The sequence below is a fragment of the Knoellia sp. AC549 genome (genome assembly GCF_979258975.1).
This window is the reverse complement of sequence record NZ_OZ409890.1, coordinates 3458835-3571964: the sequence shown is the minus strand read 5'-3', so window position 1 is coordinate 3571964 and position 113130 is coordinate 3458835. Positions and strand designations below refer to the sequence as shown.

Annotated in this window: 105 protein-coding genes, 4 tRNA genes and 4 pseudogenes (2 of these 113 running past the window's edge); 26 read left to right on the top strand and 87 right to left on the bottom strand. The window is 70.2% G+C overall.

All coding sequences use genetic code 11. The features are described 5' to 3' along the window. The 10 genes and pseudogenes from der to ald form a co-directional block, all read right to left on the bottom strand. A protein-coding gene (gene der, locus ACZZ98_RS17370; RefSeq protein ID WP_463517413.1) for a ribosome biogenesis GTPase Der crosses the window boundary here: on the bottom strand, positions 1-898 show its 5' portion. Its footprint begins 593 nt before the window's first position; 898 of the gene's 1491 nt are visible here — the first part of the coding sequence; it begins with the start codon at positions 896-898; the stop codon falls past the left edge of the window. Between the two features lie 6 nt (positions 899-904). Then, complete coding sequence (locus tag ACZZ98_RS17365) at positions 905-1813, bottom strand: hypothetical protein (protein ID WP_463517412.1); 909 nt, start codon at positions 1811-1813, stop codon at positions 905-907. Positions 1814-1914: 101 nt separating this feature from the next. After that, on the bottom strand, positions 1915-2631 hold the full coding sequence (gene cmk, locus ACZZ98_RS17360; protein ID WP_463517411.1) for a (d)CMP kinase: 717 nt from the start codon (positions 2629-2631) through the stop codon (positions 1915-1917). 62 nt (positions 2632-2693) lie between these two features. Beyond that, positions 2694-3788 carry a prephenate dehydrogenase gene (locus ACZZ98_RS17355; RefSeq protein ID WP_463517410.1) on the bottom strand — a complete coding sequence of 365 codons (1095 nt, stop codon included), beginning with the start codon at positions 3786-3788 and terminating at the stop codon, positions 2694-2696. Next, positions 3785-4738 (bottom strand): pseudouridine synthase, encoded by a 954-nt coding sequence (locus ACZZ98_RS17350; protein WP_463517409.1) that lies wholly within the window; start codon positions 4736-4738, stop codon positions 3785-3787. Before ACZZ98_RS17350 ends, ACZZ98_RS17355 begins: the two co-directional genes overlap by 4 nt. Then, positions 4735-5352, bottom strand: coding sequence for an SMC-Scp complex subunit ScpB (gene scpB, locus ACZZ98_RS17345; RefSeq protein ID WP_463517805.1), 618 nt, complete (start codon positions 5350-5352; stop codon positions 4735-4737). Before scpB ends, ACZZ98_RS17350 begins: the two co-directional genes overlap by 4 nt. Positions 5353-5368: 16 nt before the next feature. Next, positions 5369-6304: a segregation and condensation protein A gene (locus ACZZ98_RS17340; protein WP_463517408.1), complete on the bottom strand. Its 936-nt coding sequence runs from the start codon at positions 6302-6304 to the stop codon at positions 5369-5371. A 4-nt stretch (positions 6305-6308) separates the two neighbouring features. Continuing rightward, the gene (locus ACZZ98_RS17335; RefSeq protein WP_463517804.1) at positions 6309-7145 is read right to left on the bottom strand and encodes a ParA family protein; all 837 of its coding nucleotides are present in this window, start codon (positions 7143-7145) and stop codon (positions 6309-6311) included. 166 nt (positions 7146-7311) lie between these two features. Beyond that, positions 7312-8232, bottom strand: coding sequence for a site-specific tyrosine recombinase XerD (gene xerD / locus ACZZ98_RS17330; protein WP_463517803.1), 921 nt, complete (start codon positions 8230-8232; stop codon positions 7312-7314). Continuing rightward, a pseudogene (ald, locus tag ACZZ98_RS17325) lies at positions 8229-9345 on the bottom strand (alanine dehydrogenase). Before ald ends, xerD begins: the two are co-directional and overlap by 4 nt. Before the next feature lie 59 nt (positions 9346-9404). On the opposite strand from ald, the gene ACZZ98_RS17320 reads away from it, so the two are divergent. Further along, complete coding sequence (locus tag ACZZ98_RS17320; RefSeq protein ID WP_463517407.1) at positions 9405-10016, top strand: hypothetical protein; 612 nt, start codon at positions 9405-9407, stop codon at positions 10014-10016. On the opposite strand, the pseudogene hisS reads toward ACZZ98_RS17320, so the two are convergent. From hisS to ACZZ98_RS17305, 3 genes and pseudogenes are all read right to left on the bottom strand, one after another. Then, positions 9979-11326: pseudogene (gene hisS, locus ACZZ98_RS17315) on the bottom strand (histidine--tRNA ligase). The gene ACZZ98_RS17320 and the pseudogene hisS overlap by 38 nt on opposite strands. Before the next feature lie 98 nt (positions 11327-11424). Continuing rightward, positions 11425-11820, bottom strand: a complete 396-nt coding sequence (locus ACZZ98_RS17310; protein ID WP_463517406.1) for a hypothetical protein — start codon at positions 11818-11820, stop codon at positions 11425-11427. A 236-nt stretch (positions 11821-12056) separates the two neighbouring features. Continuing rightward, the gene (locus ACZZ98_RS17305; RefSeq protein WP_463517405.1) at positions 12057-12758 is read right to left on the bottom strand and encodes an MBL fold metallo-hydrolase; all 702 of its coding nucleotides are present in this window, start codon (positions 12756-12758) and stop codon (positions 12057-12059) included. 57 nt (positions 12759-12815) lie between these two features. Between ACZZ98_RS17305 and ACZZ98_RS17300 the strand changes: the two genes are divergently transcribed. Both ACZZ98_RS17300 and ACZZ98_RS17295 read left to right on the top strand, forming a co-directional pair. Then, positions 12816-13604, top strand: a complete 789-nt coding sequence (locus tag ACZZ98_RS17300) for a peptidylprolyl isomerase (RefSeq protein WP_463517404.1) — start codon at positions 12816-12818, stop codon at positions 13602-13604. 2 nt (positions 13605-13606) lie between these two features. Beyond that, the gene (locus tag ACZZ98_RS17295) at positions 13607-15223 is read left to right on the top strand and encodes a DUF349 domain-containing protein (protein ID WP_463517403.1); all 1617 of its coding nucleotides are present in this window, start codon (positions 13607-13609) and stop codon (positions 15221-15223) included. Positions 15224-15476: 253 nt separating this feature from the next. Here ACZZ98_RS17295 and ACZZ98_RS17290 read toward each other — a convergent pair whose 3' ends face one another. The 10 genes and pseudogenes from ACZZ98_RS17290 to pdxT form a co-directional block, all read right to left on the bottom strand. Continuing rightward, positions 15477-17768, bottom strand: a complete 2292-nt coding sequence (locus tag ACZZ98_RS17290; protein ID WP_463517402.1) for a RelA/SpoT family protein — start codon at positions 17766-17768, stop codon at positions 15477-15479. Positions 17769-17777: 9 nt separating this feature from the next. After that, a complete protein-coding gene (locus tag ACZZ98_RS17285; RefSeq protein WP_463517401.1) occupies positions 17778-18047 on the bottom strand; it encodes a phosphoribosyltransferase family protein in 270 nt (89 codons plus the stop codon). Positions 18048-18334: 287 nt separating this feature from the next. Next, the gene (gene secF / locus ACZZ98_RS17280; protein WP_463517400.1) at positions 18335-19543 is read right to left on the bottom strand and encodes a protein translocase subunit SecF; all 1209 of its coding nucleotides are present in this window, start codon (positions 19541-19543) and stop codon (positions 18335-18337) included. A gap of 55 nt (positions 19544-19598) precedes the next feature. After that, entirely contained in the window at positions 19599-21455 is a 1857-nt protein-coding gene (gene secD / locus ACZZ98_RS17275) for a protein translocase subunit SecD (protein ID WP_463517399.1), read from the bottom strand. A gap of 49 nt (positions 21456-21504) precedes the next feature. Further along, positions 21505-21825 (bottom strand): preprotein translocase subunit YajC, encoded by a 321-nt coding sequence (yajC, locus tag ACZZ98_RS17270; RefSeq protein ID WP_463517398.1) that lies wholly within the window; start codon positions 21823-21825, stop codon positions 21505-21507. Between the two features lie 139 nt (positions 21826-21964). Next, the gene (gene ruvB / locus ACZZ98_RS17265) at positions 21965-23068 is read right to left on the bottom strand and encodes a Holliday junction branch migration DNA helicase RuvB (protein ID WP_463517802.1); all 1104 of its coding nucleotides are present in this window, start codon (positions 23066-23068) and stop codon (positions 21965-21967) included. Between the two features lie 101 nt (positions 23069-23169). After that, positions 23170-23775, bottom strand: a complete 606-nt coding sequence (gene ruvA, locus ACZZ98_RS17260; protein ID WP_463517397.1) for a Holliday junction branch migration protein RuvA — start codon at positions 23773-23775, stop codon at positions 23170-23172. Further along, positions 23772-24284 (bottom strand): crossover junction endodeoxyribonuclease RuvC, encoded by a 513-nt coding sequence (gene ruvC, locus ACZZ98_RS17255; protein ID WP_463517396.1) that lies wholly within the window; start codon positions 24282-24284, stop codon positions 23772-23774. Before ruvC ends, ruvA begins: the two co-directional genes overlap by 4 nt. A gap of 86 nt (positions 24285-24370) precedes the next feature. Next, positions 24371-25133: pseudogene (locus ACZZ98_RS17250) on the bottom strand (YebC/PmpR family DNA-binding transcriptional regulator). 139 nt (positions 25134-25272) lie between these two features. Then, positions 25273-25875, bottom strand: a complete 603-nt coding sequence (gene pdxT, locus ACZZ98_RS17245) for a pyridoxal 5'-phosphate synthase glutaminase subunit PdxT (RefSeq protein ID WP_463517395.1) — start codon at positions 25873-25875, stop codon at positions 25273-25275. Between the two features lie 61 nt (positions 25876-25936). Between pdxT and ACZZ98_RS17240 the strand changes: the two genes are divergently transcribed. After that, complete coding sequence (locus ACZZ98_RS17240) at positions 25937-26185, top strand: hypothetical protein (RefSeq protein WP_463517394.1); 249 nt, start codon at positions 25937-25939, stop codon at positions 26183-26185. A gap of 30 nt (positions 26186-26215) precedes the next feature. Here the strand turns inward: ACZZ98_RS17240 and ACZZ98_RS17235 are convergent, their stop codons facing one another. The 5 genes from ACZZ98_RS17235 to ACZZ98_RS17215 are packed head-to-tail and all read right to left on the bottom strand — an operon-like array spanning position 26216 to position 32543. Then, positions 26216-28306, bottom strand: a complete 2091-nt coding sequence (locus tag ACZZ98_RS17235) for a family 43 glycosylhydrolase (protein WP_463517393.1) — start codon at positions 28304-28306, stop codon at positions 26216-26218. Continuing rightward, positions 28299-29303, bottom strand: coding sequence for a glycoside hydrolase family 43 protein (locus ACZZ98_RS17230; protein ID WP_463517392.1), 1005 nt, complete (start codon positions 29301-29303; stop codon positions 28299-28301). Before ACZZ98_RS17230 ends, ACZZ98_RS17235 begins: the two co-directional genes overlap by 8 nt. A gap of 32 nt (positions 29304-29335) precedes the next feature. Then, positions 29336-30214, bottom strand: coding sequence for a carbohydrate ABC transporter permease (locus ACZZ98_RS17225; RefSeq protein ID WP_463517391.1), 879 nt, complete (start codon positions 30212-30214; stop codon positions 29336-29338). Continuing rightward, positions 30211-31194, bottom strand: coding sequence for a carbohydrate ABC transporter permease (locus tag ACZZ98_RS17220; protein WP_463517390.1), 984 nt, complete (start codon positions 31192-31194; stop codon positions 30211-30213). The genes ACZZ98_RS17225 and ACZZ98_RS17220 overlap by 4 nt, the downstream gene beginning before the upstream one ends. 2 nt (positions 31195-31196) lie before the next feature. Continuing rightward, on the bottom strand, positions 31197-32543 hold the full coding sequence (locus ACZZ98_RS17215) for an ABC transporter substrate-binding protein (protein ID WP_463517389.1): 1347 nt from the start codon (positions 32541-32543) through the stop codon (positions 31197-31199). 210 nt (positions 32544-32753) lie between these two features. Between ACZZ98_RS17215 and ACZZ98_RS17210 the strand changes: the two genes are divergently transcribed. The 4 genes from ACZZ98_RS17210 to fdhD are packed head-to-tail and all read left to right on the top strand — an operon-like array spanning position 32754 to position 37630. Then, entirely contained in the window at positions 32754-33281 is a 528-nt protein-coding gene (locus ACZZ98_RS17210) for a GNAT family N-acetyltransferase (protein WP_463517388.1), read from the top strand. Continuing rightward, positions 33278-34522, top strand: coding sequence for a kynureninase (locus ACZZ98_RS17205; protein WP_463517387.1), 1245 nt, complete (start codon positions 33278-33280; stop codon positions 34520-34522). Before ACZZ98_RS17210 ends, ACZZ98_RS17205 begins: the two co-directional genes overlap by 4 nt. 19 nt (positions 34523-34541) lie before the next feature. Further along, positions 34542-36824, top strand: a complete 2283-nt coding sequence (locus ACZZ98_RS17200) for an FdhF/YdeP family oxidoreductase (RefSeq protein ID WP_463517386.1) — start codon at positions 34542-34544, stop codon at positions 36822-36824. Continuing rightward, a complete protein-coding gene (fdhD, locus tag ACZZ98_RS17195; protein ID WP_463517385.1) occupies positions 36824-37630 on the top strand; it encodes a formate dehydrogenase accessory sulfurtransferase FdhD in 807 nt (268 codons plus the stop codon). The genes ACZZ98_RS17200 and fdhD overlap by 1 nt, the downstream gene beginning before the upstream one ends. Positions 37631-37761: 131 nt before the next feature. Here fdhD and ACZZ98_RS17190 read toward each other — a convergent pair whose 3' ends face one another. The 11 genes from ACZZ98_RS17190 to ACZZ98_RS17140 form a co-directional block, all read right to left on the bottom strand. Next, positions 37762-38301 (bottom strand): hypothetical protein, encoded by a 540-nt coding sequence (locus ACZZ98_RS17190; RefSeq protein ID WP_463517384.1) that lies wholly within the window; start codon positions 38299-38301, stop codon positions 37762-37764. Positions 38302-38331: 30 nt separating this feature from the next. Next, positions 38332-39270, bottom strand: coding sequence for a pyridoxal 5'-phosphate synthase lyase subunit PdxS (gene pdxS / locus ACZZ98_RS17185; protein WP_463517383.1), 939 nt, complete (start codon positions 39268-39270; stop codon positions 38332-38334). Positions 39271-39291: 21 nt separating this feature from the next. Then, positions 39292-39879 (bottom strand): hypothetical protein, encoded by a 588-nt coding sequence (locus ACZZ98_RS17180; RefSeq protein ID WP_463517382.1) that lies wholly within the window; start codon positions 39877-39879, stop codon positions 39292-39294. Then, on the bottom strand, positions 39876-41066 hold the full coding sequence (locus ACZZ98_RS17175; protein ID WP_463517381.1) for a glycosyltransferase family 4 protein: 1191 nt from the start codon (positions 41064-41066) through the stop codon (positions 39876-39878). The genes ACZZ98_RS17180 and ACZZ98_RS17175 overlap by 4 nt, the downstream gene beginning before the upstream one ends. Further along, complete coding sequence (locus ACZZ98_RS17170; protein ID WP_463517380.1) at positions 41063-42013, bottom strand: phosphatidylinositol mannoside acyltransferase; 951 nt, start codon at positions 42011-42013, stop codon at positions 41063-41065. Before ACZZ98_RS17170 ends, ACZZ98_RS17175 begins: the two co-directional genes overlap by 4 nt. After that, a complete protein-coding gene (gene pgsA, locus ACZZ98_RS17165; RefSeq protein ID WP_463517379.1) occupies positions 42010-42651 on the bottom strand; it encodes a phosphatidylinositol phosphate synthase in 642 nt (213 codons plus the stop codon). The genes ACZZ98_RS17170 and pgsA overlap by 4 nt, the downstream gene beginning before the upstream one ends. Before the next feature lie 26 nt (positions 42652-42677). Beyond that, the gene (locus tag ACZZ98_RS17160; protein WP_463517378.1) at positions 42678-43226 is read right to left on the bottom strand and encodes an HIT family protein; all 549 of its coding nucleotides are present in this window, start codon (positions 43224-43226) and stop codon (positions 42678-42680) included. Between the two features lie 294 nt (positions 43227-43520). After that, on the bottom strand, positions 43521-43709 hold the full coding sequence (locus ACZZ98_RS17155; RefSeq protein ID WP_463517377.1) for a GNAT family N-acetyltransferase: 189 nt from the start codon (positions 43707-43709) through the stop codon (positions 43521-43523). Further along, the gene (locus tag ACZZ98_RS17150) at positions 43706-43978 is read right to left on the bottom strand and encodes a hypothetical protein (RefSeq protein WP_463517376.1); all 273 of its coding nucleotides are present in this window, start codon (positions 43976-43978) and stop codon (positions 43706-43708) included. The genes ACZZ98_RS17155 and ACZZ98_RS17150 overlap by 4 nt, the downstream gene beginning before the upstream one ends. Before the next feature lie 14 nt (positions 43979-43992). Beyond that, entirely contained in the window at positions 43993-45978 is a 1986-nt protein-coding gene (thrS, locus tag ACZZ98_RS17145) for a threonine--tRNA ligase (RefSeq protein WP_463517375.1), read from the bottom strand. Between the two features lie 122 nt (positions 45979-46100). After that, a complete protein-coding gene (locus tag ACZZ98_RS17140; RefSeq protein WP_463517374.1) occupies positions 46101-47174 on the bottom strand; it encodes an FUSC family protein in 1074 nt (357 codons plus the stop codon). Positions 47175-47254: 80 nt separating this feature from the next. Here ACZZ98_RS17140 and ACZZ98_RS17135 point away from each other — a divergent pair, with 80 nt between their 5' ends. Continuing rightward, positions 47255-48007: a GNAT family N-acetyltransferase gene (locus tag ACZZ98_RS17135; RefSeq protein WP_463517373.1), complete on the top strand. Its 753-nt coding sequence runs from the start codon at positions 47255-47257 to the stop codon at positions 48005-48007. 6 nt (positions 48008-48013) lie between these two features. Here ACZZ98_RS17135 and ACZZ98_RS17130 read toward each other — a convergent pair whose 3' ends face one another. From ACZZ98_RS17130 to ACZZ98_RS17120, 3 genes are read right to left on the bottom strand one after another with little or no spacing between them, the layout of a single operon-like run. Beyond that, positions 48014-48871 (bottom strand): MaoC/PaaZ C-terminal domain-containing protein, encoded by an 858-nt coding sequence (locus ACZZ98_RS17130; protein ID WP_463517372.1) that lies wholly within the window; start codon positions 48869-48871, stop codon positions 48014-48016. Beyond that, positions 48871-50208, bottom strand: a complete 1338-nt coding sequence (locus tag ACZZ98_RS17125) for a 3-oxoacyl-ACP reductase (protein ID WP_463517371.1) — start codon at positions 50206-50208, stop codon at positions 48871-48873. The genes ACZZ98_RS17130 and ACZZ98_RS17125 overlap by 1 nt, the downstream gene beginning before the upstream one ends. A gap of 3 nt (positions 50209-50211) precedes the next feature. Then, complete coding sequence (locus ACZZ98_RS17120) at positions 50212-51501, bottom strand: acetyl-CoA C-acetyltransferase (protein WP_463517370.1); 1290 nt, start codon at positions 51499-51501, stop codon at positions 50212-50214. Between the two features lie 112 nt (positions 51502-51613). On the opposite strand from ACZZ98_RS17120, the gene ACZZ98_RS17115 reads away from it, so the two are divergent. The 3 genes from ACZZ98_RS17115 to ACZZ98_RS17105 all read left to right on the top strand — a co-directional run bounded on the left by ACZZ98_RS17115 (position 51614) and on the right by ACZZ98_RS17105 (position 55116). After that, a complete protein-coding gene (locus ACZZ98_RS17115; protein ID WP_463517369.1) occupies positions 51614-52420 on the top strand; it encodes a TetR family transcriptional regulator in 807 nt (268 codons plus the stop codon). Positions 52421-52422: 2 nt separating this feature from the next. Continuing rightward, positions 52423-54402: an acyl-CoA dehydrogenase family protein gene (locus ACZZ98_RS17110; protein ID WP_463517368.1), complete on the top strand. Its 1980-nt coding sequence runs from the start codon at positions 52423-52425 to the stop codon at positions 54400-54402. 117 nt (positions 54403-54519) lie between these two features. After that, a complete protein-coding gene (locus ACZZ98_RS17105; protein ID WP_463517367.1) occupies positions 54520-55116 on the top strand; it encodes a hypothetical protein in 597 nt (198 codons plus the stop codon). Here ACZZ98_RS17105 and ACZZ98_RS17100 read toward each other — a convergent pair. From ACZZ98_RS17100 to kdpF, 14 genes are all read right to left on the bottom strand, one after another. Beyond that, on the bottom strand, positions 55100-55915 hold the full coding sequence (locus ACZZ98_RS17100; RefSeq protein ID WP_463517366.1) for a hypothetical protein: 816 nt from the start codon (positions 55913-55915) through the stop codon (positions 55100-55102). The genes ACZZ98_RS17105 and ACZZ98_RS17100 overlap by 17 nt on opposite strands. A 154-nt stretch (positions 55916-56069) precedes the next feature. Continuing rightward, positions 56070-57194, bottom strand: a complete 1125-nt coding sequence (locus ACZZ98_RS17095; protein WP_463517365.1) for an NAD(P)/FAD-dependent oxidoreductase — start codon at positions 57192-57194, stop codon at positions 56070-56072. Further along, positions 57191-58474 (bottom strand): class I SAM-dependent methyltransferase, encoded by a 1284-nt coding sequence (locus tag ACZZ98_RS17090; RefSeq protein WP_463517364.1) that lies wholly within the window; start codon positions 58472-58474, stop codon positions 57191-57193. The genes ACZZ98_RS17095 and ACZZ98_RS17090 overlap by 4 nt, the downstream gene beginning before the upstream one ends. Continuing rightward, entirely contained in the window at positions 58471-59862 is a 1392-nt protein-coding gene (locus tag ACZZ98_RS17085; protein WP_463517363.1) for an FAD-binding oxidoreductase, read from the bottom strand. Before ACZZ98_RS17085 ends, ACZZ98_RS17090 begins: the two co-directional genes overlap by 4 nt. A gap of 194 nt (positions 59863-60056) precedes the next feature. Next, positions 60057-60130: transfer RNA gene (locus ACZZ98_RS17080), tRNA-Val, on the bottom strand. A gap of 57 nt (positions 60131-60187) precedes the next feature. Then, positions 60188-60688, bottom strand: a complete 501-nt coding sequence (locus ACZZ98_RS17075; protein ID WP_463517362.1) for a TIGR02611 family protein — start codon at positions 60686-60688, stop codon at positions 60188-60190. After that, complete coding sequence (locus tag ACZZ98_RS17070) at positions 60685-61533, bottom strand: aminotransferase class IV (RefSeq protein ID WP_463517361.1); 849 nt, start codon at positions 61531-61533, stop codon at positions 60685-60687. Before ACZZ98_RS17070 ends, ACZZ98_RS17075 begins: the two co-directional genes overlap by 4 nt. Beyond that, positions 61530-62579, bottom strand: coding sequence for a chorismate-binding protein (locus tag ACZZ98_RS17065; protein ID WP_463517360.1), 1050 nt, complete (start codon positions 62577-62579; stop codon positions 61530-61532). The genes ACZZ98_RS17070 and ACZZ98_RS17065 overlap by 4 nt, the downstream gene beginning before the upstream one ends. A gap of 10 nt (positions 62580-62589) precedes the next feature. Further along, on the bottom strand, positions 62590-63300 hold the full coding sequence (locus ACZZ98_RS17060; protein WP_463517359.1) for a response regulator transcription factor: 711 nt from the start codon (positions 63298-63300) through the stop codon (positions 62590-62592). Continuing rightward, a complete protein-coding gene (locus ACZZ98_RS17055; protein ID WP_463517358.1) occupies positions 63297-65834 on the bottom strand; it encodes a DUF4118 domain-containing protein in 2538 nt (845 codons plus the stop codon). Before ACZZ98_RS17055 ends, ACZZ98_RS17060 begins: the two co-directional genes overlap by 4 nt. Continuing rightward, positions 65831-66412, bottom strand: coding sequence for a K(+)-transporting ATPase subunit C (kdpC, locus tag ACZZ98_RS17050; RefSeq protein ID WP_463517357.1), 582 nt, complete (start codon positions 66410-66412; stop codon positions 65831-65833). The genes ACZZ98_RS17055 and kdpC overlap by 4 nt, the downstream gene beginning before the upstream one ends. Positions 66413-66417: 5 nt before the next feature. Next, positions 66418-68445 carry a potassium-transporting ATPase subunit KdpB gene (gene kdpB / locus ACZZ98_RS17045; protein WP_463517356.1) on the bottom strand — a complete coding sequence of 676 codons (2028 nt, stop codon included), beginning with the start codon at positions 68443-68445 and terminating at the stop codon, positions 66418-66420. After that, positions 68442-70091 carry a potassium-transporting ATPase subunit KdpA gene (kdpA, locus tag ACZZ98_RS17040; protein WP_463517355.1) on the bottom strand — a complete coding sequence of 550 codons (1650 nt, stop codon included), beginning with the start codon at positions 70089-70091 and terminating at the stop codon, positions 68442-68444. The genes kdpB and kdpA overlap by 4 nt, the downstream gene beginning before the upstream one ends. After that, positions 70091-70216, bottom strand: a complete 126-nt coding sequence (gene kdpF, locus ACZZ98_RS17035; protein ID WP_463517354.1) for a K(+)-transporting ATPase subunit F — start codon at positions 70214-70216, stop codon at positions 70091-70093. Before kdpF ends, kdpA begins: the two co-directional genes overlap by 1 nt. Positions 70217-70274: 58 nt before the next feature. Between kdpF and ACZZ98_RS17030 the strand changes: the two genes are divergently transcribed. From ACZZ98_RS17030 to ACZZ98_RS17020, 3 genes are read left to right on the top strand one after another with little or no spacing between them, the layout of a single operon-like run. Then, entirely contained in the window at positions 70275-71309 is a 1035-nt protein-coding gene (locus ACZZ98_RS17030; RefSeq protein ID WP_463517353.1) for a class I adenylate-forming enzyme family protein, read from the top strand. After that, complete coding sequence (locus ACZZ98_RS17025; RefSeq protein WP_463517352.1) at positions 71306-72445, top strand: thiolase family protein; 1140 nt, start codon at positions 71306-71308, stop codon at positions 72443-72445. Before ACZZ98_RS17030 ends, ACZZ98_RS17025 begins: the two co-directional genes overlap by 4 nt. A 21-nt stretch (positions 72446-72466) precedes the next feature. Beyond that, a complete protein-coding gene (locus ACZZ98_RS17020; RefSeq protein WP_463517351.1) occupies positions 72467-72949 on the top strand; it encodes a DUF6328 family protein in 483 nt (160 codons plus the stop codon). Here ACZZ98_RS17020 and ACZZ98_RS17015 read toward each other — a convergent pair. The 5 genes from ACZZ98_RS17015 to ACZZ98_RS16995 all read right to left on the bottom strand — a co-directional run bounded on the left by ACZZ98_RS17015 (position 72936) and on the right by ACZZ98_RS16995 (position 77127). Then, complete coding sequence (locus ACZZ98_RS17015) at positions 72936-73703, bottom strand: S1C family serine protease (protein ID WP_463517350.1); 768 nt, start codon at positions 73701-73703, stop codon at positions 72936-72938. The genes ACZZ98_RS17020 and ACZZ98_RS17015 overlap by 14 nt on opposite strands. A gap of 179 nt (positions 73704-73882) precedes the next feature. After that, positions 73883-74833 carry a VWA domain-containing protein gene (locus ACZZ98_RS17010; RefSeq protein ID WP_463517349.1) on the bottom strand — a complete coding sequence of 317 codons (951 nt, stop codon included), beginning with the start codon at positions 74831-74833 and terminating at the stop codon, positions 73883-73885. Further along, positions 74830-75777 carry a DUF58 domain-containing protein gene (locus tag ACZZ98_RS17005; RefSeq protein WP_463517348.1) on the bottom strand — a complete coding sequence of 316 codons (948 nt, stop codon included), beginning with the start codon at positions 75775-75777 and terminating at the stop codon, positions 74830-74832. Before ACZZ98_RS17005 ends, ACZZ98_RS17010 begins: the two co-directional genes overlap by 4 nt. Next, entirely contained in the window at positions 75770-76801 is a 1032-nt protein-coding gene (locus tag ACZZ98_RS17000; RefSeq protein WP_463517347.1) for an AAA family ATPase, read from the bottom strand. Before ACZZ98_RS17000 ends, ACZZ98_RS17005 begins: the two co-directional genes overlap by 8 nt. 17 nt (positions 76802-76818) lie before the next feature. Further along, the gene (locus ACZZ98_RS16995; RefSeq protein ID WP_463517346.1) at positions 76819-77127 is read right to left on the bottom strand and encodes a hypothetical protein; all 309 of its coding nucleotides are present in this window, start codon (positions 77125-77127) and stop codon (positions 76819-76821) included. Positions 77128-77282: 155 nt separating this feature from the next. Here ACZZ98_RS16995 and ACZZ98_RS16990 point away from each other — a divergent pair, with 155 nt between their 5' ends. Next, the gene (locus tag ACZZ98_RS16990) at positions 77283-79208 is read left to right on the top strand and encodes an ATP-binding response regulator (RefSeq protein ID WP_463517345.1); all 1926 of its coding nucleotides are present in this window, start codon (positions 77283-77285) and stop codon (positions 79206-79208) included. A 24-nt stretch (positions 79209-79232) separates the two neighbouring features. On the opposite strand, the gene ACZZ98_RS16985 is transcribed toward ACZZ98_RS16990, so the two are convergent. The 3 genes from ACZZ98_RS16985 to ngcE form a co-directional block, all read right to left on the bottom strand. After that, positions 79233-80129 carry a carbohydrate ABC transporter permease gene (locus ACZZ98_RS16985; RefSeq protein WP_463517344.1) on the bottom strand — a complete coding sequence of 299 codons (897 nt, stop codon included), beginning with the start codon at positions 80127-80129 and terminating at the stop codon, positions 79233-79235. Next, on the bottom strand, positions 80129-81103 hold the full coding sequence (locus ACZZ98_RS16980) for a carbohydrate ABC transporter permease (protein WP_463517343.1): 975 nt from the start codon (positions 81101-81103) through the stop codon (positions 80129-80131). The genes ACZZ98_RS16985 and ACZZ98_RS16980 overlap by 1 nt, the downstream gene beginning before the upstream one ends. A 125-nt stretch (positions 81104-81228) precedes the next feature. Continuing rightward, positions 81229-82644: an N-acetylglucosamine/diacetylchitobiose ABC transporter substrate-binding protein gene (gene ngcE, locus ACZZ98_RS16975; protein WP_463517342.1), complete on the bottom strand. Its 1416-nt coding sequence runs from the start codon at positions 82642-82644 to the stop codon at positions 81229-81231. A 223-nt stretch (positions 82645-82867) separates the two neighbouring features. Here ngcE and ACZZ98_RS16970 point away from each other — a divergent pair, with 223 nt between their 5' ends. From ACZZ98_RS16970 to ACZZ98_RS16955, 4 genes are all read left to right on the top strand, one after another. Then, a complete protein-coding gene (locus ACZZ98_RS16970) occupies positions 82868-84793 on the top strand; it encodes a DUF5107 domain-containing protein (protein ID WP_463517341.1) in 1926 nt (641 codons plus the stop codon). Positions 84794-84916: 123 nt separating this feature from the next. Beyond that, the gene (locus tag ACZZ98_RS16965; RefSeq protein ID WP_463517340.1) at positions 84917-85168 is read left to right on the top strand and encodes a hypothetical protein; all 252 of its coding nucleotides are present in this window, start codon (positions 84917-84919) and stop codon (positions 85166-85168) included. Positions 85169-85172: 4 nt separating this feature from the next. After that, positions 85173-86552: a DUF4331 domain-containing protein gene (locus ACZZ98_RS16960; protein WP_463517339.1), complete on the top strand. Its 1380-nt coding sequence runs from the start codon at positions 85173-85175 to the stop codon at positions 86550-86552. Between the two features lie 18 nt (positions 86553-86570). Next, positions 86571-86957, top strand: coding sequence for a hypothetical protein (locus tag ACZZ98_RS16955; RefSeq protein ID WP_463517338.1), 387 nt, complete (start codon positions 86571-86573; stop codon positions 86955-86957). Between the two features lie 164 nt (positions 86958-87121). On the opposite strand, the gene ACZZ98_RS16950 is transcribed toward ACZZ98_RS16955, so the two are convergent. The 5 genes from ACZZ98_RS16950 to ACZZ98_RS16930 form a co-directional block, all read right to left on the bottom strand. Continuing rightward, positions 87122-87196 (bottom strand) — tRNA-Val (locus ACZZ98_RS16950). Between the two features lie 17 nt (positions 87197-87213). Next, positions 87214-87284 (bottom strand) — tRNA-Cys (locus tag ACZZ98_RS16945). Between the two features lie 23 nt (positions 87285-87307). Next, positions 87308-87380: transfer RNA gene (locus ACZZ98_RS16940), tRNA-Gly, on the bottom strand. 79 nt (positions 87381-87459) lie between these two features. After that, positions 87460-88632 (bottom strand): YihY/virulence factor BrkB family protein, encoded by a 1173-nt coding sequence (locus tag ACZZ98_RS16935; protein WP_463517337.1) that lies wholly within the window; start codon positions 88630-88632, stop codon positions 87460-87462. Positions 88633-88729: 97 nt separating this feature from the next. Further along, positions 88730-89638, bottom strand: coding sequence for a PPK2 family polyphosphate kinase (locus ACZZ98_RS16930; RefSeq protein WP_463517336.1), 909 nt, complete (start codon positions 89636-89638; stop codon positions 88730-88732). 42 nt (positions 89639-89680) lie between these two features. Here ACZZ98_RS16930 and ACZZ98_RS16925 point away from each other — a divergent pair, with 42 nt between their 5' ends. Then, the gene (locus ACZZ98_RS16925; RefSeq protein ID WP_463517335.1) at positions 89681-90364 is read left to right on the top strand and encodes a dihydrofolate reductase family protein; all 684 of its coding nucleotides are present in this window, start codon (positions 89681-89683) and stop codon (positions 90362-90364) included. Here ACZZ98_RS16925 and ACZZ98_RS16920 read toward each other — a convergent pair. Continuing rightward, positions 90329-91052: pseudogene (locus ACZZ98_RS16920) on the bottom strand (DUF899 domain-containing protein). The gene ACZZ98_RS16925 and the pseudogene ACZZ98_RS16920 sit on opposite strands and share 36 nt — an antisense overlap. Before the next feature lie 97 nt (positions 91053-91149). On the opposite strand from ACZZ98_RS16920, the gene ACZZ98_RS16915 reads away from it, so the two are divergent. After that, positions 91150-91785 (top strand): TetR/AcrR family transcriptional regulator, encoded by a 636-nt coding sequence (locus ACZZ98_RS16915; protein ID WP_463517334.1) that lies wholly within the window; start codon positions 91150-91152, stop codon positions 91783-91785. Here ACZZ98_RS16915 and ACZZ98_RS16910 read toward each other — a convergent pair. The 4 genes from ACZZ98_RS16910 to ACZZ98_RS16895 all read right to left on the bottom strand — a co-directional run bounded on the left by ACZZ98_RS16910 (position 91775) and on the right by ACZZ98_RS16895 (position 97685). Then, positions 91775-92767 (bottom strand): LLM class flavin-dependent oxidoreductase, encoded by a 993-nt coding sequence (locus tag ACZZ98_RS16910; protein WP_463517333.1) that lies wholly within the window; start codon positions 92765-92767, stop codon positions 91775-91777. The two genes, ACZZ98_RS16915 and ACZZ98_RS16910, sit on opposite strands and share 11 nt — an antisense overlap. Beyond that, complete coding sequence (locus ACZZ98_RS16905; RefSeq protein ID WP_463517332.1) at positions 92764-94185, bottom strand: dicarboxylate/amino acid:cation symporter; 1422 nt, start codon at positions 94183-94185, stop codon at positions 92764-92766. Before ACZZ98_RS16905 ends, ACZZ98_RS16910 begins: the two co-directional genes overlap by 4 nt. Before the next feature lie 199 nt (positions 94186-94384). Continuing rightward, positions 94385-95551 (bottom strand): alpha/beta hydrolase family protein, encoded by a 1167-nt coding sequence (locus ACZZ98_RS16900; RefSeq protein ID WP_463517331.1) that lies wholly within the window; start codon positions 95549-95551, stop codon positions 94385-94387. Then, positions 95544-97685 (bottom strand): ATP-dependent DNA ligase, encoded by a 2142-nt coding sequence (locus ACZZ98_RS16895; protein WP_463517330.1) that lies wholly within the window; start codon positions 97683-97685, stop codon positions 95544-95546. Before ACZZ98_RS16895 ends, ACZZ98_RS16900 begins: the two co-directional genes overlap by 8 nt. A 76-nt stretch (positions 97686-97761) precedes the next feature. On the opposite strand from ACZZ98_RS16895, the gene msrB reads away from it, so the two are divergent. Continuing rightward, complete coding sequence (msrB, locus tag ACZZ98_RS16890) at positions 97762-98196, top strand: peptide-methionine (R)-S-oxide reductase MsrB (protein ID WP_463517329.1); 435 nt, start codon at positions 97762-97764, stop codon at positions 98194-98196. Between the two features lie 98 nt (positions 98197-98294). Here the strand turns inward: msrB and ACZZ98_RS16885 are convergent, their stop codons facing one another. From ACZZ98_RS16885 to hemG, 5 genes are all read right to left on the bottom strand, one after another. Then, entirely contained in the window at positions 98295-98642 is a 348-nt protein-coding gene (locus ACZZ98_RS16885) for a hypothetical protein (protein WP_463517328.1), read from the bottom strand. A gap of 16 nt (positions 98643-98658) precedes the next feature. Then, positions 98659-99402: a hypothetical protein gene (locus ACZZ98_RS16880; protein ID WP_463517327.1), complete on the bottom strand. Its 744-nt coding sequence runs from the start codon at positions 99400-99402 to the stop codon at positions 98659-98661. Beyond that, positions 99399-99746 carry a type VII secretion target gene (locus ACZZ98_RS16875; RefSeq protein WP_463517326.1) on the bottom strand — a complete coding sequence of 116 codons (348 nt, stop codon included), beginning with the start codon at positions 99744-99746 and terminating at the stop codon, positions 99399-99401. Before ACZZ98_RS16875 ends, ACZZ98_RS16880 begins: the two co-directional genes overlap by 4 nt. Before the next feature lie 99 nt (positions 99747-99845). Continuing rightward, on the bottom strand, positions 99846-100574 hold the full coding sequence (hemQ, locus tag ACZZ98_RS16870; protein ID WP_463517325.1) for a hydrogen peroxide-dependent heme synthase: 729 nt from the start codon (positions 100572-100574) through the stop codon (positions 99846-99848). Positions 100575-100578: 4 nt separating this feature from the next. After that, the gene (hemG, locus tag ACZZ98_RS16865; RefSeq protein WP_463517324.1) at positions 100579-102000 is read right to left on the bottom strand and encodes a protoporphyrinogen oxidase; all 1422 of its coding nucleotides are present in this window, start codon (positions 101998-102000) and stop codon (positions 100579-100581) included. On the opposite strand from hemG, the gene ACZZ98_RS16860 reads away from it, so the two are divergent. Then, positions 101970-103094, top strand: a complete 1125-nt coding sequence (locus tag ACZZ98_RS16860; protein WP_463517323.1) for a DUF4349 domain-containing protein — start codon at positions 101970-101972, stop codon at positions 103092-103094. The genes hemG and ACZZ98_RS16860 overlap by 31 nt on opposite strands. Here ACZZ98_RS16860 and hemE read toward each other — a convergent pair. From hemE to ACZZ98_RS16830, 6 genes are read right to left on the bottom strand one after another with little or no spacing between them, the layout of a single operon-like run. Then, a complete protein-coding gene (hemE, locus tag ACZZ98_RS16855; RefSeq protein WP_463517322.1) occupies positions 103083-104111 on the bottom strand; it encodes a uroporphyrinogen decarboxylase in 1029 nt (342 codons plus the stop codon). The two genes, ACZZ98_RS16860 and hemE, sit on opposite strands and share 12 nt — an antisense overlap. Before the next feature lie 45 nt (positions 104112-104156). Next, positions 104157-104990 carry a DMT family transporter gene (locus tag ACZZ98_RS16850; RefSeq protein ID WP_463517321.1) on the bottom strand — a complete coding sequence of 278 codons (834 nt, stop codon included), beginning with the start codon at positions 104988-104990 and terminating at the stop codon, positions 104157-104159. A 9-nt stretch (positions 104991-104999) separates the two neighbouring features. After that, the gene (locus tag ACZZ98_RS16845; protein ID WP_463517320.1) at positions 105000-106778 is read right to left on the bottom strand and encodes an IucA/IucC family protein; all 1779 of its coding nucleotides are present in this window, start codon (positions 106776-106778) and stop codon (positions 105000-105002) included. After that, the gene (locus tag ACZZ98_RS16840; RefSeq protein WP_463517319.1) at positions 106775-107317 is read right to left on the bottom strand and encodes a GNAT family N-acetyltransferase; all 543 of its coding nucleotides are present in this window, start codon (positions 107315-107317) and stop codon (positions 106775-106777) included. Before ACZZ98_RS16840 ends, ACZZ98_RS16845 begins: the two co-directional genes overlap by 4 nt. Further along, entirely contained in the window at positions 107314-108612 is a 1299-nt protein-coding gene (locus tag ACZZ98_RS16835) for a lysine N(6)-hydroxylase/L-ornithine N(5)-oxygenase family protein (protein ID WP_463517318.1), read from the bottom strand. The genes ACZZ98_RS16840 and ACZZ98_RS16835 overlap by 4 nt, the downstream gene beginning before the upstream one ends. Then, positions 108612-110141 carry a pyridoxal phosphate-dependent decarboxylase family protein gene (locus ACZZ98_RS16830; protein ID WP_463517317.1) on the bottom strand — a complete coding sequence of 510 codons (1530 nt, stop codon included), beginning with the start codon at positions 110139-110141 and terminating at the stop codon, positions 108612-108614. The genes ACZZ98_RS16835 and ACZZ98_RS16830 overlap by 1 nt, the downstream gene beginning before the upstream one ends. 142 nt (positions 110142-110283) lie before the next feature. Between ACZZ98_RS16830 and ACZZ98_RS16825 the strand changes: the two genes are divergently transcribed. Further along, complete coding sequence (locus ACZZ98_RS16825) at positions 110284-110868, top strand: DUF3000 domain-containing protein (protein ID WP_380089109.1); 585 nt, start codon at positions 110284-110286, stop codon at positions 110866-110868. 1 nt (position 110869) lies between these two features. Next, positions 110870-112144 carry an HRDC domain-containing protein gene (locus tag ACZZ98_RS16820; RefSeq protein WP_463517316.1) on the top strand — a complete coding sequence of 425 codons (1275 nt, stop codon included), beginning with the start codon at positions 110870-110872 and terminating at the stop codon, positions 112142-112144. Positions 112145-112164: 20 nt separating this feature from the next. Here the strand turns inward: ACZZ98_RS16820 and ACZZ98_RS16815 are convergent, their stop codons facing one another. Continuing rightward, on the bottom strand, positions 112165-113061 hold the full coding sequence (locus ACZZ98_RS16815) for a hypothetical protein (protein ID WP_463517315.1): 897 nt from the start codon (positions 113059-113061) through the stop codon (positions 112165-112167). Then, positions 113058-113130, bottom strand: partial view of a hypothetical protein gene (locus tag ACZZ98_RS16810; protein ID WP_463517314.1) — the 3' end only. 419 nt of this gene lie beyond the right edge of the window; only the last 73 of its 492 coding nucleotides appear in the window; its start codon lies off the right edge, out of view; its stop codon occupies positions 113058-113060. Before ACZZ98_RS16810 ends, ACZZ98_RS16815 begins: the two co-directional genes overlap by 4 nt.

Here is a 113130-nt window from a genome sequence, read left to right as displayed (position 1 = left end):
GGGTCTGGTGGACCCGGCGGCGGATGCCGGCGGTGTCGACGAAGCGCCACGTCTTGCCGCCGAGCTCGATGAACTCGTCGACCGGGTCGCGGGTCGTGCCGGCGACGTCGTCGACGACGACTCGCTCCGAACCGGCGAGCTTGTTGAGCATCGAGGACTTGCCGACGTTGGGGCGTCCCAGCAGGGCGACGCGCCGCGGGCCCCCTCGCTGGTAGGCGCTCACGGCGGACTTGTCCGGCAGCACGGCCAGGATGGCGTCGAGGACGTCACCACTCCCCCGGCCGTGCAGCGCCGACACCGGCCACGGCTGCCCGAGCCCGAGGTTCCAGAGGGCGGCCGCATCGGCCTCGGTGCGCTGGTCGTCGACCTTGTTGGCCACGAGGATGACGGGCTTGCCCGAGCGCCGGAGCAGCTTGACGACGTTCGCGTCGTCATCGGTGGCACCGACGACGGCGTCGACGACGAAGAGGACGGCGTCCGCGAGCTCGACGGCGATCTCGGCCTGCTCGGCGACGCGCAGGTGGATGCCCTTGGCGTCGACCGCCCAGCCCCCGGTGTCGACGAGGGTGAAGCGGGTGCCGGTCCACTCGGCGTCGTAGGCCACGCGGTCACGGGTCACGCCCGGCACGTCCTCGACGACGGCCTCGCGCCGCCCGATGATGCGGTTGACCAGGGTGGACTTGCCGACGTTGGGTCGCCCGACGACGGCGACGACCGGGACGGCAACCTCGAACGCGTCGTCAGGCAGGGAGCCGTCGCCGCGGTCGACGAGGGCGAGGTCCTCCTCGCTCAGGTCGAAGTCCTCCAGGCCCGCTCGCAGCGCATGCGTGACGGACTCGTCCAGCGACCCGTCGTCGGTCACGGTCTCGTCGGTCTCGGGGGTGTTCATACCATCCATTCTCCCTCAGGCGAGCGGATGCTCGGTCCCACACGTCCGGGCGCACGTCGCTCGGTTGCTCGATGCAGTGCGGCCTGCGACCGGTATGCCGTCCGCGCCCGTCACCGAGACGGGGCGCAACCCGAGGGTCAGAAGGCTGTAGGAACGCTGACCGCCATCTGGATCGGGTCGTGGGGACTGCGGATGTCCGGCCCCCTCCAGAGCGGTTCGTTCGTGAGGGAGGCCGGCTTGTAGAAGCCGTCGATGCCCAGGCCCGCGAGGCACGATCCGCCCACCGGTGCGACCCGAGATGTCGTTGGGGTCCTCGCCCACGGTCTTGTTCCAGTCGCCGCCGAGCAGCAGACGTTGCGGGTGGGCGTTCGAGAGCGCGACGACGTTGTCCGCCATCACGGCATACGGGCTGCCCGGTCCGGTCGCGCACCGGTCCGGCGGCATGTGCACCGAGGCCGCCACGACCGTCGCGCCGTTGCGGAGGTGCACGTCGGCGACGGCGATCCACCTCGTCTGGATGCCTCCGTCAGGACAGGAGCCTCCGTCCGTCCCCTTGACGAGGCGGAAGTTCTGCACCGCATCCGTCGCGCGCACGGCGCTGCGCCTGATCGCCAGGGCGCTGCCACGGGTGGACTCCGACGTGGTGTCCTGACGCACGATCCACGTGTCGCTGTCGATGATGTGGTGCAGGTCGACGTCGCGGGCCTCCCGGAACATCACGACGTCGGCGTACGGGGCGTACCTGCCGAAGTCCGCCTTCACCCGGTCCGGGGTCAGGGCGAAGTCGACGTTGACCGTCACAAAGCGGACCCGCTGCGCCTCAGCGGCCTGCGCAGGTGCGGCGGAGAGGATGGTCGTCAGTGCAGCGACAGCGACCGCAGCGACACCCGACGCGGCCCTGGTCCGTGCGGCTGTGGTGGTCATCGGTTCCTCCTGGGTTTCGACGTCCCTGACGGGGAACGTTCGAACGAGCCTGATCGGCCGCCCTGCGAAACCGCTGCGAAACCACTGCCCTCAGGGGTGCCTCAGTGTGCGTCGGGCTCGGCGTGCCCGGCGATCGAGGCCACGACGGCCAGGACGGCCTCGACGCTCTCGTCGAAGTCGAGGTTTGAGGTGTCGACGGTGACCACACCGTCGGCGGCGACCGTGAACTGCGAGACAGCGGAGTCGTCGCGGTCGCGTCGCAGCACCTGGTCACGGGTCGCGGCGATCGCCGCCTCGTCGGCGGAGCCGTGGACCTCCGCCGACCGGCGGCGCAGGCGGGCCTCCTCGCTCGCGGTGAGCAGGATGCGCACCAGTGCGTCGGGCGCGACGACGGTCGTGATGTCCCGGCCCTCGGCGACGACGCCTCCGGTCGCGTCGGAGATCGCGGCCATCCGGTCGCGCTGCGCCTGCTGGAGGACGGGTCGCACCCCCGTGTTGGTGGCGACCTTGGACACCTCGGCGCTGATGGCCGTCGTGCGGATGTCGGCCGTGACGTCGGTGCCTCCGACGACGACCCGCTGGTCGCCGGGGTCGGTCGACAGCTCGAGCGGCAGTGCCTCCGCGGCGACGACGACGGCCGCTTCGTCGGTGAGTGCGACACCCTGGTCGAGGCACCACCAGGTCAGTGCGCGATACATGGCGCCCGTGTCGAGGTAGCCGATGCCGAGTCGGTCCGCGACGGCCCGGGAGACACTTGACTTGCCCGACCCGGAGGGACCGTCGATGGCGATGGTGAGCAGGGTCTGGTCGCGCGACATGGCGGTCAGCCTAGGCGTTCACGGTTCACCCGATCACGGGGGCGAGAGCTGGCGCGCCACGCTCAGCCGTGCAGCCGCCAGCCACGCTCCTCAAGACCCTCGGCGAGTGCGGTCGCGGCGCCGGGGACGACGTCGATCTCGGCCAGCCCGAACGCCTGACCGAGGCCGTGGTCGAGGTGGAACTCCTCGATGTTGGTCCCGGTCGCACCGACGTCGGCAAAGAGCCGGCCGAGCTGTCCCGGCTCGTCGGGGATGAGCACCCGGACGGTCGTGTATGCCGTGGGCGCCGCTCCGTGCTTGCCGGGGATGCGTGCGTGGCCGGCGTTGCCCGCGGCGATCGCGCGGGCCAACGTGCCGCGGGCGCCGGGGGCGTCGTCGTCCGTGCCCAGCGCGTCGAGGGCGGCGATGACACCGTCGAGGTCCGTGGCGAGCGAACCGAGGACGTCCCTCACGGCGGAGGCGTTGCCCGAGAGGATCTGCGTCCAGAGGTGCGGATCGCTCGCGGCGATCCGGGTGACGTCACGCAGCCCCTGCCCGGACAGGGCGACCGAGGACTCGGCCAGGTGCTCCAGGCGTGCGGCGACGAGGCTGGCCATGAGCTGCGGGACGTGCGAGACCGAGGCCACCGCTGCGTCGTGCTCGTCGGGAGCGAGCGTGATGACCTCTGCACCGACGGAGCGGGCGACCTCCGCCACCGTCTCGTATGCCGTGTCACCGGTCTCCGCGGTGGGCGTGAGCACCCAGGCCCGGCCGTGGAAGAGGTCCTGACGACCGGCGACGGCCCCGCTGCGCTCACGACCGGCCATGGGGTGGGAGCCGCAGAAACGGACGAGATCGGCTTCACGAGAACGCAACCCGTCGATGACCGCGCCCTTGACCGACGCCACGTCGGTGACGACGGCGCCCGGCCAGCGCTCGAGCGCCACGGCGACGCAGGACGCCGTGACATCCGGCGGGGTCGCCACGACGACGAGCACCGGGTCACCCTCGGCGGAGGTCTCCCCCGCCCCCAGGTCCCGGGCCAGTGCCGCGTTGGTGCTCGAGATGTCCTCGAGAGTCACACGGCGACCCGCCTGCGAGAGCGCCAGTCCGAGACTGGTCCCGATCAGCCCGGTGCCGATGATGTGCACCCGCGCCTGGAGCGGGCTCTGCGTCACATCCCCGCCGCGGTGTGGAGATCCCCGACCTCGCCCTTGGTGAGGCGACGGAACTTGCCGGGTTTGGTGTCGCCGAGCCGGATGGGACCGATCTGGGTGCGCACGAGCGAGAGCACCGGGTGCCCGGCCTCGGCCAGCATCCGGCGGACGATGTGCTTGCGACCCTCGTGCAGGACCACCTCGACGATCGCCTTACCCGGCTGGCTGTCGACGACCCGGAACGAGTCGACCTTGACCGGCCCGTCCTCGAGCTCGATGCCGTCGCGCAGCTTCCTGCCCAGGTCTCGCGGGACGGGCCCGCGGATCTGCGCGAGGTAGGTCTTGAGGACGCCGTACTTGGGGTGCTGCAGCCGGTGGGCGAGGTCGCCGTCGTTGGTGAGGAGGAGCAGGCCCTCGGTGTCGGAGTCGAGACGACCGACGTGGAAGAGGCGCTCCTTGCGGTCGCCGAAGTAGTCGCCGATGTCGATGCGACCGAGGTCGTCGTTCATCGAGGTGACGACGTTGAGCGGCTTGTTGAAGGCGAGGTAGACGCGTGACTCGTCGAGCGTCACCCGCACTCCGTCGACGTGGACGACCTGCTCGGAGTTGATGCGGACACCGAGCTCGGTGACGATCTGGCCGTCGACCTCCACCCGCCCCTCCGTGATCATCTGCTCGCAGACGCGACGCGAACCCACCCCTGCAGAGGCGAGGAGCTTCTGGAGGCGTATGCCGTCCGGGTCGTGCACGTCCTTCTTGGCGACCTTGGGTCGGTCGGGCATGCCCGTGGGCTGGCTCTTCTTGGTCGTCCCGACGCCACGGGGGCGCCCTCCGCCCGCAGCAGCGCTTACACCGCTGGCGCCGCCGGCACGACCAGCACCGCCAGCACCGCCGGCGCGACCGCCGGACGTCGGGCCGCGGTCACCGGGCTTCTTCGCGGGTCCGCCGCGTCGGCTCTGCGGCGGGGTCATGCCCGGCCGCTCTCTGCGATCTCGTCGAGCACGTCGACCTCCGGAAGGTAGGGGGCTAGGGCGGGTAGGTCATCGAGCGTCTGCAGTCCGAGCCGCTCGAGGAAGTAGGGGGTCGTGCCGTAGAAGGTGGCGGTCGACTCCTCGTCGGTGCCGACCTCCTCGATCAGGCCTCTGGTGAGGAGGGTGCGGATGACGCCGTCGACGTTGACGCCGCGCACGGCCGACACCCGTGAGCGTGACACAGGCTGGCGGTAGGCGATGACCGCCAGGGTCTCGAGCGAGGCCTGCGTGAGCCTGGCCTGCTGTCCGGCGAGGATGAAGCGGCTCACCACGGGGGCGTAGTCGGAGCGGCTGTAGATCCGCCAACCACCGCCGACCTCGCGCAGGGTGAAGCCACGCTGCTGCGCGGCATACCCCTCCTCGAGCTCGACCAAGGCGGCCTCGACGTCGGGGACGGGGACCTCGAGGGCGGACGCGATCTCGAGCTCGGTCACGGGTTCGTCGACGACCATGAGGACGGCCTCGATGGCGCTCCTGAGGCCACCCGGGAAGTCGTGGACGTCGAACGCCAGCTGGATCTGGGACTCGTGCTCGACGACTGATTCCTCGAGCATCTCGGTCGTGGGTGTGTCACTCATGGTCAGCCTCTCGCTGATCGGTGGGTGCGTCTTCGTCGTCCGGTGCAGCCGGGGCGGGCAAGGCGTCCTGGACGGGCCCCGGCTCGTCGATCCCGGGCTCGGTCTCGTCGAACTCGTCGGTGACCTCGATGTCGCCCTCCATCGGACCGGTCCAGCGCACCGTGAGCTCCCCCAGCGCCTCGGCCTGCTCGAAGGAGATGGACGACTCGCGGAAGAGCTCGAGGAGGGCGAGGAAGCGGGCGACGATGACGAGTGTGTTGTCGGCGTCGCGGACGAGGCTGCGGAAGGACGAGACGCCCTCGCGCCGCAGCCGCTCCCCGATGATGCTCGCCTGCTCGCGCACGCTGACCGCTGGAGCATGCAGGTGTCCGAGACCGACGACGTCAGGGACCTTGGGCGTCAGCGCGTGCGCCGCGATCATCGCCAGCTGGTCAGGCGTGATCGTCATGACCAGCTCGGGCAGGAGCTTGGCGAACTGCGGCTCGATGCCGGCCTGGCGCGCCGTCATCCGGCCCGCCGTCGTCATCCGCTCGTCGAAGGTGCGGGCGATGTCCTTGAACGCGCGGTACTGGAGCAGCCTCGCGAAGAGCAGGTCGCGTGCCTCGATGAGGGCGAGGTCCTCCTCGTCCTCTGGACCCGCCTGCGGCAGCAGCCGGGCCGCCTTGATGTCGAGCAGGGTCGCGGCGACGAGCAGGAACTCCGAGGCCTGCGAGAGGTCCCAGACGTCGCCACCCTTGGCCTGCTCGGTCTTGATGTGGGCGATGAACTCGTCGGTGACCTTGGCGATCGCGATCTCGGTGATGTCGAGCTTGTGCTTGGAGATGAGACCGAGGAGGAGGTCGAACGGCCCCGAGAAGACGTCGAGATGAACCTCGAAGGCCGTCGTGGCTGCCCGTCGGGTGAGAACTCCGCCGGGGGCCTCGGTCATGGTCTCAGGCTGCTCCGCCACGGGCGATGAGCTCTCTGGCCAGCTGGCGGTAGGCGCCGGCACCCTTATGGGTGCTGTCGTAGGTGGTGATCGGCTCGGCGGCGAGCGAGGCGTCCGGGAACTTCACCGTGCGGCTGATGACCGTGTGGAAGACGCGGTCGCCGAAGTGCTCCACGACGCTCGCCACGACCTCCTTGGAGTGGAGGGTGCGGCTGTCGTACATCGTCGCGAGGATGCCGTCGACCTCGAGGCGGGGGTTGAGCCGGTCGCAGATCTTCTCGATCGTCTCGATGAGCAGGGCCACACCGCGCATGGCGAAGAACTCGCACTCGAGCGGGATGAGCACGCCGTGCGCTGCGGTGAGCGCGTTGACCGTGAGCAGGCCGAGCGAGGGTTGGCAGTCGATGAGGATGACGTCGTAGTCGTCGAGGACCGGACGCAGCACGCGCGCGAGGATCTGCTCGCGCGCGACCTCACCGACGAGCTGGACCTCGGCGGCCGACAGGTCGATGTTGGCCGGGATGACGTCGAGGTTCTCGACCTTGGTCTGGACGATGACGTCGCGCACGTCGTGGCCGCGCTCGGTGAGCAGGTTGTAGACGGTGACGTCGAGCTGGTGGGCGGGGATGCCGAGTCCGACGGAGAGGGCGCCCTGCGGGTCGAAGTCGACCAGGAGCACCCGTCGGCCGTACTCCGCCAGGGTCGCTCCGAGGTTGATGGTGGTCGTGGTCTTGCCGACGCCACCCTTCTGGTTGCACATGGCGATGACCCGCGCCGGACCGTGGCTGGCCAGAGGAGGCGGCTCGGGGAAGACGGGCATCGGGCGCCCGGTGGGGCCCATCTGTCCACGACCGGCGTCCTCGGTCCCGGGCAGGTGTCCGTGTCGGCTCGTGGGGCCGGTGGTCTCATCCACTTCGGTCACCACGGCCTCGATGTTCGACGAATCCATCTCTCTCCCGGAACTGGCGTGCAGGCGGTCAGCGTCCCGCTGATCGCCACGAACCCTATCAGCGCGCACGCGGATGACTCTGGGCGTAGACCTCGCGCAGCTGCTGCACGGTGACGAGCGTGTAGACCTGCGTCGTCGTCACCGACGCGTGCCCGAGCAGCTCCTGGACGACGCGCACGTCCGCGCCGCCTTCGAGCAGGTGGGTGGCGAACGAGTGCCGCAGCGTGTGCGGCGAGAGATGGCCAGAGAGGTCGGCGCGGGCCGCCGCCGCCCGCAGGATCGACCAGGCACTCTGGCGCGAGAGCCGCGACCCCCGCTGGTTGAGGAAGATCGCCGGGGTCCCGGTGCCCTTGGTCGAGAACGTCCCACGACCGCGGACGAGGTATGCCGTGAGCGCCTCCCTGGCGTAGGAGCCGAGCGGCACGAGCCGTTGCTTGCCGCCCTTGCCCTCGAGCCGGACCACTCCCGCCTCACGGTCGACGTCGTCGATGTCGAGCCCGACCGCCTCCGAGATGCGGGCACCGGTGCCGTAGAGGAGCTCGAGCAGTGCCCTGTCCCGCAGCGAGGCGGGGGTGTCGCCCACGGCCGCCGCGTCGAGGAGGCGCTGGACCTCGCTGACACTGATCGCCTTCGGCAGTCGCGACGGCGGAGGGGGTGGGCTGACCGCAGCCGCCGGGTCGGCGTCGAGGTCACCCTCCAGCGCGAGGAACCGGTGCAGCCCCCGGACCGAGACCAGGGTCCGGGCGGCAGAGTTCGCGGCGAGGGCCGGGTGGTCCTCGTCGCCCTCGCGCAGCCGGGCGAGGAACTCGCCGACGTGCTGCTCGGTCACCTCGGCGGGATCGTCGATCCCGACCACGGCGAGGTATGCCGTCCAGCGCCCCAGGTCACGCCGGTAGGCCTTGAGCGTGTTGGCCGACAGACCTCTCTCGACGTCGAGGTGCGTCAGCCACGACCGGACGGCGCGGTCGACCCCGCTCAGCCGAGGACCTCCGCCAGCGGGCGGTGCCCGAGTCCGTGGGCCTCGGCGACGGGGCCGTAGACGATCTCCCCCGCGTGCGTGCTGAGCCCCAGAGCGAGCGACTGGTCGGCCCGGGAGGCCTCGCGCCAGCCACGGTCGGCGAGCCGGACGGCATACGGAAGGGTGGCGTTGGTCAGCGCCCACGTGCTCGTGTTGGGCACCGAGCCCGGCATGTTGGCGACGCAGTAGAAGATCGAGCCGTGGACCTGGTAGGTCGGGTCAGCGTGGGTCGTCGGACGGGTGTCCTCGAAGCAGCCGCCCTGGTCGACGGCGATGTCGACGAGGACCGAGCCCGGCTTCATCTGCGAGACGAGCTCGTTGGAGACCAGCGTGGGCGCCTTGGCCCCGGGGACGAGCACGGCCCCGATGACCATGTCGGCCTCCATGACCTGCTGGCGGATGGCGAGCGTGGACGAGGCGAGGCCGTGGACGCGGTTGTTGTAGCGCCAGAAGCTCATCCGGGAGCTTGTCGAGGTCGGTGTCGAGCAGGGTGACGTCGGCGCCCATGCCCAGCGCGATGTTGGCGGCGTTCTGGCCCGAGACACCGGCGCCGATGATGACGACCTTGGCGTTGGCGACACCGCCGACACCGCCCATGAGCACGCCACGTCCACCCTGCGGCTTCATGAGTGAGTGGGCACCCACCTGCGGGGCGAGGCAGCCGGCGACCTCGGACATCGGGTAGAGCAGGGGCAGCAGACCTGACGGGAGCTGGACCGTCTCGTAGGCGATCGAGGTCGTCCGCTTGGCGACGAGCTCCTTGGTCAGGCGCTCGTCGGCGGCGAGGTGGAGGTAGGTGAAGAGGGTGAGGTCCTCGCGCAGCCGGTGGTACTCCTGCTCGATCGGCTCCTTGACCTTCATGACCATCTCGGCCTCGGCCCACACGTCATCGGCGCTGTCGATGATCCGCGCCCCCTGCGAGACGTACTCGTCGTCGGTGATCGACGACCCGAGGCCCGCGCCCTTCTGGACGTACACCTCGTGACCGTGCTTGACGAGCTCGTGCACGCCGACCGGCGTGATGCCGACGCGGAACTCGTTGTTCTTGACCTCGCTGGGGATACCGATGCGCACCTGCTGACTCCTTCGTCCTAGGGCTGCGGTGGGTGTGCCGCGGTGCGAGTCTAGGACCTGTGAAGCTCTATGCAGACCTGCCCGGACGACGGCTCGTCCAGATCCTCGCCGACCTCGCGCTCCTGGCCTGGCTCGCCCTGTGGGCGTGGGTGGGGCGTCGCGTCCATGACGTCACGATGGCGCTCGCCGAGCCAGGGCGCCGGCTCCAGGGAGCTGGTACCGGCTTCCGCGAGAAGCTCAACGCCGCCGGGGACGGCGTGGACGACCTGCCCCTGCTCGATGACCGCGTTGCCGGACCGTTCCGGTCCGCAGCCGGCGCCGGCACTGACATCGAGCAGGCCGGCACCGACCTCATCAGCGCGGTCGAACGCCTCGCCCTGCTTCTCGGGTGGACGACCGCGCTCGTGCCGATCCTCATCGTCGCGATCTGGTGGGCGGTCGCCCGGGGCCGGTTCGTGCGGCGCGCTTCCGCGGCTCAGCGGTTCATCGACGCCGACGCCGACCTCGACCTCTTCGCGCTGCGTGCCATGGCCAACCAGCCGATGACCACCCTCGCCAAGGTCTCGGCGGACCCGAGCGGCGCCTGGCGCCGGGGTGACCGCGAGACGATCAGGGCGCTGGCCCTGCTCGAGCTCAAGGACTCGGGTCTGCTGCCACCACGGACGGCCTGAGATCCTGCGCCGGCGGCTCCCACGTCGCGGGGTCGGCGTCCACCTGGTCACCTGAGCGGATGTCCTTGACCTGGTGTGCGACGTCCCCGGCACCGGGAAACCACACGAAAGGTATGCCGCGCCGGTCGGCATACCGGATCTGCTTGCCGAACTTCGCGGCGGTCGGGGCGACCTCGCACGCGATGCCGCGGGCGCGCAGCGCCCGGGCGACCGCGGCCGACTTCCGGCGCGAGTCCTGCTCGACGACGGCGACGAGGACGGCTGCCGGCGTGGCGCGCGAGGCCGTCACGAGGCCCTTGCCGAGCAGGAGACCGAGCAGGCGCGAGACGCCGATCGAGATGCCGACTCCCGGGTAGGTCGTCCTGCCGTCGCTCGCGAGGGCGTCGTAGCGGCCGCCCGAGCAGAACGAGCCCCACGACTCGTAGCCCTCGAGCTGCGTCTCGTAGACGGTGCCGGTGTAGTAGTCGAGGCCGCGGGCGATCTTGAGGTCCGCGACCATGGCGCCGGGCGCGTTGTCGAGGCCACTCCGGATGACGGCGCTGAGGGCTGCGAGGCCCTCGTCGAGGGTCGGGTGGTCGACCCCCAGGGCGCGCACCTGGTCCACGAACGAGAGGTCCTCGGTGCGGATCGCGGCGAGCGCAAGGCACTGGTCGGCCTGCTCCTCTGTCCGCCCGGCCTCGACGAGGAGGGTCCGCACCTTGGCCGGGCCGATCTTGTCGAGCTTGTCGACGATGCGCAGCGTGCCGGCGACGTCGTCAATGCCGATGCCGATTCCCAGGTAGAAGCCCTCGGGGATCTTGCGGTTGTTCACCTGGATCGTCATTCGGCCGATGGGCAGCCTGCCGAAGATCTCGGCGATGACGAGCGGGATCTCGGCCTCGAAGTGCGGGCTGCTGCCCCACGTCGACGACGTCGATGTCGGCCTGGGTGAACTCGCGGTAGCGGCCCTCCTGGGGTCGCTCCCCCCTCCAGACGCGCTGGATCTGGTAGCGGCGATAGGGGAAGGTCAGCCTGCCGGCGTTCTCGAGGACGAACCGGGCGAAGGGCACGGTGAGGTCGAAGTGCAGACCGAGCTCCGGCTCTTTGGCGGACGACTCCCCACGGTCGGCGAGGCGTGACACGGCGTAGATCTCCTTGTCGGCGTCACCGCCCTTGCCGACGAGGCGCTCGACCGGCTCGACGGCGCGCGTCTCCAGCGAGGTGAACCCGTGCAGCTCGAAGGTCTCGCGGATGACGTCGAGGAAGTGCTGCTCCACGATGCGTTCGGCCGGGAGGAACTCGGGGAAGCCGCTGAGCTTGGTGACCTTCACGCGCCCAATCCTTGCAAATCGGTGGGCTGAGGATGCATCGGGGTAGTTAGCAGGTGCGCTGGTGTCCAACGCGAGCGCCAGATAGATAACCCGAGTGCTCAGGCTTCCGTCTGGTCGGCAGGCTTCGATGTGCTGCCTGCGTCCTTATCCATGACTGCTTGTCTCTGTTGCTTCATGTAATCAGCGACGAACTCGTCGGAAAATTGCTCGAACGCGTCTGGATCAGTGACCCAGGCTGCAAGGGGCCAATGGGCCGCAGCCAACTGTGCTCTCAAGGCCGTCCGGTCTCGCGAAGTCCAAGCCGCATTGATGTCGGTTACTGCATCGGTCAGTGCGGTTGAGAGCCGGGGCGATGTTCTGGCCGAGAGGACGAAGATGTGGAGCAGCCCGGTGGTGGCCCGCTGGAGGTGAGCAAGGTCTGGCGTCTGACCGTCCATCAACGAGGTCGCGAGGTCGGCAAAGAGGCGCTCGACTTGGCCGATCTGCTCGGTCAATCGCTCTCGTGCGCGATCGTCGGATTCCCGAGCCCATTGGACATCCATGGCGTCCCGAGCTGCCTTGGCTGCCATCCGGCCCCCAACAACCGCGCCAACGACCGAGCCCACGAGAGACCCTCCAACTCCGATAAGCGCAGCAGCCATTGCGGGATCCATGTTTCGACCGTATCCATGTAGGCGCTCACACACAGACGGAACCCGTGAGGCTGGCCTTCACGCGCAAGCGACGCGGGTCAGGTATTCAATCCTCGCAGGTAGGGGTTGGTGCTCCGCTCACGGCGCATCGACGTCGCCGAGCCATGGCCGGGGAGGACCAGGGTGGAGTCGGCCAACGGCAGGACGACGTCTCGCAGCGAACGTTCCATGGCGGAGCCGTCGCCCCCCGGCAGGTCCGTGCGCCCGATGGAGCCGGCGAAGAGGACGTCGCCCGTGACCATGGTGCGGTCGAGCTCCTCGGGCGCGCGGACGCCGTCGGGCAGCCGGTCGAAGCCGAACATCACCGAGCCCTCGGTGTGGCCCGGCGCATGCAGCACCTCCAGGTCCAGCCCCGCCAGCGTCAATGACTGGCGGTCGGTCACCTCGACGACGTTGCCCGGCTCGGTCCACGTCGCCTTCTGACCGAACTGCTGCTCGAGCATCCCGACGAGGCCAGCGCTCGCCGATCCGAGCGGGTCGGCGAGGCGGTAGCGGTCGTCCGAGTGGATGTATGCCGCGGTGTCGCCTCCGCAGACGGGCGTCACCGAGTAGACGTGGTCGATGTGCCCGTGGGTGAGCAGGACCGCTGTCGGCTTGAGGCGGTGCTGGGTCAGGACCTCGCGCAGGGTCTCCTCGATCCCGATGCCGGGGTCGACGACGAGGCACTCCTCACCCTCACCCGTGGCGAGGACGTAGCAGTTGGTGCCGAAGGCTGCGGCAGGAAAGGCGATGGTCAACACGCCGCCCAACCCTAGTCGGGTGAGCACCCGGCATACCTCGTCCCTAGACTCACCCGGGTGACGAAGAAGCAGGAACGCGACCGGGCCCGGCGTCGGTGGGAGAAGCAGCAGGCGACGCAGGCTGCTCGCACGGAGAGGCGTGCCCGCAACAGGCGGGTCGCGGCGATCGTGGCCACCGTCGCGGTCGTGCTGGCGCTCGTCGTCGGGTTGACCATCGCGCTCCGTCCGGAGCAAGCCGCTGAGCCCGCCCAGACCGCGGCTGGCTGCACGCCACCTCCGCAGCCGCTGGGCACGTCGGCCAAGCTCACTCTGCCCGACAAGGCGACCGCCAAGGGCGCCACCTGGACGGCCACGATGACGACGAACTGCGGTGACATCGTCATCGACCTCGACGGGGCCAAGGCACCGCAGGCCGTGGCCTCGTTCATCCAGCTGGCTCGCGCGGACTACTGGCTCAACTCCCCCTGCCACCGCCTGGGTGTCGGCGAAGGCTTCAAGCTGCTCCAGTGCGGTGACCCCACGGGCGCCGGTGACGGCACTCCCGGCTACGGGTTCGGCGTGGAGAACGCGCCCAAGGACGGCAAGTACAACCGCGGCCAGCTCGCGATGGCCCGCACACCTGACCCCAAGGCCGGCAACGGTGGCCAGTTCTTCATCATCAACGGGGACACCAACCTTCCGGACCCAGCTGGCTACACAATCTTCGGCACGGTGACCAAGGGTTTGGATATCGTCGACAAGGTCGCCGCGGCGGGCGTTCAGCCCGGCGGTGAGTCGAAGACCATCGGTGCCCCAGTGGCACCCATCAGCATCCTTCGGGTTGCAGTGACAGAGAAGAAGGCATAACCGTGAGCGACGAGACGACGAGCACCACCCCCTCGGACGAGTCCGTGGGGGTCCAGGCCGAGACGCCGCCACAGGTCGCGGAGGAGGGTCCCGCAGCGCAGGAGGCTCCCGCTGTCGACGAGACCCCGGCAGCCGAAGAGGCGCCCACGGCCGAGGAGGCGCCCGTCGTCGCAGAGGCTCCCGACGCCGAACAGGCACCCGCGACCGAGGAGACGCCGGCGCCCGCCGAGGAGACACCGGCTCCTGCCGAGGAGACGCCGGCACCGGTCGCACCCAAACCGTCCGTTCCCTCCCCTGCCGCGCTTGCGTCGAAGATGGCGGCCCGCCCCACGCCTCCGGTCACACCACCCGTCGTACACGAGCACTCCGACTCGGCGAAGTTCGGTCGGGTCGACGACGAGGGCCATGTCTTCGTCAAGGTCGGTGACGAGGAACGCGAGGTCGGCTCCTACCCGGGCGCGTCCCCTGACGAGGCCCTGCAGTACTTCGCCCGCAAGTACGACGAGATCGCCGCCTCCGCCGACCTCCTCGTGCAGCGCGTGGCCAACCCGGACGTCGCGGCCAAGGAGGTCGCCGACGGCCTCAGCACCCTCAAGGCCCACATCGCCGACGCCCACGTCGTCGGTGACCTCGCCGCCCTGGACGCCAGCGTCACCGCCATCGAGGCCGCGCTCGCTGCCAAGCGAGAGACCGAGCAGGCAGCGCGTGCCGAGGCACGTGCGGCGGCCACCGTCGAGCGCGAGGCCATCGTCGCCGAGGCCGAGGCGATCGCGGGACAGCATCCGGACCAGACCCAGTGGAAGCAGAGCGGTGAGCGGATGCGCGCGCTGCTCGACACCTGGAAGCAGCACCAGCGCTCCGGGACCAAGCTCGACAAGCCGACCGAGAACTCGCTGTGGCAGCGCTTCAGCCACGCTCGCAACCACTTCGACAAGGGCCGACGCACCTACTTCGCCCAGCTCGACTCCACCCGCGCCGAGGCCAAGGGCACCAAGGAGTCGCTCGTGAAGGAGGCCGAGGCCCTCGCCACGAGCACCGACTGGGGTCCGACGGCACGTGCGTTCAAGAACCTCATGGACCAGTGGCGTCAGGCGGGCCGCGCCTCGCGCACCGAGGACGACGCCCTGTGGGAGCGCTTCAAGACGGCCCAGGACACCTTCTTCAACGCCAAGGACGAGGTCTCTGCCGTCGAGGAGGAGGAGTTCCGCGCCAACCTGGCCGTCAAGGAGGAGCTCCTCAAGGAGGCCGAGCAGATCCTGCCCATCACCGACCTCGAGAAGGCCAAGGCGCAGCTCCGCACGGTCCAGGACAAGTGGGACGCCGCGGGCAAGGTGCCGCGGGCCGACATCGACCGCACCGAGAAGGCGATCCGCCGTATCGAGACCGCCGTCCGCGAGCAGGACGAGAAGAAGTGGAAGTCGTCCAACCCCGAGGTGGCCGCCCGGGCCAACTCGATGGTGACCCAGCTCCGCAGCTCGATCGAGACGATCGAGGCCGACCTCGCCAAGGCCACCGCCTCGGGCAACGAGAAGAAGGTCAAGGACCTCACCGCCCGGCTCGAGTCGCAGCAGGTGTGGCTCAAGCAGGCCGAGGCCGCGGGCGACGAGTTCGGCTCCTGAGCCCTCTCTGAGCGCAGACTGGCGCGCCTACCGGTTGCCGAGCTTTGCGCGGTGAGGTGGGCGCTCAGTCGTCCCCCGACTTCGCGCGCCCGATTCCGGTTCGGCGCGCCTTCGTAGGCCAGCGCGCTCCGTCGTGGGCCGAACGCACCCACCTCACCGCGCTTCAGCTCTCCGGTGGGCGCGCCGGGCTGAAGGTCGCGCGCACCGCCTGCCTCGTCGCCCTACGGGCCTCTGGGACCCTCGCGGGGAAGTCCTAGTTCTGGGTGATGCGGTAGGCGTCGAAGACGCCGGCGATCCCCCGGACGCTGCGGATGACGTGGTCGAGGTGGCTGGGGTCGCCCATCTCGAAGGTGAACTTGAGACCGGCCACCCGGTCGCGTGAGGTGTGCACCGACGCGCTGAGGATGTTGACCCCGCTCTCGGACAGCACCCGGGTGACGTCGGAGAGCAGGGCCGAGCGGTCGAGCGCCTCGACCTGGAGCTGGACGAGGAAGATGCTGTTGGCGGTCGGGGCCCACTCAACCTCGATGATCTTGTCGTCCTGGCTGAGCAGCGACGAGGCGTTGGTGCAGTCGGTGCGGTGCACGGAGACCCCCGCGCCTCGCGTGACGAACCCGAGGATGTCGTCGCCCGGCACGGGCGTGCAACATCGGGCCAGCTTGACCCAGACGTCCGAGGTGCCCTTGACGACGACGCCCGGGTCCCCTGCGCGTCGCCGACGGTTCGCGATGGGCCGAGGCATCGTGACCTCGGCGAGGTCGTCGCTCGACTCCTCGCCGCCCTGTGCGGCCACGAGCCGCGCCACGACGTGCTGGGCGCTGACGTGCCCCTCGCCGATCGCGGCATACAGGCCGTCGATGCCGCTGAGCCGGAGCTCCTCGGCGACACCGGTCAGCGACTCGACGGACGACAGGCGCGCGACCGGGAGGCTGCGCTTGCGCATCGCCTTGGCCAGCGACTCCTTGCCATTGTCGATCATCTCCTCGCGACGCTCGAGGGTGAACCAGTGGCGGATCTTGTTGCGGGCACGCGCGGACTTGACGAACGAGAGCCAGTCGCGTGACGGCCCGGCACCGTCGGCCTTGGACGTCAGGACCTCGACCGTGTCACCGTTGTCCAGCCGCGACTCCAGCGGGACCAGGCGCCCGTTGACCTTGGCACCGATGGTGTGGTGGCCGACCTCGGTGTGCACGGCATACGCGAAGTCGACCGGAGTCGAGTTGGCCGGCAGGCCGACGAGCTGGCCCTTGGGCGTGAAGACGTAGACCTCGCTGGCGTTGATCTCGAACCGCAGCGACTCGAGGAACTCGCCGGGGTCGGCGGTCTCCTTCTGCCAGTCGAGGAGCTGCCGCAGCCAGGCCATGTCGTTGGCGCCGGTGTTGCTCGTAGAGGGCGTCTCGGGGCCGCCGGACTTCTCCTTGTACTTCCAGTGGGCGGCCACGCCGTACTCCGCGCGACGGTGCATCGTGTGCGTGCGGATCTGGATCTCGACCGGCTTGCCCTCGGGCCCGATGACCGTCGTGTGCAGCGACTGGTACATGTTGAACTTCGGCGTCGCGATGTAGTCCTTGAAGCGGCCCGGCACCGGCGTCCACCGGGCGTGCATCGCGCCCAGCGCCGCGTAGCAGTCGCGCACGGTGTCGACAAGCACTCGCACCGCCACGAGGTCGTAGATCTGGTCGAAGTCGCGTCCGCCGACGATCATCTTCTGGTAGACGGAGTAGTAGTGCTTGGGTCGCCCGGTGACCGTCGCCTTGAGCTTGGCCGCTCGCAGGTCTCCGTCGATGTTGGCGCGGACCGTCGCGAGGTACTCCTCGCGGGCCGGGGCACGATCGGCCACGAGGCGCACGATCTCGTCGTAGACCTTGGGGTAGAGGGTCTGGAACGAGAGGTCCTCGAGCTCCCACTTGATCGTGTTCATGCCGAGGCGGTGCGCCAGCGGTGCATAGATCTCGAGGGTCTCGCGGGCCTTGCGCTGCGCCGACTCCTTGGAGACGTAGCGCCACGTCCGCGCGTTGTGCAGCCGGTCGGCCAGCTTGATGACGAGGACGCGGATGTCGCGCGCCATCGCGACGACCATCTTGCGGACGGTCTCGGCCTGCGCGGCCTGGCCGTAGGTGACCTTGTCGAGCTTGGTGACACCGTCGACGAGCATGGCGATCTCGGCGCCGAAGTCCTTCTCGAGCTGGTCGAGGTGGTAGTCGGTGTCCTCGACCGTGTCGTGCAGCAGCGCGGCCGCCAGCGTCGGCGGGGTCATGCCCAGCTCGGCGAGGATCGTCGTCACGGCGAGGGGGTGCGTGATGTACGCGTCACCGCTCTTGCGCATCTGGCCCTCGTGGGCGCGCTCGGCGACGTCGTAGGCCCGCTCGATGACCGTGAGGTCGGCCTTGGGGTGGGTGCGGCGGACCGACGTCAGGAGGGGCTCGAGGACCGGGTGGGTCGAGGTGCGGGTCCCACCGAACATGGCGATGCGGGCACGCGCGCGGGCGCGTTGGGAGCCTGTAGCCCCGCTGCGCACCGGTATCGGCGTGGTCTCCTCTGCCATGGACGGAGTCTAGGCGTCCGCGGTGCCGGCCACGACATGCAGGGCGTGGACGCTGCGCTCCCCCATCGCGTCTCGTCCACCGAGGAACGCCAGCTCGACGATGGTGTCGAAGCCGACGACGTCGGCGCCGCACTCGGTCAGCAGGTCCCAGGCCGCAATGGCGGTGCCGCCCGTGGCGAGGACGTCGTCGACGAGCAGGACCCGTTGTCCGGGCTGCACCGCGTCCGCGTGCACCTCGATCGTCGCGGTGCCGTACTCGAGGTCGTAGGTCCGCTGCACGGTCTCGCCCGGGAAGCTTGCCGGCCTTGCGGACGGGGACGAAGCCGACGCCCAGCTCGAGCGCCAGGGCGGCTCCGATGATGAACCCTCGCGCTTCCACCCCGGCCACCGCGTCGATCGGCTGCGCCGCGCCGGTATGCCGTGCCGCAAGCTCGCGGATCACCGCACCGAACGCGTCCCCGTCTCCCAGCAGCGGCGTGATGTCCTTGAACACCACGCCCGGCTTCGGGAAGTCTTCGACGTCGCGCAGTCGGGCTGCGACGAGGTCGCTGACGGCGGCCACGCGGCTACTTGCGTCGCGACTTGGGCGGTCGCTTGGGCTGGTTGCGTGGGCCGGACTGGGCGTACTTGTGGACCTGCCGGCCGGTCACGGTGGCAGAGCCCTCGTCCTCGGCCATCGGCGAGGCCGAAACCAGTGCCGGGTCGGTGTCCGCCTCGGTGATCCGACCATCGGTGACCGACGAGTCCGTCACGCCTGCAGACGACCCGGACGCCGACACGCCGACCAGCTCCTTGGCACGCTTGGCCTGGGACCGGGCCGCACGCTTGTCGAGCTCGAGCACCGACTCGTCCTTGGCGCGCAGGGTGACGAGAAGCGGTGTCGCGAGGAAGATCGAGGAGTAGGCACCGATCAGGATCCCGATGAAGAGGACGAGGGCGAGGTCCAGCAGGGTGCCCGGGCCGAGGAAGATCGCGCCGACGACCATGACCGCGAGGATCGGCAGGATGCCGATGACGGTCGTGTTGATCGAGCGGACCAACGTCTGGTTCACCGCGAGGTTGGCGGCCTGGGCGAAGGACAGCCGTCCGTTGGCGAAGGCCTCGTTGGTGTTCTCCCGCACCTTGTCGAAGACCACGACGGTGTCGTAGATGGAGTAGCCCAGGACGGTGAGGAACCCGATCATCGTGGCCGGGGAGACCTCGAACCCGGTGAACGAGTAGATGCCCACGGTGATGACGAGGTCATGGACCAGGGCGAGCAAGGCTGCGAGGGCCATCTTCCAGTTGCGGAAGTAGATCGCGAGCACGGCCGCCACGAGCACGAGGAAGATCACCAGCGCGCGAAGCGCCTGCTTCGTGACGGAGTCACCCCAGGAGGGACCGATGAAGGTCGAGCTCACCTTGTCGGCGCCGACCTCGAACGTCTGGCCCAGCTCGGTGGCCACCCGGGCGCTCTCGGCATCATCCAGCCGCTCGGTCTGGACGCGGACCGTGTTGGTCCCGAGCTTGGAGACACGCACACCCTGGGAGTCATCCGCTGCACCCAGCGCCTCCCGCGCCTGCGCCTCGTAGTCAGCTGGGACCGACGTGGTCGTGACCCGGAACTCCGAGCCACCGCTGAACTCCAGGCCCAGGTTGAGCTTGTTGATCCCGAGGCCCCCGATGGCGATCGCCATGAGCAGGAGCGAGACGAGGTAGAACGACTTGCGCCTGGCGACGACCGGGATGGATCGCTTGCCGGTGTAGAGGTCGTTTCCGAGATCGGCGAACTTCATCGGGGTCCTCGCAAAGTATCGGAGTGACGAAGGAGCGCAGAACTTTGTGGGGTGATCATCGGGCTGTCCCTTCGGCGCCCGCAGTGCGGGGCGGGTTCGCTCCGGCTGTGCGGGGCGGGTTCGCGCCCGTGGTGCGGGGCGGGTTCGTCGTGAACCGGCCACGGCCGGCATACGAGGTCTTCTTGACGGCACCGAGCTTGTCCGGGTCGAGCCCGGACATCGGGTGGCCACTCCGGAAGAACTTGAGCCGCGCAAGGAGCGTGACCAGGGGGTGGGTGAAGAGAAAGACGATGAGGATGTCGAGCAGTGTCGTGAGCCCGAGGGTGAAGGCGAAGCCACGAACGCTGGAGCTGGCCAACACGTAGAGCACGATGGCCGCGAGGAAGTTCACGCCGTCGGCGATGAGGATCGTCCGCTTGGCACGAGCCCAACCGGTGGCGACCGCGCTCTCGAGGGAACGGCCCTCACGCAGCTCGTCACGGATGCGTTCGAAGTAGACGATGAACGAGTCCGCGGTGAAGCCGATGGCGACGATCAGACCGGTGACACCGGCCATGTCGAGTCGGTAGTTGTGCGACCACCCGAGGATCGTGATGGCGAGGTAGGTGAGCAGCCCCGCCACGAGGATCGAGGCGATGGTGACGAACCCGAGCACGCGGTACTGCGCCAGCGAGTAGAGGACGACGAGCAGGAGACCGATGAGCCCGGCGATGAGGCCGATGCGCAGCTGCTCACCACCCAGGGTCGGGCTGATCTGCTCACGGGTCTGCAGGTCGAACGAGATCGGCAGGGCGCCGAACTTCAACGTCTGGGCGAGGTCACGAGCCTCGGTGATGGCGAAGCCACCCGTGATGCTCGCCTTGCCGTTGGGGATCGCCTCGTTGAAGGAGGGAGCCACGATGACGCGCGAGTCGAGGGTGGCAGCCAGCTGGTTCTGCGGCTGCTGGAGGGAGACCATCTTGCGCGAGACATCGGCGTACTGCTCGGTGCCCTCACCGTTGAGGCTGAGCTGGATCTCGACGACCGAGGTCTGCTGGCCGTTGGCGCCGACCTGGTAGCCGGCGGCGGCGTCGGAGACCTTGTCACCGGAGACGACCACGGGACCGAGGATGTACTTCGCTGTGCCGTCGGCGTCGCAGGTGACGATCGGCTTGGTCTCGTCATCGACGAGGGCGTCGAGGGCGCCCTCCTTGCTGCAGTCCAGAGCCGTGAAGGCGGCGGTCAGCTCGGGCGTGATCTGCTCGAGGCTGAACGGGTCGCCCCCAGCCGGGGTCGAGGCCGAGCCGCTGGGGCTGGGGCTCGGTGAGGTACTGGGTGACGCACTGGGCGACGCGCTCGGCGAGGCCGAGGGCGACGGCGACGGCGAGGTCGATGGTGACGGGCTGGGCTCGGCGGTCAGGGCCCCGGGGATGGCCGAGTTGTTGCTCGGCGAGGGGCTGACCGGGTTGGCGGACGGCACGGGCGCCGACGGGGAGGCACTCGGCGAGGCGCTCGGCGAGGCCGAGCCGCTCGGGGACGGGCTGGCCGACCCGCTCGGCGAGGCCGACGGAGCCGGTTGCGGTGAGCCCGCCGCGATGGCCAGGACCGGTCGGAACTGCAGCTGCGACGAGCGGCGGATCGCGTCCTCGTCCTGCTTGCTCGGTGTCCCGGGCATGCTGACGACGATGTTGCGGCCGCCCTGGGTCGTCACCTCGGCGCCGGCGACACCACCGGCGTCGACACGCTGGACGATGATGTCCCGAGCCTGGGTGATCTGCTCCGGAGAGACCTCGCGGCCACCCGTGAGCCGCGGTTCGAGGATGATCTGGGTGCCACCCTGCAGGTCGAGGCCGAGCTTGGGGGCGTAGCTGCCGTTGCTGAACTGGTTGGCACCGAACAGCAGGCCCATGAGCGCGATCGTGAGGACGGCCATGGCCGCTATTGCACGGCGCGCGAAAGTCGTGTGACTCATCTGCGCCATGTCAGCTGGCCTCTGTGGTGCTGCCCGGCGTGCCGGAGTCGCCGTGCGTCGCGTCTGAACCCGGCTGCTTGAGCCCGATCGCGCGACGGTCCACCCGCACCTGGACGCCGGGGGCGATCTCCAGTGTCGCGGCCACGTCGTCGAGCGTGATGATCGTGCCGTAGAGACCCGAGGTCAGGACCACCTCGTCACCGACGGTGAGTGCTGCCTGGAAGTCCTGCACGGCCCGGCCACGCTTGCGCTGGCTGAGCATGAGGAAGGCCAGCAGCGCGAGTGGGAGGGCGAGCACGAGGAGGTTGCCGACGCCGGCACCGGAGTTCATGGAGTGTCCTTCGAGTCTGGTTCAGTGCACCCGCAACGCTGCCGGGCACGTCAATGGCCCGGGCGACGCCGGGCCGAGCCAGCATAGGTGACGGGTTCATCCTCGACCAACGCACGACACCCCGAGGGAGTGCCCGAGGTCACCCGCCGAGCCGACCGGGCCCCTCACCCAGCGGCAAAACGTCCTGGGTCAGCAGATCGCGAGGAGGAGTGAGACCCAAATGTGTCCAGGCCTTGGCCGACGCGGCTCGTCCTCGCGGCGTGCGCACCATGAATCCCTCGCGCACGAGATAGGGCTCGGCCACGGTCTCGACGGTGTCGGACTCCTCCCCGACGGCGATCGCCAACGTCGAGAGCCCGACGGGCCCGCCGCCGAAACGACGGCAGAGGGCGTCGAGCACGGCGCGGTCGAGCCGGTCGAGGCCGGCGTCGTCCACGTCGAAGAGGCGCAGCGCCTGGTGCGCGGCCTCGAGGTCGACGCTGCCCATGCCGTGGACCTGGGCCCAGTCGCGCACCCGGCGGAGCAGACGGTTGGCGATGCGTGGCGTGCCGCGTGACCGGCCGGCGATCTCGGTGATGCCCGCCTCGTCGGCGTTGACGCCCAGCAGCCCGGCGGAGCGGCGCAGGATCGTCGTCAGGTCGCTGGCGGCGTAGTAGTCGAGGTGGCCGGTGAACCCGAATCGGTCCCGGAGCGGCGCCGGCAGCAGCCCTGACCGCGTCGTGGCCCCGACGACGGTGAAGGGTGACAGCTCCAGGGGGATCGCAGTCGCGCCCGGCCCCTTGCCGACGATGACGTCAACCCGGAAGTCCTCCATGGCGAGGTAGAGCATTTCCTCGGCCGCACGTGACATGCGGTGGATCTCGTCGAGGAAGAGCACCTCGCCCTCGTCGAGCGACGAGAGCACCGCAGCCAGGTCGCCCGCGTGCTGGATGGCCGGTCCGGAGGTGATCCGGATGGGCCGCTCCAGCTCCGCGGCCACGATGAGTGCCAGGGTGGTCTTGCCGAGCCCGGGCGGGCCCGACAGCAGGATGTGGTCGGGCACGCTCCCCCGGCGTCGCGCCGCCTCGAGGACGAGCCCGAGCTGGTCACGCACGCGGGTCTGCCCGGGGAACTCGGACAGGCGCTTGGGCCGCAGGGCCGCCTCGACGACGCGCTCGTCGTCGCTGTCCGCCCCGGCGTCGACGATCCGCGCGGTCGCGTCGAGCGAGCCGTCGGAGTGCCTGTCGTCACCGAGCCCGGACATCCCGGCCTCGACGATGTCGGACCGGAAGCCCTTGGTGCTGCCGCCGGGATCGTCAGCGCTCGTCGACGTCGGCTTCATGGGTGGTGTCATCGGCGCCGCACTCATCGGCCCAGCTCGCGCAGAGCCATCCGCAGCAGCGCCGCGACCGAGGCCTCGGGATCGGCCGCTGCCGCCACGCCCGTGACGGCGTCGGTCGCCTGCTTGGCCGACCAGCCCAGGCCGACGAGGGCCTCGGCGACCTGGTCGCGCTTGGCGTCGCCGAGGGAGGCGGCAGAGGGGGTGACGTCGGCACCCGGCGAGCCGGACGGCATACCCACCTTGTCCTTGAGCTCGAGCACGAGACGCTCGGCGCTCTTCTTGCCCACCCCGGGGATCTTGGTCAGGGTCGCGAGGTCGCCTGCCCGCAGGGCGGCACTCACCTCGTCGGGCGTGAGCACCGAGAGCATCGCCAACGCGAGCCGTGGCCCCACACCTGACACGGTCTGCACCGTCTCGAACATGTCGCGCTCGGACGCGGACCCGAAGCCGAAGAGGGTCAGCGAGTCCTCGCGCACGACGAGCGTCGTCGAGACCGTGACGTCCTGGCCGGTGCGCACCTCACCGGCCTGGCGAGGGGTCGTGTGGACGAGCATGCCGACGCCCCCGACCTCGATGACGACGCGGTCGAGCCCCACGTGGCCGACCTTGCCGGACAGGGAGGCGATCATCGGACGCTCGCCTTCGCGAGAGCCTCGAGGCGAGCTGTCGCCGCGCCGCGCCAGAGGTGGCAGATCGCCAGGGCCAGTGCGTCGGCGGCGTCGGCGGGCCTCGGCGGGGAGTCGAGCTTGAGGATCCGGGTGACCATGGCGGTGACCTGGGCCTTGTCGGCCCGACCGCTGCCGGTCACCGACGCCTTGACCTCGGTGGGCGTGTGGAAGACGACCGGTATGCCGCGTTTGCCGGCGGTGAGCAGCGCGATCGCCGTGGCGTGGGCCGTGTTCATGACCTGGGTGACGTTGGTGTCGGCGAAGACCCGCTCGACCGCGACGACGTCGGGTGCGAACTTGTCGAGCCAGCCGTCGAGCTCGCGCTCGAGGAAGATGAGGCGCTGCGACGGCTCGGCGTCAGAGGGGGTGCGCACGACGCCCACCGCGACCATCGCGGCCCGGCCGGCCCGGCCGTCGACGACGCCGAGTCCGCACCGGGTGAGACCGGGATCCATCCCGAGAACGCGCACGCGCGCCGCCTTCCAGTTGCAACCGAACAGATGTTCGGTGCCACGCTACACAGCGTCGTCGAGGCCGGCGGGCAGCAACACGCGGGTCACTCCTCGTCGTTCAGCTCCGCGAGGACGTCGTCGGGGATGTCGCCGTTGGCGAAGACGTCCTGGACGTCGTCGGAGTCCTCGAGCGCGTCGATGACCCGGATCATCTTCTTGGCCCCGTCGAGGTCGAGCTCGATCTGGAGGTTGGGGACCCACGACGCCTCGGCGGAGTCGTAGTCGATGCCCGCGTCCTGCACGGCCTTACGCACGGCAACGAAGTCGCTCGCCTCGGACACGATCTCGAACGCCTCGCCCAGGTCGTTGACCTCGTCGGCGCCGGCCTCGAGGACCACCTCGAGGATGCGCTCCTCGTCGACCGACTCGGACTTCGGGACGACGACGACCCCCTTGCGGTCGAAGACATAGGCGACCGAACCAGGGTCACCGAGCTTGCCCGCCGTTGCGGGTGAGCGCGGTGCGGACCTCGGCGGCCGCGCGGTTGCGGTTGTCGGTGAGGCACTCGATGAGGATCGCGACACCGCCGGGCGCGTAGCCCTCGTAGGTGATGGTCTCCCAGTCGGAGCCACCTGCCGTCGCGCCCGAACCGCGCTTGACCGCGTTGTCGATGTTGTTGTTGGGCACCGAGCTCTTCTTGGCCTTCTGGATGGCGTCGTAGAGCGTCGGGTTGCCGGTGATGTCGCCACCGCCGGTGCGGGCGGCGACCTCGATGTTCTTGATCAGCTTGGCGAAGAGCTTGCTGCGCTTGGCATCGACGACAGCCTTCTTGTGCTTCGTCGTCGCCCATTTGGAGTGGCCGGACAAGGTGTCTCCTCGTGCTGTCGAACGTGCAGGACTCGCGGACGATCCTAAGCCGTGTGCCGTGTGGGCCAGTCTGCGGTGCTGGAGCCGCTGCGTCCGGCGACGTGGGCGGCATACCCACCGCAGTGGGTGACCGAATGCGTCAGGCGCGGCGGACGAGGTCGGTGAACCAGGCGTGGACGCGGTGGTCGCCGGTCACCTCGGGATGGAAGCTCGTCGCGACGAGGTTGCCCTGGCGCACGGCCACGGGGTGGTCGGCGCCCTGGACCCGCACCGAGGCAAGCACCTGCACGGCATCGCCGACGTCCTCGACCCAGGGCGCGCGGATGAACACGGCCCGCACCGGCTCGGGGCCGAGCTCACGGATGCGCAGGTCCTCCTCGAACGAGTCCACCTGTCGCCCGAAGGCGTTGCGGCGCACCGTGATGTCGAGGCCTCCGAGGGTCTGCTGGTCGCGGTGCCCGTCGAGGATGCGGTCGGCGAGCATGATCATGCCGGCGCAGGACCCGTATGCCGGGAGGCCGTCCCGCAGTCGAGCGACGAGCGGCTCGCGCAGGTCGAAGATCCGGACGAGCTTGTCCATCGTCGTCGACTCGCCGCCGGGGATGACGAGGCCGTCGATCGCCTCGACCTCGGTCGGGCGCCGCACGGCGATGGCTCGGGCTCCGGCCAGCTCCAGCGCCTGGACGTGTTCCCGCACGTCGCCCTGGACGGCGAGGACTCCGATGGTGGGGTGGGCGCTCACGCCCGGAATCGTACGTCCGGCTGGCCACCTGCGGCGGCGGTGGCCGACCTAGGCTGGGCGCATGACGACATCACACCCCGGAGACGACACGTCGGCAGAGGTCATGGAGGCAAGGGTCGAGGCCCTGCAGGCGGTGGTCGACCGGGTCCTCTCGTGGCAGGAGAGCGCACCCGAGGGCACCGTGCGCGAGGAGCTCGACAAGGCGCTCGACGAGGCCGGCCTGGAGCTGGACGAGGCGACACGGGAGCGCATCGTCGAGCACGTCCACTCGGGCGAGGAACACACCGACGTCCGCCGCTTCCTCGGCTGAGGAGGCGACGGACGTCGGTGAGCTGCCGGGTCAGGGCTGCGGCCTGGCGCCTCCCTTGACTCCGTAGACCCGGACGTGGTCGAACTCCGCCGTGATGGGTGAGGTCACCTGGTCGGTGGCACCCATCGACACGAGGCCGATGCGGGCGTCATCCCCGAGGCTGTGGGTCCAGACGCCGCCGCGCACCCAGGTCACGCCGTCCTGGCTCGTGTATGCCCTGTAGCGCTCGGTGTCGCCACCGGCCTCGCGCTGCTCGGAACCGCTGAGCCGCTCGACGACGATGCGCAACCAGGTCCAGTCGTCCCCGGGGGGGCCGACGACGGTGTTGCCGTAACGGCTCCAGCCTGCTGGCGCGGGGTTGAGCTCCTTGGCGAACTCCGTCTGCCGGGTCTCCCAGATCGAGGCGCTCGTCAGCTTGATGAAGTTGTCGTCGTCCTCGTACACCACGAGGCCTGCCTGGGCGTAGTTGAAGCAGCACCCCTCGTCGGGCAGGCCAGTGAGGCGCACCTTGGTCTCGACGACGTAGTCACCCACGGGTGCGTCACGCACGAGCACCGAGGCGGTGTCGCTGTCGACGTAGAGGTCGGTGTGCTCGACCTCCCAGCGCAGGACCCCGCCGGCGACCGTGGCGTCGCCCACTCGTCCCTGCGCCCAGGACCAGTCGCCGTCGATCGTGGTTCCGGAGAACTCGTCGCGGTCGAGCAGCTGCCCGACGACCTGCGGCTTGACGAGCTGGGTGCGATAGCGGGAGCGCTCACCCGGCTGCGCTGCGGGGGCGGGCATCTTCGTGTCGGAGGCGCCCGCACCACCGTTGACGACGGGCCAGCCGTTCACCCAGTCGACCGGGTCGAGCAGGGCCGGTCGCTTGGTGAAGCCGGTCGCGAAGTCGTAGAACGGGTCCTCCTGGTCGACGGCGTGGTAGACGGTCCACCACTGGCCTCCCTCGTCGACGAAGACCGAGTTGTGACCGGTTCCGACCCAGCGGTTGCCGTTCATCGTGAGGAAGGGCGTGCCGCCCACGTTGGCCTCGAGGAAGGAGTTGCCCTCCTTGTCGACGAAGGGTCCGTAGGGGCTGCTCGACCTGCCGACGAAGACGCTGTAGCCGGTCAGCGCACCGTTGCAGCAGTTCGTGGCCGAGGCGAAGAGGTAGAAGTAGCCGTCCTTCTCGACGACGTTGGACCCCTCGTAGCGGTTGCCGATCGCGATGCGGGTGTCGTCGGTGGTCGTCCTGGTCACTGCCGTCACGCCGGTCTCGGTGAAGTTCACGTCGGTGACGAACATGCCGCCGTAGTAGGAGCCGTAGTAGAGGATGCCCTTGTCGGTGACGGTGTCGCCCAGAACGTCCGGGTCGAACGTCCAGAAGTAGGAGCACTCGCCGCCGCCCGGGTCCTTGCGGGGCTGGACGACCGGTTCGTCGCTCCAGGTCCACGGACCGGTGGGGCTGTCGGCGACCGCGACTCCGATCGCTCCGTCACCGCGACAGGTGTCCGAGCCCCCACCCGCGGCGGTCGTCTCGGTCACCGTGGTGAAGAGGTAGTACTGGTCCGTCGCGCTGGAGTAGACGACCTCCGGGGCCCAGAAGGCGGCGGTGGGGTCGATCCAGTCCGGGAGGTCGCCGCCGTCGAGCGGGAAGGCGTCTCCGACATAGGTCCAGTTGACGAGGTCCGTGGAGACGTTCATCGGGATCCGGTGGAAGATCGGGTCGCCGTTGGCGTCGACGTCCTCGTCGTTGAGCGGGTCGGTGGTGCAGTACATGTACCAGACCTGCTCCCCGTTGATCGTCTCGCCGTCCTGCCCCTGGAGGATCATCGGGTCGGCGCAGCTGTCGACCGTGCCGTCACCCGGGACCACCGGGGCCAAGGGGTTCTCGTAGCTCGTCGTCACCGGCTTCGCCTTCGCCGGGGCGGCCTTGGCCGGGGCGGCCTTGGCCGGGGCGGCTTTGGCGGCCCTGGCGTCGGGGGCGGCCTGGGCGCTCGCCGGCACGCCGGCGGCCGACGAGGCCGTCGGGGCGACGACCAGCAGGCTCAGTGCCGCCACCATCGGCGCCAGCAGCGCGCCGGGCCTGCGTCGGTGGCGCCTGCCGGTAGTTGTGTGTCCGGTCCTTCGTGCGGTCTCACTCATGGCCGTGTCCTTCGTGCAGGGAGTGGTGCTGATGAGGTGGTGCGGGTTCGTCAGATGACACAGAGACCTGTCGGCCGTCGACGTGGAGCGCCAGGCGGTGGGGCCGCCGCCGCTCGAGGGACGGGTCCCAGGCGTGGAGGAACAGGTGCCGGGACCCGTCCTCGTCGGTGAGCACGCTGCAGTGGCCGGGACCGATGAGACCGGTGCCGGCGCTCGTGACGATCGGACCCAGATCAACGTCCTCGCGCCACGGGCCCTGAGGGGACGGCGCGGTGGCCACCGCGACCCCGTAGCCGGGCGTCTGCCAGTTGCCACCGGAGTACAGCAGCAGGCACCCGCCGTCGCCGTCGTCCATCACGGACGGTCCCTCGAGGGTGTGCCAGTCGTGGACGGCGTCGTACATCTCGCGGTCCGCCTCGTAGCGCTGCCAGTCCGCGGTCGCCCGCAGGATGATGGTCGGGTCGCCCTCGAGCCCGGTCATCTCGATCAGCTGCTGGACGGCGAGGACAGTGCCCGGGCGGTCCCCCTCGACGAGGTCGGTGGCGTAGAAGAGCCACCATGACCCGTCGGCTGCGCGGTAGGGAGACGGGTCGATCGCGAACGGCACGTCCGGGGTGAGGACGAGGCCGAGGTCCTCGAACGGACCGGTGGCGCTCGGTGAGGTGGCCACCCGCAGGCGGTGCTCCTTGTCCCCGATCCCGCTCGAGTAGTACATCCAGTAGCGACCATCGGCGTACGCGACCTCCGGGGCCCAGTACTCGGCGCCGGGCAGCCGCTCGCCGACGACGAGCGCGCCGCCGGCGTCCTCCCATGTCTCCAGGTCCTCGCTGACGAGCACCTGGAAGGCGCGTCCCTCGGGCAGCGGGACCGGCGTCGTGCCGTACATGACGTAGCGCCCGTCGTCCGCCCGCAGCACGAACGGGTCGGCGCAGTAGCCGTCCCACAGGGGCGGCTGAACCCGCGAGGGCTCGGCCGTGGCGTCCGGTGTGGACGCCACGGCCGTGGCCGCGTTCTCGGCAGGGATGGCGCTCAGCCCTTGACGCCGCCGCGGGCGATGCCCTCGATGACGAACCGTTGGCTGATGAGGAAGAGGATGAGCACCGGGATGCTCGCGATCGCTCCCCCGGCGAGGATCGTCGCGTAGTCGGTCGTGTAGGCGCTCTGCAGCGTGGACAGGCCCGGCTGGATCGTCAACCGCTCGGGGCTGAACAGCACGTAGAGCGGCCAGAGGAAGTCGTTCCAGTTGGCGAGGAACGTCAGCAGGGCGAGGGTCGCCAGGGCCGGGCGGGACAGCGGGACGATGATCGTGAGGAAGGTCTTGAAACGACCGGCGCCGTCGAGCATCGCCGCCTCCTCCAGCTCGATCGGGAGGCCGAGGAAGAACTGCCGCAGGAAGAAGACCCCGAAGGCCCCGGCCGCGCCAGGGACGATGACGGCCGAGAGGCTGTCGAGCCATCCCAGCTGGGAGACGATGACGTAGTTGGGGATGAGCAGCGAGATCGGCGGCACGAAGAGAGTGGCGAGGATCATGCCGGTGAGGATCTTCTTCCCGGGGAAGGACAACCGGGCGAGCGCGTAGGCCGCCATGGTCGCGACCACGAGCACCAGCACTGTCTGCCCCGTCGCGGCGAGCATCGAGTTGAGGAACCAGGTGCCGACCGGGGTCTGGGGTGCGTCGAGGATCTTCTGGTACCCCTCGGTGCTCACCTCGCCCGGGATGAAGTTGAGCTCGGCCTGGGAGACCTCGGCCGTGGACTTGAGCGAGGTCGAGGTCATCCACAGCAGTGGCGCGAGGAACAGCAGGCTGAGCAGGCCCAGGAAGATGACGCGGGCCACACCGCCTCGCTTGGCGTCCTCGGGGGCGTCCTGCGGGGCCTCGGTCGTGGCGGTCTCGGTGGCAACGCTCATGCCGTCTTCCCCTTCGGTGTGCGTTCGCGGAGGAACGACAGGCTGAGCAGGCTGATGAGGAGCAGCACGAGGGTGAGGATGGTGCTCATCGCGGACGCGGCGCCCATGTTGAACTGACGCAGCCCCTCCTCACCGATCTGCATGATGACCGTGCGCGTCTCCTCGCCCGGCTGGCCCTGGGTGATGAGGTAGGACTGCCCGAAGACGTTGGCGGAGGCGAGGATCGTGATGGTCAGCACGAAGATCGTCACCGGACGCAGCCCGGGCAGCGTGACGTGCCGGAACCGCTGCCACGCATTGGCCCCGTCGAGCTCGGCCGCCTCGTAGAGGTCCGGGGAGATGTCCTGGAGCCCGGCGAGGAAGATCACCATGTTGTAGCCCGCGGTCCACCAGATCGTCGGGACCACGAGCGCCAGCCACACCCAAGGCGTGGCGGTGGTGAACGGGATCCGCTCCATCCCAATCTGGTCGAGGTAGTAGTTGATGACGCCGACGTTCGGGTCGAGCAGGTAGCGCCACAGCAGACCGATGACAGCGACGCCGAGGACGTAGGGAGCGAAGAAGATCGCCCGCACGAGGTTGCGCCCACGGAACTTCTTGTTGAGTGCGACCGCCAGCGCCAGCGGCAGCACCATGAGCAACGGAACGCTGAGCAGGGTGAAGATGCCGGTGGCGCGCATGGAGTTCCAGAACGGCCCTGACGTCGTCGAGCCGCCCGTGAAGAGGTCGCCGTAGTTCTGCAGCCCGACGAACGGCTTGCCGGGCAGGAGGAAGTCCCACTGGTGCAGGCTGATCCACAGGCCGTAGAGGATCGGTCCGAGGACGAACGTCGCGAAAAGGACGAGGTAGGGCCCCAGGAAGAGCAGGGCCGTCCCGAGTCCCGCGCGCATCACGGCCGGGTCGGCGTTCGGGGCCTTCCCGTTGCCGCCCGCCTTCTCCACCGGAGGTGCTTGGGCGGCAACGGGCGCGATTGCGCTCACTCTCAGGCCTGGTACTTCGACTGGTTGGCCTTCAGCAGGGAGTCGGCCTTCTTGGCAGCCTCGTCGAGAGCCGCCTTCGCCTCCTTCTTGCCCAGGACGACCTCGTTGACCGCGGTCTCGTACGTCGGTGTGGTGACGTCACCGATGCCGGGCACCGACGGCGGGAACTGCACGTCCGGCAGCTGCTCCGCCAGGACCGACTGCACCTTGAGCGCCTTGAACTCCGCCGAGTCACGCACGCTCTTGCGCGCCGGCACCTGGCCGGACTTCGCCCACTCGATGGACTTGCCGGAGATGTAGGAGATGAAGGCCCTCGACGCGGCAAGCTTGTCGGGGTCCTTGGCCGCCTGGCTCGTGACGACGAAGTTGTGCGAGCTGGCCCACACGGCCGGCTTGTCGCCGATGGTCGGGAACTTGGCCGCCTCCCACTCGAGGCCCTTGACCTTGGCCCACTCGTTCATCATCCAGATGCCGTCGAAGGTCAGCGCGTTGCGCTGCTGGCGGAAGGCCACGGCCTGGGCGTCGTTGGAGACGTTCTTGGGGCTGGCGCCCTTGCCGATGAAGCTCGTCATCCACTGGAGCGCCTCGACGCCCGCGTCGGAGTTGAAGGTGGCCTTGGCGCCCTCCTCGTCGTAGATGCTTCCGCCGAACTGGGCGATGAGCGAGGTGAAGATGAGGTGTGCAGGCCAGGTGGCCGTGACCCAGAACGGTGTGGCGACGCCTCCCTTGCCCTTGAGCTCGGTGACTGCCGCCTCGAACCCGGCGCGGTCGGTCGGGATCTCGGTGATGCCCGCCTTGGTCATGAGGCCCTTGTTGGCGTAGAAGCCCAACGGGTGGATGTCGAGGGGAATGCCGTAGCGGGCGTCCTTGTACTCGCCGGCGTTCCAGACCACGGGAGCGAAGTCGGCCTCCTCGAGCTTGAGCCCCGTCGCGATCTCGTCGAGGGGGACGATGACCCGGCGCGCGGCGTTCGTGGCGAGCTGGTCGATGTGCATGATCGCCACGTCGGGTCCGGCTCCTGAGGCCACGGCCGTGGGCACCTTGGGATAGAAGTCGCCCCACTGGAGGGTGTTCATCGCCACGGTGACGTTGGGGTTCTCCTTGTTGAAGGCGTCGACCATCTGCTTCATGAAGGGCCCGTCGCCCCCGGTGAAGCCGTTCCAGAAGGCGACGTTGACCTTGGGGCCGTCGTACTTGTCGCCCTCGCCGAAGGAGCCGCTGGAGGGGGCCGCGCCCGGAGGGGTGCTGGTCCCGCCGGAGCAGGCGGAGAGCGCAGCGCTCGCGCCGATGGCACCGAAGCCTCCGAGGAGCAGGCGACGGGAGAGGTCGGATGACGGGGAGTGGGACATGGGCGTTGGCTCCTAGATCGGCCGCGTCTTGCGTGCGCAGGGACGAAGGGCCGGCAGGGACAACGCCGACCCATGTTCCGTTCTATACCCCCGGGTGTGAGTTGCGACACATTGGCCCGGGGTCACTTTGGTGACGCTCCGATAACGCCTTGACCTGCGCCGACGGCACGGAGCCTCGCTCGAGGCCCTGCTTCGCCTACCGTTCGTCAAGTGCCCGTGACGATCCGCGAACGCCGCCCATACGACCTGCCCGTCCTCGTCGAGCTGCTCGCCGCCCAGCAGCCGGCGACCTCCTACCCGCAGCGGTGGCCACTGCCCTTCCCGCCCGAGGAGTTCGTCGTCCGCCCCGGCGAGCTCGCCGCTTGGGTCGCCGTGGAGGATCAGACCGTCGTCGGCCACGTGTCCGTCACCGAGCTCACCGGTGGCCGCATGGCGGCCGAGTGGGAGAGCGCCACGGGCCGACCCGCCGACGGACTCGGGGAGGTGTCCGTCCTCTTCGTCGCAGGCGGCCGCCACGGCTCCGGGATCGGCGGCCTCCTGCATGACACGGCCCTCGCCGAGATCCGCCGTCGTGGGCTCACTCCGATGCTCGACGTCGTCGGCGACGAGACGGACGCCGGGCGCTTCTACCGGCGACGCGGCTGGCACACGGTCGGCACGGCCAGGCCGGCCTGGCTGCCGGACCACCGACCCGACCTCGCCTTCATGCTCCTGCGGGATGAGAGGGTCGGGGCATGACCGACGATGCCCTGACTGCGCTGGCGAAGCGCGCACGTGACCTCGATGTCGAACACGCGTCGACCGATCGACGTGACGCGTTCGTCCTGCCCGAGGGCGTCATCTATCTCGACGGCAACTCGCTCGGGGCGATGTCCGTGGCGGCGCGCGAGGCGGCCGCCGACGCCGTGGACCGTCAGTGGGGCCACCAGCTCATCCGCGCCTGGAACGACTCGGCGTGGTGGACCGCCCCGGAGCGGGTCGGTGACCGCATCGGCGAGCTCGTCGGCGCGCCGCCCGGAACCGTCGTCGTCGGTGACTCCACGACCGTCAGCCTCTTCAAGGCGGTCCACGCCGCCGCGAGAATGCGCCCCGACCGAAGCGTCGTCCTCACCGACCCGGACTCCTTCCCGACGGACGTGCACGTCACCCGCGGAGTCTGCGACCAGCTCGGCCTCACGCTCGAGCTGGTCCGACCTGGCGACGCCGTCGCGCGCCTCGAAGGCTCGAACGACGTTGCCCTCGCCTCGTACTCACACGTCGACTACCGCACCGGCCAGCTCTGGGACCTCGGCGCGATCACGGACGCGGCCCACGTCACCGGAGCCCTCGCGTGCTGGGACCTGTGCCACTCTGCTGGTGTCGTGGAGGTGGGACTGACCGAGGGCGGCGCCGACTTCGCGGTGGGCTGCGGCTACAAGTACCTCAGCGGCGGACCCGGCGCCCCGGCCTTCATCTACGTCGCACCGCAGCACCTTGCCGACTTCACCAACCCGATCCTCGGGTGGAACGGTCATGCCACGCCCTTCGCGATGACGCCCGACCACGTGCCCGCGGACGGCATCACCCGAGCCCGCGTGGGCACTCCCCCGGTGCTCGGGATCGCGACGCTGGAAGGTGCGCTCACGGCATACGACGGCTTGGATGTCGTTGACGTGAGGCGACGTTCACTCTCGCTGACCCGATTCTTCGTCGAGTGCCTCGACGCCCTCGGCGTCGACCTCCCGATGGCCACGCCACGGGACGAGACCCGCGGCTCCCAGGTGAGCCTGCGGCACCCCGACGCGTATGCCGTGGTGCAGGCGCTCATCGCGCGCGGAGTCATCGGCGACTTCCGCGAGACCGACATCGTCCGGCTCGGTTTCGCCCCGCTCTACCTGGCGCACGAGGACGCTCTCGCGGCAGCCGTGCACCTGCGGGACGTCGTCGTCGGGCGCGAGTTCGAGCAGGAGCGGTTCCGGCAGCGCGCAACCGTGACCTGACAGGGGGACAATGGTTCTGATGGGACGCAACGCACCGACCGACGACCAGGGCGAGGGCGACCTCGAGGTCGACTCGCCCCCGACCTCAGCAGCCGGAGTGCCCGCTGTGGTGCGTTCGATGCGCATGTCCCTGCGCCAGATGGGTCCCGTGAGGACAGCTCGGACGCTCTTGAGAGTCAACCAGGACAAGGGTTTTGACTGCCCCGGCTGTGCCTGGCCGGATCCGGCGGAGTCGCATCGGGCGGAGTTCTGCGAGAACGGCGCCAAGGCGGTGGCAGAGGAGGCGACCCGCCGTCGCGTGACACCTGGGTTCTTCGCCGAGCACTCGATCTCCTCCCTGCGAGGGAAGTCCGACTACTGGCTCGGGTCACAGGGCCGGCTCACGACGCCGATGCACAAGCCCATCGGGGCCGACCACTATGAACCCGTCAGCTGGGAGCGGGCGCTGGACATCGTGGCGCGTCATCTGCGCGAGCTCGACGACCCGGACCGGGCGATCTTCTACACCTCCGGGCGGACGAGCAACGAGGCCGCGTTCGCCTACCAGCTGTTCGTGCGCGAGCTGGGGACCAACAACCTGCCTGACTGCTCCAACATGTGCCACGAGTCCAGCGGCACCGCGCTCACCGAGACCATCGGCATCGGCAAGGGCACGGTCACCATCGACGACCTGACCAAGGCCGACCTCATCCTCGTCGTCGGGCAGAATCCCGGCACCAACCACCCGCGCATGCTGTCGACGCTGGAAGCAGCCAAGGACAACAGTGCTCGCGTCATCGCGATCAACCCGCTGCCGGAGGCGGGTCTCATGACGTTCCGCAACCCACAGACGGTCAGGGGCGTCGTCGGTCGGGGCACCAAGCTCGCCGACCGACACGTCGGGGTGCGGTTGGGCGGCGACCAGGCGCTCTTCCAGGCCGTGGGCCACCTCCTGCTTCAACGCGGCGCCGTGGACCGGAAGTTCGTCGAGGACCACACCGCCGGGTTCGAGGCGTATGCCGCCGCCCGCGTCACCCTGGACTGGCCCACCACCCTGGCTGCGACCGGCCTCACCGAGGCGGAGATCCGCGCCGTGGCGGGCGAGGTCGAGGCGGCCGGCTCCATCATCGTCTGCTGGGCCATGGGGATCACCCAGCACCGGCATGCCGTCGCGACGATCCAGGAGATGCTCAACGTCCTGCTGCTCGGCGGCCACATCGGCCGGGAGGGCGCCGGCGTCTGCCCGGTGCGTGGCCACTCCAACGTCCAGGGCGACCGCACCATGGGGATCTTCGAGCGACCGTCTCCGGCCTTCCTCGACGCCCTCGACGCGGAGTTCTCCATCACCTCACCCCGTGAGCACGGTGTGGATGCCGTCGAAGCCGTCCGTGCGCTGCGTGACCGACGGGCCTCGGTCTTCTTCGCCATGGGCGGCAACTTCGTCCGGGCCATGTCCGACAGCGACGTCACCGAGGAGGCACTCGAAGCCGCAGACCTCACCTGCCACGTGTCCACCAAGCTCAACCGCTCGCACACCGTCACCGGGGCTGAGGCGCTCATCCTCCCCACGTTGGGGCGCACCGAACGTGACGAACAGGTCACCGGTGAGCAGGTCGTCACCGTCGAGGACTCGATGGCCATGGTGCACGCCTCCCGTGGCCGCCTCGGCCCGGCCAGCGACACCCTGCTCAGCGAGGTGGCGATCGTGTGCGAGCTGGCTCGTCGGGTGCTGCCCGACTCCCCCGTGGACTGGTCCGGCATGCGCGGCGACTACCGCGTCATCCGTGACCACATCTCGCGCGTCGTGCCCGGGTTCGACCGTTTCGAGGAGCGCATCCTCGACAAGGGGGGCTTCCAGCTGCCGCTGGCGCCGCGCCAGCGGAAGTTCGACGTCGACGGCGGACGGGCGCGCTTCTCGGTGCATCCTCTGGAGTTTCCACAGTGCCCTCCGGGACGGCTGCTCCTGCAGACGATCCGCAGCCACGACCAGTACAACACCACGATCTATGGGCTCGACGACCACTATCGCGGCGTCAAGGGCGGACGACGCGTCGTCTTCGTCAACCCTTCCGACCTCGCTGCCCTGGGGCTGGCCGACGAGCAGATGGTCGACATCGTCTCGGAGTGGCGTGGGGTCGAGGGCGGCGACGAGCTGACCGAGCGACGGGCCGAGGAGTTCCGCATCGTCGCCTATCCGACCGCCCGAGGATGTGCCGCCGCCTACTTCCCCGAGGCCAACGTCCTCGTGCCCCTGGACTCGACCGCCCGCGGCAGCAACACGCCGACGTCGAAGTCGGTCGTCATCCGTCTCGAGGCTCGCTGATGGGCCGGGTCACCTCACGCCACAAGGTCGTCCGCATCGACCTCGACGGGGAGGTGTCTCGGGCGATCGACACGGTCGCCGGTGAGGAGCCGCTGGAGATCAGGGTCAACGGCGAGACCTTCACGGTGACGATGCGCACGCCGGGGGCCGACGTGGACCTGGCCCACGGGCTGCTGCGGGCCGAGGGCGTCATCGCCCGCCGCGACGACGTGGTGTCGGCGCAGTTCTGCTCCGACCTCGACACCCTCAACGTGCTCAACCTGACGGTGCCGGGTCGTGACGCCCGGACCGCCGTGACCTCGACCCGCAACCTCGCCTCGCTCGGCGGGTGCGGCCTGTGCGGGACCACTGCTGTCGAGGCCATCGAGTCCGTGGTCGAGCAGAAGCCGCCCGAGGTGTTGTGGGAGGCCGCGCAGATCGCGGACGCGCTGCACGAGCTGCGCTCCCGTCAGGCCGTGTTCGACAAGACCGGTGGTGTGCACGGGGCGGGCCTGGTGCCGACCGCCAGCAGCGGGCTCGCCATCGTCCGCGAGGACATCGGGCGGCACAACGCCGTCGACAAGGTGCTGGGCTCAGCGCTCGTCACGGGCGTCGAGGCCGCCGGTGGGCTGCTCGTGGTGTCGAGCCGGGCCAGCTTCGAGATCGTCCAGAAGGCGGCGGTGTCGGGCATCTCGGTGCTGGCCTGCGTGTCGGCGCCGTCATCGCTGGCCATCGAGGCAGCCGACCGGCTCGGGGTCACCCTCGTGGCCTTCGCGCGGGGCCGTCGGATGAACGTCTACACGCACTCGCACCGCATCCCCCACTGACCTGTCGGCCGACGCTCGCGGCTCGAGCGAGGCAGAGGTTGGCGAACACACCACCCATGGGTGCATCGCTCACCACGTTGTGGCTCGCTCGGCGCCCGCGGAGGGTGCTGAGCGGGCCGATCCGGCGCAGGTCAGGCCGCGACGACCTGGGCGCCGGACTGGTGGAGCAGCCAGAGGAACTCGTCGGCGTAGCGCCGCTCCCGCAGGTCCTTGAAGTCGTTGCGGGAGATGAGGTTGATGTGCTCGTGGCTGACCGTGAGGTTGAGCCGGCCGGTCTGCTCTGTCTCGACCCACACCTCGCCCTGCGACAGGATGCTGTTCTTGCCCGCGCGCACTCGCGTCGTGGGCACGAGCCACGTCGGCGTCGCCGCGTCGCCCGCATGGAACCCGAGCCAGCCGTTCTCGATGCGGATGGTGCCACCGTCGCCCGTGAGCTCGAGCCGCCCGCTCGGCGTCACCCGGGCGTTCCACTGCCCGACCGGGCGTGCGGGCGGGCGCGCCGGGTCGTGGCCGGCCGCGGAGACGGCCTGAGCAGTCGAGATCGGCACTCTGGGGCTGCGCGTCCTGTGCCACAGGAGCACCAGAGCACCGGCGAAGAGCAGGGGGATCGCAGCGATGAACGCGCTGAACAGCCCGAACATGCTGTCGAACCCGAACCCGAACCCGAACACGGCTTCCCCCAGCTCAGCGGACCGGCCGGGTCACCAGCCCCGCTCGGAGAGGCGGTGCGGCTCGGGGATCTCGTCGACGTTGAGCCCGACCATGGCCTCGCCGAGACCGCGGGAGACCTTGGCGATCACGTCGGGGTCGTCGAAGAAGGTCGTGGCCTTGACGATCGCCTCGGCGCGCTGGGCCGGGTTGCCGGACTTGAAGATGCCGGAGCCGACGAAGACACCCTCGGCGCCGAGCTGCATCATCATCGCCGCGTCCGCGGGGGTGGCGATGCCACCGGCGGTGAAGAGCACCACCGGCAGCTTGCCGGCCTCGGCGACCTCCTTGACGAGCTCGTAGGGAGCCTGGAGCTCCTTGGCCGCGACGAAGAGCTCGTCCTCGGGCAGGTTCTGGAGCTTGCGGATCTGCTGGCGGATCTGCCGCATGTGGGTCGTGGCGTTGGAGACGTCACCGGTGCCGGCCTCGCCCTTGGACCTGATCATGGCGGCGCCCTCGGTGATGCGGCGCAGGGCCTCACCGAGGTTGGTCGCTCCACAGACGAAGGGAACAGTGAAGTTCCACTTGTCGATGTGGTTGGCGTAGTCGGCCGGGGTCAGGACCTCGGACTCGTCGATGTAGTCCACGCCGAGGGACTGCAGCACCTGGGCCTCGACGAAGTGACCGATGCGGGCCTTGGCCATGACCGGGATCGACACCTCGGCGATGATGCCGTCGATCATGTCGGGGTCGGACATGCGCGACACGCCACCCTGGGCCCTGATGTCGGCGGGGACCCGCTCGAGGGCCATGACGGCGACGGCCCCCGCGTCCTCGGCGATCTTGGCCTGCTCGGCGTTGACGACGTCCATGATGACGCCGCCCTTGAGCATCTCGGCCATGCCGCGCTTCACCCGGGTCGTGCCGGTGCTGCTGGTGGTGCTGCTGGAGGTGGTGGTCGGGGAGTCCGCGGCGGGGGTGTTCTCACTCATGCGCGCAAGTGTAGGTCCGGCTCAGTCGAGCACCGCAGGCGGAAGGTCATCGTCGAAGTCGACGGGCATCGGGAGGGCCGCGTGCCCGGCCAGTCGGAAGAGCCGCACCACCTTCTTGTCCCGCACCCGGCGCACCTCGCGCACCGCGTCGTTGTGGAACCGGCGGGCGAGCTGGACCCTCAGGGCGCTCGCCTCGACCCGGCTCAGCCCATCGGCCCCGGGACTGCCCGGTTGTTCGCGCAGGGCCTGGACGGTCTCGGGCTGCAGTGCCGCGCGCAGTGTCGCGGTGAGGTCGGCCTCGGTGCTCTCACGCCCGGCGAACGTCTGCCCGTCGAGCAGGTCATGGCTGAGCGGGTGGTGGGTGTGGCGCTCGAGCGCCTCGCTCGCTGCGTCGGCGAGGAGCAGCGAGGTGGCCGGGTCCACACTTCCGCTGGTGGCGAGCTCGAGCGTGGCCTCGGCCCGGCGCACGAGCTGGGCGTCCAGCGCCGACACGGCACCCTCGACCTTGGCGTGCAGCCGGTCGAGGCGCGAGGCGGAGTAGGAGAGGTACCAGGCTGCACCGAGCAGAACCAGGGCGATGATCGTCGCGACCTGCAGGACATCGATCACGCTTCACCTCTCACTGGCCAGCGCAGGCGACCGAGCAGGCCTGCGCGCGGGCCGGCATCGACCGGGGAGTGGTCGGCGCCCTCGATGACAGTCTCGTACACCGCCATGACCCGCTCGGCGACGACCGCCCAGTCGAACGAGCGGGCCCGCCTGAGTCCGAGCTCGCGCAGTCGCTCACGATCTGCGGTTGAGCCGATGAGGTCGATGGCCGCCGCAGCGAGTGCGGCGCTGTCGCCGTTGGGGAAGGTGCGACCGGCGGAGTCGGCACCAAGGACCGCGGTGAAGGCCTGCAGGTCACTGGCGAGGACAGGTGCCCCCGAGGCCATCGCCTCGACGAGGACGATGCCGAAGCTCTCACCACCCGTGTGGGGAGCGACGTAGAGGTCCGCCGACCGGAGCAGCGCGACCTTGTCCTCCTCGGAGACGGCGCCGAGGAACTCGGTGGCGGCCCTGACTCGCGGGTCGAGGCGCTCGGCGATCTCGTCGACCTCTCCCGGACCGGCGACGACGAGCCGGGCGCCGGGCAACGCGTCGAGGATCGCCGGCATCGCCGCCACGACGACGGCGAGGCCCTTGCGGGGCTCGTCGATGCGACCGAGGAACGCGAGGGTGGGTCTCTCGGGCGTGCCGCTCCACCGGGTCACGGCGCCGTTCGGCGCGAAGCGCTTCGTGTCGACGCCGTTGGGGATGATGTAGGCGTCGCCGCCAAGGTGGCGCCGCACCGTCCCGCGGGCCTCCTCGGACACGGCGATCCGGGCGCGGATCTTCTCGGTGGAGGGGCGGAGCAACGGGTTGGCCGCGTGCATGGCGCGCGAGCGGAGGGTGGACGTGTGGAACGTCGCGACGACAGGCTCGGACGAGGCCCAGAGGGCCATGAGCGACGCGCTGGGCGTCACCGGTTCGTGCAGGTGGAGGACGTCGAACTCGCCGTCCTCGAGCCACCTGCTCACGCGCGACGAGGTCACCGGCCCGAAGGTCAGGCGGGCGACGGATCCGTTGTAGCGCACCGGAACTGCCCGACCGCACGACGTCACGTATGCCGGCAGCGACGTCGCGTCGTCATCGACCGGTGCGAGGACGGAGACGTCGTGGCCCTGCGCGATGAAGTACTCGGCCAGGTCCCGGACGTGGAACTGCACCCCCCCGGGCACGTCATAGGCATAAGGACAGACGAGCCCGATCCTCATGACGCCCCGGCACGGGCGAGGCGCTCACGGTCGAGATCCTTGGTGAAGACGGGCTGGAGCATGTGCCAGTCGGCGGTGTGCTCGCGCACGGTGGCCCCGAGGGCGTCGGCGCACGCCTGCGTCATCTCGGCCACCTTGGCCCGGGTCGTCCCCGACTCGGGCAAGGGCACCGGCTCGTGGAAGGTGATGACGATCCCCCATCCCGCGTCACGGCGCTCGTGACGGATCGAGACGGGGAAGAGTGGTCGGCGCGTGGTCAGGGCGAGTGCGGCAGGGCCCGCCGCCATCCGTGCGGGCTCGCCGCAGAAGTCGACCTCGACACCATCGCGGGAGAGGTCGCGGTCGGCGAGCAGAGGGATGAGTCCGCGCCGCCCCGTGGCCTCACGCAGCAGCGGGAACGGGGGTGGCCCCCCGGTGAGCGGGTGGATGGTCATGCCGAGGCCCGTGCGGAACTCGAGGAACTCCTCGAAGACCTCCTCCGGCTCGAGTCGCTCCGCCACCGTCGTCACCGGCCCGAGGTGCACGGCTCCCCAGGCTCCGGCCAGGTCCCAGTTGCCGAGGTGCCCGAGGAAGCAGACGAGTGAGCCGTCGGCCGCAAGGACCTCACGCACCGGCCCGTCGCCCTCGACCCGCACGCGGGCGGCCAGCTCCTCAGGCGTGAGGACGGGCAGCCGGAACGCCTCGCAGTAGTAGCGCAGGTAGGCCCGCATCCCGTCGCGCACCAGCGCGTCCAGCGCGGCGTCATCGAGCTCGGGTCGGACGGTCGCATAGTTCGCGCGCATCCGCGCACCGCCACCGCGGGCGACGGTGAGATCCGCGATCCGGTCGAAGACCGCGTAGGCCGTGCGCTCCGGCATACGCCGAATGAGGGACCATCCCACGCGGAAGCCGGCCACCGTCGCGACGTCGGTGGCCCGGGAGAGAAGTGCTGAAGGAAGCCGGCTCACGCGACGTCGAGGGCCTGTCGCCGCACCTCGAGCATGCGCTGCACGACGGTGACGAGGCTGGCGAGGGCGAGGAGGCCCAGCACGACGGCGAGGAAGATCTCGGGGACGAACCAGCCGACGAAGCCGGTGGTCACGAGGACGGCGACGAGGCGCTCGGCCCGCTCCGCGATCCCCACGTTGGCCGTCATGCCCAAGCCCTCGGCGCGGGCCTTGGCGTAGGAGACGACCATGCCCAGGATGAGGCAGCCCAGGGCGAGGGCGGCCATGATCCCGGGACGGACCTGGAGGATGCTGTCCGGGCGGAGGTTCTGGCCCCCGGCATAGAACAGGACGAGCCCGCTGAAGACCGAGGCGTCCGCGACGCGGTCGAGCGTCGAGTCGAGATAGGCGCCCCACAGGCTCGAGCGCCCGGACCGGCGCGCCATGATGCCGTCGACCGTGTCCGAGAAGACGAAGGCCGTGATCACGAGGGTCCCGACGAGGAACTCACCGCGCGGATAGAAGACCAGGGCACCGAGGCTCACACCGAGGGTGCCCACGATCGTCACGACGTCAGGGCTCACCCCGAGGCGCAGCAGGAGCGAGGCCAGCGGGGTCAGGAGCTTCGTGAAGAGGGGTCGCGCGTACTTGTTGAGCATGGTGCGGCCAGCCTAGTGGGCCGGGCTCACTCCCCCGGCCAGGCCAGCGCGAGGCGGCGGCGCGCGTCCTCGAGGAGGACCGGCAACGCCTTGGTCTGCCCCACGACGGGCAGGAAGTTCATGTCGCCGCCCCACCGCGGCACGACGTGCTGGTGCAGGTGCGCCGCGACGCCCGCCCCCGCCACCGCGCCCTGGTTCATCCCGATGTTGAAGCCCTGCGGTCCCGACGACTCCTGCAGTGCCACGATCGCCTGCTTGGTCAGAGCCGTGAACTCGGCCGTCTCCTCGTCGGTGAGGTCGACGTAGAGGGACACGTGCCGATAGGGACAGACGAGCACGTGACCCGGGTTGTAGGGGAAGAGGTTCATCACCACGTAGCAGTGCTCCCCGCGGTGCACGACGAGCCCGTCCTCGTCGTCCCGACCCGGGGCGGCGCAGAACGGGCAGCCGTCGCCGGCGTCCTTGGACGGGCGCTCCCCCGTGACGTAGGCCAGCCGATGAGGGGTCCACAGCCGGTCGAAACCGTCCGGCACCCCCGCGAAGTCCTCGGCGGCGGTCGTCGGAACATCACTCATGCCCACGATCCTAGACAGGCGCGCACCCGTGGTCGGAGGGCCGGGGCGTGCGCCCCTGCACGACGCCCCGGTCCCTCCAACCATTGAGACGTCGTGGGTCGGGCAAAGGTTGCTCGGCGGGGCTAACGAAGGTGGATGTTGTGGACTTGTGCCTCGAACCGCGGCTCGAGTTGTGAGGATCTGCCTCGCGCGAAGAGCGCCGCACCCGAGCCGGTGCGCGTGAGGTGCGCGTGAGGTGCGCGAACGGCATACCGCCATGCCGGTATGCCGTTCGCACCGCTGAAGCCGGCCCGCTCACCGCGTGCTGGCGCGCCACTCCATGAGCTCCGGTGCGGGAGTCGTGAACCCGGCCCGCTCGTAGAGGCCGCGAGCCCGTGGCGCAGCGTTGAGCTGCATCCGGTCGACGTCGTTCTGCCCTGCCCACAGCTGAAGGGTCGAGAGGAGCCGGGTGCCCAGGCCGGCGCCGCGGGCGTCCTGCGTCACGAACAGCAGTGACACGTGCAGCCAGCGCGTCCTCGGCCGCCTCGAGCTGGGAAGCTGGTGATGACCGCAGCCGTGACCAGGCCGAGCGGGCGGCCGTCCGCCGCCTCGGCGACGAAGGTCACCCGGTCGCGGTCGGCCAGCCACGCGTCGGCGTAGGTGTCGAGGAACCCCGGTTCGATGTGCGCACCGCACTCCCGGTCGTCCTGCATCGTGAGCGCCGCGACGGCGAACGCGTCACGGGGCTCGGCGAGCCGGACGACCGGTTCCATGTCAGGCGCCCGCGTCAGACCTGGGCGCGGGTCTCGATGGCGCCCAGGACCTCCGCGATCGCGTCCTCGACCGGCACACCGTTCTTCTGCGACCCGTCGCGGTAGCGGAAGGAGACCGCGTCGTTGCTGCGGTCCTCCTCGCCGGCGATGAGGGCGAACGGGACCTTGGCCTTGCTCGCGTTGCGGATCTTCTTGGGGAAGCGGTCGTCGCTGTCGTCCAGCTCGACGCGGATGCCCTTGGCCTTCATCTGCGAGAGGACGCCCCAGAGGTAGTCGTTGTACTCGTCCGCGACCGGGAGTCCCAGCACCTGGACAGGGCTGAGCCACACCGGGAACGCGCCCGCGTAGTGCTCCACGAGGACGCCGATGAAGCGCTCGATCGAGCCGAACTTGGCCGAGTGGATCATCACCGGCTGCTGACGCGTGCCGTCGGCCGCCTGGTACTCCAGACCGAAGCGCTCGGGCTGGTTGAAGTCGTACTGGATCGTCGACATCTGCCAGGTGCGGCCGATCGCGTCGCGAGCCTGCACCGAGATCTTCGGACCGTAGAACGCGGCGCCGCCCGGGTCGGGGACGAGGTCGACGCCGTACTTGCTCGCGGTCTCCTCGAGGACGCGCGTCGCGGTGTCCCACTGCTCCGCGGAGCCGATGAACTTGTCCTTCTTCTCCTCCGAGTCGTCGCGGGTCGACAGCTCGAAGTAGTAGTCGTCGAGTCCGAAGTCCTTCAGCAGACCGGTGACGAAGTCGAGGAGGTGCTCGACCTCCGCCGGCGCCTGCTCAGCGGTGACGTAGGAGTGCGAGTCGTCCTGGGTCATGGCACGCACCCGGGTGAGGCCGTGGACGACCCCGGACTTCTCGTAGCGGTAGACCGAGCCGAACTCGAAGAAGCGCAGGGGCAGCTCACGGTAGGAGCGACCGCGCGACCGGAAGATGAGGTTGTGCATCGGGCAGTTCATCGCCTTGAGGCGGTACTCCGCGTGCTCCATCTCCATCGGCGGGAACATCGTGTCGGCGTAGTAGGGCAGGTGTCCCGAGGTGTGGAACAGCCCGTCCTTGCTGATGTGCGGGGTGCCGACGTAGTCGAAGCCCTCCTCGATGTGGCGACGACGGACGTAGTCCTCCATCTCACGCTTGATGACCCCGCCCTTGGGGTGGAAGACCGCCATCCCCGAGCCGATCTCGTCGGGGAAGCTGTAGAGGTCGAGCTCGGCGCCGAGCTTGCGGTGGTCTCGCTTCTCGGCCTCGGCGAGGCGGTCGAGGTAGGCCTTGAGCTCCTCCTTGGTCGGCCACGCGGTGCCGTAGACGCGCTGCAGCTGCGGGTTCTTCTCGGAGCCGCGCCAGTAGGCGGCGGCGCTGCGCATCACCTTGAAGGCGTTGCCGAGGACCTTGGTGGTCGGCACGTGCGGGCCGCGGCAGAGGTCGCCCCACGCCTTGGTGCCGTCGCGACGGACGTTGTCATAGATGGTGAGCTGCGCGCCGCCGACCTCGACGTCCGCGCCCTCGGCTGCTTCTGAGGCCGCGCCGCCCTTGAGCCCGATGAGCTCGCACTTGTAGGGCTCGTCCCCCAGCTCCACGAGTGCGTCGTCGTCGTTGATCTCGCGGCGCACGAAGGTCTGGCCCTCGTTGACGATCTTCTGCATGGCCTTCTCGAGGGCCTTGAGGTCGTCGGGCTGGAACGGCTCGGCCACGTCGAAGTCGTAGTAGAAGCCGTCTCGGATGGGCGGCCCGATCCCGAGCTTTGCCTCCGGGTTGAGCTGCTGCACGGCCTGGGCCAGGACGTGAGCAGCACTGTGCCGCAGGACATCCAGCCCGTCCTGCTCCTGAGCGGTCACCGGCTCGACGACGTCACCGTCGGCGACGACGTGGGCGAGGTCGCGCAGCTCACCGTTGACGCGGGCGACCAGCACCTCGCGCTGGCCCTCGAAGAGGTCACCGGCCGTCGTCTCCAGCTCCACCGATCGCTCGTCTCCGGCGACATGAACGGTGATCTGTGAGGACACAGCGACTCTCCTGGGGTGACACGAAACGGGGGTATGCCGCGTGCGGACGTCCCGACGCGGCATACCGATGCTATCCGGCTGGTTTCCCGCGACGCGCGCGCCTTTCGCGCGTGGGGAGCGGCTCAGTCGGTGGGTGGGATGACTGCGACCCCGGCCACGCGGCGCAGGTCCGCCACGAGGCGGGTGCAGTCATGGAGCAGGGCGCCGTGCTCGGGCCAGGCGCGAGGGTCCGCCAGGGGTGTCTCGTGCAGCAGCGTCGTGAGCTCGTCGAGCCGGCGCTCGACGCCGTCCAGGCGTGAGCCCACGGAGTCGAGCGCTCCGTCCACGCCGAAGTCGTCGAACGCTGCCGCCACCTCACTGAGGACGGAGGCGATCCCTTCGAGGAAGTCCTGGCTCGGGGTGGCACGGTCGGGATGGTCGAGGTTGTCGCCCAGCGTCCGGACCAGCCCGCTGACGTGCCAGGTCGCGCGACGCAGCCCGTCCACGGTCTCGCGGTAGCCGTCCCAGGCCGGCTCGAGCCGGTGCAGCTCGTCACGCGGGTTGAACCGCTGGCTCTCGCGGCCGAGCTCGATGAGGTCGAGCACCCCGGGCGCCTCCTCGTGGAGGGCGTCGGCGGCGTCCCGCCAGGCCTCGACGGAGCCCTTGTCCCACCCCCCCCGGAGCCCTTGAGCGACCTCGTCGAGAAGTCCGCGCACGCGCCGGCTGTAGTCGAGAACCCTCTCGCGGGGTGCCTGCACGTGCAGCGGCGCAAAGACCAGCACGTTGACGGCCACGCCGATCATGCCGCCCACGAGCGTCTCCAACATCGTGATGCCGGTGAAGTCCTCGTCCGTGCCACCTGCGGTGAGCAACGACAGGAGCGCCATGGAAGGCACCTGGATCCCCGAGTCCCCGAGTCGGTGCCAGCGACCCAGGACGAGAGCACCGAGGATGACGATGGCCATGCTCCACCAGTGCAGGCCGAGCGTCGTGCCGACCAACCAGGCGAGGGCCATCCCGAGCCCCACGGCGAGGATGCGGCGCACGCTCTGGCCGAGCGAGCGTGCAACGGTCCGGTCGACGACGAGGAGCGCGGCCAGAGGGGCATAGAAGGGGGTGGCGCTGCCCATGACCCGGTCGGCGACGAACCAGGCGATGACCGTGGCCATGGTGGCCTTGACGACCATGAGGAGGTCGTCGCGGGAGAGAGTGGGCATGTTCGCGACCCTAGGCCGCGACACGGCATACCCGGGAATCTCGGAGGCGCGAGCAACGCCCGACGTCCTACCGTCAGGGCATGGAACTCCACATCGCCAGCCTCTCGGAGCGCCCGGACCTCGCTCACCTGCTGGACGAGTTCGACGACCCGTGGCCGGAGTTCATGAAGTACGACGCGATCGCCGACCTGTACTACCCCCGGGCGGCGACGACCTTCGCTGCCTGGACGCTGCTCGCGTGGGACGCCGCCGACCCGAGCCGACTCGTGGCGAAGTCACACTCGATCCCCTTCGCCATGGGTGCGGACATCCGGCGCCCGACGTTGCCGGACGACGGGTGGGACGGCGTGATCGTGTGGGCCTGGCTGGACGAGCTCGCCGGGCGCGAGCCCACCCACGTGTCCGCCCTCGAGGTGGCGATCCGACCCGACCTGCAGGGCACCGGTCTGGCATCGGTAATGCTGGAGGCCAAGCGGCAGAACGCTGCGCGGCTCGGCTTCCACGACCTCGTGGCGCCCGTTCGCCCCAACGCCAAGCACCTGGAGCCCGGGACACCGATGAGCGACTACGCGCTGCGGACCCGCGAGGACGGCCTGCCGGTCGACCCGTGGCTGCGACTGCATGCACGCGTCGGCGGCGAGATCGTCGGCGTGTGCCCGAGGGCGATGACGATCTCCGGGACCCTGGCGCAGTGGCGGGCGCGGACCGGGTTGCCCTTCGACGCCAGCGGTGACGTCCACGTGCCCTTCGCGCTCAGCCCGGTCCACGTGAGCGTCGAGCACGACCACGCGGTCTACGTCGAGGCGGGAGTGTGGGTCCACCACCGCATCTGAGCCGTCTCAGGAACCTGTCTCGAGAGTGAGCACCAGGTGCTCGGTCTCGGGCTTGCGGGTGCTGCGCAGCCCGGCGACGACCATCGGCTGGGTGCTGTCGACGACGAAGTCGACCCTGCCCGGCAGGAGCACCGGCTTCTTGAACCACACGTGCGACGTGCTCGGACCGTTGACCGTCCGTCCCAGTGCACCGAGCACGCGGGCGGAGGTCCACATGCCGTGGGCGATGGTCTTGGGGAAGCCCATGGCCCTGGCTGTGAGCGCAGACAGGTGGATCGGGTTGACGTCACCGGAGACCGCGGCGTACTGCCGACCGAGGTCACCCGCCAGGGACCACTGGGCGGCCGCGACCCCGCCGGGGATCGCGGGGGCGGTGGCGCCGCGCTCGGCGTCGGGGTTGCCCTTGCCGCGCGCGAGATAGGTCGAGCGACCGCTCCACACCGACTCGCCCTCGACGCTCACCTCGGTGACGAGGTCGACCTGGCGACCCCTGGGGTGCTCACGCAGGTCCTCGGCGTGGACGGCGATGTCGAGGACGTCGTCAGCGGTGAGCGTGCGCCCCACCGTGATGGTGTTCTCGACGTGCACCAGTCCGACGAGCGGCAGGGGGAAGGCCTTGCGCGCCATGAGCTCGGCCTGCAGCGGGAACCCGAGGATGTGCGGGTAGGTGTGCGGCAGGACGTCATCGACGCCGAACCCGCAGAGCCGCTGGTAGTCCATGAGGTGGTCACGGGCGACCGAGTGTCCGCTGAGGACGAGCTCGCTGGCGGGCAGCGACCGGCCGGACTTCTTGCCGGCGACGGCGGCACGCAGGAAGACCTTGGCCAGGGACGGCGCAGTGCTGAACAGCTCCTGCTGGGTCATCAGGCCCCCAGGATCATCTGGCCGCAGACGCGCACGACGTTGCCCGTGACCGCACGGTTGGCGTCCCAGGCGAAGTAGCCGATGGTCTCGGCGACGTCGATGGGCAGGCCACCTTGTTGCAACGAGTTCGTCAGCCTGCCGATCTCACGGGTGGCGAGCGGGATCTTGGCGGTCATCTCGGTCTCGATGAAGCCGGGCGCGACGGCGTTGACCGTGATGCCCTTGTCCAGGACCGCCTGGTCGGCGGCGAGCGACTCGGTCATGCCGATGACGCCGGCCTTGGACGCGGCGTAGTTGGTCTGGCCACGGTTGCCGGCGATGCCGGCGATCGAGGAGACGTTGACGATGTGACCGCCGTCGTTGATCGCCGGGATGAGCGACTCGTTCATCCGCAGGATCGACAGGAGGTTGACCTGGAGGACGGAGTCCCAGCGGTCGGCCTCGGTGTTGGCGAGCAGCTTGTCACGGGTGATGCCGGCGTTGTGGACGACGATGTCGAAGCCGCCGTGGCGCGCCTGGGCGTGCTCGACGATCTTGGCCCCGGCGTCCTGCGCCGTGACATCGACCTGGAGGGCGGAGCCACCCAGGCGGTTCGCGACCTCGGCGAGCGGGCCGCCGGCGGCCGGGACGTCGACGGCGACGATCGTCGCGCCGTCACGAGCGAGGGTCTCGGCGATGGCCGCCCCGATGCCGCGCGCGGCGCCCGTGACGACGGCGACCTTGCCGTCGAGCGGCCGGTCCCAGTCAGCAGGGGCCACGATGTCGGCGACGGGAGCCGCCACCTGGAAGACCTGGGCCGACACGTAGGCCGAGCGCCCCGAGAGCAGGAACCGCACCGTCGCGTCGATGCCGGCATCCGCGCCCTCGGCCACGAGGACCGTGTTGGCGGTGCCGCCGCCACGCATCTCCTTGCCGATGGAGCGCACGATGCCCTCGACGGCGCGGCGGGCAGCGGCCTGTGCGACCGAGGTGGCCGACTCGGGCGGACGGCCGATGACGATGATGCGACCGGAGGGAGCCAACGTCTTGAGCGCCGGGCCGACGACACCACGAAGGGTCTCGAGGTCGGCCGGGGTCTCGATCGCGGTGAGGTCGAGCACGACGCCGGCGCCCGACGTCGACGGTCGCGACGCAACCGTGACACCGGCCTCGGCGAGGAGGTGTCGGACCCGCTCGGCCACCGGGGCGTCGCCGTGGCCGGCCACGAGCACCTCACCGGGGACGAGCGAGCCGCCCACCTTGTGGCGACGCAGCCGGCTCGGCCTGGGCAGCCCCAAGCTGGTGGCCAGCTGCTTGCCGACCCCGCCGCTGACGAACTGTCCGTAGTTGAACGCCATGGGTCAGGCTCCTTCGAGGATCGCGACGACGCCCTGCCCACCGGCAGCGCAGATGGAGATGAGACCGCGGCTGCCCGGGCCCTGCTCGTGGAGCATCTTGGCGAGCGACGCGACGATGCGGCCACCGGTCGCGGCGAACGGGTGACCCGCGGCGAGCGAGCTGCCGTTGACGTTGAGCTTGCTGCGGTCGATGGAGCCGAGCGGCTTCTCGAGGCCGAGACGCTGGGTGCAGAACTCCTCGTCCTCCCAGGCCTTGAGCGTCGAGAGCACCGTCGAGGCGAAGGCCTCGTGGATCTCGTAGTAGTCGAAGTCCTGGAGCGTCAGGCCATTGCGCGCGAGAAGTCGCGGCACGGCATACGCGGGAGCCATGAGCAGGCCCTCGTCGCCGTGGACATAGTCGACCGCCGCGACCTCGCCGTCGACGAACCAGGCCTGGACCGGCAGGTTGTGCTCGGCCGCCCACTCCTCGCTGCCGAGGAGGACGGCGGACGCGCCGTCGGTGAGCGGCGTCGAGTTGCCCGCCGTCATCGTCGCGCCCTCACCCTTGCCGAAGACCGGCTTGAGCCTGGCGAGCTTCTCGACGGTCGAGTCGGCGCGCAGGTTCTGGTCCTTGGCCAGGCCGAGGTACGACGTCATGAGGTCGTCGAAGAAACCGCGGTCGTATGCCGCCGCGAGATTCTGGTGGCTGGCTGCGGCGAGCTCGTCCTGGGCTTCGCGGGTGATGCCCCACTTCTTGGCCGTGATGGCCATGTGCTCGCCCATGGACAGGCCGGTGCGGGGCTCGGTGTTGGCCGGGGTCTCGATGCCGATGTCGCCGGGGCGGATCCGGAGGGCGGCCTTGGCCATCTCGACGGTGGACTTGGCGCGGTTGATCCTGAGCAGCTTGCGACGGAGCTTCTCGGTGACCATGATCGGCGCGTCGGAGGCGGTGTCGACGCCGCCCGCGATGCCCGACTCGATCTGGCCGAGCTTGATCTTGTTGGAGACGAGGATCGCGTTCTCGAGACCGGTGCCGCAGGCCTGCTGGACGTCATACGCCGTGGTCTCGGGCGCGAGACTCGAGCCCAGGACGGCCTCGCGGGTCAGGTTGAAGTCGCGGCTGTGCTTGATGACGGCACCTCCGACGACCTCTCCGAGGCAGTTCCCGCCGAGGCCGTGACGAGCGACGAGACCCTCGAGGGCGGCCGTGAACATGTCCTGGTTCGACGCGTTGGCATAGGGCCCGAACTGGCGGGCGAAGGGAATGCGGTTGCCGCCGAGGATGGCGGCGCGGCGGGGACTGGCTGGTGTCACCGGGAGCTCCTGAGGTCTGTCGAGAAGGGGGACGACGAGGTCACGTGCGACGCGACACATATCCGGTACTGACGGTAGCAGGTACCTCGCTCCACCTGCTACGGTCCGATCTGTGAGCAGCACCACCGATCCCCTGGGCGACTCCGCCGACACCCGCGACGCGGACTCGACCGAGGTCGTCGACGGGCGCAGCAGCCGCTGGGACCGCCATCGCACGCAGCGACGGCAGGAGCTCGTCGAGGCGACGCTGCGCGCCATCCGCGCCCAGGGCGCCGGCGTCGGGATGGACGACATCGCGAGCAGCGCCGGCACCTCCAAGACCGTCTTCTACCGTCACTTCACCGACCGCGCGGGGCTCTACTCGGCCGTCGCGGAGCGCGTGAACCGGATCATCCTGCGCGACATCACGAGGGCGGTCGGCGACCTCAGCGTGTTCACGAGTCAGGCCTCCCGGCGTTCGGCGCAGCCGCGCGCCCTCCTGGGCGCCGCGGTCGACGCCTACCTGTCGCTCGTCGAGACCGACCCAGAGGTCTATCGCTTCATCGTGGCCGCACCGCTCGTGCCTCCGTCGGAGCGCACCGAGACGATCGACCTCGCCTCGACGGTGAGCCGCGCCATGGGGGTGCAGATCGGCTCGCTCATCGCTGCCTCACTGGTGGGTGCGGGGCGGGGCCCCGAACCCGCGGCCACGTGGGGGCATGCCGTGGTCGGCATGGTCCGCGCTGCGGGTGACGAGTGGCTGCGTTCCGGGGCAGCCTCATCGGGCACCTCGCGTGAGACGCTCAACGAGCACCTGACCGAGCTCATCTGGGGCGGCCTGTCGTCGGCCTGGCCGATCGCGGACACCACCCAGGACATCGATCCCGGCGCCGTTGCCGACGCACACGCCGACGCCGACGCCGACGCCGACAAGGAGTGAACGTGGACGACCTCACCCCGGAGCTGACTCGGATCCTCGACGGACGTTGGGGTGACGTGCGCCGTCGCCTGCGCGAGCACGAGGACGCCTCGCGCTTCGCTCCCCCGAGCGAGCAGCTGTCGTCGCAGGAGCACCGCCGTCACACGACACGCCAGCTGCTGGCGCTCACCCACGAGGACTTCGCCAGCGCCGGTCTGGCCAAGGGCATGGGCGGCTCGGGGAACTTCGGCGCCTCGGTGACCGCGTTCGAGATGCTCGGCCACGGCGACCTCTCCCTCCTGGTCAAGGCCGGCGTCCAGTTCGGCCTCTTCGGTGGGGCGCTCGCCAACCTCGGCACCCAGCGGCACCACACGGCATACGTGCCGGGAATGCTCGACGGCACCCTGCTGGGCTGCTTCGCCATGACCGAGACGGGGCACGGATCCAACGTGCAGCACCTCGAGACGACGGCGACCCACGACCCCACCACCGACGAGCTCGTCATCGACTCCCCCACCCCGGGTGCGCAGAAGAACTACATCGGCAACGCCGCGCGCGACGGCAGGATGGCTGCCGTGTTCGCCCAGCTGGTCACCGCCGACGGCGAGTCGCACGGCGTGCACTGCGTGCTCGTGCCCATCCGCGACACGAGCGGACGTCCCATGCCGGGCGTGACGATCGGCGACTGCGGCGCCAAGGGCGGCCTGCCGGGCGTCGACAACGGCACGCTGGAGTTCGACCACGTGCGAGTCCCCCGCTGGAACCTGCTCAACCGCTACGGCGACATCACGGCCGACGGCACCTACGCCTCACCCATCGACAACTCGTCCCGGCGCTTCTTCACGATGCTCGGCACGCTCGTCCGTGGTCGCGTGTCGGTCGCCGGCGGGGCCGGCGCGGCGACCCGGTCGGCGCTCACGCTGGCCACGCGGTATGCCTTGCACCGACGGCAGTTCGCGGCGCCCGGCGGCGACGAGGAGCTGACCCTCATGAGCTACCGCGCGCACCAGCGCAAGCTCCTGCCGGCCATCGCTCGCAGCTATGCCCTCATGCTCGCGCAGAACGACCTCGTGGCGATGATGCACGAGGTGGCCGGCCACGAGGGCGACGCTCCCGAGGAGCGGCAGCGCGAGCTCGAGGCCCGGGCCGCCGGCATCAAGGTGGCCGCGACCCGCCACGCCACCGACGCCATCCAGATGTGCCGCGAGGCGTGTGGCGGCGCGGGCTACCTGGCCGACAACCGGCTCACCGCGCTCAAGGCGGACACCGACGTCTTCACGACCTTCGAGGGCGACAACACCGTCCTGCTCCAGCTCGTCGCCAAGGGGCTGCTCACCGAGTTCCAGGAGACGTTCGAGGACAACTCCCCACTGGCGATGATCGCGTTCGCGTCTCGCTTCACGGCCTCGTCGATCCTCGAGAGGACCCCGGCCGCGGGGCTCATCTCCAAGCTCATGTCGCGGGCCCCGAGCAGCGACGAGGACGGCGCCGAGCGCCACCGCGGTCGTCAGGTCGCGCTCTTCGTCGACCGTGAGAAGCACCTCCTCGAGGGCGTCGCACTCCGGCTGGCCAAGGCCGCGAAGGCCGAGCCGGCCGACGCCTTCCGGATCTTCAACAACGCGCAGGACCACCTCCTGGCGGCCGCCGAGGCGCACATCGACCGGGTCCTGCTCGAGGCACTGTGCGCGGCGGTCGAGGAGTGCGACGAGGGGCCGGCCAAGGAGCTCCTCGACGACGTCACCGACCTCTTCGCGCTGTCGACGATCGAGTCCCACCGAGCGTGGTACCTCGAGCACGGGCGGCTCACGCCGGTGCACTCCAAGGCCGTCATCCGCGACGTCGGGGTGCTCTGCAAGGACCTCGCCCCGCACGCCCGCACGCTCGTCGACGCGTTCGCCATCCCCGACGCCTGGCTGGGCGCGCCACAGCTGCTCGAGCCGCTGCCGTCGGCCCGCCCCGCGACACGTGAGCGCGTCGCCGACACCGCCGAGAGCACCGCGTGAGCGACATCCCTCCGAGCCGGTGGGCGTTGGGTGGGCAGGCCACTCGCGGCTACGGTCTGCGTTTCGCCCAGCTCGTCGCGCGAGGCGACGACGTGGATGGTGAGGCGCGACTCGCCGATGCCCTCTCTCCCAGGCGTGCTCGCATCCTCGATGCAGGCGCGGGCATGGGTCGGGTCACCGCAGCGTTGCGCGCCAGGGGCCACGACGTCACCGGGATCGAGCCGGACCGCAGCCTCGTGGACCAGGCCGAGACCACCTATCCGGGCATCGGGCTGCTGCCTCTCGACATCCTCGAGCTTCTCCCCAGCGGCACTCGAAGCGCACGGCTGCCCAGCGGCATACGATCTCGTCGTCGCAGTCGGCAACGTCTTCATCCTGCTCGCCGAGGACACCGAACGCCGCGCCCTGGCGACCCTCGGCAGCCTGCTGGCGCCGGGAGGGCGGATGCTCATCGGCTTCCACCTCACGGCAGGGCCGGCCGGCAGCCGCACCTACCCGCCGGAAGAGTTCCTCACCGACGTCGAGGCGGCGGGCCTGGGGGCGGACCTGCGCGCGGGCAGGCCGAGCTCCATCCCGCGAACGCGGAGTATGCCGTGTGGCTGCTCAGCCGGCGCGACCCCGCTCGCTGAGCACGGCGTGCACGCCAGCGGACGACCCGCGCGCTGGTCACGCACGGGCCGTCCGTCCGACTGCCTGCTCAGCAGGCGAGGCTGAGGAAGAAGTAGTCGTCGACGTAGGCGTTCGAGGTGTTGCTGATGCCGACCCTGACCTTGTTGCCGCCGTAGCTCGAGTGGTTGTCGGGCGACGGGTCGGTGTTGGAGCCCCAGATGAGGCTGCTCGCCGTCGCTGCGCACTTCGAGACGCTGCGGTCGAAGACGACGTCGTAGTTGCCGGTGCTCGTCTTGGTCACGGAAACCACGCCCGAGGCGATGCCCTCGTAGATCGCGCCGCTGGGTGAGACCGCCACGTAGGCCGGCTTGGTGTAGTAGCCGGCGACGTCGGCGAACACGTTGGCCCGTCCGGTGACGCGCAGGTTGAACTGCTCGGAGCCGTTGACGGGCATGGTGACCATGTTGGCGATCGCCGAGCCGGCGAAGTTGAGCAGTGAGGCGAGCGGCATCGGCTGACCCGTCGCCCAGCCCTGGACGTAGCCGCCCGGGGCGACCGGGACGGCACCCAGGTTGACCTGGATGGCCTCGGCGTTCGTCGGGATGCCACAGCCCGCAGCATTGCCGCCCTGGGCCGCGAGGGCTGAGCTGGAGCGGAAGGTGCGGGTGGCGTTCTGCAGGGCGCCGCCGCCGTAGCGGGTGTCGAGGATCCGGCACGGTGCCACCGCGTGGAAGACGAAGTCGGAGCCCGCCGCGCCGGGGGGCACGATCGACTCCAGGAGGGCGGCGCTCGGAACGGGGTTCGGCGGTGCCTCGGACTTCGCAGCGGCGCCGCCGGCCGCGATGAGGGTCGCTGCCACGCCGATGAGGGCGACACGACGGGTTCTGCTGATGAGCTTGTTCATGGTGACTCTCCCGTGAGGATCTGCCCGGCCTTCCCGACCGAGTCAACGGGGAGGAGTCCACCGGAGGCGTCCAGATACATCCGCGGGCAAGTTCATGCTCTGGGGGGCTCCACTGCGTCACCAGCGCACGGTCTGTGCGACGGCGCCGTGCGTGTCAGCTGTCCGAGGGCGGCGTCTGGCCGATGCTGGCGCGCATCTCGTCGGACGCGTCCCAGTCGTTGGCCTGCATCGCCGCGACCACCACGTCGTCCTTGACCCACCAAGCCCGGAACGGCCCACTGAAGTCGCCACGTGTCTGCACGCAGTCGTAGCCGTCGGGTCCCACGCTGCCGAAGTACTCCATCCCGAGGTCGTACTGGTCGGTGAAGAAGTAGGGCAGCTTGGCATAGGGCTCAGCGGCCCCGAGAATCGTGGCGGCCGCCGCCTTGCCCTGCCCGATCGCGTTGTCCCAGTGCTCCACTCGCACCCGCCGGCCGAGCACCGGGTGCTGCTGGCTCGCGATGTCACCGATGGCGAGGACCCGCTCGTCCGAGGTGCGCAGGAGCTCGTCGACGAGCACGCCGTCGTCGACCTCCAGGCCCGCGGCGGACGCCAGTGACGTCCGGGGCGAGACGCCGATGCCGACCACGACGAGGTCGGCCGCCGCAAGGTCCTCCGCGGTCACCGCGGCGCCCAGCCGCAGGTCCACGTCGTGCGCCCGGTGGAGCTCGGCGAAGTGCTGGGCGACCTCGGCGCCGAGCACGGCCAGCAGGGGCAGGGACTCCGTCTCGTGGACGGTCACCGCCGCGCCGGCAGCCCGGGCGGCCGCCGCGACCTCGAGCCCGATCCACCCGGCGCCGATGACGGCGACCCTGGTGTCCGAGGTGAGAGCCTCCTTGAGGGCAACGGAGTCCTCCATGGTGCGCAGGTAGTGCACAGGCCGTCCGGACTCGTCGGCCAGCCTGAGACGCCGCGGCTCCGATCCGGTCGCGAGCACGAGCCACTCATAGGGCTGCTCACCCGTGGTCGTGACGACGCGTCGAGCAGTCAGGTCGATGGACTGCACCTCGGTGCCCGTGCGCACGTCGATGTCGTGCTCCCGCCACCACGCTTCATCGTGGACGTAGGCCGAGTCGACCTCCTTGTCGCCGAGCAGGACGGCCTTGCTCAGCGGCGGACGCTCGTAGGGCAGGTGGTCCTCGGCCCCGCAGACGACGATCTCGCCGTCGTGGCCACGGTCCCGCAGGGCCTGCGCCGTCGTCGCTCCCGCGAGGCCGGCTCCGACGATGACGACGGTCATGCCGACCACCACGGACGCAGCGGGAGGCCGGGCAAGCGGGTCTGGTCCAGCCGCGTGGCCAGCACCTGGTGGAGCTGGACGACGTTGCGCTCGAAGCCACGCCGGGAGCCGGCGAGATAGAGACCCCAGACCTTGGCCGTGGCCTCACCGACCTCGTCCACGCACTCGTTCCAGTGCGCGACGAGGTTCTCGCACCAGCCGGCGAGTGTCAGGGCGTAGTGCTCACGCAGGTTCTCCTCGTGCAGCACCTCGAACCCGGTGTCCTGCATCGCGGTGACGATGCGCCCGGAGCCGGTGAGCTCGCCGTCGGGGAAGATGTAGCGGTCGATGAAGGGACCCACGCTCCTGGGCCTGTTGTCCGGTCGGGTGATGCAGTGGTTGAGCACGAGTCCGCCCTCCTTGACGTGGTCCAGCATCCACTCAAAGTACGCCGGATAGTTGCGCACGCCGATGTGCTCGGTGATGCCGATCGACGAGATGGCGTCGAAGCCGGACTCGGCGACGTGCCGGTAGTCCTCGAACCTCACGGAGGCGAGGTCCCCGAGACCCTCACGCTTGATCGCCTCCTGGGCCCACGTCGCCTGCTCCCGCGACAGGGTGACGCCGACGGCCTGGACCCCTCGACGCGCGGCATACCGGACCATCCCGCCCCAGCCGCAGCCGATGTCGAGGAGACGCTGGCCGGGTTGGAGCGCCAGCTTGTCGAAGACGAGGCGGTACTTGTTCTCCTGGGCCGCGTCGAGGTCGACGTCGTGCTCGGGGAAGACCGCACACGTGTAGGCCATTGACGGACCGAGGACCAGCTCGTAGAAGCGGTTCGAGACGTCGTAGTGGTGCTGGATGGCCTCCTTGTCGCGCGTGAAGGAGTGACGCAGCCCCTCGGTGACGCGCCGCCACCGGGGCAACGCCTCCTGCGGAGGCGGTGGGGGTGGCGTGAGACCACGCGGCCCGAGGACGCGGGCGAGGTCGAGGAGAAGTCGGGGGTCGGGGCGACGGAAGTGCAGCCGCTCGAGGTCGACGAGCGCCTCGTAGGGGTTGCCCGGGTGCACGCCCTCGACGACGAGGTCACCGGTCGCGTAGGCACGAGCCATGCCAAGGTCCCCCGGGGCGGTGGCGAGGTAGGAGACGGCGCGGGGGTTCGAGATGTGGAGTGCTCGCGGAGCGCTGTCCGGTCCGGTCTTCGAACCGTCGTATGCCGTGATGCGCAGTGGGAGGGGTCCCTCCACCGCTGCGTCGACGAGCTCGGCGATCGTCCGGGACTCACGGGTCGTGCTGCTCATGCGTGGTGCACCGCCTTGTCGTAGAGGTGAGGGAAGCGACCGAGAGGGTCATGGGTGGCCTTGAGGGCGGCATACGTGTCGCCGCCGTAGAGGGCGTCGAAGTCCTCGCGGGAGTAGAAGGAGTCGGAGTAGAGGGACTTGTGTCCGTCGAGCTCGCCGACCCGGCGCTCGATGGCGCGGTTGGTCGCGCCGGGCTCCCCGCCCGGGACGGTGGACCAGAAGCCGACGTTGACGTAGGTGTGCTGAGGACGAAGGGGGTAGAGGTCCCAGGTCGTGTCGCTGCGAAGCCGCAACGGGCACAACCAGATCGGCTCGATCGGCACCTCGTCGAGGAACCAGTGGAGGAACTCGGCGGTGTGCTCGAGGGGCAGCTCGACGTCCTGGACGACCCGCTCTCTCGGGGGGTTGCCCCTGCGGGCCTCGAGTCGGTCCGAGAGGCCATGGCGCTGGTCGAGGGCGACGAGCTTCCAGTAGACGCTGGATCGTCGCCAGCGACTCGGCCAGATCCGTCGCAGGCGTGGGTTCTGGGCCCCGAAGGCCCGCGAGCACCAGAACCAGTCGGTGTCCCAGCGCCAGAGGTAGTCGTGCGTCGTGAGGAGGTCGCGCTTCGGCTGTGCGTCGTCGTGCTGGATCGAGCGGTAGAAGATCTGCTGGCCGGTGTAGTCACTGGGGCGGGTGGGCCCGCCGCGCACCGGCTCGTCGACCTGCTGGCCCAGGGTGAGGTAGGCCTCGTGGCGGGTGAACACGACACCGTCGAGGTAGTCGACCCGCTCGCCGTCGTGGGTCCCCGACCCGACGATGGCGTCGATGCCGGCGCACAGGCTCTCGAGGTCGTGGAAACGGACATGGCGCAGGGCCACGAACGTCTTCACCGGCTCGAGCTCGATCCGCAGGCGGGTGGCGTAGCCGAGCGAGCCGTAGGAGTTGGGGAAGCCGTGGAAGAGGTCGGCGTGCTCGTTGTCGGGTCGTGCGGTGACGATCTCGCCGGTGCCGGTGAGGATGTCGAGCTCGACGACCGACTCGTGCGGCAGTCCGTTGCGGAAGGAGGACGCCTCGATGCCGAGTCCGGTCACGGCGCCCCCGAGGGTGATGGTGCGCAGCTGCGGCACGACGAGCGGAGCGAGCCCGAGGGGCAGCGTTGCGGCGACGAGGTCCTCGTAGGTGCACATGCCGTCGACGTCCGCCGTCCGGGCACCGACGTCGACGACGCGCACGCCGGTCAGGCCGGAGGTGTCGAGGCCGTGGGTCGTGGAGCGCGTGCGCTCTCGGAACAGGTTGGAGGTGCGCTTGGCCAGCCGCGCTCGCTCGCTCGGCGGAATGGCGGCGAAGCTTTCGAGCAGCCGTCGCTCCCCGTCGGTGTGTGTGGAAACCGGGAGGGTTCGCTCCATGTTGCGCACGCTACGCCTCGGCTGTGACTCCCGTCGCGCCAGTTGTGCCTGTCGCAGTGGACAGCTTGGCGGACAGGGCTCTGACGTGCGGGTATGCCGTCCGGCCGGCTTTCTTTGGCCTGTCCCGGGCGAGTCGCCGGATGCCCCAGGCGATGGTGAGCGGCCGCGCACCAGCGCCGACCAGGTCGTGAGAGTGGACGTGAAGGGACTCGAACCCCTGACCTCTCGCGTGTGAGGCGAGCGCTCTAACCAGCTGAGCTACACGTCCGGCACCCGCCGCTGAGCGGGCGGACCGAGAATACCCGGCGCCTCTCCCCCGACGAAATCAGGGTGCCCAGCACCCGAGCGCGAGTCCGCTCAGATCCGGGCGGTGGTCCGCATCCAGCTTCTCGAGGCCGTCGGGGAAGAACCCGGGGATGCCGGAGAAGTGGAAGGTCAGCCACAGCACGGTGGCGATGAACGCGACGCCGACGATGCCGACGAGCCCCTTGACGAAGAGGTTCTGGCGCTTGACCCACTCCTCCCACATGCGGAGGTTCTTCTTGACGAACTCGAGAACGCGCTGGGCCTTCTCGAACTCGGTCGCCCAGATGGCGAGCCCACCGATGACGATGAGCCAGCCCGGCCCGGGGAACGGGATGGCCAGCAGACCCAGCACGACGACGACGAGACCGGCGATGAAGACACCGACCCGATAGAAACGCGCGGTCGTGGGGTTCGCCCTGGCTCTCCGACGCCAGGCCCAGTCGTCATCCTCCGGGGCGTCGGCGAGCGGCTCGCTGTCGACGCTCTCCCGCGCCTCGCCCGCGGGCGGCGGCACACTCACGGGTCCATCCCGAGGTCGGCCTCGGCGGTGCGCCACACGTCGACGGCTCGCGCGGTCACGGGACCCGGCGCGACGAGGCGGCGCTCGTCGACGAGGTGCACCCCCTGCACGTCGCGGGAGGAGTTGGTGATGATGACCTCGTCGGCGGTCTGGAGCACCTCGAAGGGCAGCGTCTCCTCGACGACCTCGAGACCGGCCTCGCGGCACCACTGGATCGTCAGCTCACGGGTGATGCCGGCGAGGCAGCCACTGTCCAGCGGCGGCGTGCGCAGCACCCCGTCGGTCACGACGAAGACGTTGGAGGCGGTGCCCTCGCAGAGCTCGCCTCGCGTGTTGGCGAGCAGCGCCTCCTCGGCGCCGAGCGAGCGCGCGTGCGTGACGGCGATGACGTTCTCGGCATAGGACGTGGTCTTGAGGCCGACCGTCGCGGCTCGCTCGTTGCGCACCCACGGGACCGTGACGACGGCCGCGGAGGGTGCGTGGGCCGCGGACTCCGTGGCGGCGACGATGATCGTGGCCGGCGACTCGTTGCGGTCCGAACCCAGCGGGCCGGCTCCTCCGGTCACGGTGATGCGCACCCGCCCGAAGGCAATGGCCTCACCCGTGGACAGCACGGCCTCGACGCCCTCACGCACGCGGTCCTCATCCACCGGAGGAAGGCCGAGCCCCGAGAGGGTGCGTCCGAGACGGCGCAGGTGCCGCGTCATCGCGAACGCCTCGCCGCGCACGATCTTGCACGTCTCGAAGGCTCCGTCCCCGACCGTCACCCCGTGGTCGAGCGCGCGCACCGACGGCTCCTCCGCGTCGACGACCCGACCATCCACCCACACCCGCACCGCGTTCATGGTGCAACCATCCCAGATGCGCCTGCCGCCAGAGACACCAGACGCGCCGCCTTGAGCTCTGTCTCGTGCAGCTCCCCCTGGGGATCCGACCCCCAGGTGATCCCTGCCCCCGTGCCGAAGCGCAGCCTCCGCTGCCCCGACTCGTCACCATCCATCCAGAACGTGCGGATCCCCACGGCCAGCAGCGCCTCGTCACGGTCGGCGTCGATCCACCCGATGGCACCGCAGTAGGGCCCGCGCTCGACGGGCTCGAGGTCCGAGATCGTCTGCAACGCCGTGTGCTTCGGAGTGCCCGAGACCGACCCGGGCGGGAACGACGCATCGAGCAGCTCGCGCCACGTCGTCCCCTCCCGCAGCTCCCCCGTGACGTCCGACACGAGGTGCACCAGCCCCGGGTGCTGCTCCATCCGGCACAGGTGGTCGACACGGACGGTGCCCGGACGGCATACGTGCTGGAGGTCGTTGCGGACGAGGTCCACGATCATGACGTTCTCGGCGAAGTCCTTGGGCAGCATCTCGCTGGCGGTGGCGGCCGTGCCCTTGATGGGACTCGACGTCACCGTGGCACCGCGCCGCACGAGGTAGGCCTCCGGCGACGCACACGCGATCTCGAGCCCTGCCTCGGGGATGTCGATCGTCGCGGCATACGGAGCCGGGTTGCCCTGTGCGAGAACGCTCCCCAGCGCACGGATGCTCAGGTCACCGACATCGGTGCTCAGCACGCGACAGAGGTTGACCTGGTAGACGGTGCCGCGTGCGATCCGCTCGCGGATCTCCTGGACACCTTCGACGTATGCCGTGTCGTCCAGGCTGCTCGTCCACTCGCCTCCCACGCCCGGCCAGACCGAGCCGGCCACCTTGGGGCTCGCTTCGTCGGGCCACGTGCGGGAGACCTCGGACATCCGGACCGCGGTGAGCTCGCCCTCGAAGGTGACGGTGACGGTCCAGAAGCCGGAGGTGAGGTCGTCGATGTCGTGGGTGACGACCTCGACGCCACTGCACTCGATGACTCCCCCGTCGAGGGAGCTGAACCTCGCCCATGCCACGGCGTCGATGCTAGGCGCCGTCCGGGGCATCGGCGGACCGGTCGCCCATGAGCCGATAGCCCTGGCCCGGTTCGGTGACGAGGTAGCGGGGGTCGGACGGATCGGGTTCGAGCTTGCGCCGCAGCTGGTTGGCGTAGACGCGCAGGTAGTTGGACTCGCGCCCGTAGTGCGGACCCCAGACCTCACGCAGCAGGTCCCGCTGGGGCACGAGGTGACCCGCGTGGCGAGCCAGGACCTCGAGCAGGCTCCACTCGGTCGGCGTGAGTCTGACGACCTCGGAGCCGACGCTCGCCCGTCGCTCCGTGAAGTCGAGGGCGAAGTGGGCCGTCACGAACGGGTCCAGCGCGGGCGTGCGCTCGTCCTGGGTGCGGCGCAGGGCCACCCGGATCCGCGCCAGGAGCTCGTCGACCGCGAAGGGCTTGGTGACGTAGTCGTCGGCCCCGAGGTCGAGCGCCTCGACCTTGTCGATGGAGTCGGCGCGCGCCGAGAGGACGATGACCGGGATCTGCCACCCCTCTCGGATGCGCCGCAGCACGTCCACACCGTCGATGTCGGGCAGCCCGAGGTCGAGGATGACGAGGTCCGGGGCCTGGTCGTGGACGGCCTGCAGGGCCGAGCGGCCGTCGCCTGCGGTCTCGACCTCGTAGTCGCGGGCACGGAGGTTGATGGCGAGGGTCCGGACGAGGTGAGGTTCGTCGTCGACGACGAGGATCCGGCTCACGACCACGTCTCGCGTTCGGCGACGTTCTCGGCGAGGCTCCCGACCGGGTCGGCGCGTGGCAGCTCGAGGACGATGGTGAGGCCACCGCCGGGGGTGTCCTCGGCCGAGATCGTGCCGTTCATGGCGTCCATGAGACCACGCGCCACCGCGAGACCGAGGCCGACACCGTTGCCGCGGGGGGCGTCCCCGAACCGCTGGAACGGCGCGAAGATCGTCTCCTTGGCCGCTCGGGGCACGCCGGGACCACGGTCCACGATGCGCAGCTGCACCCGGTCCGACAGGGCCGCGCTGGTGACGACAACCTCGCCGGCCCAGTGCCTCTGGGCGTTCTCGAGGACGTTGGCGAGGACCCGTTCGAGCAGGCCGCGGTCGGCGACCACGGGAGGAACGGCGGACGACATCGTCGACCGGACCACGCCCGTGGTGGTGAGGCCGGCGCTGACGTCCTCGACGACCTCTCGCAGGGACAGACGCTCCGGGCGAGGCGTCACCGCTCCACCCTGGAGCCGGGACAGGTCGAGCAGGTTGGCCACGAGGCCCGTGAGCCGGTCGGCGGACTGCTCGATGCTCTCGAGGAGGTCGGCCCGGTCGGCGTCGCTGAACGACACGTCCTGTGCCCGCAGGCTCGAGGCACCCGCCTTGATCGCCGCCAAGGGGGTGCGGAGGTCGTGCGAGACCGCTGCCAGCAGAGCCGTGCGCGAGCGGTTGTCCTTGGCCAGCGCCTTGGCCCTGGCCGCCTCGCGGAGGAGCTCGGCCCGGTGCAGGACCGCGCCGGCGCGCGCCGTGAAGGCGGACACGAGGCGGCGGTCGTCGGCCGTGAGCACCCGACCGGACAGCACCAGGCTTCGCTCGTCGTCGATGCTCGCCTGCACCGACGCCTCCCTCACCTGCGAGACGTCGAACCCCTCCGTCGCGCCCAGCACGGCCCACTCCTCGCGCACGCTCGCGCGGGACACGACCGCGGCCGAGTCGAGGCCGAAGAACTCCACCGCCTGGAGCAGGAGCGCCTGGAGCTGGTCCTCCTCGCCGAGCAGCGACTCGGCGGACGAGGCCAACGCGGCGGCCTCGCGCTGAGCGGCTCGCGCGGCCGCGGCCCGACGCACGCTGAGGTGCACGACCGACGAGACCGCGATCGCGACGCCGAGAAAGACGAAGAGCGCCACGAGGTTCTGCGGGTCCGAGATCGTCAGCGTGTGACGCGGCTCGGTGAAGAACCAGTTGATGAGCAGGCTGGAGGCGCCGGCGGCAACGAGAGCCGGCCACAGGCCACCCACCAGGGCCGTGCACACGGTCAGCAGGAGGAAGAGCTGCACCTCGAGCGGCAGGTCGTGCCACTGGCCGGTGAGGTCGAGCAGCCAGGTGAGGAGCACCGGCCCGAGCAGCGCCATCGCCCAGCCGAGCGCGGTGCGTCGTCGACCGAGCTCGGGGCCGATGCGCAGCGGAGCCTTCACCGATCTCGTCCAGTCATGGCTCACCAGCTGCACGTCGATGTCGCCGGAGTCCGCGACCACCTGCTGCCCGACGCCCGGGCTGAGCAGCTCCTGCCACCGCTTGCGCCGGGACGCACCGATGACGACCTGTCGTGCGTTGACCCCCCGCGCGAAGGCCAGCAGCGCGTCGGCGGTGTCGTCCCCGCGCACCGTCTGGAAGGTCCCGCCGAGCTCGCTCGTGAGCCGGCGCAGCGCCTCGACCTCGTCGATCTCGGCGGCCACGAGCCCGTCCGAGGCCGTGACGTGGACCGCGATCAGCTCGCCACCGGATCCTCTGGAGGCGATCTGCGCGCCGCGCCGCAGCAGGGTCCGGCCCTCGGGACCCCCGGTGAGCGCGACCACGACGCGTTCACGGGTGGGCCATGAGTCGGTGATGCCCTGAGCGGCGCGATAGCGGGTCAGGCCCTCCTCGACGCGGTCCGCGACCCACAGGAGCGAGAGCTCACGCAGGGCCGAGAGGTTGCCCACCCGGAAGTACTGGGCCAGGGCTCCGTCGACCTTCTCCGCGGCATAGACGTTGCCGTGCGCGAGTCGGCGTCGCAACGCCTCGGGTGACATGTCCACGAGCTCGACCTGATCCGCGCCGCGGACGAACTCGTCCGGGACCGTCTCGAGCTGGCGCACCCCGGTGATCGACTCGACCACGTCGTTGAGCGACTCGAGGTGCTGGATGTTGACGGTCGAGATGACGTCGATGCCCGCCTCGAGCAGGTCGCCGACGTCCTGCCACCGCTTCTCGTGCGGCGAGCCCGGTGCGTTGGTGTGGGCGAGCTCGTCCACGAGCACGACCTCCGGCCGTCGGTTCACCACCGCCTCCACGTCGAGCTCGGTGAGGACGACGCCGCGGTGCTCGACCCGGCGCAACGGCAGCGCCTCGATGCCCTCCGCCATCGACGCCGTGAACGCTCGCCCGTGGCTCTCGCAGACACCGATGACGACGTCCGTGCCCCGGTCGAGGCGGCGCTGTGCCTCCGACAGCATGGCGACGGTCTTGCCAACACCGGGAGCGCTCCCGAGGTAGACCCGCAGCACGCCTCTCGTCATGGCTTGATTGTGCCCGGCGGCTCAAGGTCCCGGAGCGCGAGGTTGAGCCCGAGCACGTTGACGCGGGGCTCGCCCAGGAAGCCCAGCTGCCGGCCAGCGGTGTGGTCCTCGACGAGGTGGGCCACCGTCGCCCGGTCGAGGCCCGCCGCGATGGCGACACGAGCGACCTGCGCCTTCGCGAACTTGGGGCTGATGTGCGGGTCCAGTCCGCTGGCCGAGGCGGTCAGCGCATCGGCCGTGGCCTCGCCTTCGGCGATCTCTGCGTATGCCGCGCGGCGCTCGGCGACCGCTGCGGCCTGGTCCTGCGACGACTCGGCGAGGTTGGTGCCACCACTGACACCGCCGGCATACTCGTTCGCCGACGGTCGCGGGTGGAACAGGGCCGGGTCGGTGACCGCCTGCCCGAGCAGGCTGGACCCGGCGACGGCGCCCTCCCTGGTGACGAGCGAACCGTCGGCACGGTCGCCCGCGACCACGCGACCGACGCCCCAGACGAGGGCCGGGTAGGCGACGCCGAGGGCCAGGGTGAGGACGAGCATCATGCGCACTGCGGCGAGCAGCTGACGGACAGGAGACATGGCGGTCACGACATTTCCGGTAGGAGCGAGACGACGAGGTCGATGAGCTTGATGCCGACGAAAGGCACGACGACGCCACCGACCCCGTAGACGAGGAGGTTGCGGCGCAGGAGGGCGGCGGCGCTCGAGGGCCGGTAGCGAACTCCCCTGAGCGCCAGGGGAATCAGCGCGACGATGATGAGCGCGTTGAAGATGACGGCCGAGAGCATGGCGCTCTTGGGCGAGCTCAGCTGCATGACGTTGAGGGCATCGAGCCCCGGGAAGAGGCCGACGAACATCGCGGGGATGATCGCGAAGTACTTCGCGACGTCGTTGGCGATCGAGAAGGTCGTGAGCGCGCCCCGCGTGATGAGCAGCTGCTTGCCGATCTCGACGATCTCGATGAGCTTCGTCGGGTCGGAGTCGAGGTCGACCATGTTGCCGGCCTCCTTGGCGGCCGACGTCCCGGTGTTCATCGCCACGCCGACGTCGGCCTGGGCCAGGGCCGGAGCGTCGTTGGTGCCGTCGCCGGTCATGGCGACGAGCCGGCCGCCGTCCTGCTCGCTGCGGATGAGCCGCAGCTTGTCCTCGGGGGTCGCCTCGGCGAGGAAGTCGTCGACACCGGACTCGCGGGCGATGGCCGCTGCCGTGCGCGGGTTGTCGCCGGTGATCATCACCGTGCGGATGCCCATGGCGCGCAACGTGTCGAAGCGCTCCTTCATGCCGGGCTTGACGACGTCCTTGAGATGGATGACGCCCACGGCCCGAGCGCGCTCGCCCGGGGAGGCGCTCGCGACGACCAGGGGCGTGCCCCCGGACTCGGCGATGCGCGCGACGAGCTCGTCCACGACGGGTGGCACGACGCCACCCTCGGAGGCGACCCACGCCGCCACTGCTGACCCGGCGCCCTTGCGGATGCGCGTGCCGTCAGGCAGGTCGACGCCACTCATGCGGGTGGTTGCGCTGAACTCGTGGACCACCGCGCCCTGGCGGCTGAGCGACTCTGCGCTGCGGTCGTCCTCGATGCCGCCCAGGGTGCGGCTCAGCGTGACGATGGAGCGACCCTCGGGCGTGAGGTCGGCGAGCGAGGACAGGTATGCCGTCTGCGCCAGCGAGCTGCCTTCCTCGCCTCCCTCGGCAGGCAGGATCTCGTGCGCCTGCCGGTTGCCGAAGGTGATCGTGCCCGTCTTGTCGAGGAGCAGGGTGGAGACGTCGCCGGCCGCCTCGACGGCGCGGCCGGACATGGCAAGGACGTTGCGCTGCACGAGACGGTCCATGCCGGCGATCCCGATGGCGGACAGCAGTGCCCCGATCGTGGTCGGGATGAGGCAGACGAGCAGGGCGATGAGCACGATGACCGGCTGGAGCTCGCCCGAGTAGGCCGCGAACGGCTGGATGGCCATGACGCTGGCCAGGAAGATGACGGTCAGGGTCGTGAGGAGGATCGTCAGGGCCACCTCGTTGGGCGTCTTCTGCCGGTCCGCACCCTCGACGAGGGCGATCATCCGGTCGATGAAGCTCTCCCCCGGCTTCGTCGTGATGCGCACGACGATGCGGTCGGACAGGACGGTCGTGCCGCCGGTCACCGCGCTCCGGTCACCACCGGACTCGCGGATGACCGGGGCGGACTCGCCGGTGATGGCCGACTCGTCGACCGTGGCGACACCCTCGACGACGTCGCCGTCGCCGGGAATGACCTCTCCCGCCTCGACGACCACCTCGTCGCCGATGCGGAGCTCGCTGCCGGGCACGCTCTCCTCACCGGAGCGCGTGAGCCGTCGCGCGACGGCGTCCCGCTTCGAGGCCCGCAGGCTCGCTGCCTGCGCCTTGCCTCGGCCCTCCGCGACAGCCTCTGCCGCATTGGCGAAGAGCACTGTGGCCCAGAGCCACCCGGCGATCGACCACGCGAAGATGCTCGGGTCGGCGACGGCGAGGCCGGTGGTGAGGACGGAGCCGATCCAGACGACGAAGATGACCGGTGACCGCCAGACGTGGCGGGGGTCGAGCTTGACGAACGCCTGGGGAGCGACGGTCATGAGTGCTGCGGTGTTCATGCGAGTGCCTCCGCGAGGGGACCGAGTGCGAGTGCCGGGAAGAAGGTGAGCCCGGCGAGGATGAGGGCGATGCCGACCAGCAGGCCGACGAAGAGCGGCGTGTGCGTGGGCATCGTCCCGACGGTCTCCGGCCGCCTCCTCTGCTCGACGAGGAGTCCGGCGAGGCGCAGCACGAGCAGCATCGGCAGGAACCTGCCGAGGAGCATGCACAGTGCGAGCGTGAGGTTGTGCCAGGGGTTGTCGGCTCCGAGCCCCGCGAAGGCGCTGCCGTTGTTGTTGGCGGCTGAGGCGTAGGCATAGAGCACCTCCGTCAGGCCGTGGGGGCCGCTGGCCGACATCGTCTCGCGGGGTCCGGCCATGGCCAGCGAGGCACCGGTGAAGCCGAGGACGAGCACGGGCATGACCAGGGAGGAGAGCGCAGCGCAGGTGACCTCGCGCCGCCCGATGGTCTTGCCGAGGTACTCAGGAGTCCGCCCCACCATGAGTCCGGCGACGAAGACCGAGAGGATCGCGATGACGAGGATCCCGTAGAGCCCGGACCCCACCCCGCCCGGTGAGATCTCGCCCAGCAGCATGTTGCCGAGGAGCACGCCGCCACCCAGGGGGCTGTAGCTCTCGTGCAGGGAGTTCACCGCACCGGTCGAGGTGCCGGTCGTCGAGGCCGCGAAGATCGTCGAGCCCCACAGGCCGAAACGCACCTCCTTGCCCTCCATGGAGCCCGGTGCGCCTGTGGCCGCCGACATCTCTGCCCACGTCGTGAGGGCGACGCTGCCGAGCCAGAGCAGCCCGGCGAAGGACGTGAGGGCCCACCCCTGGCGCCGGTCGCCGACGACGATGCCGAACGTGCGGGTGAGGGCGAACGGGATGACGAGCATCAGGAAGATGGCGGCGAGGTTGGTCAACGGGGTCGGGTTCTCGAAGGGGTGCGCCGAGTTGGCGTTGAAGTAGCCACCCCCGTTGGTGCCGAGCTGCTTGATCGCCTCCTGCGAGGCGACGAGCCCACCCCGGAGGACCTGCTCGACGCCGTCCAGGGTCAGAACCGTCATCGGCGACCGGAGGTTCTGGATGACACCTCCGAGCATGAGCAGGACGGCGCCGATGAAGGCACCGGGCAGGAGGACGCGGATGACGATGCGGGTGAGGTCGACCCAGAAGTTCCCGATGAGCGAGGTGCTCGAGCGCGCGATCGCCCGCATCAGGGCGCCGACCACGGCGATGCCCACGGCGGCCGAGGCGAAGTTCTGGACGGTCAGCCCCACGGTCTGGACGAGCGGACCGACACCGACCTCACCGGCATACGACTGCCAGTTGGTGTTCGTCACGAACGAGACGGCCGTGTTGAGGGCCGTGTGCCAGGACATGCCGTCCGTCCCCTGGGAGAGGGGCAGGCGGCTCTGGCTCGTGATGAGCGCGAAGAGCAGCGCGATTCCCGTGAGGGAGAACGCGATGACGCTCGCGGCATAGGACTTCCAGCCCTGCTCCGCGGCTGCGTCGACACGCACCAGCCGATGGACGGCACGCTCCGCCCGCCAGTGCGTGGTGTCGGTGAGCGTCGTCGCCAGCCAGGACCCGAGCGGGACCCCGGCGGCGACGAGGAGGGTGATGAGGACCCCAAGGGTGAGCAGGCCGCTCACGGTGTCGCTCATCAGAACCTGTCCGGTCGGAGGAGCGCGTACACGAGGTAGGCCAGGACTGCGGTGCCGGCGACTGCGCCGATGAGGTTTTCGATCACGTCGTCAGTCAAGGGCTCGTCGCTGTCCGCGGACGCCACCTTGACGGCTCCCTGACTGGCCCTGACGCGTTCTTGACGGATGTGAGAGCGTGGCGCCGTGCGCGACACTCCGGCCCGGGCCGCCCTCCGCGAGATGGGGGTGCTCCGAGAGGCCCACAGCGGCGCGTGGCTCGAGCTGAGCACGTCCGGGACGACAGCGGCAGCTCGCACGGTGCACCGGTCAGTGGCGTCCTGGGAGGCGAGCTTCGACCACGTCAGCCGGCTCACCGGGACGGTGGCGACCGACCGGGTGCTCGTGCCGGCGCCGCCGAGCGGGTCGATGTTCGCGTTCGCGCGCGCGCACCTGGCCCACGTCGGCGCGGAGGCCGTGAACCTGCCCCGGTGGAGCCTGCGCGACGCCGAGTCGGCGCTGGCCACGTGCACGCTGGCGCACCTCACACCGGCGATGCTCATCGGCCTGCTCGACCGTGACCTCGGCCGGCTGCGCACCGTCGTCTGCGCCGGCGCCGCACTGCCCGAGGCCGTGCGACGGCGTGCCGAGTCGGCTGGGGTGCACGTCGTCGACTACTACGGCGCCGCGGAGCTCAGCTTCGTGGCGATGCGCGTCGATAGTCGCATGGACCCCTTCCCCGAGGTCGAGGTCGACCTGCGCGACGGGGTGATCTGGGCGCGAAGCCCATGGCTCGCCGACGGGTATGCCCCCGGGCAGCGCGGTCCCCTGGTCCGCGACGGCGAAGGCTGGGCGACCGTCGGTGACCGAGGGCGTCTCGAAGACGAGCTCGGGCTCGTCGTCCTCGGCCGCGGTGACGACGCCGTGACGACAGGGGGCGCGACGGTGCTGTGCGCCGATGTGGAAGCCGCGGTCCTCACCCTCCCGGGGATCTCCGGGGCCGTGGCCATCGGTTCGCCCCATGCCGAGCTCGGCGAGCTGCTCGAGGTCGTCGTCGTCGGCGCCCTCCCCCTCGACGTCGACGAGCTGCGTTCCCGCACAGCCGAGCTCGTGGCACGCACGCACGTTCCTCGACGCTGGCACGTCTGGACCGAGCTGCCCCTGACAGCGGCCGGCAAGGTCGACCGCGCGCAGGTTCGGAGCCGCCTCGCGGCCGAGCGTGCCATGGAGCCCACGGCGTGATCGACGACCGGACCCCCGTCATCGTCGCCGCACGACGGACCCCCATCGGCACTGCCGGGCTCGCCCTGCGCGACGTCGACGTCATCGGCCTGGCCGCTCCCACCCTGCGAGCGACCGCCGACGATGCCGGGCTCACCACACCTGCGCACGTCGTCCTGGGCAACTGCATGGGACCGGGTGGCAACGTCGCGCGCGTCGCTGCCCTGGCGGCCGGGTTCGACGTCGCGACGCCTGCCATGACCGTCGACCTGCAGTGCGGGAGCGGGCTGGCCGCCCTCACGACGGCCTGCGCGCTCATCCGCTCCGGCTCGGTCGAGAGCGCGCTCGCCGGTGGCGCTGAGAGTGCCAGCACCGCGCCGTGGCGCTTCTGGCCCCCGGCGCATGACACTGTGCCGCAGCGGTATTCGCGCGCACCCTTCGCGCCGGCGGAGATCGGCGACCCCGAGATGGGCGCGGCCGCCGACGACGTCGCTCGCCGCTGGGGCATCACACGCGAACGACAGGACGCGTATGCCGTCCGCTCCCATTCCCGCGCGGCCGCGGCTCGCGCTGCCGGCCGCTTCGACGACGAGCTCGTGCCGCTTCCCCAGCTGTCGGCTGACCAACGCGTCCGTACCGGCCTTCGCCTCCATACCCTGGCCCGACTCCCCTCAGCCTTCACAGTCGGGGGCACAGTCACGGCGGGCAACGCCTGCGGGATCAACGACGGTGCCGCCGCGGTCGCGGTGGTGACCGAGGCGCAACGGCGGGCGGACGGCATACCCGGTCTGGCCTGCATCGACTGGGCAACGGTCGGTTCGGACCCCAACCTCCCGGGCGTCGGGCCGGTGTCAGCCGTGCGAGATCTGCTGCGCCGCAACGATGTGGCGCTCGATGACGTGGGAGCGATCGAGGTCAACGAGGCCTTCGCCGCCCAGGTGCTGGCGTGCTGCGACGAGCTCGGGCTCGACGAGGAACGGGTGTGCGTCGAGGGCGGCGCCCTCGCGCTGGGCCATCCGTGGGCTGCGTCCGGTGCCGTGCTGGCAGTCCGCCTGTTCAGCCAGATGGTCCGCCACGACGGCCCCGAGCTGGGGCTCGCCACCATCGCCGTCGGCGGTGGCCAGGGAGTCGCCCTGTTGGTCCAGCGTGTCGGCTGACCGAATGGGTACGGTCAGAGGATGGAATCCGCACCCGCCGCCGACAGGGACGAGACCGACACCGAGCGGTTCGACCGCAACTGGGACGAGCGCCTCCAGGAGCTGCGCGTCACCCAGACGGGGGTCCAGCTGCTCGCCGGCTTCCTGCTGACGCTTCCCTTCCAGCAGCGCTTCGGGACGATCACGGAGGTCCAGCGCAACGCCTACCTCGTCGCCCTCACGACCGCGGTCCTCGCCACAGCCCTCTTCGTGGCGCCGGTCAGTGCGCATCGGCTGATGTTCAGGCGGCAGGCCAAGGCCGAGCTGGTGCGCTTCGCCGACATCGCGGCTCGCACCGGGCTCGTCATCCTGGCCGTCAGCATCACCGCGGCGACCTTCCTCATCTTCGACGTCGTGATGGGTCGAGGTGTCGCGCTGGGTGCCGCCGCCGTGGCCGTGATGGTGTTCCGCGTCAGCTGGTGGGTGCTCCCGCTCGTCGTCCGGCATCGCCTCACCCGTCGATGATGTCCTCGGCGACGTCGACGGCCCGGTCGATGGGCACGGCGAAGCCGATCCCGATCGACCCCGAGGCCCGTCCGCTGATGGTCGCGATCGCCGTGTTGACGCCGACGACCTGGCCGTCGAGGTTGACGAGCGGGCCGCCGGAGTTGCCCGGGTTGATCGAGGCGTCGGTCTGGATGACGCGTTGGCTCGCGCCTCCCCCGAGTCGCGCCGACCGCTCCACCGTGCTCACGATGCCGGCCGTGACCGTCCCGTCGAGGCCGAGCGGGGACCCGACGGCGATCACCGGCTGACCGATCCGCAGGGCCGAGGACTGCCCGATCTGCGCCGGCTCGAGAGCCTGCGGGTTGGCGCGCAGCACGGCGATGTCGTCCTGCTCGCTGCTTCCGACGACGGTGGCCCTCACTGTGCGGCCGCCGGCGAGCTGGAGGGTCACCGACGACTCACCCTCGATGACATGGTGGTTCGTCATGACATGACCGCGGTCGTCGAGGACGAAGCCCGACCCGGTGGAGCGCCCGGCCCGGATCTGGACCACGCTCGGCAGGATCGTCTGCGCCGCGGCCTCCTCGGTGCCCGCACCGGACGCAGGTGCGCGTCCCGTGGGTGGTTGGGCGACGATGCCCGGCCCGGACGAAGGGGCGTCGTCCGGGCCGAGCACGACGGCTGCGCCGGCGCCTGCGAGCCCGCCTGACAACGCTGATGCCAGGAGGAGCGCGGGGAGCCGGCTGCGTCGCCGCTCCCGACCGGGGGGCACCGTTGCACTCCCGGTCGAGTCTGGGGGGCCTGCCAGGGCGGGCGGGCCGGGCAGGGGGCGGCGGAGGAAGTCAGGTCCCGCCGGCTGCCCGAGGCCGAGCCATCGCTGAGGGCTGGCTGGACCACTGCGGGGGGTGTGGTCTGGAGGCATGAGCGACATGTCTTCTCCTGAGGGGGTGTTCACGGGAGGCGGGCGAACCACCGGAGCGACATGGCTCCGGCTGCCAGACCGAGGAGGAATCCGAGGGCTGAGAGGTAGGGCGTGATCTCGCGCGGCTCGGTGCGCCAGCCGATGGAGGAGCCGATGTCGTCATAGACCTCGGCGAGCTCGTCCCCGCTCTCGGCCGTGTAGGCCTGCCCGCCCGTGCCCTCGGCAAGCGTGGCGAGGGACTCGACGTCCACGGGGACCGGGATGACCTGCCCCTGGAGCTCGACCGTGCCGTCCTGTGTGCCGTAGGCGATGGTCGACACCGGGACCGCGGCCTCGGTCGCCGCGGTCGCCGCCTCCTCCGGGCTGCGGCCCGAGGTGTTCGTGCCGTCGGACAGCAGGACGATCCGCGCAGGCACGTCGACGTCCGCCTCCCCCTCGGCCATCGACGCCACCTGGTCGAGCGAGGTGAAGACCGCCTCTCCGATCGCCGTGCTGTTGGCCATGGGGAGGTTGTCCAGCGCTGCTGCCACGGAGTCATGGTCGGTCGTCGGGGCAGCGAGCACGGACGTGGATCCGGCGAACGTCACGAGACCGACGTTGAACGTCTCCGGGAGGTTCTCGATGAACGCCGCTGCGGCATTGCGGGCGGCCTCCATGCGGTTCGGCTCCACATCGGTCGCCTCCATCGAGCGGGACACGTCGATGGCCACGATGACGGTGGCGCGTTCATGGGGCACCCGGACGTCGATGACCGGCCGCGCCGCGGCCAGCCCCAGGGCCGTGAGGGCGAGTAGGAACGCGGCAGCCGGCGCGTGGCGGCGCCAGCCGGGCTGCTGGGGCGCCACCTTGTCGAGCAGCGGGAGCGCAGCGAACCGGACGGCATACCTGCGTCTGCGTCGTTGCAGGACGACGTAGGTGGCTGCCAACGCCGCCAGCGGGATGAGGAGGAGGAGCCACAAGGGTGAGAGGAGCTGCATCATCGAACCTTCCGGTCGACCCGACGCGTTCGACGCCGGGAGAGGATGTAGCGGGCCAGGTCGCGCACCCAGTCGGAGTCGGTGCGGACGACCACGTGACCGGCGCCGCTCGCCCGGACGGCATCGGCGACGGCCGCTCGGTGTCGTGCGGCGAGCTCGGCGTATCGCTGCCTCAGCACAGGGGTCGTGTGCACCTCACGCGCTCGTCCGGACTCCGGGTCCCGGAGGACGACCAGCCCGAGGTCGGGCAGCTCCAGCTCTCGCGGGTCGAGGACCTCGACGACGATCACGTCGTGCCGCGCCGAGAGCCGACGCAGGGCCGGCTCCCAGGTGAACGGTCGCTCGGTGGCGCCGTCGGGGTCGACGAAGTCGCTGACGACGACTCGCAGTCCCGGTCGTCGGTGCCGCCGCTCGAGCGCGGTGATCGCCTCGCCCAGCGTCGTCGTGTCGACCCGGCGGTCGGCGCGCGGTGCACCGGTCACCGACCTGAGCGTGCGGCGGGCGCTGACCCGCCCCGGGAGTGGAGCGTCCCACTCGAGGCCGGTCGGGGTGAGGTGCGCGACGCCGACCCGGTTGCCGGGCCCGTCGGTGAGCAGGCCGACGGACCCGGCGACCCATCCGGCCACGTCCCGCTTCTCGCTCAGCGCCGTGCCGAAGTCCATGCTCGGCGTCTCGTCGACGAGCACCCACGTGTCGAGCTCGTGCTCGGCGAGGGGTCGCCAGACGTGCGGCTCGCCCGTGCGCGCGGTGACGTTCCAGTCCATCCGACGCACGTCGTCCTCGCCCGCCCGGTAGCGGACGACCTCCTCCGGGTCCGACCCGGCGCCCAGCCGGGTGCCGGTGCGGTCGCCCTGCAGCAGGCCGTTGAGCCGACGCCGGACGACGAGGTCGAGCGCCTTGAAGGCCCGGTCCCCGGCGCGGGACCGGTCACGTGTCGGGTCAGCCATGGCCGCCCTGCCCGGTCGGCGGCGCTGCGCCGGCCACGACCGAGTCGTGCTGCGTCGGAGCCACCTCCGGGACCGGCACGGCGGCGAGGACCGCACTGGCGACGGCTCGTGGGTCGACACCGTCGGCGACCGCCTCGAAGGACAGGACGATGCGGTGCGAGAGGACGTCGGGGGCGATGTCGGCGATGTCTCCGGGCAGGACGTAGTCCCGACCGCGGAGCAGGGCGAGTGCCCGGCCCGCGGCGACGAGGCCCAGCGTGGCGCGGGGACTGACGCCGAAGTTGACGACACCGTCGAGGTGGCCCAGCCCGAACCGGTGCGGCTCGCGGGTCGCGATGACGAGCCCCACGGCATACTGCGCGACCGCGTGATGGACGAAGACCCGGTCGGCGGCCCGTTGCAGCTCCTGGACCTCGTCGAGCTCGAGGGTGAGGTGGGCCCGCGGTGGGTCCACGCTCATGCGCTGCAGGATCGTCAGCTCCTCGACGTCGGTGGGGTAGCCCACGTCGACCTTGAGGAGGAAGCGGTCCCGCTGCGCCTCGGGGAGCTGGTAGACGCCCTCGGACTCGATCGGGTTCTGGGTCGCGAGCACGAGGAACGGGGAGGGCAGGGCGAACGTCCTACCGCCGATCGTCACCTGGCGCTCGGCCATCGCCTCGAGCAGGGCCGACTGCACCTTGGCCGGCGCGCGGTTGATCTCGTCCGCGAGGACGAGGTTGGCGAAGATCGGGCCCAGCTCGGTGTCGAACGCGTCGCTCGACGGACGCCAGACCCGCGTGCCGACGATGTCGCCGGGCATGAGGTCGGGGGTGAACTGGAGCCGGCTGAACGTCCCACCGATCGCCTCGGCGAGGGTCCGGACGGCGAGGGTCTTTGCCACACCGGGCACGCCCTCGAGGAGGACGTGCCCGCGAGCGATGAGGCCGACGAGCATCCGCTCGACCATGTGGTCCTGCCCGACGACGACCTTCTTCACCTCGAAGAGGGTGCGTTCGAGCGCCGCGCCACCGGACTGCGGCTGCACCGTCCGCTGCTCTTGCGTCACAGCGTGCCCGCGTCCGGAGTCTCGGGCGTGGCCGAGGGGCTTCCCGATCCGCTGCCGTCCTTCTCGGGGCAGTCCTCGCGGTCGGCGCCAGTCGCAGCGGGCCCGGCGGGCGACTCGACGAAGGTGCCGTACTGGACGCCCTCCGTGTCCGCACCCCCTCCACCGACGGCGTATGCCGCCCCCGCACCTCCCAGCGCGAGCATCAGTGCCGCGGCCCCCGCGACGGCGAACCGCCTGGCTCGGGGGGCCGTGTCCTCGTCAGGTCCGGGCGTCGAGCTGAAGGTGTGGTCGTCGTGGTTGGTCATGTCGCTCCTCGGGGTCCGGTTGGGTGCCTGGCCCACCGCCGTGGCGGGCCGTGGACCCAGACCATCAAGAGGGTGCGAAAACGAGCGGCAAGGGCGGAGAAAGGGCACCGAAAGAGCGTTGGGACGAGGCGTCCGGCCGCGGCTACGGTGAGCCCATGCGGGTGCTCATCATCGAGGACGAGGAAGGCCTGGCCAGTGCGTTGCGCATCGGCCTGGTGCGTGAGGGGTATGCCGTCGACCTCGCCACGTCGCGACGGGAGGCGAGCGAGAAGCTCGCCCTCACGGCATACGACATGGTCCTGCTCGACCTCACGCTGCCGGACGGCAACGGGTTCGAGATCGCCGAGGGGCTGCGCTCCGGTGCGCTGCCGACCCCGTCCGGTCGGGACGTCCGCATCCTCATGCTCACCGCTCGCAGCGGCCTGCCCGACCGGGTCAGGGGTCTCGACGTGGGGGCCGACGACTACTTGGTCAAGCCGTTCGCGCTCCCGGAGCTCACGGCCAGGTTGCGGGCCCTGCTGCGACGCGACGTCCGCGGCTCCACGTCGGTCCTGCGCGTGGGGGACCTCACCCTCGACACGAGCCGCCAGATCGCCCATCGTGGGGTGCGCGAGCTCTCGCTCACGCTCAAGGAGTTCGGTGTCCTGCGCTACCTCATGAGCCGCCCCTGGCACGTCGTCTCGACCGAGGAGCTGCTCGAGCACGTGTGGGACGAGAACGCCGACCCGTTCACCCAGACCGTGCGCGTCACCGTCGGCACGCTGCGTCGCAAGCTTCTCCACCGGGGACGAGGTCCCGCTGCTCGAGACCGTCATCGGACGGGGCTACCGGCTGCGCGAGGGAGGCGACCCCACGTGAGAGCGCCCGCCTGGACGCGCACCATCCGCACCCGGCTGACCCTGACCTACTCGGGACTGCTCTTCGGCATCACCTCGCTGCTCCTCGGAGCGGTCTATCTCGCGCTCTCACGGTCGATCGAGTCGAAGCCGCTCGACCCGGTGACGGTGAAGAAGTTCCAGAAGGGCGACGGCGGGATCGTGAGCTACCGCCCGGGAGAGGACTTCCAGGCCGCGGACATCCGCGACGTCCAGGAGTACGTCAACTACAACACCCTCGAGACCCTGCGGACGTACTCCTTCATCGCCCTGGCCGTGCTCTTCCTCATCAGCCTCCTCATCGGCTGGTGGGTCGCCGGTCGCGCCCTGCGACCGGTCGGTCGCATCACGACGACAGCGCAGGAGATCACCGCCTCCGACCTCTCCCGGCGCATCGCGGCGACGGGCCCCCACGACGAGCTGCGCACCCTCGCCGACACCGTGGACGACATGCTGGGACGGCTGGAGAAGTCGTTCAGCGCCCAGCGCGCCCTCGTCGACGACGTGTCGCACGAGCTGCGCAACCCCATCGCCGTCGTCCAGGCCAACGTGGACGCCGTCCTCTCCCGGGAGGACGTGTCGGCGCAGGACCGGGCCCACGCGGCCCATCTCGTGTCGCGAGCCACCTCCCGCATGGCCAGCCTCGTCGACGACCTCCTCGCCACGGCGCGCAGCCGGTCGGGAGCCTTCGTCGACCGCGAGGTGGACCTCTCCGAGCTCGCCGCTCAGGTCGTCGAGGAGCACCGACTCCTGGCCCAGGCCCGGGGCCTGCGGCTCGACCGGCGACTCGCGCCGGGTCCTCGCGTCATCGCCGACTCGGAGGCCCTGTCGCGAGCTCTCGACAACATCCTCGCCAACGCGGTGCGCCTCTCCCCCGGTGGCGAGGACATCACCATCGCCTCGGGCTCGATGCAGGGTTGGGCGTGGGTGGCCGTGCGCGACAGCGGACCGGGCATCGCCCCCGAAGACCGGGAGCGGGTCTTCCACCGGTTCGGCCGGACCGGACCAGCCGGTGACAACAGCGGTCACGGGCTGGGACTGGCGATCTCTCGCCAGGTCGTCGAGTCCCACGAGGGCCGGATCGACCTCTTCAGCGAGGTCGGGGTGGGCAGCACGTTCGTCGTCTGGCTCCCCGACCGCGCGATCGCCCGGGACGGCGACCGGTCACGCACTCCCCCGGTCACCGACCCGCTCGGTCGCGTCTGACGGTCAACCGAGCGGGGTGAACCGCTACTTCATCGTGCCTTGCGACAGGGATCCCTGGAGCTGGCGCTGCGAGATGATGTAGACCGCCAGCACGGGGGCGATCGTGATGACCACGGCCGCGAAGAGCTGGCCGAAGTCCACGGCATACCCGGCCTGCGAGGCGAAGCGCGCCATCCCCTGCGAGAGGACGTAGTTGTCCTCGTTGGTGTTGAGGGCCACCGGCAGCAGGAACTGGTTCCACAGGCCGAGGAAGTTGAAGATCGAGATGGCGACGATGCCGGGGCGAGCCATGGGCAGCATCACCTGGAAGAAGGTGCGCCACTCCCCCGCACCGTCCAGCTCGGCGGCCTCGGCGATCTCCTGCGGCAGCGCTCGGAAGAACGGGAACAGGAAGAACACCGTGAAGGGGAAGGCGAACGCGACATAGGTGGCGATGAGGCCCGGCAGGGTGTTGAGGAGTCCGGTGTTCTTGAGCACGAAGAACAGCGGCACGATCGCGAGGAAGACCGGGAAGGTCAGGCCGGCGAGGATGAGATAGTACACGATGCTGCTGCCGGGGAAGGGATACCTCGCGAGGGAGTATGCCGCCGCGGAGCCCAGGACCATGACGATGACCAGCGACGCGGTGACGACGATGACCGAGTTGAGCATGTACTGGCCGATGTTGGAGTCGGTCCAGGCGTTGACGTAGTTGTCGAAGGACCAGTTCTCGGGCAGCGACAGCGGCGACTGGAAGATCTCGCTCGTCGTCTTCCACGACGACAGGAAGACCCAGACCAGCGGAAGCACGACGATGACGGTCCAGATCGACAGCACGATGTGGGACACCACGGAGACGGTGCGGTCTCCTCTGGACGCCTCACCCTCCGAGGTGTTCGGCGCCTTCGGTGCGGTGACCTTGGTGGGGGTCTCGGTGGTCATCAGCGGTCCTTCCCACCGGTGAGGCGGTTGACGAGGAAGACGGTGGCGGCGAACAGCAGGGTCAGCACGGCGAGGACGACACCCATGGCGCTGGCCAGACCGAACTGGCCCTTCTTGAAGGCGGTGTTGAACAGGTCCTGGGTGATCGTCAGGGTGGAGTTCTGCGGGCCGCCGCTCGCGTTGAGGGCCGCCATGTAGACGAACGCGTCGAGCGCGAGGATGCCGAGATAGATGTAGGCGGTCTGGATGGTCTCGCGCACCATCGGGAGGGTGACCATCATCGTCATCCGGATGCGTCCGGCCCCATCGACCCGGGCGGCGTCGTAGAGCTCGGCGGGGATGCCCTTGATGGCGGCGATGAAGAGCACCATGTAGAAGCCGACGAAGCCCCAGATGATGACGAACATCGTCACCGGCATGGCCGTGGAGACCTCACCGAGCCACGCGAAGGACTCGAACTTGTCGAGCCCGAGCGAGGTGAGCACCCCGTTGACCAGACCCGCGGAGGGGTCGAACATCTGCGCCCACACGAGGCCGATGACGATGGCCGGGATCGTGTAGGGGAAGAACGACACGATGCGGTAGAGCGAGGACCGGCTGAGACCGCGCACGGCGCCCGTGCCTGCCCCGCCGACCGTGACCATCGTGGCCAGCGCCAGGGCCAGCACGATGGTGGTGAAGGGGACGACCAGCGCGAGGAGCAGGTTGTTGCGGACGGCCTTGAGGAAGATGTCGTCCGTGAGGAGGTTCTGGTAGTTCGCGAGCCCGACGAAGTCGAAGGTGTCGGAGAACCCGCTCCAGTTGGTGAGCGAGTAGATGAACGCCTGGAGGAACGGCCACAGCACGAACACCGTGTAGAAGGCGAACGGGATGCCGAGTGTCACGAGGAGGAAGCCCTTGCGCGCCAACGGCATACGCCGTCGTCGTGGCTTCTTCATCACGCTCGCCGTGGTGCGGGGAATGACTGTGGTCATGGGTGTCCTTGCTTCCTTCGGCCGGACCGGCGGGTGCCGGTCGTGGCGGCGTCAACCCGCCCGAGACACGGGGTGGGCAAGATTGTGCCCGGCCTGGCACAGGGGTGCCGGGCCGGGCACAGGGGTCAGCTGACCTCGACCTTCTTGACCGACGAGTCCTTGGCGACCTTGTCGGTGATGGCCTGCAGCTGCTTCGTGAGGGCGGCCGCGTCGATCTGTCCGGAGAGGAAGGCATTCCACGGGACGAGCTGGTCCTGGTTCATGCCGTAGATGTCGACGAAGTTCCAGGTGAACACGTCGTCCCCGGCCTCCTTGAGCATCTTGCCCTGGGACTGCAGAGCCGTGGAGCCGAAGCCGTCCTCGGGCACGGTGTCCTTGACGATGGTCGCGGACAGCTTGGTCTTGGCGAAGTTCGTCGCCGCCTCCTTGGACAGCATGGTCCGCAGAAGCTCCTTGCCACCGGCGGGGTTCTTGGACTTGCTCGGCACGATGAACGGCTCACCGGCGGCCGAGTGCAGAGCCGTGTAGGGCATCTGGGAGCCGGAGGTGAGGGTCATCTCCGGGGCGCCCGTCATCATGAAGCCCTCCTTGGTCTGGTCCTTGATCTCGTTCTCGATCCAGGAACCGGACGGGTAGAGCAGTGCTGCCTGGTCGTTGCTCCACTGGGCCTGGGCGGCGGTGAACTGGGTTCCACCACCACCGGGCTTCATGTAGCCGTTCTTGACGATCGTCTCCATCGCCTTGATGACGCCCTGCATGGCCGGGTGCGACCAGCAGTCGGGCTTGAGGTTCTCGAAGGACAGGCGGACCTCGTCGCCACCCTCCTTCATCGCCGAGGCGAGCGCGAGCGTCTGGTAGTAGGTCGCGGCCTCCTTGCCCCACAGCATGAGGAACTTGCCCTTGGCCTTGGCCTTGGCTCCGAGGTCGATGGCCTCGTCCCACGTCTTGGGCGCGGTCCAGCCGTTGGCCTCGAACAGCGACGCGGAGTACCAGATTGCGTAGACGGTCTGGACGTAGTTGATGGCCACGAGCTTGTCGCCGATCGTGCCGGGAGACTCGACGCCCGGGTAGAGCGTGTCCTGGATCGTCGTGCCCTCGAGGTTCTTGGCGGCGAAGACGTCCTTGAGGTCCTCGAGCTGGTCGGCGATCGTGCTGAGGCCGATCGCGTTCGCACCCGAGTTGTCGATGAGGTCCGGCGGGTTGCCGCCGACGAAGCGGGGCTGGAGCTCCTGGGCGATCTGGGTCGAGGGCTTGACCGTGAACGTGCTGCCGGCCTGGTTCTTCTGCGCGAGGTTGGCCGCGAAGGTGACGTAGTCGAAGCCGTAGCCGCCGTTGAAGATGACGGCCTCGACGGTGGCCTTGTCAGCCATGCCGAACGGGTTCGTGTCGCTCTTGCTCCCGCCCGCAGCGCTGGGGGCGTCGTCGGACTCGCCGCCACCGGTGGCACAGCCAGCCAGGGACAGAGCAGGAAGCGCGAGGCCTCCCGCGAACGCCAGACGCACGATCGTGCGCCGATCCACTTGCTTGCCTCGAGGGTTCATCCACTCCTACTTCCGGTACGGGGCGGAAACACCACCCGTCGTTGGGCACCACGGTGATCTGTGGCAATGGCCATATCGTGCTCGGCGTGATTGATTGTGTCAAGGATGTTGACCCAATCACTCACAATCGAGCACTGTTTGTGACATGACCGAACAACGACCCGCCTCCGCTCGCCTCCGGTCCCTGCCCGTGACAGGAACCTCGGCCGGACCGACGAGTCCGATGGCGGCAATCACACCCGTGCGTGGTGCGACCACCATACGAGTCAGCGACGCCGCCGACGCGGAAATGGTGGAGCGGATCCAGCGAGGACCGCTGGCCTCACCGCTGCCCTACGGCGTGCTCAGCGACTACGACCGGGCCGACGAGAACCTGCAGCTGCCCGCCATCGAGCTCGACAACGGCGTGGTGCGAGCTGTGGTGCTTCCCTCGCTCGGCGGCCGGGTCTGGTCCCTCGCGTCCCTCGAGGACGGGCAGGAACGGCAGCTGGTCCACCAGAGCTCGCGCCTGCGTTGGGCCAACTTCGGCCTCACGAACGCGTGGTTCGCGGGTGGCATCGAGTGGAACCTCGGGTCGACCGGCCACACCACCCTGTCGAACCAGCCGATGCACGCCGCCATCCTGGACACGACGCTGGGACCGGTCGTGCGCCTTTGGGAGTGGGAGCGCACCCGTGACCTCGTCCTCCAGGTCGACCTGTGGCTCAGCGGCGCGCGGCTGATGGCATCCACGCGGGTGCACAACCCCGATCCCGAACCCAAGCCTCTCTACTACTGGACCAACATCGCGGTCCCGGAGACGCCGGGCACGCGGGTGCTCGTGCCGGCCAGCACGGCGTGGCGCACCGACTACGCCGGGGTCCTCGAGCGCGTGCCCGTCCCCTTCCCGGACGCACCGGACGGACCGGACGGACCGGACGGACCGGACGCGGTCGACGTGAGCGTCGCCCGGGCCAGCAGGTATGCCGCCGACTACTTCTACGAGGTCGGCGACCAGGAGGGTCGGATGGTCGCGGCCGTCGAACCGGACGGCCGAGGCCTCGGCCAGACGTCCACCGCGGCCCTACGGGGCCGCAAGCTGTTCTTCTGGGGACACGGCCCCGGTGGGCGCCGCTGGCAGGAGTGGCTCGGCTCCGCCGGGTCCCGCTACCTCGAGATCCAGGCCGGGGTGTGCCCGACCCAGCTGGAGCACGACCTCCTCCACGGCGACGACAGCATCAGCTGGACCGAGGCGTTCCTCCCCCTCGACCTGGACCCTGCCGTGGCTGGGGGCGACTACCCGACGGCCGCCGCAGCCGCGCGCGATGCCGTCCACCGTGCGGCGCCGCCGCAGTGGCTGGCCGAGCAGCACGAGGCGTGGCTCCGGGACGTCGCGGACTCGGTGCCCGGCGAGCTGGTCCACACCGGCTCTGGGTGGGGTCGGGCAGAGCTGGCCCTGCGCCACGCAGCCGGTCCCGACGGCACGCCCTTCCCGGAGGTCGCCGACGAGAGCCTGCCCCTGCGCCGACTCGTCGAGGACGACGACGGCGGCGCCCTCGACGACATCTCGGTGGACCACCCGTCCCTGCCGGTGGTCTCGGACCGGTGGGTCGCACGCCTGGAGGCCGAGCGGGTCAGAGGAGCCGGCTGGTGGGTCGAGTACGCACTCGGCACCGCACGCCACGTGCGTGGGGACCTCGAAGGTGCGCGCACGGCATACGAGCAGAGCTGTGAGCTTCAACCCACGGCAGTGGCGCTGCGAGGGCTGGCCCTGCTGTCCGACGACCCCACCCGTCGCGTCGAGCTGTATCGCCGGGCACGTGCCCTCGCACCCGACGACCGCCGCCTGGCCGTCGAGGTGCTCGAGGCACTGCGAGACGCCGGCCGCCACGACGAGGTCGTGGCGACCGTGGAGGACCTGCCGGCCGGTGTGCGCACCCACGGACGCACCCGGATGCTGCTGGCGCAGGCCTTGGCCGCGTCGGGCAAGGACCGGGCTGCCCTCGACCTCCTCGAGGACCTCGAGGTGCCCGACCTGGCAGAGGGTGACCAGACGCTCTCCGAGCTGTGGGAGCGGTTGCGTCCCGGCGAGCCCGTGCCCGCCCACCTTGACTTCCGGATGTCCTCTCCCCCTCCCACCGACGAACCCGGAGAAGCCGGTCCGGCCTGACCCAATCCGGACCCGGCTCCGCTCCGAATGTGAGGTGGGTCACTTCCCGCGCGAGCATCCCTGTTCGAGCCCCGTGGCCCGGCGCGACCGAACGTCTCGGCTGCGCTCGAGCGGAGGAGAACGATGAAAGACACGAACAGGCGGACCTTTATCGCCGGCGCCGGAGGCAGTGCAGCAGCTGCTGCGGTGACCACGACCGCGTTCTCGGCCTCGGCCTCGGCCGCCCCCACCGAGTCAGGCGGCACCCCCGAACGACTCGTGGCCTGGGTGGACGACCCCCAGACCGGTCGACTGACCCTCATGCTCGGCGAGGAAGAGGTCACCGTCCACGACGCCGACCTCGTCCGTCGCCTCACGCGCGCGGCAAGGGGCTGACGACATGTCCTCGCACCGCGAAGCCCCAGAGGTCTCGAAGGACCCCGTCGCCGACAACACCGACGTCTACGCCTTCGTCAGCCCCGACAAGCCCGACACCGTCACCCTGGTCGCCAACTTCATCCCGTTCCAGAACCCGCAGGGCGGGCCGAACTTCTACGAGTTCGGTGACGACGTGCTCTACGAGATCCACGTCAGCAACAAGGGCGACGCCCGGGCCGACGTGACCTACCAGTTCCGATTCACCACCAAGATCCGCAACGACAACACGTTCCTCTACAACACCGGCCCCATCGGTTCCATCTCCGACCCGGCGTGGAACCGGCCCCAGCACTACTCGGTCAGCCGGATGGCCAGGGGCGACCGCCCTCGCACGCTCGCCAGCAACCTCCCCTGCCCGCCCGTCAACATCGGGCCGCGCTCGACGCCGGACTACGCCCGGTTCACCGAGCAGGCCGTGCAGTCGATCCAGGGGGGCCGCAAGGTCTTCGCGGGTCAGCGTGGCGACGGCTTCCACGTCGACCTCGGCAGCATCTTCGACCTCGGGACCCTGCGCCCGTTCCAGATGGCCCACCTCATCCCGTCGGCAACGGCGGCAGGAGTCAACGGGACCCAGGGACTCAACGTCCACAGCATCGCCATCCAGGTCCCCATCCGCGACCTCACGCGCGGCGGGAACCGACCCACGGACGTGGCCTCGGCCGGATCCGTCATCGGGGTCTGGGCCACAGCGAGCCGACAGAAGTCGAGGATCTGGGACGGCCGCCGTGGCAAGCACGTCTTCCACGGCCCGTGGAGCCAGGTGTCCCGCCTGGGCAACCCTCTCTTCAACGAGGTCATCACGCCGATGGCTCGCAAGGACGCGTGGAACACCGCGAGGCCTCGCAACGACCGCGACTACGCCAGGTACGTCGCCCAGCCCGAGCTCGCCCGCCTGCTCCCCGTCCTCTACCCCGGGGTGTTCCCGAAGCTCGCGGCCTACAAGAAGGACCGGGCGGACCTGCTCGCCATCCTCCTGACCGGGATCCCCTCCGGCGTCGTCCCCGGTTTCCAGAACTACACCGGTCCGACGCAGGCGGACATGCTCCGGCTCAACGTCGCTGTCCCACCGAGCGCCAACCCGAACCCCATCGGACTGGTCGCTGGCGACGCCGCCGGGTTCCCCAACGGGCGACGCATCGTCGACGACGTCGTGGCCATCGAGCTGCGTGCGGTCGCCGGGGCGACCATCCCCCTCGTGGACCCGTCCTACACGCCTGACGCAGCCAGCGCCGGCCTGACCGACGGGACCACCAACACCAACCTGCCCTACCGCGACACCTTCCCCTACCTGGCCGACCCGGCGGGCGGCTACCAGACCGCTCCCGGCACACCGGCCGCCTGACCCGGGACGGAGGAAGACATGTCCAGCTCGGAGAACCCGTGGGCCGGCCAGGGCGCTGTCCTGCTCGACATCGGCGGCACCGTCGGCGCGCTCATCGTCACGATGCCACCCGAGACCGAGGGCCTCGAGGTCGAGATCCGTGCGCTCGACCACGGGCACGCCCACGGTGAGGAGCACGGCCAGCACAGTCACGACGGCTCAGCCCATCACCACCCGCATGTGGCCGTCGTCGCTCGTCCCGGCCCGTCCCAACCCGCTCACACGTTGGTCTACCCGAACCTCGAAGAGGGTCGCTACGACCTCGTCCCGCTGCCGGGCGACCGGGTCGCGCTCACCGCCACCGCGCGCGGTGGGACGGTGACCTGGGTGGACTGGCCGACCACGGATGAACCGGTCGCAGTCTGACCGGTGACCGTCCACGCTCGTCGGAGGTGAGGGACCTTGGACGAGAACCGCGACACCCCCGGTCCGCACCTCGCGTGCGGACCGGGGGTGTCGTGGTTCGGCGGCCTGCACGACGAAACCCGCCGGCCGGAGAGGCGAGCTCTCCGTCCGGCGGGTTGTCGTCGTGGTGGGCGATACTGGGATCGAACCAGTGACCTCTTCCGTGTCAGGGAAGCGCGCTACCGCTGCGCCAATCGCCCGTGAGGGGTACTACTTGAGGTGGAGACGGGATTTGAACCCGTGTAAACGGCTTTGCAGGCCGCTGCCTCGCCTCTCGGCCACTCCACCATTGAGGGGTGGCTAACCCTCCGAGCGGATGACCGGGTTCGAACCGGCGACCTCAACCTTGGCAAGGTTGCGCTCTACCAACTGAGCTACATCCGCGAAACACTCACGAACTTTCGTTCGTGGCGTGCGGAGAGACATTAACTGATCCCGGACGTGAACTCCAAACCCACCCGTTTCACCGGCCCGATCCGACTCGGATCCGGGGGATCACCAGGGTTTCGTCGTCGTTGATCGGGGTCAGCGGACGCCGCGCCGCGTCGCGGATGCCGCTGAGGTCGAGGTCGTCGTCGGCACCTTCGCCAGCACCTCGCTCGGCGCCTTCGTCGACGTCCTCGTCGCTCTTCCCCTCGCCGCCACGCCCACCGGCCCCCCGGGTGTCCTCCCTCTCCGCAGCTCGTTCCGTGTTGGCCGCACTCCTCCCTGGCAGGACCAGGTCGGCCAGCCGCTCCCGCAGCCCACGGTCGTCCCCGGCCGGCCAGAGGTTGCGGATGGCGGCGTTGAGGGCGGCGCCGATGAGGACGGCGATGGCCAGCATGTAGAGCCAGATGAGCAGGACGATCGGCGCGCTGAGCGGCCCATAGATGGAGGCCCCGCCGAGCGAGGCGGCGATGGTTCCCCGCACTGCGAACGAGGCCACGACCCAGATCAGCAGGGTGAGCACCGCGCCGGGGATGTCGCGGGTCCAGGGGCTCCGCAGTGGGGTGGACACGTGGTACAGGCTCGTGAACGTGGCGATGACGAGCAGCGAGACGACCGGCCAGTAGAGGAGGGTGAGGAAGTCCCAGGCGTCCGGCAGGAAGTCCCCGAGAAGCGTCGGTCCGATGAGCACGAGCGGGATGGTGATGACCCCGACGAGCAGGGCCACGACGTAGAGCGAGAAGCTGAGCGCCCGCGTGGGCACGATGCCGCGCACCCCGGACTGCCCGTACATGATCGAGACGGTGTCGACGAGCACGTTGAGCGCTCGCGACCCGGACCACAGCGACAGCACGAAGCCGACCGAGATGAGGTCGAAGCGCCCGTCCTGGAAGACGTCGTCGACGGTCGGTGACAACGTCCTCGAGATGATGTCCTCGGTGAGGAAGCGGCCGGCATACTCGGCGATCGCCAACCGCACCTGCTGGACCGTGTCCTGACCGAGCCAGCGCCCCACATAGCCGACCCCGCCGAAGAGCCCGAGGACGAGCGGCGGCAGGGACAGCAGCGCGAAGAAGCCGGCCTCGGAGGCCAGCCCCGTCACGCGGTAGCGCAGGCAGATGCGGATCGTCTCGACGGTGAGGCGGGCCAGCGACTCCAGAGCAGGGAACCGCGCCAGCCACCCCCTGAGGCGTCGCTTCGCACCATTCACGCGTTCACGCTATCTGGCGCACCGGCGGGCGAGAGCCCAGGACACGTTCTTCGCGCGACACGAGCGGGTCACGAACCATCGCCGGTCCCGGTGCGGACTAGGGCGTCTCCGCCAGGCGCTTCTGCTCCGCTGCGACGTCGAAGTCGGCCTCTGGCCACTGCGGGTCGAGGGCGGTGAGGTGCTCGAGGACCAGGTTGGTCACCGCCAGCCGGGCGTACCACTTGCGGTCGGCCGGCACGACGAACCAGGGCGCGTCGTCGGTCGAGCACTTCTCGACCGCTGCCTGGTAGGCCTCCTGGTAGGCCGCCCAGTGCGCCCGCTCGTCGAGGTCGCCGGGGTTGAACTTCCAGTGCTTGTCGGGCCGCTCGAGCCGCTCGGCGAGCCGTGCCTTCTGCTCGTCGCTGGAGATGTGGAGCATGACCTTGATGACGGTCGTGCCGGACGCGACGACCTTCTTCTCGAAGGTGTTGATCTGGGCGTAGCGCCGTGACCACTGGGCGGGCGGGACGAGGTCGTGCACCCGCACGATGAGGACGTCCTCGTAGTGGGACCGGTCGAAGACACCGATCTGGCCCGCCTCCGGCAGAGCGTTGCGGATGCGCCAGAGGAACGGGTGCCTGCGCTCCTCCGCCGAGGGCGCCTTGAACGAGGTGATGTCGACACCCTGCGGGTCGAAGGCACCGACGACGTGCCGCATGATGCCGCCCTTGCCGGAGGTGTCCATGCCCTGGATGATCAGCAGGACAGACCGCTTCCCGCCGGCCTTGGACTCGGCATAGAGCCGCTCCTGCAGCTCGGCCAGCTGGTCACCGAGTCCTGTGAGTGCTTCCACGCCGGCCACCTTGTCGCCGTCGAAGCCCGGCGTCGAACGCGGATCCAGAGCAAGGAGCTCGAACCCCTCACCGACGCGCAGCGCCTCCGTGAACGACGTGGGCGTGACGGCCGCGACCTTCGCGTCCTTGCCGGCCTTCTTGTCCTTCGAGCTTCTTCTTCGCCATTCCCGCATCCTGTCACTCGGGGCGCGTCCCCGGGGTGCCAGACTCTCGCTGTGCGCCTCCTCCTTGACAACCGTTCCAGCGCGTCCACCCCCGACCTGCCGACCGCCGACGACCTGGCGAGGCTGTATGCGTGGCCCTCGGGCGGCGGTGTCCGAGCGAACTTCGTGAGCACCCTCGACGGGTCCGCAGTCGGCGGGGACGGTCGGAGCGGGTCGATCAACACCGAAGCCGACGGACGCGTGTTCCACCTCCAGCGAGAGCTGGCCGACTGTGTGCTCGTCGGCGCGGGAACCGCTCGCGCAGAGGGCTATCGGCGAGGAGCCACGCCCATCGTCGTGGTCAGCGGGAGCGGTCGCCTGCCGGAGTCGCTGGCCGAGGGCGACGGTGCTGTCATCCTCGTGACGTGTCGGTCATCGGGTCGGCTCGAGGACGAAGACGTCTGGGTCGAGGGAGACGACGAGGTCGACCTCCCGGCCGTCGTGGCCAGGTTGCGTTCGACGGGTATGCCGCGTGTCCTCACCGAGGGCGGCCCCCACCTCTTCCACAGCCTCCTCGAAGCCGGGGTCGTCGACGAGCTCGCGCTCACGATCGCTCCCCGGATTGTGGGCGGAGACCATCAGGGCGTCGTCAGCGGTGTGCCGCTCGGTGGCGCCTCGGGACTCGACGCCGAGATCGTCCACCTCCTCGAGGAGGACGGCTCACTGCTCGGGCTGTGGCGCGTCCGCCGTCCCTGAGGCGCCCTTGTCGCCGTACCACCGGGCCACGTCCTCCGAGTCGATCCACCTGCTGTATGCCGCGGACTGCGGCCACCCTTCCGGCGAGTCCTGCCACTCCTCCTGGCGACCGTAGGGCAGCAGGTCGATGAGCGGGAAGCTGTGGCTGAGCTGTTCGGTGCCGCGGCCATCGGTGTGCCAGGTGCGGTGGACCGTGTCCCCGTCCCGCAGGAACACGTTCACCGCGAAGCCGCCACCGGGTGGGGCACCCATGTCCGCGCCGAAGGGGCTGTTGGCGGTCGAGTACCACGTCATGCGGTTGCCGACCTTCTTCCGGTAGGCCAGCGCCTCCTCGATCGGGCCCTGCGTGACCACGACGAACCGGGCGTCCCAGTTCTGGAGGAACTCGAGTCGGGTGAACTGGGAGGTGAAGCCCGTGCAGCCACCGCACTGCCACTCGGCGCCGGGGTGCCACATGTGGTGGTAGGTGATGAGCTGCGACGCGCCGTCGAATACGTCAGCGAGCCGCACCGGACCGTCCTCACCCTCGAGCGTGTAGTCGGGGAGCTTCACCATGGGCAGCCGGCGGCGCTGCGCCGCGATGGCGTCGAGCTTCCCGCGTGGCGGCCTTCTCCCGCGCCCGCAGCTGCGCGAGCTCGTCCTGCCAGGTGGCCTGGTCGACCACCGGCGGTAGGGCGGTGCGTGTCATGAGCACTCCTTCGAGCCGGGCCGTGTCACTGGTGCCCACGACGCGTGTGACGAGTAATGTCTACACCGTATACATGGGCCACACGAAGGAGCAAGAGGTGCCACCGAGAGACCCTGAGCGCTACCACCACGGCGACCTGCGGCGCGCGCTCCTCGATGCAGGTCTCGACCTCACTCGCACCGGCGGTCCGACGGCACTGAGCCTGCGAGAAGTCACCCGACGAGTGGGGGTCACTCCGAACGCCGCCTACCGCCACTTCGCCGACCGGAGGTCTCTGCTCCAAGGGGTGGCCGAGGCCGTCCAGCACCGCATGGTCGCGCGGATGCGGGCTGCGAGGCGCTCCTCCCCCGGCACCAGCGCGGCGGAGGCGGCGACGGCCCAGCTGCGCGCGGTGGGACTGGGCTACATCCGCTTCGCCCTCGCCGAACCGGGATGGTTCTCCGTCGCCTTCTTCGGGGAGCCCGAGCTCCGGCTGGCCGACCTCTCCGCCCCAGCCACTCCCCCGGCGCCCTTCCTGCTGCTGGTCGACGCCCTCGACGCCATGGAGGCTGCGGGATGCCTGACCCCCGAGCGCCGTGCCGGAGCGGAGTGGCCGTGCTTCGCGGCGGTCCACGGGTTCGCCGTCCTCGCTCTGGACGGTCCGCTCCAGCACCAGCCCAGGGCGGCCGTGGACCGTTGGGCGGCCCGGACGGTCGACGACATCATCACCGGCCTGCAGCAGGTCAGGAGCTGAGGAGCTCCAGGGCCCTGAGGCGGTTGTCGAGGCCCGGGGCGGCGTTGTTGACCATGAGCTCGTCCGCCCGGGCCAGCTCGGCGAAACGGTCGAGGTAGTCGCGCACGGTCGCGATGTCGCCGACGGCCGTGTAGGTCATCATGTGCCGAGCCTGCGCCGCCACCGGTGACTCCAGCAACGCGTCGACGGTCGCATCGTCGAGCTGGCCGGCATACGCCGGGACGCGGGAGGCGAGCGAACGCACACGGGAGCGCAGGACCGAGGCGGCCATCGACTCGGCCTCCTCCTGGTCGTCGGCCACGACGACGTTGAGCGCCGCGATGACATGGGGCTGCGCCAGCTGCTCCGAGGCCCGGAACTCGCGGCGATAGACCTCGACCGCCTGCTGCAACGCGTCCGGCGCGAAGTGGCTGGCGAAGGCATACGGCAGACCGAACCGGGCCGCGAGCTGCGCACCGAAGAGCGAGCTGCCGAGGATGTAGAGCGGGACCCTGGTGCCACGACCCGGGATCGCGTTGATCGTCGGCACGAGCGACTCGTCGGACAGGTAGCCCTGGAGCTCCAGGACGTCGTCGGGGAAGCGGTCCGAGGCCCGAGGGTCCACCCGAAGCGCCCGGCTGGTCACCTGGTCCGTGCCCGGGGCCCGGCCGAGTCCCAGGTCGATGCGGTCGGGGTGGAGCTCGGCCAGCGTGCCGAACTGCTCGGCGATGACGAGGGGTGAGTGGTTGGGCAGCATGACGCCGCCCGAACCGACGCGGATGCGCTCGGTCCGGGCAGCGACGTGCGCGAGCAGGACCGCGGTCGCAGCCGAGGCGATCGAGGGCATGTTGTGGTGCTCGGCGAACCACAGGCGCTCGAACGTGCCGAGCGAGTCCGCCTTCTGCGCCAGCGTCACGCTGGTCTCGAGGGCCTCGCCGACGGACTGGTCACGCCCCACCGTGGCGAGGTCGAGCAGCGAGAGCCGCGGTCCTGCCGTGGTCATGCGGGGACCGGGACGCGGGTGTCGTCCGAGGTCGGGGCGGGAGCCACCTCGTCCTCGTCGAGCTCGAGCCGTGCGTCGGCGCCGCCGAAGGTGTTGCTGTCATAGACCGACTGGTCGAGCAGGCCGTTGCGCTTGGCCACGATCGTCGGCACGAGCGCCTGTCCGGCCACGTTGGTGGCGGTGCGGATCATGTCGATGATCGGGTCGATCGCGAGGAGCAGCCCCACGCCCTCGAGCGGCAGCCCGAGTGTCGACAGGGTGAGGGTGAGCATGACGACGGCTCCGGTGAGACCTGCCGTCGCGGCCGAACCGACGATCGACACGAAGGCGATGAGCAGGTAGTCGGTCAAGGCCAGGTCCACCCCGAAGAGCTGCGCCACCGTGATGGCCGCGAGGGCCGGGTAGATCGCGGCGCAGCCGTCCATCTTGGTCGTCGCGCCGATCGGCACGGCGAAGGAGGCGTAGTCCCTCGAGACGCCGAGGTTGTGCGTCACGACGCGCTGGGTCAGCGGCAGGGTGCCGATCGAGCTGCGCGACACGAACGCGAACTGGATCGCGGGCCAGGCGCCTGCGAAGAACTTGACCGGGCTCAGACCATTGGCCCGAGCCACGATCGGATAGATCACGAGGAGCACGATCGCGCATCCGATGTAGACGTCGGCAGTGAAGAGGGCGAGTGGTCCGAGCAGGTCCCAGCCGTAGTTCGCGACGGCCGATCCGATGAGGGCGGCAGTGCCGAGCGGCGAGAGCCTGATGACCCACCAGACGAGCTTGCTGAAGACCTCGAGGGCGCTCCGGGTGAGGTTGACGAACGGCTCGGCCTTGGCGCCGACGGACAGGGCCGCGGCTCCGATGGCGATGCCGAGCACGACGAGCTGGAGAATGTTGAAGTCAGGGCTGGAGGTCAGCGCCCCACCCTCCTCCGCGGACGTCGAGACCTCGAGACCGAGGAAGTTGCCCGGCACGATCGAGGTGAGGAAGTCGAGCCAGCTGCCCGTGCTGCTGGGCGCCTGGCCCGCGCTGGTGTCGAGGTTCGCGTTGGCGCCGGGGTTCGTCACCAGGCCGAGGGTGATGCCCACGACGACCGACGCGGCGGCGGTGATCGCGAACCACACGAGGGTCTCCCCGGCGAGGCGCGCGGCGTTCGTCACCTGCCGAAGGTTGGCGATCGAGACGATGATCGCGGTGAGGACCAGCGGGACGACGATGACCCGGAGCAGCTGGACGAAGATGCCGCCGACGGTCTTGAGCGTCTCGGCGAGCCAGGCCTGGTCGAACTGGCGGGCGATGAAGCCGAGCAGGACTCCTGCGGCCAGGCCGATGAAGACCTGCGCCCAGAAGGGCACTCGGCCCCGGGTGCGCCGGGTCGTGCGGGTCGCCGGCGCGGGCGCGGCGGCGTCAGGGGTGGTGCTGGACATGACAGAACTCCTGAGGAAGGGGGTGGGCTGCAGGGGCGGAGGCGGTCAGCCCGGACAGCGGTCGCTGGCGTCCAGCCTCAGGTCCACGTGCAACCGTCGCCACAGGGCAGGGGTCGTCGTCGGAGTGCGCACGGGGGCGGCAACCTCCCGCAGGGCGACGCTATTCCCCGTAGTCCAGCTGTTGGTCGGTGCCGGCGCCCTATCGGACGAAGTCGGCGACGAGCCGCTCCCAGCGGTCCGGGTCGGTGTTCCACTCCTTGCAGTGTCGCGCGACCCGCCACTCCTCATAGGTCACGAGGTCAGGCCGGTGCAGGGCCAGCTGGCGGGAGGGGCCGACGGGCACGAACTCGTCGTCCGCCGAGTGCATGAGCAGGATGGGGTGCCGCAGCTCGTCGGCACGACGCACCCAGTCGGTCTGGGCGACGTCGACGGACTCGTGAACCCCGACGAGCCGTTTGCCCCAACGCCGCCCCATCATCGAGCGCGACAGCGTCCCGACCCCCTTGGGCAGTCGGTGCAGGCGCGCGTGGTGGTCGAGCACGTCGCCCCAGTCGATGACCGGGCCGTCGAGAACCACGCGGGACACCAGGTCGGCCAGAGGTGAGCGGTCGAGGAACTGCAGGGCGATCGCACCACCCATCGACCAGCCCAGGAGCAGCACCTCGTCGGCGCCGGACTCCACGGCATACTCGACGGCCGACTCGATGTCGCGCCACTCGGACAGCCCGAGGTTGTAGCGGCCGTCAGGTCCGGCGGGGACGTCCTCGTCGTTGCGGTAGGTCGGGACGAGCGAGGTCCACCCGGCCTCGTGGAGCGCCGGGAGCGCGCGCAGCAGCTCGTCACGACGGGCACCGCGCCCATGGACGAGCACCGCCCACCGCGACCCTCGACCACCGCTCGCCGGCACGACCCAGGCCGGCATCCGACCGAGCTCTCCGTCGACGTCGGCGTGCTCGGTCGCCAGCCCCAGCGCGGCATCCGGTGTCCCCGCGTAGAAGTAGCCGTCGAAACGTGCACCGCCGGGTCGCAGCTCTCCGCTGTCGACCCCGATGACCTCACGCTCGACCGTGCCCTCGGCGACGTCGGCCCCGGTGAGGTCGCCGAGACGCACGTGCCCTCGGCCGCCGTCGATCCACAGTCCGTAGCGGCCGGGCACGACGGTCTCGGCCGTCGCGGACAGCAGGACGCGGTCGCCGCGGACGTCGAGGATCTCGACGTCGTCTGGGCGGTCGCGTTCAGGGGTGAGGACACGGCGGGCGAAGTATGCCGCGGCCGCGAGTGACCCGGCCGCGCTGGCGACCGTCGTGGTCGCCCCGACGGCCACGGCGGCGCGCACCGCCCGACGGGTGCTGGTCACCTCAGGCATCGAGAACGTCGGCGAGGTCGTAGGAGACGGGCTCCTCGAGCTGGGCATAGGTGCAGGACAGGGGATCCCGGTCGGGGCGCCACCGCACGAACTGCGCCGTGTGCCGGAACCGGACGCCCTCCATGTGGTCGTAGCGGACCTCGACGACGCGCTCGGGACGCAGTGGGGTGAAGGACAGGTCCTTGCCCGCGGCCCACCGGGAGCCGGCGGCGTTCTGCGGTGTCCGCGTGCCCTCCTCCTGCTTGGCCCACGCCCACGGATGCTCGTCGAAGTCGGTGACGAGCGATTGCAGCTCCTCGAAGAGCTCCTTGCGCCTCGCCATCGGGAACGCCCCGATGACACCGACGCTCGCGAGCGTGCCGTCGTCGTCGTAGAGGCCGAGAAGGAGCGACCCGATGAGGTCGTCGCCGCTCTTGTGGGTGCGATAGCCCGCGACGACGCAGTCGGCCGTGCGCTCGTGCTTGAGCTTGTGCATCGTGCGCTTGTCCTGCTCGTAGGTGCCGTCAAGGGGCTTGATCATCAGCCCGTCGAGCCCGGCACCCTCGAACTGCTCGAACCACTCCTGCGCCTGCGCCACCTCACGCGTCGCCGGCGTGAGGTGGATCGGCGCCTGCACCGACGCGAACGCCTTCTCGAGCTCGGCGCGGCGCACCGCGAACGGCTCGCCCATGAGGTCGCGCTCCCCCAGCGACAACAGGTCGAACGCCACGAACGACGCAGGTGTCTCGGCAGCCAGCTTCTTGACCCGGCTGGCCGCGGGGTGGATCCGCTGCTGCAGCAGGTCGAAGTCGAGCAGGTCCTCACCGGGCCGGACCAGGATGATCTCGCCGTCCACGACGCACTTGTCCGGGAAGTTGGCGAGCACCGCCTCGACGACGTCGGGGAAGTAGCGGGTCATCGGCTTCTCGTTGCGGCTGCCGATCTCGACCTGGTCGCCGGAGCGGTAGATGATCGAGCGGAACCCGTCCCACTTCGGCTCGTAGCTCACCTCGCCCTCGAGAAGCTTCTTGCTCGGCTTGGCGAGCATGGGAGCGATCGGTGGCACGACCGGCATACCCCACTGTTTGCGAAGGTCTGCGTCCCGCTCGGCCTTGGGCTTCATGTAGTCCTCGTCGGCGCGGTCCGTGCGCCGTTTGCTCGGCTGCACGCGCGGCGGCTCGCCGGGCATCTTGGGGTAGTCGGGCGGGAAGTTCAGCTCCCCGAGCCCCCGCTCGACGTCGGCGTCCCACAGCGCCAGTGCGGGCGCGATGTCGCCGACCGCAGCATCCATGCCCTCCCAGGCGTCACCCCGGTCGGCGACGATCTCGGGGACGGTGAGGACCGTGAAATCGCCCGGAGCCACGGTGCCCAGCTCCTCCCACGACACCGGCATCGAGACCGGCGCACCCGCGAGCGGCCGAGGGCTGTAGGCGGAGGCGATGGTGCGGTCGCGACAGGCCTGGTTGAAGTCGACGAAGACCCGCTCCCCCCGCTCCTCCTTCCACCACGAGGTGGTGACGAGGTCGGGCAGGCGGCGTTCGAGCTCACGGGCGAGGCCGATGACACCGTGGCGGACGTCGAGGAACTCGTGGGTCGGCGCGATGCGGGCGAAGACGTGCACCCCCCGGTTGCCCGAGGTCTTGGCCCACCCGGTGAGCCCCGCCTCGGCTAGCACCTCGCGCAGCGCGACCGCCGCCTCGACCGCGTCGGTGAACGTCCGCCCGGGTTGAGGGTCGAGGTCGATCCGCAGCTCGTCGGGGTTGTCGTTGTCCGCCGTGCGCACCGGCCACGGGTGGAAGGTCACCGTGTTCATCTGCACGGCCCACACGGCAGCGGCGGGTTCGTCGACGACGAGCTGGGCGTGGCGCCGTCCCGAGGGGTAGCGGCACGACACGGTCCGGATCCACTCGGGCATGCCCTTGGGCGGGTTCTTGGACCAGAACTCCTCGCCCTCGATCCCCTCGGGGAAGCGTTGCAGCGTGACCGGCCGGTCACCGATGGCGCGCACGAGCGGTGCACCCACCGAGACCATGTATGCCGCGAGGTCACCCTTGGTGATGTTGTCACCGGGCCAGATGAGCCGGTCCGGACTCGAGAGCCTGACCTCGCGGGCCCCGTCCGGACCGTCGATCTCCATCGTCGTCGCACCCGTCATGGCCACACCCTAGTGAGGCGCCCCGACCACACCGCGCCCCGGGAACGTTCCTGGGGGCTTCGTGGTTGGTCATGGCATGGAGCCCACGAACCGCACGTATGCCGTCACCAAGACCGACCAGGAGTGGCGCGCCGAGCTGACGCCCGAGGAGTACGCCGTCCTGCGGCAGGCCGGGACCGAGCGCCCCTACGCGGGCGAGTACACCGACTCCAAGACCGAGGGTGTCTACTCCTGTCGCGCCTGCAACGCCGAGCTCTTCACGTCGGAGACCAAGTTCGACAGCCACTGCGGCTGGCCGTCCTTCTACAGCCCGCTCGCCGGTGACTCGGTCGAGTTCATCGAGGACTCGTCGCTCCCCGGTCGGCCGCGTGTCGAGGTCCGTTGCGCCACCTGCGGCAGCCACCTCGGTCACGTCTTCGAGGGTGAGGGCTACGACACGCCCACGGACCAGCGCTTCTGCATGAACAGCATCGCCATGACGCTGCGCCCCGCCGACGGGACCCCCGCCTGATCCCACGAGCACTGCAGAAATGGCTGAGCGAGCCACCCATGGGTGGCTCGCTCAGCCATTTGTGGCTCCCTCGACCCGGGGGCCAGCGGACCAGCGCCTCACCAGGTGCCGTGCCTCGGCGGAGTGGGCGGCGCCGCCGGGGTCTCGGGGTCTGCGGAGCCCCCGCACGGTTCGGCCACTGCACGCTCGTACTCCTCGAACAGCTCCATCCCCCGCTCGGTCAGCGGGGTGACGAACCTGTCGAAGTCGGGGTCGCCGGCCAGGTCGCGCAGCTGCGCCCGTCCGGCCAGAACGTCGCTGATGCGGGCTCGCAGTGCCTCGTCCGGGCAGCTGTCCCGGAGCACGGAGAGCGAGTGCCGCAGCTGGGCGTCGTGTGCCGGGTCGGTGAGCGTCGGCAGCAGGGGGCGGGCGACCGAGCCGTCGGGGTCGGTGGTGGGCTCGCTCATCGTGCTCTCCTCGTCGTCACAGGTTGTTGTTCTCGTAGACGCTGGGCAGGTGCACCGTCGTGAAGTTGCCGGCCGGCCCGGCCAGCGAAGCAGTCACTCCGATGACACCGCGGGCGGCGAGGGTGGCCAGCTCGATGGCGTCCTTGATCATGGAGACCTTGGAGACCGCCAGAGCGACCTGGGCGGCGATCGCCGAGCCGCCGATGAGCAGCCCTGCTCCCGTCCACGACGACGCGGCCGTCGCCGCGAGCGAGATCCCGATGGTGATCGCCAGGTCGACGATGGTCTCGATGCCGGACTTGACGGTCTCGAAGCACTCGTGGATGCCCAGCGCTGCCTCGTTGAATCCCTTCGCCGCCTCGTCGAGGTTGCCCTTCATCGTGTCGAGGGCTGCGCTGACGCTGATGAACCAGACCGACGCCGCCTGGGCTGCCTCCCCGTCCCAGTCACCGTCCATGATCCCCGAGTGCGCATCCAGGGCCTCCGAGAAGTCGTCGCAGAACTTCCCGAGGTTGGTCAGCGCCGCGGCGAGCTTGGCGACCTGCTCCCAGTCACCGGCCAGGAGCTCTCCCCAGATCTCACCGATGTCGGCCCCGGAGAACTTCTCCCAGGCCATGAGCGCCCACTTGCCCAGGGAGGGGTTGAACTTGTCGTACCAGTCGTTGACGTCACCCCACGCGCCTGCGACATCCTTAGGGACAGGGTCCACGAGGTACTGGGCGGGGTACCAGCCCCCGCCGCCCTCGAGCGGCTTCTTCACGACTGGCTCCAGTAGGTCGCGTCCAGCCGTGCCGCGGCCTCGTCGTCAAGCCGCTCGTAGCGACGGGCTGCCTGTCCGAGCTCGCCGCCCGCGCCCTCGATGATCGTCTTGAGCTCGGTGAAGAAGGTCGTCAGCTCCGTGTCGACGTTGTAGGCGACATCCACGACGCGCTCCATGAGCGAGCCCCCGCTGGGGTCCAGCTCGGCCCAGGTCTTGGCGTAGTCCGAGGCCGCACCGGCCTGCGGAGCCAGCTCCACCAGCTCGTCCCTGAAGGTCCGCAGCGCCTCCGGCTGCACCCGGAACGTCTCTGCGGTCCCCCGACCGCCGGTCTCCTCGCGTCGCATTGCCTACCTCACTCGTGGATGGGTGTGTGCGGGCAAGTCTGCACGCCAGCGCTCCTGCCCACCATGGGGAGCACTACCCGCCGGCACACCGGCGACCGGTCAGCGCTGGCGGGCGATGAGGTCGGCGACGGCGACGCGAGGGCCGGTGAAGAAGGGCACCTCCTCGCGCACGTGCAGCCGCGCCCGGGAGGGCCGCAGCTCACGCATGAGGTCGACGATGCGGTGCAGCTCGTCGGCCTCGAACGCCAGGATCCACTCGTAGTCGCCGAGCGCGAAGGACGAGATGGTGTTGGCGCGCACGTCGGGGAACTCACGGGCCATCTGGCCGTGCTCGCGCAACATGTCGCGGCGCTCGGCGTCCTCGAGGAGGTACCACTCGTAGGACCGCACGAACGGGTAGACGCAGACGTAGTCGCGCGGCTCCTCGCCGGCGAGGAACGCCGGCACGTGGCTCTTGTTGAACTCCGCCGGGCGGTGCAGGGCCGCGTTGGACCACACCGACGACAGGTGCGCGCCGAACGAGGTGCGCAGCAGCCGGTGGTAGGCGTCCTGGAGGTCCTCGATGCGCTCGGCGTGCCACCAGACCATGAGGTCGGCGTCGCCGCGCAGGCCGGCGACGTCATAGAAGCCGCGCACCACCACGTCGCGCGACTCGAGCTCGGCGACGAGCTCCTCGACCTCGGCCGTCATCGCGGCGCGGTCGTCCTTGCCGAGGGGCTCGGTCACCTCGAACACCGACCACATCGTGTAGCGGATCGTCTCGTTGATCTCGCGCATCTGGGCGGGAGTGGGCTTGCTCGGGGCGGGACGACCGGTGGGGGTGCTCATGGGCTCATTCTCCCGCGCGCGCTGCGACCGCCCTCAGGTGGGTCATCGTCGCCTCTGCCGCGGCGTGGCCCGACGCGATGACGGCCGGTATCCCGATGCCCTGGTATGCCGCACCGGCCACCTCGAGACCGGGCACCTCCGCGACCGCTCGCGTCACCCGGGCGATGCGGTCCACGTGGCCGACTGCGTACTGCGGCAGCCCTCCACCCCATCGCTGCACGTGGCTGTCGAGCACCGTGAGCGGTGGCACACCGACCGCCTCGGCGATCTCGCGGACCGCGAGGGAGACGAGCTCGGCGTCGTCGCGCTGGAGCGTCGCCGACTCCCCCGCGCGCCCCACGGACGCACGCAGGTATGCCGTGTCGTCCCCTTCCGCTGCGAGCCACCCCCACTTGGCGGAGCTGAAAGTGCTGGCCTTGATGCCTCGTCCGTCGACGGGCGGCACGAGGAAGCCCGAGCCCTCCCAGGACCCGACCTCGGCCATGGGGACCGCCAAAGTGATGACGGCCACCGAGGCCATCTCGATCTCGCCCAGCGCGGCGCCCGCTGGCAGAGCGACCGACGCCAGCAGACGCGAGGCAGCGGGCGGCGGCACCGCCACGACGACGGCATCCGCCTCGAGTCGGCGGGCCTGCGTCGTCGGCCCGCTGAGGACGGACCAACCGCTCGGCGTGCGCTCGATGCCGCGGACGATCGTGCCGGACTCGAGAGCTCCACCGCGCTCCTCGACATCGGCAGCGAGGAGCTCCGACAAACGACCCACGCCACCGACGAGTCCGATGAACGGTGGCCGCGCCGCCCCGGCCTGCGGGTCGACGGCCGGTGGGGCCAACAGCGAGCCATGCCTATGCGCGATCGCCCACACCGCCGGCATCGTCGCCCGCAGCGACAGCTGCCGCGCGTGACCGGCATACACCCCACCCAGCAGGGGCTCCACGAGACGGTCGACGACAGCGGCTCCCAACCGAGCACTGACGTAGTCGCCCACGGACACGTCGTCCCCCGTCGACAGTGCAGGGGCCTCCGTGCGCATGCGCACCTCCTCGTCGGCGGTGAGGAGCCCGGCGACGGCCGAGTCGGCGAAGGGCACGCCCATCCGCCCGCGTGGCAGGGGATGGAGGTGGCCGCGCGACCACACCCGAGCAGACGTCGTGGTCGGCGTGACGATGTCCGAGGAGTCGGCGAGGTCACCCACGAGGTCGACGGCCTCGGGCCGCACGGCCAGCATCGCCTCTGCCCCGACGTCCACGAGGTGTCCGCCGATCTCCTGGCGTCGAACCTTGCCCCCGACCCGGTCGGACGCGTCGAGGACGACGACCTGCGTGCCGGGTGCCGCGATGAGCAGGTCGCGCGCCGCCGTGAGCCCGGCGATCCCGCCGCCCACGACGACGACGGATGGACGCGACGGGGGTGCGGCTGTGCTCACCTCCTCACTCTCTCACCGGCCGTCACCAACTCGTGACCCGGATCTGCGGAACCCGTGACCCCACAGGAGCAGTCTCACCACCAACAGACACCGAGCGCCGGGCCCACCGGAGAAGTGGAGAGCATCATGACCCCCCAGGTTCTGCGCCCCCAGAGGCTGTGGCGTCGACGCCTCGCCAGTGCCGCGCTCGTCGGGCTCCTCGGACTGGGCGCGCTCAGTGCCTGCTCCGGTGGAGGTGCGGACAGCAGCGACTCCGGCGGCGCGCCGGCCAGCGGCGAGATGGCGAGGCAGGACCAGGGCGCGCAGGCCTCCGACGGCGACGCCGCTGCCGGCGCGGCCAAGGACGGCACCACGGCGCAGGCCCGGGCCGGTGTCGGCCAAAGCTCGTCCGCCGCGCCAACCTCCAGCTCAAGGTCGAGACCCTCACGGCGGCCGCCGACCGGATCCGCACGATCGCCTCGACCCAGCAGGGATCCGTGCTGTCCGAGGAGCTCTACTCCGGCACCGAGGGCAGGGACACCTCCAGCACCATCACGATCAGCGTGCCCTCCACCTCGCTCGATGCGACGATCGCACTTCTCGAGAAGGTCGGCGACGTGCAGTTCCGCAACAGCTCGAGCGAGGACGTCACGGGGACCTATGTCGACACCGAGGCGCGGGTGAAGTCGATGACCGCCAGCGTGGCGCGGATCCGCGACCTGCTGGCCAGGGCGACGACGGTCAACGACCTCGTCTCCCTCGAGAACGAGCTCTCACAACGTCAGGCCGAGCTCGACGGCCTCACGGCACAGCTGGCCAACCTCAAGGACTCCGTGACGATGTCGCCGATCTCCATCTCGCTGTCGACGGACGACTTCGAACCCGTTGCGGCGGGCGGCTTCCTGGCCGGCCTGAAGTCCGGGTGGTCGGCCTTCACGTCGTCCGCGGCGGTGCTCGTCACGGTCATCGGCGCGGTGCTCCCGTTCGCCGTCGCGTTCGGGCTCGTGCTCGCTCCGGTGGTCTGGTGGATGCGCCGTCGTCGGTCCGCCCGTCCCGGCTTCCTCGCCCCGGTCGCGCACCCCGCCGGACCGATGCCCCCGGGCTCAGCGGGCTGAGTGCTCGTGCACGACCTCGACGATCCTCGTGAGGACGTCGGGGTCGGCGTGCGGCGGGACGCCGTGGCCGAGGTTGAAGATGTGTCCCGGCGCGTCGCGTCCCTCGTCGACGATCGCCCGGACCCTGGCCTCGAGCACGTCCCACGGGGCGCCGAGGAGCGCCGGGTCGAGGTTGCCCTGCACGGCATACCCGTCTCCGAGACGAGCGACGGCGTCGGTGAGGGACACGCGGTAGTCGACGCCCACGACCTCGGCGCCCGCCGCACCCATCAGCTCGAACAGCTCGCCGGTGCCCACGCCGAAGTGGATGCGTGGCACACCGAGGTCGGCGACCGCGGCCAGCGCCGTGGCCGAGTGCTTCTGGACGTATGCCGTGTAGTCGGCTCGCGAGAGCGCGCCGACCCAGGAGTCGAAGAGCTGCACGGCGCTGGCCCCGGCCTCGACCTGGACCCGGAGGAAGGCACCGGAGATCTGGGCGAGGCGCTCGCACAGGTCGTTCCACAGCTGAGGGTCACCGTGCATGAGGGCCTTGGTCTGCTCATGGGTCTTGGACGGGCCACCCTCGACGAGGTACGACGCGAGCGTGAAGGGCGCTCCGGCGAACCCGATGAGCGGGGTGGTGCCGAGCCCGTCGACGAGTCGCTGGACCGACTCCGTGATGTCGGGGATGGCGTCGGCGGTGAGGTCCGGCAGGCGGTCGAGGTCAGCGCGCGTGCGGAAGGGCGCTGGCACGACCGGACCCGTGCCCGGGACGATGTCCAGGTCGACGCCCACGGCCGCGAGCGGCACGACGATGTCCGAGAAGAAGATCGCGGCGTCGACCTTGTGGCGGCGGACGGGCTGCAGCGTGATCTCCGTGACGAGATCAGGTGTGCGGCAGGCCTCGAGCATGGCCGTCCCCTCACGCAGCGCGCGGTACTCGCGCAGCGAGCGCCCGGCCTGACGCATGAACCACACAGGGGTGTGCGGGACCGGCTGGCGGGTGGCGGCGAGGACGAGCGGGCTGTCGGAGATCACCGCGGAATCCTCTCATTGCGGACGAGAGGGACGAGAACCGCGACCTCAGAGGGAGATGATCCCGGCGCCGACGAGGGCACACACGACACCGACCTGCTGGACAGGACGGAGCCGCTCTCCCAGCACGATGCGGGCCAGCAGGATCGTCGCGATCGGATAGAGCGAACTCAGCACCGACGCGATGCTGACCTGCCCGCGTGAGGAGGCCGTGGCAAAGAGCGCGTTGGCGAGCAGGTCCGCCGACCCGATGAGAGCCAGTGGCAGCAGGTGGGCACGTCCGGCTTCACCGACCGACCGGAGCACGAGCGCCACCGAGGCGAACACGACGACCGACGTGAAACGCATCCCCCACAGCGTCATGAGCAACGAGTCACTCGAGCCCCGGTCGAGGGAGAAGAGGGCCAGACCGAAGGCCACGGCGGCGACACAGGCGAGGAGCACCGGACGGGGTGACACGGCGCCCGAGATCTCGGGACCTGACGCGAGCACGATCCCGACGACGGCCACGGCGATGCCGACCCACACCCAGCCCGAGGGCGTCTCACCCGATGCGACACCGAGTCCGACGGTCACCAGGACACCCATGGACGCGATGGGTGCGACGACACCCATCGTGCCGCTGGCCAGTGCCGTGTAGAACGCGACGAGCCCGGTGGCCCCGCTGAGACCGGCAACCACGGCCCACCCGACCCAGCTCCCCCACTCGGGTGGATGGCCCAGGGCCAGGCGCACGAGGATCACGGCGCAGAGCAGGAGGAACGCCAGGCCCTGGGTGATCCCGACGACCGCCACGGCCGGGAGCCGTTTGGCCATGAGCCCACCGAAGAAGTCCGACGTCCCCCACACGGCCGACGAGGCGAGGGCGAGGAGGGAGAGCACCTCCGCAGCCTATGAGCGGGGCTCCGCCAGCGGGTTGGCGATCCGACCGGCGAACGCCAGCGCTCCCACGGGGTCGGCCAGGTCGAGCATCTGCTGGTTGTTGCGCAGCTGCAACCGGTTGAGGCAGGAGAGGTCGAAGTCCGCTGCCCGCAGGTCGAGGGCGTCGAGCCGAGCAGCAAGCTCGGGGTGCGCGTCCTCGTAGTCGTCGAGCACGTCTCGCGCGACCGCCCAGAAGTCCTCGGCGTCGAGCACGCCGGCCTCGTCGAGCACGGCGGCGAGGAACCGGAGGAAGCAGTCGACGACATCGGTGAGGATCGACAGGGCCTGCATCGACGGCTCGGCGTCGACCCGCACCCGCTCGACCCCGTCGGGCAGGGCGACGTCCGGGTCGAAGATCGCCACCTCCTCGCCGATGTCCTTCATGATGACGCGCTCCACGACGCCGTCCCTCAGGACGAGGATGAGGTTCTCACCGTGCGGCATGAAGGCCAGCCGGTGCGCGACGAGGCAGTGGGTCACGGGCACGAGGTAGGCCTCGAGATAGCGGCGGACCCACTCCCTGACGGGAAGCCCGCTGGCCTCGACCAGGGCCGCGGCGAACGAATCGCCCACCTCGTCGACGTGGAGCAGGCTCGCCATCGTCGCGAGGGTCTCACCGTCCCGGAGCAGGGGCATCGGGCTCTCCCGCCACAGGCCGGCGAGCATCTTGAGGTGCGGGTCGCCCCGCTCGGCCACCGCGTCATAGGTGGGGCTGCGATAGCCCACGGACGCGTGCTCCCTCAGGACGTCGAAGCCGGTGGCCCGGAGGGTCTCGTCGCCGCGGACGAGCTCGGCGACGTGGTCGTTGATGGCCGGGGTGACTTCCATGTATGCCGCGGAGAGACCGCGCAGGAAGCCCATGTTGAGCACGGACAGGGCCGTCTTGACGTAGCTGCGCTGCGGAGCGGAGGTGTTGGAGAAGGTGCGGATCGACTGCTGGGGTCGATGCACGTCGTCGCCCGGCCCGAGCAGGACGAGGTCACCCCTGACGAGGTCGGCGGCGAACGTCGTCGTCACCCGGTTGTCCCACTGCCACGGGTGCACAGGCAGCAGGTGCACGTCCTCGAGCGACAGGCCACGGACCGCGAGAACGCGACCGAACCGGGCCAGGGTCTCGTCGGAGAACTCCTCGGCGAGGAGCCGTTCCCGCGTCATGCCGGCTCCCACGGCGAAGGTGGACCGCTCACGCCGGGCGGCCAGCCAGACGAGCCGCACGTCGGGGGCGGCCTCCGGCGCATAGCGTTCGTACTCGCTCGCGTCGAAGCCGATCCGGCCCGAGTTCGCGACGAAGCACGGGTGCCCCTCACGCATGGCCGACTCGACGAGCTGGTGGTCGGCGCCGACGAGCTCACTGCTCTTCGGCTGCTGGACGGACCACCGGTAGGCCTGGGCGCTGAGCGTGGCCGAGATCTCCTCGAGGAGCAGCGGCAGGACCTTGGGCCCGAGATCGAGGTCAGCCCGGAGGTCGACGAACAGCTCGAGTGCGTCGAGGTCGCGCACCTCCCCGTGGACGCTCCGCACGATGGAGTCCTGCGCGATGAGCCAGTGGTCGAGCGGAAGCACGCGAGCCGAGAACTCGTATGCCGCACCGGAGCTCGCGCGGACGGCATACCTTCCGCGTCCCAGGGCGATGGGGTCGAGCATCCGCTCGTGGGCGAACTCGGCCAGCGCCTTGCGGACGAGCCAGTGCGTCGCGCGCGCCCAGTGCTCGGGCTGCAGGTGCTGGGGGAAGTGGGGTGCAGTGGTCATGCGGCAGCTCCTCGACGAGTTGCGGAGGCGACGTGGCCGGCGCGCGTGCAGAAGCTCAGCAGGGCGTCCTTGCCGGGCAGGCGCACGCGTTGGTGGACGGTGAAGCCGGCCCACGCGTTGAGGGTGTGGACGGCATGGTTGTCGGCGTCGGGCTCGACGACGACGCGTTGCACGCTCGGGTCCGTGAACAGCCAGTCCATGACCGTCGCGAAGACGTCACGCGTGAACCCGGGCACGGGCGAATCCGTCGGCGCGACGAGCACGTGCATGCCGACGTCCCCGGGCTGCACGGCATACACCTGCCCCACCGGGTCGCCGGCCGGGTCGTAGCGCTCGACGAGGAACGCCGGCTCGTCGTCGACGAGCCCGAGGAAGGCGTCGTGAGTGGCGTTCTCGTCGATCTCGACATAGGCCTGCTGCACCTGCGCGACGTCGTGGCCGGACATCTGCCAGAAGCGGCACTTGGGATGCGTCACCCACCGATGGAGCATGGGTGCGTCCGCGAGCGGGTCGACCGGTCGCAACGTGAACGTCGTCATGCCGACACCTCCGACCGCAACGGCGCGACCTCGGGCAGTCCGAACTCCTGGTGGGCGATCCGCGTCTCGATCGGATAGACCTCGCGCCCGGTGATCCCACGGACGATGAAGGAGTTCCGGTATGCCGCCATCCCGAGATCGGGTGCCGCGAAGCCGTGCGTGTGGAGCTCGGCGTTCTGCACCCAGATCGGCGGGCCGTCCACGTCGACCCGGTAGTCGCGGGTCACGTCGAAGCGTCCCCGCTCGTCCCAGCGGATGCGGTCGGCGACGGGGGCCAGGAAGGCGGGCACCTCGTGTCTGTAGCCGGTGGCAAGGACGAGTCCGTCGGTCTCGAGGTCGCGCTCCTCGCCGGTGTCGGCGTGCCTCACCGTGAGCCGGTAGGTGCCGTCCGGCTCCTGGAGCGACCTGGTGACGGCGGTGTTGGTGAACAGGCGCGTGCTCGACGGTCCGTCGACTCCCGCGGCGTAGAGCGCGTCGTAGATCTCGTCGACGAGGTCGCCCGAGATCCCCTTGTAGAGCGGTGCCTGCGACGCGATGAGCGGCTCGCGGCGCTCCGGCGGCAGGGCGTGGAGGTGGTCGACGTACTCCGGGGAGGTCATCTCGAGAGTGAGCTTGGTGTACTCGAGCGGGAAGAACCGCGGCGACCTCGTGAGCCAGATGATCTCGCGCTCGCGGCCGTCGTCGGCGGCGAGCAGGTCATGGAAGATCTCGGCCGCGCTCTGGCCGCTGCCCACGACGACGACGCGCCGGCACTCGAGCAGCTCCGCCTTGCGCTGGAGGTAGGTCGAGTTGTGCAGTCCGGGCGGCAGGCCGGCGCAGCTCTCCGGGAGGTGCGGCGGGGTGCCGGTCCCCACGACGAGCGAGCGGGCGGCATACGTCTCCTCGCCGTCGGGGTTCGACGCGCGCACGACGTATGCACGCTGGTCCTCGTCGAAGGTCACCGACGTCACCCGCCGCGACAGGCGGACGCTCTCGAGGCGCTCCGCGACCCACCGGCAGTAGGCGTCGAACTCACGCCGCAGCGGATAGAACGACTCCCGGATGTAGAACGGGTAGAGGCGACCGGTCTCCTTGAGGTGCTGGAGGAAGGAGTGGCGCGACGTGGGGTCGGCCATCGTCACCAGGTCGGACATGAACGGCGTCTGCAGGCGGCTGTCCGACAGGAGCATCCCCGGGTGCCACGCGATCTCGTCGCGCGCCTCGAGGAAGACCTCGTCGACGTCGTCGACCGGGTCGAGGAGGGCGGCCAGACCGAGGTTGAAGGGGCCGAGGCCGATGCCGATGACGTCGTGCATCAGGCCACCTCCCGTCCGGTGGCGGCGAGGTCCGGTGCCGCGTCGAAGGCGCGCTCGGCGTGGTCTGCGAGCAGGTCGACGACCTCGAGGACCTGGGTCAGCGTGGTCTCCGGGTTGAGCAGGGTGAGCTTGAGCCACGTGCGGCCGTGCATCTTCGTGGACGCCACGACGGCCTCTCCGGCAGAGAAGACCGCTTCGCGGGCGCCGGTGTTGGCCGCGTCCATGCGCGCGCCCTCCACCGGCCCTGTGTCCGACGGGGACGACGAGGACGACGGCACCCAGCGGAAGACCACCGTGCTGAGCACCGGGTCCACGGCCACCTCGAAGCGGGGATCGAGCCGGAGGTGCCCGGCCGTCGAGGCGGCGAGGTCGATCACCGAGTCGAACAGCTCGCCCACCCGGTCGGGGCCCATGGCGCGCAGTGTGAACCAGAGCTTGAGGGCGTCGAAGCGGCGTGTCGTCTGCAGGCTCTTGTCGACCTGGTCCTCGATGCCCCGACGGTCGGCGTGCTCGACCGGGTTGAGGTAGTCGGCGCGGATCGTCACGTGTCGCAGGGTCGACCGGTCGCGCACGAGCACGGCACTGGAGCTCACCGGCTGGAAGAAGGACTTGTGGAAGTCGACGGTCACCGAGTCGGCGCGCTCGATCCCCGACAGCAGTGCGCGACGGCGCGAGACGAGCAGCCCACAGCCATAGGCCGCGTCGACGTGCATCCAGAGGTCGTGGGCGAGGGCGACGTCGGCGATCTCGGTGAGGGGGTCGATGCTTCCGAAGTCGGTCGTCCCGGCGGTGGCGACGACGGCGCACGGCAGGTTGCCGGCGCGACGCTCCTTCGACACCTCGCTCACGAGAGCGTCGACACACATGCGTTCGGCGTCGTCGGTGTGGACCGCGATGACGGCGTCGGGCGAGAGTCCGAGCAGCCGGGCGGCTCGCTGGACGCTGAAGTGACCTGCGGTGGACGCGAAGACCCGCAGCTGGCCCAGGGCTTCCGTGCGCGGTCGGTCGGCGTGCCTCGCAAGGGTCTCGTCGCGAGCGAGCAGGAGCGCCTGGAGGTTGGACTGGGTGCCCCCACTCGTGAAGATCCCGTCCGCGTCGGGTCCGAGACCGATCCGCTCGGCCGTCCAGTCGACCAGGCGCCGTTCGATGAGCATGGCGCCGGCACTCTGGTCCCACGTGTCGAGCGAGGAGTTCACCGCGGTGAGCATCGCCTCGGCCGCGACGGCGGGCACGGCGACCGGGCAGTTGAGGTGGGCGAGGTAGCGCGGGTGGTGGAAGTAGACGGCGTCGCGCAGATAGAGCTCACGCACCTCGTCGAGGACGGCGGTCATCCCACTCGTGGGCACGTCGAGGTCGATCGCCGCGACCTCGCGGCGCAGGGGCCCGGGCGTGGCCCCGCTGAACGGCGCCCCGGCTCCGGCGATCGCTTCGGCCGCGACACGGGCGGCGGTGGCGACCGCGTCGGCGCAGGCCTCGGCGGTGCGAGCGGTGAGCAGGGACGTGGCGGGTGACGACTCTCTTGTGGTCATGGAGGTGAGGGTAGCCTTACTTAGGTAGTCCTAAGCAACTCCTCCGGCATGGTTCGCCTGCACCACCGGCACCGCAGGCACCACCGGCACCACCCGGCGTGGCCTCACCCGCGAACCCAGCCACCCGGCATACCCTCATCAGGTGGCAACACGCTCCCTTCCCGGCCGCGAGTCCCCGGAGTTCACCGAGGCTCTCGAGGCCCTGCGACACGTTCGGCTGCGGCCCGAGGTGCGCATCACTGAGGTGCCCGCCCCGCAACGGATCGCTCCGTATGCCGTGGCCCTCACCGCCGACGTCCTCGGCTCCGCGGGCGACGACGAGGAGCTCGCCTCCGGTCGCTTCGTCCTGCTCCACGACCCGTCCGCCCCCGAACCGTGGGGTGGCGAGTGGCGGGCCGTGACGTTCGCGCGGGCCGAGCTCGAGCCGGAGCTCGCCGCCGACCCGCTCCTCGGCGAGGTGGGGTGGTCGTGGCTCGTCGACGCCCTCGGCAACCGTGGGGTGGAGGCGATCGCCGAGGCCGGCACCGTCACTCGCGTCGTGAGCCAGAGCTTTGCCGGCCTGGCCGACCGCCCGGCCAGTGTCGAGATGGAGGTGCGCGCGTCCTGGACCCCGGTCGGACCCGACGCGGGGCTGCACCTGCTGGCCTGGTCCGACCTGCTGTGCACCATCGCCGGGCTCCCTCCCCTGCCCGAGGGCGTCGTGGCCCTGCCCGGGCCTCGCCGCTGACATGACCGACGCCCCGTCCGACTCGTCCGTGGCCACCGAGGACCTCGACGCCGAGGCCACCGCTCACGCCGAGCCTGCTCTCCCCCCACCGACCCCTCTCAACGAGCCCGCCGACGGCACGCCCGACGTCGTCGAGTCCGAGCGGCGACTCAGCGAGGCCGCCGCGGCGATCGCCGCCGGTGAGGGGCCCGTCGCCGTCGACGCCGAGCGGGCCTCCGGCTACCGCTACGGCCAGCGCGCCTACCTCATCCAGGTGCGACGTGAGGGTTCCGGCACCTGGCTCATCGACCCGATCGCCTGCCCGGACCTCTCGCCCCTCAACGAGGCCATAGGCCGGGCCGAGTGGATCCTGCATGCGGCGACCCAGGACCTGGCCTGCCTGGCCGAGGTGGGCCTGCGTCCCATCCAGCTCTTCGACACCGAGCTCGGCGCCCGGCTGCTCGGACTTCCCCGCGTGGGCCTCGCCGCGGTCGTCGAGCACTACCTCGGTCTGGCGCTGGCCAAGGAGCACTCCGCCGTCGACTGGTCGACGCGACCCCTCCCCGAGCCGTGGCTGCGCTATGCAGCGCTCGACGTCGAGGTGCTCACCGAGCTGCGCAACCTCATGGGCGTCGACCTCGCCCGCCAGGAGAAGTCCGAGTGGGCACGGCAGGAGTTCGAGGCCCTGCTGCAGTGGGCACCGACCGAGCGCGTGGATCCCTGGCGTCGCACCAGCGGACTCAACACCATCCGAAGCCGCCGGGGCATCGCCATCGTGCGTGAGCTCTGGTACGCCCGTGACGACATCGCCCGCGACCGCGACACCTCACCCGGTCGCATCCTCCCCGACGCCGGGCTCGTCGCCATCGCGACGGAGGCACCGACGACCCCGTCCGGCCTCCCCAGCGGGCACCGCGCCATCGCCCGCTACGGCCGCCAGTGGGTCGCGGCGGTCCAGCGCGCCAACGCCATCGACGAGGCCGACCTCCCGCCGCGGACGGTGCGCTCCGACGGGCCACCGCCCGCACGCTCCTGGGCCGACAAGGACCCGGTCGCCGCCGCCCGGTTGACGGACACGCGAGCCGAGCTCACGGCATACGCCGAGCAGCACCAGATCCCGGTCGAGAACGTCATCTCGCCCGACCCGCTCCGCCGGGTCGTGTGGCGTCCACCGACCTCGCGCGACACGGCGGGCTTCACCGAGGCCCTGCACGACTACGGCGTGCGTGCGTGGCAGGCCGAGATCGTGGCGCCGATGCTGGCCCGGGCCTTCGAGGCCCATCCTGACCCCGACTGAGGACTGGCCGGCTCTTGCCGCTACGGCTCGGGAACGGTCTCGACCCTTGTCGGTATGCCGTCCGCTCCCGTCGCGCTCCGGGCGCTCCGGGCCCGCCTGACGCGGTCCCTCATCGACCCGAGGCGCTCCAGCGGCAGGAAGGCGAGGAGGCAGACGGCCAGCGGCAGGAAGTGGATCTTCAGCATGAGGTAAGTGCTGAGGTGGAAGCCGGCGGCGAAGAGCAGCGCGCCATAGAGCGCCTTGCCTTTGAGCCACAACATGACGGGTGCGAGAAACTCCGCGATCCAGACGATCCATTGCAGGGCGTGGGTGAGAGCGGGGTGGGACCCGACCCAGGGGCCGATCCCGTTGGGGCGGCGGGTCAGCGCCCAGATGAGGGTCGCGCCGTTGGCCCAGCCCCATCCGCCGAAACGCAGCTTGGCCCAGGCCGACAGGGCATAGATCGAGACCGCGCCGAGCTGGACCATCCGGAGAGCCCAGCCAGCGCTCTCCCAACGGAGGTCGACGTCACGCACGCTGGCCCTGCCGACCGTGGGCAGCACGAACAAGGCAAGGATCAGGGCGAAGTGGTCGTGGTCGACCTTGGAGTAGGCGAAGGCGTTGCTCACCCAGTCGAGCATCCCGATCGCGCAGGCCAGGCCCGCCAGCCGCGGCAGCCGCCCCATGGCGGCAACGACCGAGCTGATGAGGATGACCGCCAGCAGCACCCTGACATAGGTCGGTGACGGGGCCGGCATGCCGAAGAGGGTCCGCACGGTGAGTCCGCGATAGAGGCTCGCCGGCACGTCGCCGTGCGGGATGGGGTCGGTGACGATCCACAGGACGTCGAGCCACACGAACGCATAGATGAAGCGTCGCAGCCACGCCACCCGCGCCAGCGGCAGGGCCGGCACGAAGAAGGTCCGGACGGCACTCATCGCGCGTCCTGGGAGATGCCGCTGGGTCGTGGGTCGGTGGGGTCGACGACCTCCCAGGAGACGAGCCTG

Coding starts and splice junctions, on each gene's coding strand:
- ACZZ98_RS17365 (WP_463517412.1), bottom strand. CDS start 1,813: ATGACCACCACAGCCGCACGGACCAGGGCCGCGTCGGGTGTCGCTGCG.
- cmk (WP_463517411.1), bottom strand. CDS start 2,631: ATGTCGCGCGACCAGACCCTGCTCACCATCGCCATCGACGGTCCCTCC.
- ACZZ98_RS17350 (WP_463517409.1), bottom strand. CDS start 4,738: ATGACCCCGCCGCAGAGCCGACGCGGCGGACCCGCGAAGAAGCCCGGT.
- scpB (WP_463517805.1), bottom strand. CDS start 5,352: ATGCTCGAGGAATCAGTCGTCGAGCACGAGTCCCAGATCCAGCTGGCG.
- ACZZ98_RS17340 (WP_463517408.1), bottom strand. CDS start 6,304: ATGACCGAGGCCCCCGGCGGAGTTCTCACCCGACGGGCAGCCACGACG.
- ACZZ98_RS17335 (WP_463517804.1), bottom strand. CDS start 7,145: ATGGGCCCCACCGGGCGCCCGATGCCCGTCTTCCCCGAGCCGCCTCCT.
- ACZZ98_RS17290 (WP_463517402.1), bottom strand. CDS start 17,768: ATGGCAGAGGAGACCACGCCGATACCGGTGCGCAGCGGGGCTACAGGC.
- secF (WP_463517400.1), bottom strand. CDS start 19,543: ATGAAGTTCGCCGATCTCGGAAACGACCTCTACACCGGCAAGCGATCC.
- secD (WP_463517399.1), bottom strand. CDS start 21,455: ATGGCCGTCCTCACGATCGCGCTCATGGGCCTGCTGTTCGGTGCCAAC.
- yajC (WP_463517398.1), bottom strand. CDS start 21,825: ATGAACTCCGGTGCCGGCGTCGGCAACCTCCTCGTGCTCGCCCTCCCA.
- ruvB (WP_463517802.1), bottom strand. CDS start 23,068: ATGTCCGGGCTCGGTGACGACAGGCACTCCGACGGCTCGCTCGACGCG.
- ruvA (WP_463517397.1), bottom strand. CDS start 23,775: ATGATCGCCTCCCTGTCCGGCAAGGTCGGCCACGTGGGGCTCGACCGC.
- ACZZ98_RS17240 (WP_463517394.1), top strand. CDS start 25,937: ATGACGACATCACACCCCGGAGACGACACGTCGGCAGAGGTCATGGAG.
- ACZZ98_RS17235 (WP_463517393.1), bottom strand. CDS start 28,306: ATGAGTGAGACCGCACGAAGGACCGGACACACAACTACCGGCAGGCGC.
- ACZZ98_RS17225 (WP_463517391.1), bottom strand. CDS start 30,214: ATGAGCGTTGCCACCGAGACCGCCACGACCGAGGCCCCGCAGGACGCC.
- ACZZ98_RS17215 (WP_463517389.1), bottom strand. CDS start 32,543: ATGTCCCACTCCCCGTCATCCGACCTCTCCCGTCGCCTGCTCCTCGGA.
- ACZZ98_RS17205 (WP_463517387.1), top strand. CDS start 33,278: ATGACCGACGATGCCCTGACTGCGCTGGCGAAGCGCGCACGTGACCTC.
- ACZZ98_RS17200 (WP_463517386.1), top strand. CDS start 34,542: ATGGGACGCAACGCACCGACCGACGACCAGGGCGAGGGCGACCTCGAG.
- fdhD (WP_463517385.1), top strand. CDS start 36,824: ATGGGCCGGGTCACCTCACGCCACAAGGTCGTCCGCATCGACCTCGAC.
- pdxS (WP_463517383.1), bottom strand. CDS start 39,270: ATGAGTGAGAACACCCCCGCCGCGGACTCCCCGACCACCACCTCCAGC.
- ACZZ98_RS17175 (WP_463517381.1), bottom strand. CDS start 41,066: ATGAGGATCGGGCTCGTCTGTCCTTATGCCTATGACGTGCCCGGGGGG.
- pgsA (WP_463517379.1), bottom strand. CDS start 42,651: ATGCTCAACAAGTACGCGCGACCCCTCTTCACGAAGCTCCTGACCCCG.
- ACZZ98_RS17160 (WP_463517378.1), bottom strand. CDS start 43,226: ATGAGTGATGTTCCGACGACCGCCGCCGAGGACTTCGCGGGGGTGCCG.
- ACZZ98_RS17150 (WP_463517376.1), bottom strand. CDS start 43,978: ATGGAACCGGTCGTCCGGCTCGCCGAGCCCCGTGACGCGTTCGCCGTC.
- ACZZ98_RS17140 (WP_463517374.1), bottom strand. CDS start 47,174: ATGCCCACTCTCTCCCGCGACGACCTCCTCATGGTCGTCAAGGCCACC.
- ACZZ98_RS17135 (WP_463517373.1), top strand. CDS start 47,255: ATGGAACTCCACATCGCCAGCCTCTCGGAGCGCCCGGACCTCGCTCAC.
- ACZZ98_RS17130 (WP_463517372.1), bottom strand. CDS start 48,871: ATGACCCAGCAGGAGCTGTTCAGCACTGCGCCGTCCCTGGCCAAGGTC.
- ACZZ98_RS17125 (WP_463517371.1), bottom strand. CDS start 50,208: ATGGCGTTCAACTACGGACAGTTCGTCAGCGGCGGGGTCGGCAAGCAG.
- ACZZ98_RS17105 (WP_463517367.1), top strand. CDS start 54,520: ATGCCCTCTCTCCCAGGCGTGCTCGCATCCTCGATGCAGGCGCGGGCA.
- ACZZ98_RS17100 (WP_463517366.1), bottom strand. CDS start 55,915: ATGAACAAGCTCATCAGCAGAACCCGTCGTGTCGCCCTCATCGGCGTG.
- ACZZ98_RS17095 (WP_463517365.1), bottom strand. CDS start 57,194: ATGACCGTCGTCATCGTCGGAGCCGGCCTCGCGGGAGCGACGACGGCG.
- ACZZ98_RS17090 (WP_463517364.1), bottom strand. CDS start 58,474: ATGAGCAGCACGACCCGTGAGTCCCGGACGATCGCCGAGCTCGTCGAC.
- ACZZ98_RS17085 (WP_463517363.1), bottom strand. CDS start 59,862: ATGGAGCGAACCCTCCCGGTTTCCACACACACCGACGGGGAGCGACGG.
- ACZZ98_RS17070 (WP_463517361.1), bottom strand. CDS start 61,533: ATGAACGCGGTGCGGGTGTGGGTGGATGGTCGGGTCGTCGACGCGGAG.
- ACZZ98_RS17055 (WP_463517358.1), bottom strand. CDS start 65,834: ATGACGAGAGGCGTGCTGCGGGTCTACCTCGGGAGCGCTCCCGGTGTT.
- kdpC (WP_463517357.1), bottom strand. CDS start 66,412: ATGTCTCCTGTCCGTCAGCTGCTCGCCGCAGTGCGCATGATGCTCGTC.
- kdpB (WP_463517356.1), bottom strand. CDS start 68,445: ATGAACACCGCAGCACTCATGACCGTCGCTCCCCAGGCGTTCGTCAAG.
- kdpA (WP_463517355.1), bottom strand. CDS start 70,091: ATGAGCGACACCGTGAGCGGCCTGCTCACCCTTGGGGTCCTCATCACC.
- ACZZ98_RS17020 (WP_463517351.1), top strand. CDS start 72,467: ATGGAATCCGCACCCGCCGCCGACAGGGACGAGACCGACACCGAGCGG.
- ACZZ98_RS17010 (WP_463517349.1), bottom strand. CDS start 74,833: ATGATGCAGCTCCTCTCACCCTTGTGGCTCCTCCTCCTCATCCCGCTG.
- ACZZ98_RS17005 (WP_463517348.1), bottom strand. CDS start 75,777: ATGGCTGACCCGACACGTGACCGGTCCCGCGCCGGGGACCGGGCCTTC.
- ACZZ98_RS16995 (WP_463517346.1), bottom strand. CDS start 77,127: ATGACCAACCACGACGACCACACCTTCAGCTCGACGCCCGGACCTGAC.
- ACZZ98_RS16990 (WP_463517345.1), top strand. CDS start 77,283: ATGCGGGTGCTCATCATCGAGGACGAGGAAGGCCTGGCCAGTGCGTTG.
- ACZZ98_RS16985 (WP_463517344.1), bottom strand. CDS start 80,129: ATGACCACCGAGACCCCCACCAAGGTCACCGCACCGAAGGCGCCGAAC.
- ACZZ98_RS16980 (WP_463517343.1), bottom strand. CDS start 81,103: ATGACCACAGTCATTCCCCGCACCACGGCGAGCGTGATGAAGAAGCCA.
- ngcE (WP_463517342.1), bottom strand. CDS start 82,644: ATGAACCCTCGAGGCAAGCAAGTGGATCGGCGCACGATCGTGCGTCTG.
- ACZZ98_RS16970 (WP_463517341.1), top strand. CDS start 82,868: ATGGCGGCAATCACACCCGTGCGTGGTGCGACCACCATACGAGTCAGC.
- ACZZ98_RS16965 (WP_463517340.1), top strand. CDS start 84,917: ATGAAAGACACGAACAGGCGGACCTTTATCGCCGGCGCCGGAGGCAGT.
- ACZZ98_RS16960 (WP_463517339.1), top strand. CDS start 85,173: ATGTCCTCGCACCGCGAAGCCCCAGAGGTCTCGAAGGACCCCGTCGCC.
- ACZZ98_RS16955 (WP_463517338.1), top strand. CDS start 86,571: ATGTCCAGCTCGGAGAACCCGTGGGCCGGCCAGGGCGCTGTCCTGCTC.
- ACZZ98_RS16930 (WP_463517336.1), bottom strand. CDS start 89,638: ATGCGGGAATGGCGAAGAAGAAGCTCGAAGGACAAGAAGGCCGGCAAG.
- ACZZ98_RS16910 (WP_463517333.1), bottom strand. CDS start 92,767: ATGACCACGGCAGGACCGCGGCTCTCGCTGCTCGACCTCGCCACGGTG.
- ACZZ98_RS16905 (WP_463517332.1), bottom strand. CDS start 94,185: ATGTCCAGCACCACCCCTGACGCCGCCGCGCCCGCGCCGGCGACCCGC.
- ACZZ98_RS16900 (WP_463517331.1), bottom strand. CDS start 95,551: ATGCCTGAGGTGACCAGCACCCGTCGGGCGGTGCGCGCCGCCGTGGCC.
- ACZZ98_RS16895 (WP_463517330.1), bottom strand. CDS start 97,685: ATGACGGGTGCGACGACGATGGAGATCGACGGTCCGGACGGGGCCCGC.
- msrB (WP_463517329.1), top strand. CDS start 97,762: ATGGAGCCCACGAACCGCACGTATGCCGTCACCAAGACCGACCAGGAG.
- ACZZ98_RS16885 (WP_463517328.1), bottom strand. CDS start 98,642: ATGAGCGAGCCCACCACCGACCCCGACGGCTCGGTCGCCCGCCCCCTG.
- ACZZ98_RS16875 (WP_463517326.1), bottom strand. CDS start 99,746: ATGCGACGCGAGGAGACCGGCGGTCGGGGGACCGCAGAGACGTTCCGG.
- hemQ (WP_463517325.1), bottom strand. CDS start 100,574: ATGAGCACCCCCACCGGTCGTCCCGCCCCGAGCAAGCCCACTCCCGCC.
- ACZZ98_RS16860 (WP_463517323.1), top strand. CDS start 101,970: ATGGACGCGACGGGGGTGCGGCTGTGCTCACCTCCTCACTCTCTCACC.
- ACZZ98_RS16845 (WP_463517320.1), bottom strand. CDS start 106,778: ATGACCACTGCACCCCACTTCCCCCAGCACCTGCAGCCCGAGCACTGG.
- ACZZ98_RS16840 (WP_463517319.1), bottom strand. CDS start 107,317: ATGACGACGTTCACGTTGCGACCGGTCGACCCGCTCGCGGACGCACCC.
- ACZZ98_RS16835 (WP_463517318.1), bottom strand. CDS start 108,612: ATGCACGACGTCATCGGCATCGGCCTCGGCCCCTTCAACCTCGGTCTG.
- ACZZ98_RS16830 (WP_463517317.1), bottom strand. CDS start 110,141: ATGACCACAAGAGAGTCGTCACCCGCCACGTCCCTGCTCACCGCTCGC.
- ACZZ98_RS16820 (WP_463517316.1), top strand. CDS start 110,870: ATGACCGACGCCCCGTCCGACTCGTCCGTGGCCACCGAGGACCTCGAC.
- ACZZ98_RS16815 (WP_463517315.1), bottom strand. CDS start 113,061: ATGAGTGCCGTCCGGACCTTCTTCGTGCCGGCCCTGCCGCTGGCGCGG.